Here is an 88567-nt window from a genome sequence, read left to right as displayed (position 1 = left end):
AATCAAGGAGGAGGGGCGAAGCCCCGGGGGACATTCGCGGAGCAAGGTACCGCGTCGGCGGGAGCGTCGCCCTGAACTACGCCCTTATGGCAGCGGCCCTGTGTTCGCCATGCTCAGCGGCAGCTGGGACACCTCGGCCAGCAGCAGCGCCAACTGCTGCGCGGCCGCATCGATCACCGCCTGACCCTTCGCTGCCGTGGCCGCTGCGGCATTGCCCGCCGCCCCCTGCGCGTTGTAGTCCTCCATGGCCCAGCCGAGCTTGGCGCTCTTGCCGTTGCCGAGGATCGCGCAGTCGGCCGCGCGCTGCTCCGAGGTGGAACTGAAATCCTTCGCCTCGCCCATGCGCACCAGTGCGGGCGTCAGCGCCAGCATCATCGAGGTCTCGATCTCGCCCGCATGCACGCCGAAGCGGTGCTCCCGGGCGCTGAACTGCGCGTTCGCATCGCCCAGCGGCAGGTTGAACCAGCTCACGCTGTAGACGATCAGGCCGTGCGCGGCACGCAGCTCGCGCGCCACGATGTCCATCGCGCCCACATGGCCGCCGTGGGCGTTGAACAGCACCAGCTTCTTCACGCCGGCGCGCGCCACGCCCGCGCCGATCTCGTTCCACATGCGGATCAGCGTCTCGGCCGAGAAGGTGAGCGTGCCCGCGAAGCGCGCGTGCTCGGGGCTCAGGCCGATCTGCTGGGTCGGCAGGAACAGCGCCGGCAGTTCCGGCGGCAGCAGCGGCAGCGCGGCGGCCACGATGCCGTCGGCCAGCACGGTGTCCACGCCCAGCGGCAGGTGCGGGCCGTGCTGCTCGGTCGCGCCCAGCGGCAGCACCGCCACCGTGGTCGCCGCGTCGAGCGCGGCAAAGTCGCGCGTCGTCAACTGGGACCAGAAACGGGGCCAACGGGGCGAAGAGACCGGAAGTGCGTTCATGCCGCGATCTTAGGACGGGGCCATGGGCGACGCATGGGCAACACTTGCATACAACTTGCCAACATCGGATGAATTGATCGCGAATCTGTTCACGATTAGTTCTCATCTTTCCCGATGTTCGGTCCTATTGTTTACAAATTGGCCTAGAGTCCCTTTTCACGAACTTTCCGCCACGGCTTGTCACGGCCCAGGAGAGTTCACGCAAAAGGGAGTAGCGTGTCCATCCATCCACAAAAAAATGGAGGCACCGTCGTTGCCGGGCGCAAAGTCGCGCCCTTCAAGGCATTGCCTCACCATCTCGCACGAGCCGTGCGGGGTTTGCCGCCGATCGTGTGCGTGCTGGTCTTCGGAAGCAGCACCGCGTACGCGGATTCCACTGTCGCGCCCTCGCCGGCCGCCCCCCTGGGCAGCGCGCTGGCGTATGACGCCTCGCAGCACGACGCCCTCATCGTCGCGCGCCGTGCCGGTCGCATCACGCCGGCCCAAGCCCTGCAGCAGCTGCGCCAATGGCTGGCGGCGCCCCTGGCCGACGACCAGCGCCGGCGCGTGGCGTCCGACGCCATCGCGATCGCGGTGGCCGACGGCCAGTTCGCCGACGCGGTGGCCGTGGGCCGCCAGGTGCCGCCGGACGCGCTGGGCGATTACGCGCTCGGCCCGCTGGCCGGCGCTGCGCGACGCACGGGCGACATCGCGCTGCAAGGCGACACCGTCAAGGTCTGGCGCGCGCGCCAGCCGGCGGCCCGCGAACCGCGCATCCATGAAGCCTTCTGGCGGCTGGCCAGCGGCGACACGGCGGGCGCGCAAACCCTCTACCGCGCACTCGCACAGCCCGCGCCCACCGAGGTCGCCGACCGCGTCGCGCTGCTCGATCTGCGCGCCGCGCTGGCGCGTGCCCAGGGCCAGCCGTTCCAAGCGCTCACGGCTTACGGCGAGATCACCGCACTGCAGCCCCAGCGCCGCGATGCACAGCGCGACGCCGACTTCCTGCTGGCCGAGTACGGCGGCGCCACGGCCGCGTTCGAGGACGCGCAGGCGGCCGAACGCAAGCAGCCCGGCAGCCTCGCGCCGCTGACGCTCGCACTGCTCGAACAGCAGGCGCTGGCGCAGCAACTGCGCTGGGCCGTGAAGGCGCGCGACCAGCGCCTGGGCGCGGCGCGCGTCACCGACCTCGACAAGGTGCTGGCCGCCCAGAGCGCCGCGCTGGCCCGCGTCGACGCCGCGCTCGCGCAGGCCGCCCCGCCGGACGCCGACACCTGGCGCACGCTGCGCATGCGACTGCAGTCCGACCGCATGGCGGCGCTGCTGGAGCGCGGGCGTCCCGCCGACACCATCGCGCTGTACGACAGCCTGCGCGCCGACGGCACCGCGCTGCCGCCCTACGCGCTGGGCACCGCCGCCCGCGCGCTGGCGCAGGAGCGCCGCTCGGCCGATGCCGTGCCGCTGCTCGAGAAAGCGGTCGTCGACCTGCCGATGCCCGACCCCCTGCATTTCAGCCTGGTCTACGCCTACCTCGACACCGGCCGCTTCGACGAGGCCGAAGCGCTGCTCCAGCGCATCGAAAGCGCCACGCCCGTGCTGATGCGGCTCGCGCCGGAAGCCGGCCGCCCCAACGACCAGTTCTCCGAAGTGAGCGGCCTGGGCGCATTGCTGCAGCTCTACGGCGACCGCCCGAAGATCGCGCAGCCGCGCTTCAACACGCTCACGCAGGAAGCCCCGCTCAATGCGGGCTACGCCTACGGTGCCGCGCTCACCGAGCGGCTGCGCGAGCATCCCGAGGCGGCCGTGGCGCGCTTCGAGGCGCTGAGCGCCGACCACCCCGACGACCTGAGCGTGCGCACCGGCCATGTCGAGGCGCTGCTCGACGCCGACGAATTTCGCGCCGCGCGGCTGCGCGCCGAAGCACTCGAGGCCGATGCGCCCGACGCCGCCGAAGTGCGCGAGATGGCGCGCAAGCGCCGCTCGCTGGTCGGCCCGCAGCTCGAGATCGACGCCGAAGGTTCGCGCGGCGGCGGCACGCTGGCCAGCCGCGAATGGCGCGTCGACAGCCGGCTCAGCTCCGGCCTCATCGGCGACGCGTGGCGCGTGTTCTACGCGCAGACGCTGGGCCGCGGCTACACCTCCGAAGGCACGGCCCAGTGGGCGCGCGGCGGCCTCGGCGCGAGCTGGCAACAAGGCCGCTGGCTGGCCGAAGGCGTGCTGCAGCATGCGAACAGCGGGCGCTACCGCAACAGCATGGCCGGCCGCGTCGACTACCGCGCCAGCGATGCCTGGCGCCTGTCGGCCACCTACGACGGCGACAGCAAGGAGCTGCCCTGGAAGGCGCGCGCCGTGCCCTTCGGCGCGCAGGCCATCGGCGCGCGCGAGTTCGGTGCCAGCGCGGCCTACGTCGTCAACGAGTCGCGCCGCTTCGACCTGCAATGGCGCCGGCTCGACTTCAGCGACGGCAACCTGCGCGACGGCCTCGACTTCGGTTGGCGCGAGCGCTGGGTCAGCACGCCGCGCTTCCAGATCGAGACGCAGCTGGGCGTCGATGCCAGCCGCAGCCGCCTGCAGGACGTGCGCTACTTCAGCCCCTCGCGCGACGCCAGCGCGCAGCTGTCGGTGCGCGGCCAGTGGCTCACCTGGAAAAGTGACGACCGCCAGTTCTTCCAGGTGCTGGAACTCGGCGGTGGCAGCTACCAGCAGGCCGGCTTCGGCAGCGGCCCGCTGTGGAACGTGCGCTACGAGCACCGCTGGGCCCTGGGCCAGAAGCTCACGCTGCGCTACGGACTGACCTTCGGCAGCCACCCCTACGACGGCGTGCGCGAGAAACAGCGCGGCGTGTTCCTGAACCTTTCGATGCCCCTGCAGTGATGTCCGTGATGCAAGCCCCCACCTTCTTCCTCCGGCTGCGCGCGGCCCTGCTCGGGCTGCTGCTGGCGGCGTCGTTGCCCGCACTGGCGGCGCCGGTGCTGCCCGCCGACCCCGACAACGGCGTCGACTTCCGCGTGATCTCGTTCCACGACGTGCGTCCCAACGTGCGCGCCAGCTTCGAGACCTCGCCCGACGAAACCGCCATCGACGAGCGCACCCTCGCCGAAGTGTTCGCCTGGCTGCGCCACAGCGGCTACCACCCGGTCAGCCTGCAGCAGATCATCGATGCGCGCAAAGGCGGCAAGCCGCTGCCCTCGCAGCCCGTGCTGCTGACCTTCGACGACGGCTACCGCAGCGCCTACACGCACGTGTTCCCGCTGCTGCAGCGGTTCAACTACCCCGCGCTGTTCGCGCTCGTGACGAGCTGGCTCGAGGTGCCCGAAGGCCAGCCCGTGCACTGGGGCGACAAGCCCGCGCCGCGCGAGAACTTCCTGCTGTGGCGCGAGGCCGCCGAGATGGCGCGCTCGCCGCTGGTCGAGTTCGCGAGCCACACCGACGCGATGCATACCGGGATCCAGGCCAACCCGCAGGGCAACATGCTGCCCGCCGCGGCCACGCACCGCTACGACCCGGCCACCGGCCGCTACGAAGACGACGCCGCCTACCTGCGCCGCATCGAGACCGACCTGCGCCGCAGCCGCGAGCTGATCGAAAAGCGCACCGGCGCCAAGGTGCGCGCCACCGTGTGGCCCTACGGCGCCTACAACACGCCCGCGCTGGAAGCCTCGGCGCGCGTGGGCATGCCGATCACCTTCACGCTCGACGACGGCGCGAACACGAAGGAGATTCCGCTCAGCCGCATCCGCCGCGCGCTGGCCGCCTACGACAACGAGGCGCCCGACTACGTGCAGATGCTGCGCAGCCCCGTGGGCGGCGAGGTGCGCCCGATCAACCGCGTGATGCACGTCGACCTGGACTACGTGTACGACGCCGACCCGGCCCAGCAGGAGCGCAACCTCTCGGCGCTGATCGAGCGCGTGGCCGCCGTGCGCCCGCGCTCGGTGTTCCTGCAGGCCTATGCCGACCCCGACGGCGACGGCGTGGCCGATGCGCTGTACTTTCCCAACCGCCACCTGCCGATGCGCGCCGACCTGTTCGCCCGCGCCGCCTGGCAACTGCGCAGCCGCACCGGCGTGAAGGTCTACGCCTGGATGCCCGTCACCGCCTACCGGCTGCCGGCGTCGAACCCGCTGGCCACGCACACGGTGCGCACGCTCAAGGGCGACGCGCCGGCCGACCGCTACCACCGGCTCTCGCCCTTCGACCCGGCCGTGCGCACGCTGGTCGGCGACCTGTACGAAGACCTGGGCCGCCACACCTTCTTCGAAGGCCTGCTGTTCCACGACGACGCCATGCTCTCGGACGACGAGGACGCGAGCCCCGCCGCGCTCGACACCTACCGCCGCTGGGGCCTGCCGGCCGACGTGGCCGCGCTGCGCGCCGACCCCGCGCTCATGGCGCGCTGGACCACCGCCAAGACCCGCTACCTGATCGACTTCACGCACGAACTCGCGGCGCGCGTGGGCACCTGGCGCCCCGCGCTGGAAACGGCGCGCAACCTCTATGCGCGGCCGGTGCTCGAACCCGCGGCCGAGCAATGGTTTGCCCAAAACTATGAAGCCTCGCTTGCCGCCTATGACTACGTCGGCCTGATGGCCATGCCGCGCATGGAGCAGGAGGCCCGCACCCCGGCCGACAGCGACGCCTGGCTGGGCCGCCTGGCGCAGCGCGCGGCCGCCGCGCCGCACGGCCTGGACCGCACCGTGTTCGAGCTGCAGGCGCGCGACTGGCGCACCGGGAAACCCGTGGCCGACGCCGAGCTCACTCGCCAGTGGACCCTGCTGCAGCGCGCCGGCGTGCGCCACCTGGGCTACTACCCCGACGACTTCCTGAACAACCAGCCCTCGCTGGAGACCGTGCGCCGCGCGATCTCGGTGCGTTCGCTGCTGTCGCGCGCCCCCCGGCGCAACCACGACGCCGCCACGCTGCCGCCTGAAGGAGGGAAGCCCCGATGAACACGCTCCAGATGCTGGTGGACCTGATTCCGCCGGTGCTCTTCGGCTTCGTCTTCTACTACCCGTTCTTCATGGCGTGGGTGTGGATCGCGGGCGGCCTCTCGCACGCGTGGTCGTTCGAGCGCAAGCGCGACGTCGAGGCCGACCCGCTGCCGCTGCTGCCCTCGCAGCCGCTCGTGACCGTGGTGGTGCCCTGCTTCAACGAGGCGCCGCACCTGCGCGAGGTGATCGAGCAGCTGATGCGCACGCGCTACCCGAACTACGAGGTGATCGCCGTCAACGACGGCAGCACCGACGGCACCGGCGAGCTGCTCGACGAGATGACGCAGGAGTTCAGCCGCCTGCGCGTGATCCACAACGCCAGCAACCAGGGCAAGGCCGTGGGCCTGAACACCGCCTGCCAGCTGGCGCGCGGCGAGTACATCCTGGGCATCGACGGCGACGCGCTGGTCGACCCCAACGCCATCGCCTGGATGCTCAAGCGCATGCTGGCCTCGGATCGCATCGGCGCCGTCACCGGCAACCCGCGCATCCGCACGCGCACCACGCTGCTGGGGCGCATGCAGGTGGGCGAGTTCTCGTCGATCATCGGCCTCATCAAGCGCTCGCAGCAGCTCATCGGTACGCTGTTCACGGTGTCGGGCGTGCTGGCCATGTTCCGTCGCCGCGCCGTGCTCGAGGTCGGCTTCTGGAGCCCCGACGTGCTCACCGAGGACATCGACATGAGCTGGAAGCTCCAGCTCGCCGGCTGGCGCCTGCGCTTCGAGCCGCGCGCGCTGTGCTGGATCCTCATGCCCGAGACCCTGCGCGGCCTGTGGAAGCAGCGCCTGCGCTGGGCCGTCGGCGGCATCCAGACCATGCTGCGCATCACGCCGTCCATCCTGCGCCTGCGCAGCTGGCGCCTGTGGCTCATCTACAGCGAGTACATGGTGAGCGTGGTGTGGGCCTATGCGATGGCGTTGGTGCTGGTGATCAGCTTCATCCGCCCCTTCCTGCCGCACGAGTCGGCCTGGCATTCGGCGCTGCTGCCGCACTGGCAGGGCACGCTGCTGGCCATGACCTGCATCCTGCAGATGCTGCTGAGCCTGTGGATCGACCGTCGCTACGACCGCGACCTCATGCGCTATTTCGCCGGAACGATCTGGTACCCGATCGCGTTCTGGACGATCACGATGGCCACCACGGTGGTCGCCCTTCCCAACGCTCTGATGCGTCGTCGCGGCAAGCGCGCGGTGTGGACGAGCCCTGACCGAGGAGTTTCTTCTGATGCATCCTGAGAACCCGCTCTCTTCGCCGGCGCTGCACGAAGCCCCGCCGCCCCGCACCCGTTCGTGGGGCCAACCCGCGGTGGACGAACCCATCATCGACGCCGCGCGCATCCCGCTGCACGCCTTCGGCAACGGCCGTTCGCCGGCGCGCACCCTGGCCATGTACCTGTGGCTGCGCGTGCTGCGCCCCGCGATCACCGTCGCGATCTGGTTCTGCGCCATCTGGTACGCCTGGCCCTACGTGATGGGTGCGCGCTCCCAGCCCGAGGTGCTGCAGCTGCTGGGCCTGTACGCCATCGTCATCGGCGTGATCCTTGCCTCGATGCTGATCATGGGCCCGCTGCGCCGCCGCCAGCACCGCAGCGAGACGCCGCCGGAGAAGGAACAGTCGTCGCTGTTCGCGCTGGCGTCGTACATCGAGGTCGCGCCCGCGCGCCTGTCGACCTGGCAGCGCACGCGCCAGCTGCTGGCGCACCACGACCACCACGGCCAGTTGCGCGACGCCACCGACACCGCGCCGGCCGCGCTGGAAGAAGAAACGCCAGCGAAGCGCCGCAAGGCCTGACGCGCACAGGGCAACCGACGCGGCCTTTCGGCCGCGTCGCTGCAGGGGTTTCGGGGCGGTGATTCAATCGCGCGGCGGCAGCGCCGCAGACAGATTCACCTTCTTCCAAGGACCCCCGACATGGACCTCCAGCTCCAGGACCAGCACGTTCTCATCACCGGCGGCAGCAAGGGCATCGGCCTGGCCTGCGCGCTGGGCTTCCTGCGCGAAGGCGCGCGCGTGAGCCTGGTCTCGCGCGACCTGCAGAACCTGCAGCAGGGCCAGCAGTCGCTGATCGCCGCGTTCCCGCAAGCCGAAGGCCGCATCTCCCTGCACGCCGCCGACCTCAAGCACCCCGCCAGTGCCGTCGCCGCCCTCGACGCCGCCGAGCACGCCTTCGGCCCTGTCGACGTGCTCGTCAACTCGGCAGGCGCCGCGCGCCGCACCCCGCCCGACGAGCTCACGCCCGCTGCGTGGCACGACGCGATGGATGCCAAGTACTTCACCTACATCCACATGATCGACCCGGTCGTGAAGCGCATGGGCACGCGCGGCCGCGGCGCTATCGTCAACGTCATCGGCCAGGGCGGCAAGGTCGCCAGCCCCGTCCACATGGCCGGCGGCGCCGCCAACGCCGCGCTCATGCTCGTGAGCGCCGGCATGGCCGCCGCCTACGCCGCGAAAGGCGTGCGCGTGAACGCCGTGAACCCCGGCCTCACGCTGACCGCGCGGCTGCAGGAAGGCATGAAGGCCGACGCGAAGCTGCAGGGCATCGACACCGACGAGGCGCTGGAGCGCGCCACTGCACGCCTGCCGCTGGGCCGCATCGCGACGCCCGAGGAAGTCGCCAACACCGTCCTCTTCCTGGCGTCGCCGAAGGCAAGCTATGTGACCGGCGCGATCGTGGCAATGGATGGCGCAGTGACCCCGATGATCTGACAACGAACAGCACGAGGGAGCGAACGCAGTGAAGCGCCCCCCAGGCCGAGCGCAGCGACGGCCCGCCCGTTCCCCCTCCCCTCTGGCCGCGCCGAGGAGCGCAGCGTTTCGCGGATCAGGGCTCGCCCTTGTTTGAGCGAAGCGAGTTTGGGCGAGACCCCGCGAAACGCGAGCACCGCAGGTTGCCCGCAGCGAAGCGGAGGGACGCGGACAGTGGGGTCGCCTTTTCTTTGCTTACTTTCTTTTGGCGAAGCAAAAGAAAGTGAGTCGCCCGCCGGGGCGAGACCCGGCCCCCGAAAGCAACCCCTCAGCCCAAAGCCAACAACCCCTCGAACTTCAACGCAAGAAAATCAACAAAGCCACGAACCCGAGCCGGCACAAACCGCCCACTAGGCAACAGCGCATGCAACGGATAAGGCTCCGTCTCCCAATCCGGCAGCAGCCGCACCAGACGACCTTCCCGAATGTCATTACGCACATCCAACGCAGACTTCAGCGAAATCCCATACCCCGCCACAGTCCACTCCCGCGCCAGCGAAGCATCATCCACACTCCGATCCCCATTCACCCGCACCTCCGTCCACTGCCCCAACTGCGCAAACCGCCACACCCGGTGCCTTCGCCCACTCCGGTTGAACGTCAGGCAGTTGTGCTGCAGCAGATCCTGCGGAACCCGAGGCAAGGGATGCCGACGCAGATAGTCCGGTGAGGCCGTGAGCACCGGGTTCGTCAGCGCAAACGCCCGCGCCACCAGCCGCGAATCGGCCAGCGCCCCGTAGCGCAGCGCCACATCCACCTCGTCGCGCATCACGTCCAGCGGCCGATCCCCGACGGAGAGCGACAACTGCACCCCCGGATGCAGCGCCAGAAACTCGTCGAACCAGGGCAGCAAGGTGCTGCGCGTCAGGTCCGACGGCGAGGCCACGCGCAAGGTACCGACGAGTTCGCCGCGATCCGCAGTGACCAGCGACTCCCCTTCATCCAACAGTTCAAAAGCACGCACCGCATAGTCGAGCAGCGTCTGCCCCTGCGGCGTGAGGCGCATCGCCCGCGTCGACCGCTCGAACAGCCGCGCCCCCAACTGCGCCTCCAGCCGTTTCAAGGTCGCACTGGCCGCGGCGGGCGTGATCCCCAGCGCATGCCCGGCCGCCGTCAACGTGCCGCCACGCGCCGTCTGCACGAGCACCTGCAGGTCCGATATATTTTCAATCTTCATTTGAAAGTGTTGGTGATTCAGGCCGTCTTATCAAACAGCCGTTGTCATCCTACAGTCCAGCCATCGTTCCAGAAAGAAGGTCTCTTCCCATGAAAGCCGTCGGCTACCACCAGCCCCTCCCCATCGACAACCCCGAATCGCTGCAGGACATCGAGCTCCCCGCCCCCGTGCCGGGCGCGCGCGACCTGCTGGTGCGCGTGAAGGCCGTGTCGGTCAACCCGGTCGACACCAAGGTCCGCAAGAACGCCGCCCCCGAGGCCGGCCAGGCCAAGGTGCTGGGCTGGGACGCGGTCGGCACCGTCGAAGCCATCGGCAGCGACGTGACCGGCTTCAAGGTCGGCGACCGCGTCTACTACGCCGGCTCCATCATTCGCCCCGGCGCCAATTCGGAGCTGCACGCGGTCGACGAGCGCATCGCCGCCCTCGCCCCGAAGAGCCTCGACGATGCGCAGGCCGCCGCCTTGCCGCTGACCACCATCACCGCCTACGAGCTGCTGTTCGACCGCCTCCAGGTGCCCAAGGACGGCGGCGAAGGCCAGACGCTGCTGATCACCGGCGGCGCGGGCGGCGTCGGCTCCATCCTCATCCAGCTCGCGCGCCAGCTCACGAAGCTGCGCGTGGTCGCCACCGCCTCGCGCGCCGAAACGCGCGCCTGGTGCCTGGCGCTGGGCGCGCACGTCGTCATCGACCATTCGAAGCCGCTCGCCGCCGAACTGAAGGCCGCCGGTATCGACGAAGTCGACATGGTCGCCAGCCTCACGCAGACCGACCAGCACTACGCACAGATCATCGAGAGCCTCAAGCCCCAGGGCCAGCTCGCGGTGATCGACGACATGAAGGTGCTCGACGCGATGCCGCTGAAGACCAAGTGCATCTCGCTGCACTGGGAAATGATGTTCACGCGCTCGCGCTTCACCACGCCCGACATCGCCGAGCAGGGCAAGCTGCTGGCCGAAGTGGCCGCGCTGGTCGACGCGGGCCGCATCCGCACCACGGCGAATGCGAGCTTCGGCACCATCAACGCCGCGAACCTGCGCAAGGCGCATGCGCTCATCGAGAGCGGCAAGGCGCAGGGCAAGGTGGTGCTGGCCGGGTTCTGATTTGCGCACAATCGGTCGCATGACCGAAGAAAGCACACATCCGCCCCACCTCATCGAATTCGAGACCCCGCGCCTGCGGGTGCGCCAATGGCGCGAGAGCGATCTCGCGCCATTTTTCGCGCTGGCCTGCGACCCGCAGGTGATGGAGTTCCTCCTGCCCTTGCCCACGCGCGCCGAGAGCGATGCGGCGGCCGGCCGTGCCCGCGCGCTCATCGCGCAGAAGGGCTGGGGCTTCTGGGCCGTCGAGCGCAAGGACACGGGCGAGTTCATCGGCTTCACCGGCCTGAACGTGCCAATGGCCGCGCTGCCTTTCTCGCCCTGCGTGGAGATCGGCTGGCGCCTGTCGCGCGCCAGCTGGGGCCAGGGCTTCGCGACCGAGGCTGCGCGCGGCGCGCTGCAGGTCGGTTTCGAACGGCTCGGGCTCGACGAGATCGTGGCGTTCACCGCCAATGGCAACCTGCGCTCGGCCGCCGTGATGGCGCGCCTGGGCATGCACGAGGACGTGGCCGGCGCCTTCGAGCATCCGGCGGTGCCCGAAGGCGATGCGCTGCGCGGCCACCGGCTGTTCCGGATCGGCAACCCGCGGCGCTGAAACGACCGCGCCGGGCTACTTCGCCTTCGACACGCGCCACACTGCGTTGCCCACGTCGTCCGCCACCAGCAGCGCGCCGTTCTTGTCGAGCGCCACGCCCACCGGCCGGCCGTGCGCCTTTTCGTCGGCGCTCAGGAAGCCCGTGAGAACATCGACCGGCGGCCCGCTCGGCTTGCCGCCGATGAAGGGCACGAACACCACCTTGTAGCCCGACTTGGGCTTACGGTTCCACGAGCCGTGCTCGCCGATGAAGGCGCCGTTCGCGAACTCGGGCGGCATGCCGCGCGCGTGCGAGAACACCAGACCCAACGGCGCGACGTGCGCGCCCAGCGCGTAGTCGGGCGCCAGCGCCTTGGCCACCCGCTCGGGCTGTTGCGGCGTGACGCGCGCATCGACCACGCCGCCCCAGTAGCTCCAGGGCCAGCCGTAGAAGGCGCCCTCTTTCACCGAGGTGAGGTAGTCGGGCACGAGGTCGCTGCCGATCTCGTCGCGCTCGTTCACCACGGTCCACAGCACGTTGGTCTCGGGCTCCCAGCCCAGGCCGTTGGGGTTGCGCAGGCCGCTGGCGAACAGGCGCTTCTCGCCGCTCTTCGCATCGACCTCCCAGATCGCGGCGCGGCCCTCTTCGGCCGCCATGCCGTTCTCGCCGATGTTGCTGTTGGAGCCGACCGTGACGTACAGCTTGCTGCCGTCGGCGCTGGCGATGACGTTCTTGGTCCAGTGGTGGTTCAGGCCGGCGGGCAGCGCCGTCACCACGGTGGGCGTGGCGCTGACCGAGGTCTGGCCCTCGGTGTAGGGCACCTTCACGAGCGCGTCGGCGTTGGCGATGAAGAGCTCGTTGCCGACCAGCGCCATGCCGTAGGGCGAGCTGAGGTTCGCCAGGAACACCTGCTTCACCTCGGCCAGGCCGTCGCCGTCGGCGTCGCGCAGCAAGGTGATGCGGTTGGCGCTGGGCACGCCGGCGCCCGCGCGGCCCATGACCTTGCCCATGACCCAGTTGCGCACCTTGGCGACCGGGCCGCCGGCGCCGCTGCCTTCGGGCTTGGGCGGCTTGTTGCTCTCGGCCACCAGCACGTCGCCGTTGGGCAGGGTGTAGACCCAGCGCGGGTGGTCCAGCCCGCGCGCCAGCGCCGTCACGCGCAGGCCCTCGGCGGGCGTGGGCCCGGCGGTGTCGGTCCAGCCGACGGCGGGCGCCACGTTGACGGTGGGGATCAGCGTCTTGTTCGGATCGGCCAGCTGGGGCCGGGGGCCGGTCGTGAGCTCGGGCGCGAGCTTGGCGGTCTCGCCGCAGCCGGCGACGAGCAGCACGGCGGCCACGGCCGCTGCGGACAAGGCGAGGCGGACGGGAAGGTGCGGCGATGCGTTCATGCGGATTCCTTGCGCGGCAGGCGGCCGCAGACCGCCGGATCATGCGCAATCGCACGGCGCGGGCGTGTCGGTCGTGGGCGCTTTCCGGCGTGCGCGCACCTCCTTCGCGCATCGTCGCTACCATCGCCGCATGACCGACGACCTGTTCCGCGCCGACGCCTACCTGCGCACCTGTGAAGCCCGCATCCTGCGCATCGACGACACCGGCATCGTGCTGGACCGCACCGTGTTCTATCCGCTGGGCGGCGGGCAGGCCGGCGACGCCGGCGTGCTGGTGCTCGTCGACGGCCGCGAAATCGCCATCGCCGACACCCGCAAGGCCAAGGACGCCGAGGGCCAGCCGACCGCCGAATTCGTCCACGTGCCCGCGCCCGACCAGGCCGAATTGCTGGCCGCGCTGACGCCCGGCGACACCGTCACCGCCCGCCTCGACTGGGAGCGCCGCCACCGGCTGATGCGCTTTCACACCGCCAGCCACCTGCTGTGCCACCTCGTGCCGGTGCCGGTGAACGGCTGCTCGATCACGCCCGAGTACGCGCGCATCGACTTCCACATCACCGACCCGCTCGACAAGGAAACGCTCACCGCGGGCCTCGCCAAGCTGGTCGAGGCCGCCCACCCGCTGACCGTGGGCGCCATCACCGACGCCGAGCTCGACGCCAACCCCGCGCTGGTCAAGAGCATGAGCGTGCAGCCGCCGCGCGGCACGGGCACGGTGCGCACCATCCGCATCGGCGGCACGGGCGAAGACGGCGGCGCGCCGTCGATCGATTTCCAGCCCTGCGGCGGCACGCACGTGGCCAACACGGCGGAAATCGGCGCCATGGTCGTCACCAAGATCGAGAAGAAGAGCGCGACCACCCGGCGCGTTGTGCTGGGCTGGCCCGCGGCCTCCGCGGCCTGAGCCTCCGGAAAGACCCGGCCCCCAGGAACTTCGCCCCGCCCTCTGGCTCCGACTGACCGGCATGACCTTTTCGCGCATCTCTTTCGCTACTTTTCTGATAGCTACCGCCGCAGCCTGCATGCCGGCTGCGGCCCAGCTGACCCCGAAGACCGGGGCCGTGGTCACCACCCCCCATGTGCGCGCCGAACTGGTCGCCCATGCGCCCCAGGGCGTGGCGCCCGGCGCGCCGGTCTGGGTCGGGCTGCAGATCACCCACCAGCCCGAGTGGCACACCTACTGGAAGAACGCGGGCGATTCGGGCCTTCCGACGGAATTGAAGTGGACGCTGCCCGCCGGTGTCTCGACCGGCGAGATCGCCTGGCCGGTGCCCAAGAAGATCCCGGTCGGCACGCTCGCCAACTACGGCTACGAGAACACCGTGCTGCTGCCGGTGCCGCTCGAGGTCTCGACGCTCTACAAGCCCGACGTGGCGCTCACCGGTGGCTCGCCGGCCATGGACATCAAGCTGCAGGCCTCCTGGCTGGTCTGCCGCAAGGAATGCATTCCCGAAGAGGGCGAGTTCACGCTCTCGCTGCCCACGCGCGGCTCGACCGCGCTGAACAAGGCGGCCTTTGACACCGCGCAGGCCGCGCAGCCGCAGCCGCTGGGTGCGCCCGGCACCATCGCCGTCGAGGGCCAGCAGCTGAAGGTGCGCCTCGAAGGCCTGCCCGCCGCCGTGCGCGGCAAGACGCTCGAGTTCTTCCCCGAAACGCCCGAGGTGATCCGCACCGCCGCCGTCTCCGGCAAGGACTGGACACAGGCCTGGGACGGCGCGACCTGGACCGCCACCGTGCCGCTGGCCGACCAGCGTAGCGAAAGCCCCACCGCCATGCCGGTGGTGGTGGCGCTGGCCGAGGCCGACCGCCAGGCCGGCCAGCCCGTGGCCTGGCGCGCCGAGGCGCCGGTGTCGGGCACCTGGCCCGCCGCCACCGCCGCACCGCGCGCCGCCGAGGTGTCGCCCGCGCTGCAGGCGGCGCTGGCCGCCAACGCGGCCCAGGCGGCGGCCCCTGGTGCCGCTGCGCAGGCCCAGCCCGCCGGCACCTTCATCGTCGCCCTGCTCAGCGCGCTGTTCGGCGGCCTGCTGCTCAACCTGATGCCCTGCGTGTTCCCGATCCTCGCGATCAAGGTGCTGGGCTTCGCGCGGCAGGCGGGCAACGCCAGCGCGCACCGCAAGGCCGGGCTGGCCTACACGGGCGGCGTGATGCTGTCGTTCCTCGCGCTGGGCGGCGCCATGCTCGCCCTGCGCGCGGCCGGCGCGCAGCTCGGCTGGGGCTTCCAGCTGCAGTCGCCCGGCGTGGTGGCGGCGCTGGCGGCGCTCTTCACCCTGCTCGGGCTGAACCTGGCGGGCGTGTTCGAGTTCGGCCGCGCGGCGCCGCAGTCGGTGTGCAGCGCGCAGGCCAAGCATCCGCTGGCCAACGATTTCCTTTCCGGCGTGCTCGCCGTGGTGATCGCCTCGCCCTGCACCGCGCCGTTCATGGGCGCCTCGCTGGGCTTTGCCATCGGCCTGCCGGCGGCCCAGGCGCTGCTGCTGTTCGCCGCGCTGGGCCTGGGCCTCGCGCTGCCCTACCTGGTGGCGGGCTTCGTGCCGGCCGTGGCGCGCCTGCTGCCCAAGCCGGGCCCGTGGATGCACACGCTGCGCCGCCTGCTCGCCTTCCCGATGTTCGCGACCGTGGCCTGGCTGGTCTGGGTGCTGGGCCAGCAAAGCGGCATCGACGGCGCGGGCACGCTGCTCGCGCTGCTGGTGTGCCTGGCCGCCGTGGTCTGGGCGCTCACGCTGACCGGACGCACGCGCGTCGTCATCGCCACCGTGATGATCGCCTTCACCGCCGTGCTGGCCGGCACCATCGGCCGCAACATCGTGCAGGTGCCTGAACCGACTGCGAAGCTGGCCTCGGCAGCGCCGAACGACGGCGAGCGCTGGCAGCCGTGGTCGGCCCAGCGCGTGAGCGACATGGCGGCCGCGGGCCGGCCCGTGTTCATCGACTTCACCGCCGCCTGGTGCGTGACCTGCCAGTACAACAAGAAGAGCACGCTGGCCGACGCCGAGGTGCTCGCCGACTTCGACACGAAGCAGGTCGCCATGCTGCGCGCCGACTGGACCCGCCGCGACCCCGCCATCACCGCCGCGCTCACCGCGCTGGGCCGCAGTGGCGTGCCGGTGTACGTGCTGCAGGCGCCGGGCAAGGCCCCCGTCGTGCTGACCGAAATCCTCAGCAAAGACGAGGTGCGCGCCGCGTTGGCAGCGCTTTGAGCGCTGATGCGGTGAATTGAAACAAGATGACAACGCCGCTGTCATGGGTTGTCACACGCACTTGAAGAAACCGTTCTAAGCTGCAGTTGTTGTTTGGAATTTTGTTTTTTTGGAGTTCAAGCTGGCCATGACGCTCTCGCCCACTGTCGACTCACGCTCCCTTCGCGCCGCGCGCCAGGCGCGCGCCGCCCTCAGCCGCGCTTCCCGCCGCGCCGTCGTGGCCGCCGCCGTCGCGCTGGGCGCCACCTTCCTCATGGGCACCAACGCCTTCGCCGCGCCCGCCGTGGGCCAGCAGGCGCCCGACTTCGTGGCGGTCGACACCACCGGCGCCAAGCACAAGCTGTCTGACTTCGCGGGCAAGTTCGTGGTGCTCGAATGGACCAACCCCGGCTGCCCCTTCGTGCGCAAGCACTACGGCAGCGGCAACATGCCGGCCACGCAGAAGGCGGCCACCGACAAGGGCGTGGTCTGGCTCGCCATCAACTCCACCGAACGCGCCGCCAGCGACTACCTGAAGGCCGACGCACTCGACGCCTGGATGAAGTCGCAAAAGGCCTCGCCCACCGCCGTGCTGATGGACGAAGACGGCGTGATCGGCCAGGTCTACGGCGCGCGCACCACGCCCCACATCTTCATCATCGATCCCAAGGGCACGCTGGTGTATGCCGGCGGCATCGACAGCATCGCCTCGGCCCGCGTGGACGACATCAAGACCGCCACCAACTACGTGAACCAGGCGCTGGGCGAAGTGACCGGCGGAAAACCGGTGTCGATGGCGAGCACGCGGCCGTACGGGTGTTCGATCAAGTACAAGAGTTGATGCGTGTGCACGCGCCGCCCACTGCGCGGCGCGCCGCATTGACAGCTACCTGACTCCCCTCGTCAGGTGCAGGTCGGGAACCCCGACCTACCCTTGGGCCCACAACACCGCCCCAGGGGACACACCATGACTTCCGCGCCTGCCAACGCGCATTCCTCCTCGAAATTCGCCACCGTCCTGCGCGTGACCGGCGGCAACTTCATGGAGATGTTCGACTTCTTCCTGTTCGGCTTCTACGCCACGCAGATCTCGAAGGCCTTCTTCCCCGCGGGCAACGAGTTCGCGTCGCTGATGCTGACCTTCATGACCTTCGGCGCAGGCTTCCTGATGCGGCCGCTGGGCGCGATCTTTCTCGGTGCGTACGTCGACCGCGTGGGCCGCCGCCAAGGGCTGATCGTCACGCTCGCGCTGATGGCCGTCGGCACCTTGCTCATCGCCTGCGTGCCCAGCTACGCGACCATCGGCGTCATCGCGCCGCTCTTGGTGCTGGTCGGCCGGCTGCTGCAGGGCTTCTCGGCCGGCGTGGAACTGGGCGGCGTGTCGGTGTACCTGTCGGAAATGGCCACGCCGGGGCGCAAGGGCTTCTACGTGAGCTGGCAGTCGGCCAGCCAGCAAGTCGCCATCGTCGTGGCGGCCGCGCTCGGCTACTGGCTCAACGTGACCTTCACGCCCCAGGAGATCGGCGACTTCTACTGGCGCATCCCCTTCTTCGTCGGCTGCCTGATCGTGCCGGTGCTGTTCATCATCCGCCGCTCGCTGCAGGAAACCGAGGAGTTCATGGCGCGCAAGCACCGCCCCGACGCGCGCGAGATCTTCCGCTCGATGGTCGCCAACTGGGGCCTCGTGGTCGCCGGGATGATGCTGGTGTCGATGACCACCGTGTCGTTCTACCTGATCACCGTCTACACGCCCACCTTCGGCAAGGCCGTGCTGCACCTGAGCACGACCGACGCGCTGATCGTCACGCTGTGCGTGGCCATTTCCAACTTCTTCTGGCTGCCGGTCATGGGCTCGCTGTCGGACCGCGTGGGGCGCAAGCCGCTGCTCGTGCTGTTCACCGTGCTGACCATCCTCACGGCCTACCCGTCGCTCAAGTGGCTGGTCGGTGCGCCGAGCTTCGCGCGCATGCTCGAGGTGGAGCTGTGGCTGTCGTTCCTGTACGCCAGCTACAACGGCGCGATGGTGGTGGCGCTCACCGAGGTGATGCCGGTCAGCGTGCGCACCGCCGGCTTCTCGCTGGCCTACAGCCTCGCCACGGCGCTGTTCGGCGGCTTCACGCCGGCGATTGCCACGGGCCTGATCGAGATGACCGGCGACAAAGGCGCGCCCGGCCTGTGGATGACGGCCGCGGCGGCCTGCGGGCTGATCGCGACGCTCATGCTGTACCGCCGCAATGTCGACCCGGCCGACGCGGGCCGCGTGCCCGTCGTCTGATCCCCGGGCATTGACCCAGCGCGCACCGGCCGTTGACCGGGAGCGCATCGCCCCTGCCGCCCCGGGTGGAAGTACCGATGATGGCGCGCGCCGACCTGCCTATCCTGCACCAGCGCTTCCGGCGCCCCCAGGGAACCACGGCATGAACGCACACCACTTCAGCACCCGGCTCGAACACCCGGCCGACCGGCAGGCCTGCTGGGGCCGCATCAACGAGTCGTACTTCGGCGCGCTGCGCGTGCAGTGCCTCGACCCCGGCCCGTTCGACGCGCGCATGGACGCCTACGAACTCGGCCCGCTGGGCATGTTCATGATCGAGGCGCCTTCGCACCGCGTGGCGCGGCCCGACACGCACCGCGAGATCGCGCTCGACGAGCACTACAAGCTGGTGCTGCAGCTCGAAGGCCACGGCCACATCTCGCAGCGCGACCGCGAGTTCCACCTGCACCCGGGCGACTGGAGCCTGTACGACCCGCGCGTGCCCTACGCCATCACCAACCCCGAGCGCTCGCGCCTGCTGGCCATCACGATCCCGCGCCAGCAGTTCAAGGGCATGAAGATGCCCGACCTGCACACCTGCGAGGCCCACACGCCCGCCATGCAGGGGCTGTACGCGGTGCTCGGCTCCTTCCTCACCTCGCTGGCCGACCAGCTGCCGTCGCTGCCCAATGCCGTCGGCCGCTCGGTCAGCGACACCGTGCTGGGCCTGCTGGCCTCCACGCTCGCCACGCACGCCGACGAGCAGTTCGGCGCGCAGCCGCTGCCGGGCGTGCTGAAGGCGCGCGTGAAGCAGTTCGTGCACGCGCACCTGGCCGACCCGGCCCTGTCGCTCGATCTCATCGCGCAGCAGCTGCGCTGCTCCAAGCGCTACCTGCACCGCGTGTTCGAAGACGAAGACCAGACGCTCGACCGCTTCATCTGGCAGATGCGCCTGGAGCGCTGCAGCGAGGCGCTGCGCCAGGCCGCGGGCGGGCGCACCTCGGTGTCGGAGATCGCCTTCGCCTGGGGTTTCAACAGCAGCGCGCATTTCTGCCGCGTGTTCAAGGCGCAGTACGGCGTGTCGCCGCGCGAGTTCCAGCGGCGCGAGGCGCAGCGGGCGGCGTCGCCGGCGCTCACGCACTAGGCGGCAACGCCTTTCAGGGGCTGCCCACGATCCCCGACACGTCGACGATGTACATCTGCCGCTGCGATTCGTGCACGGAGTCGATGCACACCTGCAGCCCGTCGCGGCGCCAGCGCGGGTGCAGGTCGCACCGGTTCTCCTTGCTCAGGTCCGGCGTGGCGTAGAAGCTGCCCAGGTCGTGGCGGCGGCCGGTGGCCATGTCGAACAGGAACAGCACGCGCTCGTGCGTGCGTGCGTCGGGGTAGGTGTCGCTCAACAGCCAGCGCGTGTTGACCGGCGAGAAGGTCATGTGGCCGTTCTCCACCAGCACGCCGTCGCCGATCACGCGGACCTCGCCGCCCACGCGGTCGTGGTACAGGTGGTAGTGGATCTTCCCGGCGTGCGGGCCCCACACGATGATGTGCTCGTCGTCCTGCCACAACGGGTGCGAGATCTGGTACTCGGACTTCTCGTAGTCGAAGGTGCCCACGGCCGTCGGGTCGAAGTCGTCCGCCAGCTGCGGCAGCGGATGGTCGGAGCACTCCAGCAGGCGCAGGTCGGAGCCGTCGGGGTTCATCGTGAGCAGGCGGTGCAGGAAGCAGGTCTCGTCCTCGACGCGCTCGGTCCAGCGGTGCAGGAAGAGCACGCGCGACGACGACGGGTTGACCTCGATGTGGCTCACCCAGTGGATCGCCTTGTCCATCGACGCGCGCGGGTGGAATTGGCGCAGGTCCTCGTAGCTCACCAGCAACCGCGCCGTGCCGGTGGCCAGGTCGGTCGCGTGGATGCCGTCGTCGGCCGGTGCCAGCGGCAGGTCGAACGGCCCGCCAGCCTCGCCGTAGCCGATGGTCCGGTGCGTGATGTACAGGCGCCGGTAGTCCACGCTCAAGGCCCAGCGGCTGTCGGGCGCCACCACGTAGATTGGCAGGGGCAGCAGGCGCTTGGCGCCGGTGTCGACATCGAGCACCGTGGCGCCGAAGCCGGGGTAGAACGCATCGGCATCGCCGGTGCGGCTGTTGTAGACCAACTGGCGCCCCGGCGCGCCGTCGAGCCACTGCAGCTGGCTGCCCATCTGCCAGTTCCATGCGGTGGTGTCGCCCACCGCATGGAAGCGGTCGTTGTCCTGCAGGTCGAAGTAGCCGATGCGTGCTGCCGCCGCCGGCGTGAGTTCGGCGTCCATCCAGGGCACCTGCTGCGCCAGCAGGTAGCGCCCGCTGCGGTCCCAGGCGCTCTTGTTGTAGTAGCCGAAGAAATGGTGCTGCGCGCCATCGCCCACGCGGCGGCAAGGTGTCGGCGCCAGCCGGGGTTGCTCGATAAGTTGGTTCGACGACATGGGCTCACTCCGCGGCAATGCGGCCTTGCTGGATCACCTTGTCCCAGCGCAGCTTCTCGGCGGCGATGAAGCGCGTCGCGGCGTCGCGCGTGTTGGCCACCGGCGTCATGCCCTGCTCCGACAGGCCCCGGCGGAACTCCGGCGCGGCAACGATCTTGCGGATGTCGGCATTGAGCTTGTCGGCAATGGCGTCGGGCACCTTGGCGCTCACCGCCACCGTGGTCCACGAGGTGGCCTCGAAGGCCGGGAAGCCCGACTCGATCGCGGTCGGCACCTCGGGCAGCGCCGGCAGGCGGGTCTTGCCCGTCACGGCCAGCGCCTTGAGCTTGCCGCCGCGGATGTGGGCCAGCGTGGTCGGCGGGTTCTCGAACATCAGCTGGATCTGCCCGGCCAGCAGGTCGTTCAGCGCGGCCGTGCTGCCCTTGTAGGGCACGGGCACGATCGGTGCGTTCGCCGTGAGCTTGAACAGCTCGCCGATCATGTGCACCGACGAGCCCACGCCGGCCGAGCCGAAGTTGATGGTGTCCGGCTGCTTGCGCGCCAGTGCCACCAGCTGCTTCAGGTCGTTGGCCGGCAAGGCGGGGTTGGCGACCACGACGTGCGGCATCTCGGCCAGCACCGTGACCACCTTCAGGTCGGTCGCGGGGTCGTAGCTCAGCTTCTTGAACACGCCGTAGGTCGCGTGCAGCCCAATCGAGCCGAGCAGCAGCGTGTAGCCGTCGGCCGGTGCATCGGCCACGAACTTGCCGCCGATGTGCCCGCCGGCACCGGGCTTGTTGTCGACCACCACCGACTGCTTGTACAGCTTGCCCAGCCGGTCGGCCAGCATGCGGGCCTGCACGTCGGAGCTGCCGCCGGCGGTGAAAGGCACCACGAGCCGGATCATCCGGTCGGGATAGGCCTGCGGCTGCGATGCCTGCGACATCGAAGCGACGCCCAGGGCCAGTGCGAGAAGGCCGAGGCCGGCGGCCCTGCGGGGCCAGTGCTGTGTCATGCGTCTTCCTTGCTGTGCGCCGCGACGGCGCGATGGAGGGGGTGGATAGGGCGCAGTCTAGGAACGCAGCATCATTCTGAAAAATTCATTTTCATTCACAGGCTATGCAGAAAAGATATGCCATGCTTTCCGCCGTACAGCCCAGGAGCCCCCGCATGTCGCGCCCGTTGAACTTCCGCCAGATCGAGGCCTTCCGTGCCGTGATGCAGACCGGCACCACCACCGCCGCGGCGGCGCTGCTGCACACCACGCAGCCCTCCGTGAGCCGCCTGCTCTCGCAGATCCAGCATGCCACCGGGCTCAAGCTGTTCGACATCCACAAGGGGCGGCTGCGCCCCACGCACGAGGCGCGCCAGCTGTTCGACACGGTGCAGCGCCACTTCCTGGGCCTGGACCGCATCGAGCAGAGCGTGGCGGTGCTGCGCAAGTCGGGCGCGGGGTCGCTGCGCGTGGGCTGCACGCCGGCGCTCGGGCTCGGTGTGATGCCGCAGGTGATCCATGCGTTCTCGCGATTGCACCCCGAGGTGCACGTCAACCTGCAGACCGTCGGCACGCACGCCTTGCGCGAAGGCCTGCTCTACGGCCTGTGCGACGTCGCGCTCAGCACCGCAGCCTTCCACGACCCGCAGCTCGACGCGGTCAGCCTGCACAAGGCGAGCGCGGTGTGCGTCGTGCATCCCGGGCACGCGCTGGCGCACCGCGACGCCATCCACGTGCGCGACCTGAAGCAGCAGGTGCTGCTCACGCTGAATGCCGACGACGAGATCCACCAGCAGTTCCAGCGCACGCTGCAGCAGCATCGCATCGAATGCGCCGCCACGGTCGAGACGACCTACTCGGTCACCATCTGCATGATGGCGGCGCAGGGCACCGGCGTCGGCATCGTCAACCCCTACGTGGCTTCGGTGTTCGCGCGCGACCTGAAGATCCTGCCGCTGTCGCCGCGCTGCCCGGTGGAGGTGTCGATGGCGTTCTCGCCGCAGTCGGCGCCTTCGGCCATCGCCGAGGAGTTCACCGCGCGGCTGCGCGACCACTTCCAGGCCTTCGTGATGCCCACCGCACGGAAGGCGCAGAAGGAGCGCGCCTAGGCCGTTGCGAGGTAGCTGCTGTGCAGGATCTCCGGCCGGCTGCGCAGTTCTTCCGACGAGCCCGCAAAGGCCATGCGCCCGCGCTCCAGCACGTAGGCGCGGCTCGACACCGCCAGCGCCACGGTCGTGAACTGCTCGATCAGCAGCACGCCCACGCCCTCGCGCGCGACCTGCTGCACCACCTCGACCAGCCGCTTGACCACCGCGGGTGCGAGCCCCAGCGAGAGTTCGTCGATGGCCAGGTAGCGCGGCTTGCCGATCAGCGCCTGCGCGAGGCAGACCATCTGCTTCTGCCCGCCCGACAGCGAACGCGCGGGCAGCGCGAGCTTCACGCGCAGCTCGGGGAACACACCGAGCACGCGCTCGACCGCATCGGCCACGCTGGCCGCAGGCAGCGCGGTCGCAGAAGCGCGCAGGTTGTCGAGCACCGACAGCTCGCCGAGCACGCGATGCCCCTCGGGCACCACCGCCACGCCCAGCGCGCGCACGCGCTCCGGCCGCTGGCCATGCAGCGCGTGGCCTTCGACCTCGATGCGCCCGCCCGTGAGCGGCAGCACGCCGCCGATGGCCATCACGGTGCTCGACTTGCCCGCGCCGTTGGCGCCCAGCAGCGCCGTCACCTCGCCCGGCGGCACCTGCAGGTCGATGCCGTGCAGCACGGCCTTGCCGCCGCGCTGCAGGCGCAGATCCGTCACGTTCAGCATGGGGTGGTCACTCCGTTCCCAGGTAGGCCTTGCGCACGGCCGGATCGTCGAGCACTTCGCGCGTGGGGCCGAGCGCAAGGCGGCGGCCGAAGTCGAGCACCAGCGTCTGCGTGCAGGTCGCAGCGATCAGGTCGACGTCGTGATCGATGAGCAGCACCTGCGCGCCGCAGAAGGCGTGCACCGCGCCGATCGTGCGGCGCAGCACGCCGGCTTCTTGCTCGGTGAGGCCGGCGCCGGGCTCGTCGAGCAGCAGCAACTTGGGCGCGCCGACCAGTGACTTCGCGAGCTCCAGCATGCGGCGCTGGAACAGGTTGAGGCGGTGCCCCATGACGGTCGCCACGTCGAGCAGGCCCGTGTGCGACAGCGCGCGCGCCACCTGCGACGCGGCCTCGCCGCGCGCGTGCGGCACGTGGTCGAGCAGCGCGCGCACGTTGTCCCACACGCTCAGGTCTTCCACCACCTGCTCGGTCTGGAACGAGCGGCGCAGCCCGAAGCGCACGCGCGCGATGGGCTTCAGGCCCAGCAGGTCGGTGCCGTCCACCGCCACGCGGCCGGCGCTGGGCGACACGAGGCCGCTGAGCACATTGACCAGCGTGGTCTTGCCCGCGCCGTTCGGACCGATGAGGCCGCACACGGGCGCGTCGAGCTGCGCCGTGAGCGCGTCGATGGCCTTGACGCCGCCGAAGGCGACGGTGAGATCGTCGATGCGGATCATGGCGCGGCGTCCTTGTCCTTCGGCGAAGCGAAGCGTTGGCGCACCGCCTCGAACACGCCCATCAGCTGCCCCGCGATGCCGCTCGGCGCGGTGATGAGCGCATGCAGCAGCGCCACGCCGAAGAAGATCATCGCGAGATACCCGTTGACGCCGAAGTCGGTCAGCAGCGCCGGCACCGCGCGCAGCAGCAGCCCCGCGATGAGCGCGCCGGCCCAGTGATACACGCCGCCCACCACCGTGAGCGCGAACAGCATCACCGATTCGCCCGCCGTGAAGGCGCGCCCGTCGAGCTGCCCCACGCCACCCGCGAGCAGCGCGCCGGCCACGCCCGCGCAGAAGCCCGCGAGCCCGAAGGCCCAGGTCTGGTAGCGCAGGATGTTCACGCCGGCCGCCACGGCCGCCGCCTCGCCGCGCCGGATCAGCGCCCACGAGCGGCCCGCGCGCGTGCGCCGGTGCAGCTCGATCAGCGCCAGCACCGCGGCCAGCCACACGGCGACGTAGCGGAAGTACGCGGCGTCCGACAGCGCCAGCGCGGGCCGCGGCATCATCAGCCGCTCGCTGCCGAACACGCGGCCCAGCCAGCCCGCGCCGCCATCGGGAAAGCCCGTCACGTTGACGACCACCTGGAAGCCGCCCGCCATCATCATCGTGACGAGCGCCAGGTACAGCCCCTTGAGCCGCAGCGCCGGCAGCCCCGCGAGCATGCCCACGACGCACGACAGCAGCCCGCCCGCGAGCACCGACAGCTCGAAGGGCCAGCCCAGCCCGTGCCCCGCGCGCAGCGCGACCCAGCCGCCCGCGCCGAGCAGCGCGTACTGGCACAGCGACACCAGCCCGAGCTGGCCATAGAGCAGCGCCACGCCGGCCGCCGCGACCGACAGCGCGAGCGACGACGTGAGCGTCTTGATCCAGTACGCGTTCGCGAACCACGGCACGGCCCAGCCGATCAGCAGCACGCAGGCCACCATGAGCACGAGCGAGCGGCGGGCGCGGCGCGTGGCTTGCGCCAGCGCTGCGGGTGCCGCGTCGGACGCGGGCATGGCGCCTTCGAGGATCGACGCGTTCATGCCGACCGCGTCCCCGCGCGGTAGAAGACGATCATCGCCAGCGCGATGAGGAAGGGCGTGGCCGTGCGAAAGGCCGCGAAGCCCGGCACCGTGATCGCCAGCGCCTCCAGCACGCCGATGGCGATGCCGCCCGCCACGGTGGCCGGCAGCGAATGCAGGCGACCGATGATCGCGGCGGCAAAGGCCGGGATCACGAGAAAGGTCAGCAGCGTGGCCTGCAGCCGCACGATGTTGGCCAACAGCAGCCCGCACACACCCGCGAAGGCGCCGCTCAGGATCCACGCCACGGTGTCGACGCCGAGCACGCGGATGCCGAGCAGCGCGCTCAAGTCGCGGTCGTTGGCCAGCGCGCGCATCTTCAGCCCCACGCGCGTCTTCGACAGCAGCAGGCCGACGCCGCCCATCATCAACACCGCCAGCGCCAGGCCGAGTGCGCGCGTGTGCGTGAGCCGCACCTCGACCTCGCCCAGCACGAACTCGAGCGCGCCGCCGTCGGTCGGCAGCACGAGGCGGCGCGGCTGCTCGCCCCAGGTCCATTCGGTGAAGCCCACCACCACGAGCGCGAATCCCAGCGTGGCGATGCTGCGGATGGTCGGGTCGCGGTGCGACAGGCGCGGCGCCAAGAGGCGCCCGTAGGCCAGCGACAGCGCCATGGCCGCGAGCACCGCCGCGCACCACGCCAGGCCCTGCGGCCAGTCGGCTTCGAGCAGCGTCCAGGCCACGTAGGCACCGAGCGCGCCGATGGCCCCGAAGGCGAAGTTCAGCACGCCCGACGAGCGATAGAGCACCACCAGCCCCACGCCCGAGAGCGCGTAGACCGCGCCCAGGCCCAGGCCCGAGATGACGAAAGGCAGGTAGTCCTCCATGGCCCGGCGCGCTTACTTCAGGCCCATCTTCTGCTCGTCGGCACGGATGTCGACCAGCTCGGGGTCGTCCGCCGTGAGGCAGCCGCCGGGTGCAAAGCGCCAGCCGTTGCCGTCGGGGCTGGCCATGGGCCCGCTGTTGTTCGCGTTGTGGCGGTTGCCGCTGCCCACGTAGAAGGGCTTGCAGAGAATGTCGCTGCGGAAGTCGCTCACCTTGCGCAGCGCATCGGTCACGCCGGCACGGTCGAGCTTCTTCGGGTCCATCTTCAGCATCGCCTGCGTGGCCAGGCGCGCGGCCAGGTAGCCGGCCTGCGAGAAGGTGTCGCGCGGGTCGCTCTTGGCACCGTGCTTGTCCATCACCGCGAGCCAGTTCTTGTTGTCGGGCCCGGCCGATTCGAGCGGGTTGAACTCGAGGTTGACGTCGAAGTTGCCCTTCCAGTACGGCCCGATGGCCTTGGGCACGTCGACGTTGTAGGCCGGCGCGGCCGACACGAAGTGGATCTTCTTGCCCAGGTTCTGCTGCTCGGCCGCGGCCAGCATCGGCACCAGGATGCCCTTGGGCACGTTCATGATGATGGTGTCGGGCTTCTTCGCGGCGGCCTGCAGCATGGTCGAGGTGGCGTCGGCCGAGCCGGGGTCGATGGTGAGGGTCTCGACCGTCACGCCGTTTTTCCGGCCCCATTCCTTGGGCCCCTCGCAGGCCCAGTTGCCCAGGCTCGGGATGTTCGGAATGATGCAGACCATCTTCTTGGCCTTGTACTTCTGCGCGGCGTACATCGCGGCGATGGTGGCCGACACGCGCGGCCCGGCGTTCACCGGCACGTAGTTGCGCGCGTTGAAGCACTCGCGCGGCACGCCGGTGCCGGCGATGACCATCACGCCCTCATCGGCGTACATCTTGGCGTTGGCACCGCACTCCACGAAGCTGGTGCTGCCCACGAGCGCGACCACCTTGCGGTCCTTCACGAGCTTGGAGGCCACCTGCGCGGCGGTCTCGGGGTTCCACTGGTCGTCGAGCACGAGGTAGTCGACCGGCCGGCCGTGGATGCCGCCGTTGGCGTTGACGCACTTGAAGTACGCAGCCGCCGCCTGGCCCGAGGCGCTGAAGTCGTCGGGGCCCGTCTTGCCGACCACGGCGCCGATGGGAATGGGCTCGCCCGTGGCTGGCTTGCCGGTGTTGAGGCCGCAGTCGGGGCTGGCCTGTGCCCAGGCGCCGCTGAAACCGGCGAGGCCCAGCGCGCCTGCAACGGCCGACAGCGCGATTCGTCTTTTGCTTTGCATGAGGTGTCTCCTTCTTTTGGGGTGATCGAAACCGGGGCGGGGCTACACCGCCATGCACACGCTCTTGAGCTCGGTGAAGCTCTCCACCGCCGCACGCCCCAGGTCGCGCCCACTGCCCGACTGCTTCACGCCGCCCAGCGGCAGCGCGTTGTCGAGCACGTTGTGCGCGTTGACCCAGACCACGCCCGCCTGCAGGCGCGGCACGATGCGGTGCACAGCCGAGAGATCGTTCGACCAGACGCTGGCCGCCAGGCCGTAGGCGCTGTCGTTGGCCAGGCGCACCGCGTCGTCCACGTCGTCGAAGGGCACGACCGTCGCGACCGGGCCGAACACTTCTTCGCGCGCGATGCGCATCGACGGCTGCGCGTCGACGAACACGGTGGGCTGCACGAAGCAGCCGCCGTCGAAGGCCTGGCGACCGCCCGTGACCAGCGTGGCGCCCTCGGCCACGGCGCCGTCGATGTGCGCCATCACGCGCGCCAGGTGGCGCTTGGACACCAGCGGCCCGAACTGCGCCTTCGGGTCGAAGCCCGAGCCGATGTGCAGGCCCTCGGCGGCCTGCGCGAGGCGGCGCACCACCTCGTCGAACAGGTTGCGCTGCACGTACACGCGCGAGCCGGCCGTGCACACCTGGCCCTGGTGAAAGAAGATGCCGTTGGCCGCGCCCTGCGCCGCCGCCATCGGGTCGGCATCGCCCAGCACGATGAGCGGCGACTTGCCGCCCAGCTCGAGCGTGAAGCGCGCCATGCTGTCGACGGCCGCGTGGCCGATGTGCCGGCCCACCGCCGTCGATCCGGTGAAGCTGATCTTGCGGACGTCCGGGTGCGCGGCGAGCGCCGCACCGGCCGTGGCGCCGCGCCCGCACACCACGTTGAGCGCGCCCGGCGGAAAGCCCGCCTCCAGCGCCAGCTCGGCCAGCCGCAGTGCGGTGAGCGGCGTTTCTTCCGACGGCTTGAGCACCACGGTGCAGCCAGCCGCGAGCGCGGGCGCCACCTTCCACAGCGCGATGGCGAGCGGGAAGTTCCACGGCACGATGGCCGCGACCACGCCCACCGGTTCGCGCCGCGTGTACGTGACCCACTGCGCGCCGGGGATGCCGATGGAGTTGTCGAGCGTCTGGCCTTCGAGCTTGGTGGCCCAGCCCGCCATGTAGCGCACGAACTCCGCGCCCGCGCCCACGTCGACCATGCGCGCGATGCCGCGCAGCTTGCCGCTTTGCAGGGTTTCGAGCGCACTGAGTTCGTCGGCGTGCGACTCGATGAGCGTCGAGAGCGTGTACAGCATGCGCTCGCGGTCGGCCGGGCGCAGCGACTTCCAGGCGGCGCTCTCGAAGGTGCGGCGCGCGCCGGCGACGGCGGCGTGCACGTCGTCCGCGTCGCTGTCGGGCGCCTCGGCCACGGTCATCTCGGTGGCCGGGTCGACCACCGGCAGGTACTGCCCGTTGCGGGGCACGACCTCGTGGCCGTCGATGTGGTTGCCGCGGCGGCGCTGCGCCAGCAGGCCCACCTGGCCGAGGTGTTCGATCGACAGGTCGCGCAGATTCATGGGCGGGCTCCGGGAAGGGATGCGAGGGATGCGAAAGAAAGCGGTGTCACGGCTGCATGGCGCGCGCGACGAGCAGCGTGTCGGTGAACTGCTCGAAGCGCTGCACCTTTCCGCCCTGCACCTGCCACACGTGCGTGACGCGGGCCTGCATCGGCTTGCCCGTGGTGCGGTGGCGCGCGTGGTAGTCGCCGATGCCGACCACGGTGTCGCCGCCGTCGACCAGCCGCTCGAGCACGAAGCGGTAGCCCTCCCATTCGGCGCCGAGCACCTGGAAGACCTTCTCGACCACCTGCGCGGGGCCGACGTGCGTGCCGGCGCAGGGAAAGCCGGCCATCTCGGTCCACTGCACGTCGTTGGCCACATCGGCGAACATCGCGGCGAGGTCGTGGCGGTCGGAGGCGGCGTAATGGTCGGCCACGATCTGGTAAGGGGTGCGCATGAAAAAAGCTCCTGGACAACGATGAGGTCAGACGGGCCCGAACTCGGGCGGGTAGAAGGTCTGCGAGGCCTTGCGCATGAAGGCGCCGGCGGGGTTGTTGGCGATCGCACCGGCGCCGGTGAGCCCGAGGAACTTGCCGGTCGAGCGGCCGTTCGCGAAGTCGAAGAAGAACACCGACGCGACCGGAATCAGGAACTCGCGGAAGGTGAAGACGTACTGGTCGTCGTCGAACTTCCAGTAGCTCGCCAGGTCCACGTCGCCGTGGCCGCGCTGCACGCCCACAAGGCACTGCCAGGCGTAGCGCTCGGCGCTCAGGTAGGTGTGCTCGTAGGTGTGGTTGGGGCTGTAGGTCTGCCAGGTGCGCAGGCCGATGAGGTCGCGCGTGGCGTGCGGCGCGCTGCCCGTTGCAGTGCCGCCTTCGAGCGTGCCGGGCCAGAAGTCCTGCGGCACGCGCGGCTGGCCCGCGGCCTCGTCGGCGCCGATGATGCGGCAGCGGATGGCGAGCACGCGGCGCGTGCGCGTGTTGACGACGACGGTCAGCGCCTCGCTCGGGCGGCTGGCCTGCGTGATGTCGAGGAAGAAGGTGTCGGGCGCGACCTCGATGGCCTCGTACCAGTCGCCTTGGCCTTGCCCGCCGCGCGCGCCGTCTTCGTGCCAGTCGAGCGTGTGCTGCGCGCGCGGCTGCAGCGTGAGCTGGAAGCCGGGCAGCGCGAGCCGCAGCGTCTGGCCGGCGAGTGCGTCGGTGGCGGGCAGGCGGTTGGTTGCGATGCCGAGGGCGAACTGGTCGTAGGTCTTCCAGTCGGCGGGCTTGGTGGTGTCGGTGCTCATGGTGCGGCCCTTTCAGGCGTCGTGCGCGAAGGCGATGGTGGGGAGGTCGACCGCGGACGCACCGCCATCGACCATCAGCGAACTGCCGCTGACCATCGCGGCCAGCGGCGAGGCGAGGAACAGCACGGCGTTCGCCACGTCGTCGGGGCTGGCGGCGCGGCCCATGGGCACGTCGCGCGTGACGAGGTCGTAGGCCGCGTCGGTGTTCGGCAAGCGGTGCTTGTCGACGAGCACCTGCATCTGTTCGTCGGCCATCTCGGTGCGCACCCAGCCGGGGCACACGGCGTTCACGCGCACGCCCTGTTGTCCGTAGTCGCGCGCCAGCGAACGCACGAGGCCGATGAGTGCGTGCTTCATGGTCACGTAGCCGACCACGCCCGGCCCCGCGAAGTGTCCCGCGAGCGACGAGAGCACGACGATGTTGCCGCGCCGCGCGATGAGCTCGGGCAGCAACTCGCGCGCGCAGACGAAAGCGGTGTCGAGGTTCAGGCGCGTGGACAGCGCCCACGAGGCGTCGTCGGTCGAAAGCGCATCGCCCACGCCGTGGCCGCCCGCGTTGGCGACCAGCACATCGACGCCGCCGAAGCGTTCGCGCGCGGCGGCCAGTGCGCGCTGCACGTCGGAAGTGTTCGCTGCATCGCCCGCCACCGCGAGCCCGCCAAGCTTTGACGCCACCGCTTCGAGTTGCGCGAGGCGACGCCCCATCAGCACCACGCGGCCGCCCGCCGCGACGAACTGCGCGGCCACCGCCGCACCGATGCCGGTGCCGCCGCCGGTGATGAAGGCGACCTTGCCGGCCATGGAATCTGTAGCACTCATTCGCTCTGTCTCCTTGTTGGAAAGGACTCTAGGTTTCAGTGCGCTTCGGCGATTGACCGAGCGCGCAACTTCAGTTGCCTGACAGCGCGAAGTCCGCGCAGCGTTCGGCCAGCATCACGGTGGGCGCGTTGGTGTTGCCGCTGACGAGCGAAGGCATCACCGAGGCGTCGCACACGCGCAGCCTCGCCACGCCGTGCACGCGCATGCGCGCATCGACCACGGCCATGGCGTCGCGGCCCATGCGGCAGGTGCCGCTCGGGTGGTAGACGGTCTTGGCGCGCTCGCGCACGTAGGCCTCGAGGGCCTCGTCGGAAATCTCGTCGGCGGCTGACGGCGCCAGCTCTTCGGACACCACCTCGCGCAGCGCCGGCGCGCGCAGGATGCGGCGCGCCAGCTTCACGCCGCGCACCAGCGTGTCGATGTCGGCCTGCGCCTGCAGGTAGCCGCCGTCGAACAGGATCGGCGCCATCGGGTCGGCGCTGCGCAGCGCCACGCGCCCGCGCGACTGCGGGCGCAAAAAGCAGGGGTTGATCGACAGGCCGTGGCCGGCCAGCGGTTCGCGGTCGACGTCGCCCACGAGCACGGGCAGCACATGGAACTGCAGGTCGGGCCGGCCCTCGCCGGTGGTGTCGACGAAGCCCCCGCTCTCGACCACGTTCGAGGTGAGCAGGCCGGAGCTGAACATCATCCATTGCAGGCCGTGCTTCAGCGCCGCCAGGCCGCGGTCGTTGCCCAGCAGGCTCACGGGTTCGCGCGTGCGGCCGTAGACCGACACCTCCAGGTGGTCCTGGAAGTTCTCGCCCACGCCGGGCAGGTCTTTCACCACCGGCAGGCCCAGCGCCTGCAGCTGCGCGCCGGGGCCGATGCCCGAGAGCAGCAGCAGCTTGGGCGAGGCGAGCGCGCCGGCCGAGAGGATCACTTCATCGCGCGCGGTGGCGATCACCTCTTCGCCGCTGCCGTTGCGGCCCGTGCGGTAGACCACGCCGGTGGCCGCGCCGTCCTGCATCAGCACGCGCAGCACGTGCGCGCCGGTCACCACGGTGAGCTTCGGGTCGTCGCGCACGGCCGCGAGGTAGGTGGCGGCGGTGCTCGCGCGCCGGCCTTCGAAAGTGGTGGTCTGGTAGAAGCCCACGCCGGCCTGCGCGGCGCCGTTGAAGTCGTCGTTGTAGGCCAGCCCGCTTTGCTGCGCGGCGCGCAGGAAGGCCAGGCTCAGCGGATGGCGAAAGCGGGTGTCGCTCACCTTCAGCGGCCCGTTCGTGCCGTGCAGTTCGCAGGCGAAGCGCGCGTTGCCCTCGGCCTTGCGGAACCACGGCAGCACATCGCGCCAGCCCCAGCCTTCGCAGCCCTGCGCCTCCCAGCCGTCGTAATCGGCCGGCGTGCCGCGCACGTAGACCATGGCGTTGACCGAGCTGCCGCCGCCCAGCGTGCGGCCCTGCGGCACGAACATCCTGCGGCCGGCGGCGGCGGGCTGCGGCTCGCTCTCGTAGGCCCAGGTGCGCTCGGTGCCGATCACGCGCACGAAGGTGGCGGGCATGTGGATGAAGCGGTCGTCGTCGGGCGGGCCCGCCTCCAGCAGCAGCACGCGGCGCCCGGCGCGCACCAGCCGATGCGCCAGCACGCAGCCGGCCGAGCCGGCGCCCACCACCACCACATCGAAAACCTGCTGCGCCATGTCCGTTCCAGACTGAAGTTGTTGTCGGGAACGGATGCTCGCGGCTGGCGCGCGCCCTGGCGCATCGGGGCGGGTTGATGCAACGCAAAGTGCGCTGTGGGTCAACTGACGGCGAACGCGGGGGGCCCTGCGACAATCGGGCCATGCCTTTCGCCCCTTTGCAAAACGACACCTTCCTGCGGGCCTGCTGGCGCCAGGCCACCGATCACACGCCCGTCTGGCTCATGCGCCAGGCCGGCCGCTACCTCCCTGAATATGTTGCCACGCGCGCCAAGGCCGGCAGCTTCATGGGGCTGGCCACCAACACCGACTACGCCACCGAGGTCACGCTGCAGCCGCTGGCGCGCTACCCGCTCGACGCCGCCATCCTCTTTTCGGACATCCTCACCGTGCCCGACGCGATGGGCCTGGGCCTGTCGTTCGAGGCCGGCGAAGGCCCGCGCTTTGCGCGCCCGGTGCGCGACGAAGCGGCCGTGGCCGCGCTCGAAGTGCCCGACATGGACAAGCTGCGCTACGTGTTCGACGCCGTGGGCTCGATCCGCAAGGCACTCAACGGCCGCGTGCCGCTCATCGGTTTCTCGGGCAGCCCGTGGACGCTGGCCTGCTACATGGTCGAAGGCGCGGGTTCGAGCGACTACCGCCTCGTCAAAAGCATGCTGTACGGTCGCCCCGACCTGATGCACCGCATCCTCGCGGTCAATGCCGATTCGGTGGCCGCGTACCTCAACGCGCAGATCGACGCCGGCGCGCAGGCCGTGATGATCTTCGACAGCTGGGGCGGCGTGCTCGCCGACGGCGCCTTCCACGAATTCAGTCTGGCCTACACCGCGCGCGTGCTCGCCGGCCTGAAGCGCCACGGCCCCGACGGCCAGCCGGTGCCGCGCATCGTCTTCACCAAGGGCGGCGGCCTGTGGCTGGGCGCCATGCGCGCGCTCGACTGCGAAGTGCTCGGCGTCGACTGGACCGTGAACCTGGCAGCCGCGCGCCGCCTCGTGGCCGAAGGCACCGAGGACAAGGCCAAGGCGATCCAGGGCAACATCGACCCGAACGTGCTGTTCGCCCCGCCCGCGGCCATCGAGGCCGAGGTCGGCAAGGTGCTGCAGGCCTTCGGCAAGCCCCACACCGACCGCACCACGGCGGGCCCGACGCACATCTTCAACCTGGGCCACGGCATCAGCCAGTTCACGCCGCCCGACCATGTCGCGGCGCTGGTCCAGGCGGTGCACGACCAGTCGCGCGCGCTGCGCACTTGAGCTAACAAATGTGAACTGCCGACCGCCCGGTTGGCAGACTCAGCGCCCCCTGAAAGCCAGTCGCCCGGCGTTTGTCAAGCCCTAAAACGGCCCCGGACGCCCGACTTATGCACAAAACGCGTGTTGCACTGCGCAAGATTATCTGAGGGGGCATTGGTTCTGCTCCTAAACCAATAGCGACGCTAAGTGGTTGATTTATATAGGTTTTGATTTTTGCTTTTTTTACAGGCATTCCAGCGGAAGCCTTGAAAATCAAGGCTTCGGCGACTATCCAGCCGTCTTGTCAACAAAGTTATCCACAGAAACTCTGGATGACCGCCAAAGCGCTGTGAAATCAACAACTTAAGCGGTCTTGCTCCAAAACGCATTAACAAACCTTGCCAAAAAGGACGCCCAGCCCCTCCACCGAATCGCCGTCCGAAGCCGGCGCGCCGACGGTCACATCCGCCACAAACGTCTCCTGCCCCTGGCGACTCGACATCGCGGTGCAGACGCCCGCGCATGCGGCGCTCGGTGACCTGCTGAGCTACGCCGGCGCCGAGCCGCTGGTGCCGGGCACGCTGGTGCGGGTGCCGCTGGGCAAGCGCGAGGTGCTGGGCGTGGTCTGGAACGAACCGACCTCGCTGGAGGGCGCCGAGCCCGACATGGCGCTCAAGCCCGTGGGCGCGGCGCTCGACGCGCTGGCGCCGCTGGGCGAGGCCTGGCGCGACCTGGTGGCGTTTGCCGGGCGCTACTACCAGCGCTCGATCGGCGAGATCGCGCTGGCCGCCCTGCCGCCGCAGCTGCGCGACCTGAGCACGACGCAGCTGGCGCGCCGCCTCAAGCGCAAGACCACCGCCGGGCCGGTGGCCGAGACGGCCGAATCCGCGAACCTGATCGCCCTCTCCGACGAACAGACGGCCGCGCTGGCCCGCATCGAGGCCGGCACCGGCACCTTCCTGCTGGTGGGCAGCACGGGCAGCGGCAAGACCGAGGTCTACCTGCGCTGCGTGGCCGACCTGCTGGCGCGCGACCCCGAGGCGCAGGCGCTGGTGATGGTGCCCGAGATCAACCTCACGCCGCAACTCGAGGCCCGCTTCAAGGCGCGCTTCGGCGACGAGGCGGTGGTGTCGCTGCACAGCGGCATGACGAACCCGCAGCGGCTGGCGAGCTGGCTGGCGGCGCACAGCGGCGCCGCGCGCATCGTGCTGGGCACGCGCATGGCGGTGTTCGCGTCGATCCCGGGGCTGAAGCTCATCGTGGTCGACGAGGAGCACGACCCGAGCTACAAGCAGCAGGAAGGCGCGCGCTACTCGGCGCGCGACCTCGCCGTGTGGCGCGGCCAGCGCGAAAAAGCCAAGGTGATCCTGGGCTCGGCCACGCCCTCGCTCGAGAGCTGGCACCAGAGCCGGCCACCCGAAGGCGACGACCCCGGCGGGCGCTATGTGCGGCTGGCCATGCCTTCGCGCATCGGCGCGGGCGCGCTGCCGGCCGTGCGGCTGGTGGACATGAACCTGCAGCCGCCGAAGACGGTGATCTCGGGCGCGCTGCTCGACGCCATCGGCCAGCGCATCGCGCGCGGCGAGCAGAGCATGATCTTCCTGAACCGGCGCGGCTATGCGCCGGTGCTGGCCTGCGGCGACTGCGGCTGGAAGAGCGAATGCCCGCACTGCAGCGCCTACCGCGTGTTCCACAAGATCGACCGCACGCTGCGCTGCCACCACTGCGGCTTCACCGAGCGCGTGCCGCGCGCCTGCCCGGCCTGCGGCAACCCCGACATCGCGCCCGTGGGCCGCGGCACCGAGCGGCTCGAAGAGCACCTGGCCGAGCTGTTCGCCGGCGTGAAGCATGCGGACGGCAGCGCGGTGCGCATCGCGCGCATCGACGCCGACAGCACCAAGAAACAGGGCGCGCTCGAATCGCAGCTCGCGGCCGTGCATGCGGGCGAGGTCGACGTGCTCGTTGGCACGCAGATGATCGCCAAGGGCCACGACTTCCGCCGCATCACGCTGGTGGCCGCGGTGAACCCCGACGGCGCGCTGTTCTCCAGCGACTTCCGCGCGCCCGAGCGCTTGTTCAGCCTCTTGATGCAGTCGGCCGGCCGCGCGGGCCGCGACGCCGCCTACCTCGCGGCGCAAGGCGCCAAGGCCGAGATGTGGATCCAGACGCACCATGCGCCGCACCCGCTGTTCGCGGCTTTGCGCCGGCACGACTACGAAGCCTTCGCCAAGCAGCAGCTCGAAGAACGCCAGGCCGCCGCCATGCCGCCCTTCGCGTTCCAGGCGCTGGTGCGCGCCGACGCGCGCGAGCAGGCGGTGGCGCAGGGCTTCCTGAACCTCGCGGCCGACCAGGCCGAGGCGCTGCCCGGCGCCGACCTGGTCACGCGCTACCCGGCCGTGCCGCTGGCGATCCAGCGCGTGGCGAACGTGGAGCGCGCGCAGATGCTCATCGAAAGCCCCTCACGCGCCGCGCTGCAGCGCCTGCTGGCCGCCTGGCAGCCGCTGCTGCACGAGCTGCGGCGCACGCCCGAGGGCAAGGGCGTGATCCGCTGGCTGGTGGACGTGGACCCGCACAGCATCTGAGCGAGGCGCGCGTGTCTGCGCCTGCTTCAGCGCGGACGCAGGATGCGGTTGCGCAGGCCTTCGGGCTTGTGCAGCAGGGGTGCGGCGGGGCCAGCGGCGGCACGCTTGGCGAGGCGTCCGGCGGGCACGGCGGGGCAGGCCCCCGAAACCTGGTGCGCCAATGCGGCGGCCAGGCGCGCCTCCTGCGGATCGCCGAGCGCACGGCTGAAATCGTCGGGCACGAAGCAGGTGGGCGTAATGCCATCGGGGTAGTCGCCGAAGCCCTTGGCGTTCACGCCCTGGAACTGCACGCTGAAGTAGGTGGTGCCGCAGTTGTCCTCGGGATAGAAGCCGTAGGGCTTGCCGCAGGTGGTGTCGCCGATCTGGACCACGTCGATGTCGATGCCGCGCAGGCCGTTGATGAACGCCTCGCTGGCCGAGCAGGTGTCGGGGCCCGTGAGCACGTAGACGCGTCGCAGATCGAGGCTGGGCAGCGGAAGGGGCGGGTCGATGGGAGAAAGAAAGCCCAGGGTGGTGGCCCAGAACGGCGTGGGCGCGAGCGTGTTGCCAGTCACCGGATCGCGCTCGGTGTGCTTGTTGTTGAACCGCACGGTCTCGAAGGTCTTGCCGCGCGTCTGCGTCTCGCCGGCGACCATGAAGCCCAGTTGACTGGCCAGGTCCAGATAGCCGCCGCCGTTGTAGCGCAGGTCGACGACCAGCTCGGTGGCCCGCTGCGCGCGCAGCCACTCCATGGCGGCCTTCAGTTGCAGTTCCGCCGTGCCGATGTGGTCGTTGAATTGCAGGTAGCCAACCGTGCGGCCCGCGTTCGGGAGCGTCTTGACGTTCTGGACGGGGGTCGAGATCACCGGCGCCGCCGTCAGCGTGATGTCGCGCGGGGTGTTGCTGCCCGCGTCGACGACGGTGAACCGCGTGGACGTCCCCGGCGCAGCGCCAAAGAGCGCCGCGTTGATGACATCGACGCCTTCCTGCGTGGGGTCGTTCACGAAATCGACGCCGTTGACCCCGAGCACCCGGGCGCCGCGCGGCAGGCCGGCGCCCGTCGTGGCCGCGGGAGAGCCGGGCTCCACGTACGCCACGCGCAGATCGCGCGGCGGGGAGAGGGCAAAGAAAGCCCACTGCGCGCCGTATCCGACGGACGAGCCGGCGCCCGAGAGCGCATTCCACTCCTCGGTGGTGTAGGTGAAATGGAACTGGTCCTTGTCCCTGCCCGAAGGCGTCACGGCGTGGGTCTTGAGCAGGTCGAAATAGTCGGCCGTGGCGTACAGCGCCGGGTCCAGGTCCGGCACCTCGTCGTACCAGAGGTAGGTGTCGTTGATCCACGCGCGCAGCCAGTTGTTCTCGTCGAGCGTGCGGCCGGTCTTGTCGGCGAAGGGCTTGCCGTCGGGGTCGGTGCCGGTGCGCGGCGCCGCGCAGCGGTCCTTGTAGAGGCTCGCGGTCCGGAACACGCCCTCGACCCACGGCGCGTTGCGCAAGGCATCGCCGTCGTCGGGCACGTCGGGTGGTGCCGTGGGTGGGGTGGTGGCAGGCGGCGGGGTGGCCGTGCCGCTGTTCGGCCAGAAGCTGACACCCGAGCCCCCGTCTCCCCCGCCACCGCAGGCGACGAGCACGGCCATCGGAACGGACAGCAGCAGAAGACGGGCGAAACGAAAACGCAGAGGAAAAAGAGACACGGCGAGATTCCTGGAGGGCGGGAAGGCGCCGCCATCCTAGGAAGCTCTCCGTCGTTGCGCATTGGACCAAAGTCCTAGGCGCGGCCCGAGCGCGCCGCGTCGGTCGTCAGCCGTCGTCAGTGGTAGCCGGTGGGCTCCTTGCCCATGTCGACGTAGCGCAGCTCGTTGTGCCGTCGCCGCGCAATGCTGTTCGGCCAGGCGAACACGACGAGGCTCAGCGCGGCCAGCGCGAGCGCGGCGCCCGTGCCGATCGTGCCGGCATGCCAGAACCAGCCCACCGCAGCGAGCCAGGCCAACCACATCAGGATGCGAACCAGTATTGCCATCGCGCGCCCCACTTGGACCCTTCACACCTTGGACTCGGAACCACTGTAGCAGTGCAACTGCATACGCAAGCATTCATCTGAAGAGATAACGCACGGTATGCCTTTAGACATGCCCTGGGATTACCCCGAAATAATCTGCAAAAAGAGTTGACGGTACCCCCGCCCTTGCACAAGCTGTGCCTGTGCGGTTCCATCGCTGGGTCCGCGGTCTTTCGTGCCCGCTCGCTTGATGCAAAGGTCGCCGTGAAATCGTCGTCTCTTCTGGCTGGGGTTGCTGTGGCTGTCGCCGTGTCGCTCTCGTACCTTGCCGCTGCGGGGTCCGCGGGCGCGGCGGAACTCGAACTGCAGGGTCGGCGGCTGGTGGTGTCGGGCACGCTCGACGGCAGCAAGGTCAAGGCCTTCACCGAACTCCTGAGCAGCGGCACGGTGCGCACCGTGGTCTTCGAAGACTCGTTCGGCGGCACCGCCGAAGCGGCCGGCGCGTACGCCGACGCGATCCGAGAGAGCGGCGTGCAGACCGAGGTGCGCGGCCACTGCATGGCGGCCTGCGCCTACGCCTTCCTGGCCGGCAAGACGCACCGCTTCGGGCACGGCCTGCAGGTCAACGGCATCCTCGTGCCGGTGGCGACCCGCCCCACGGCGGCCGAGCTGGCGGTGCGCTGGCGCGGCGAGGAAGCCCGCAAGACGCTGGCCGACTTCACGCCCGCCCCTGCCACCACCGACGCGGCACGCCCGATGGAAGCCACCGCCCCCGCCCCCAAGGACAACTGGCAGCCGGACCACGGCGTGCTCTTCACGGCCAGCCCGACGCTGTTCGGCCGCATCTACAACACCTACTACTGCGACGGCACGCAGGGCCGCGACTTCTCGAAGTGCGAGCGGCTCTCCGATGCCGACCCCTACAAGCTGGGCGTGCTGACCGAGTGACGCCCCCGGTCAGCGCAGCGCGCCGACCGCCACCGGGAAGGTGAAGAACGCCGCCACCGTCGTCCACAGGATGATGCGTGCGATGCGGCCGTTGTCGGCGCCGAAGCGCTCGGCCAGCATCGACACGTTGCTCGCGCTCGGCAGCGCCGCGACCAGCACGATCACGGCCAGCGCCGAGGGCGCGAGCGGCAGCCCCAGCGCGATGGCACCACGCCCAAGCGCCCAGACCGCCAGCGGATGCAGCACCAGCTTCACGAGCACCACGGGCAGCACGTCGGCCAGCGGCGCTTTCGGCGTGGGCCCGGCACCGGTGCCCATCGCCGCCGCCACCATGGCGCTGGCGCCGTGCTCGCGTGCCAGCAGCGCCGAACGCGCGAGCACCGCGCCGATGGTGAAGAGCGCCACCGGCGAGGCCGCGTCGGCCAGCATGGCGATGGTGCGTTCGACCGGCCCGGGCAACTGCCAGCGCACCGCCGACAGCAGCACGCCCAGCAGGATCGACCACGGCATCGGGTTCACGAGGATGCCGCGCAGCGCCTTGCGCACGGCCAGTGTGGCGCCGTGGCGTCCTGCGCTGCCGGCCCCGTCGAGCCGCGACAGCGCGATGCACAGCGACGAGGTCACGACCAGGTCGAACGCGATGGTGATGATGATCGGCCCGGCGGCCTGCGCGCCCAGCAGCGCCACCAGCAGCGGAACGCCCATGAAACCGGTGTTCGGAAAGGCCGCCACCAGCGCGCCGAAGGCCGCGTCGTTCCAGCCGATACGCACATTGCGCGTGAACAGCACCACGCCCGCCACCACGGCCAGCGCGCAGACGCCCCAAATCAGTGCAACGCTGCAGTCCAGCAGCTGCGCGATGGGCGTGCCCGCGCCGAAGCGCAGCAGCATGCAGGGCAGCGCGAAATACAGCACGAAGGTGTTGAGCCCCGGGATCGCATCCAGCGGCAGGATGCGGGTGCGGGCGGCGGCGTAGCCGGCCGCGATCAGGGCGAAGAAAGGAAAAGTAACAAGAAAAACAGGCAGCACGCCGGCATTGTCGTCCTCCTTCGTCGCGCGATGCCCGCTGACACGGACGGCCGCAGCCGGGCCCGTATCATTGCCCGCTTTGCGACGGCCGCGCCCTGCGGCCCCTCCTGCCTTTTTCGCGTTCCCGCTTTCCCGGTTCCCCCCTCCCCCATGTCCCACGGTCTCAATCTCGCCCAGCAAGAAGCGGTCAACTACATGCACGGTCCCTGTCTGGTGCTCGCAGGTGCGGGCTCGGGCAAGACGCGCGTGATCACGCACAAGATCGGCCGGCTGATCCAGTCGGGCCTGAAGCCCGAGCGCATCGCGGCCATCACCTTCACGAACAAGGCGGCGGCCGAAATGCGCGAGCGCGCCAAGGACCTGATCGGGCGCGACGCGCGCAAGGTGGTGGTGTGCACCTTCCACGCACTGGGCGTGCGCATGATGCGAGAAGACGGCCACGTGCTGGGCCTGAAGAAGGCCTTCAGCATCCTGGACGCCGACGACGTCACCAAGATATTGAAAGACTGCGGCGGCACCGTCGACATCGCCACCGCGCGCATCTGGCAGTGGACGATCAGCAAGTGGAAGAACATGGGCCTGAACGCTGCGCAGGCCGCGGCCGCCGCGGTGGACGACAACGAGCGCATCACGGCCGAGATCATGGTCCAGTACGAAGAGCGGCTGCAGGCCTACCAGAGCGTGGACTTCGACGACCTCATCGGCATGCCGCTGAAGCTGCTGTACGAGTTCCCCGAGGTGCGCGCGAAGTGGCAGGCCATGCTGGGCCACATCCTGGTCGACGAATACCAGGACACCAACGCCACGCAGTACGAAGTGCTCAAGGCGCTGGCCGGCGAGCGCGGCCAGTTCACGGCGGTGGGCGACGACGACCAGTCGATCTACGGCTGGCGCGGCGCCACGCTGGACAACCTGAAGAAGCTGCCGGTCGACTACCCGACGCTCAAGGTCATCAAGCTGGAGCAGAACTACCGCTCCACCAGCGCCATTCTTCGCGCGGCCAACAACGTGATCGGCCCCAACCCCAAGCTGTTTCCGAAGACGCTGTTCTCCGAACTCGGCGAAGGCGAGCCGGTGCGCATCGTCGATGCCGACACCGAGCTGCACGAGGCCGAGCGCACGGTGGCGCGCATCATCAGCCTGCGCGCGGGCGACACGGTGTCGCAGGGCAAGCAGTACAAGGAGTTCCGCGACTTCGCGATCCTGTACCGCGCCAACCACCAGGCGCGCATCTTCGAACAGGCGCTGCGCAAGGCACAGATTCCCTACAAGGTGTCGGGCGGCCAGAGCTTCTTCGACCGCGCCGAGATCAAGGACCTGTGCGGCTGGTTCCGCCTGTGGGTCAACAACGACGACGACCCGGCGTTCCTGCGCGCCATCACCACGCCCAAGCGCGGCATCGGCCACACCACGCTGGCCAGCCTGGGCAGCTTCGCGAGCCAGTACAAGCTGAGCCTGTTCGCGGCGCTGTTCAGCCCCTCGCTGCCGAGCGTGATCCCCAAGCGCACGCTCGATGGCGTGCACGAGTTCGGCCGCTACATCAACGACCTGGAATACCGCGCGCGCCGCACCATGGGCGCCGAAGCCTCGCGCGCCTTCATGCTTGAGTGGCTCAAGGAGATCGACTACGAGCGCCATCTGTACGAAGGCGAAGACAGCGAGGCCGCGGCCGCCACGCGCTGGACCAACGTACTGGAGTTCGTCGACTGGATGTCGCAACGCGCCGGCGGTTCGCTCGACGACGCCTCGGGCGCCGACGACACGAACCCGAACGAACACAAGAGCCTGCTCGAAGTGGCGCAGACCATCTCGCTGCTGTCGACCATCAGCGAGCGCGAGCAGGACCAGAACGTGGTCACGCTCTCGACGCTGCATGCGTCCAAGGGCCTGGAGTGGCCGCACGTGATGCTCATCGGCGTGACCGAGGGCTTGCTGCCCTTCAAGCTCGACGACGACAACGGTCGCCAGAAGGTGGTGAGCGACGAGACCACGCAGCGCCTGCAGGAAGAGCGCCGCCTCATGTACGTGGGCATCACCCGCGCGCAGCGCAGCCTGGCCGTGAGCTGGACCAAGAAGCGCAAGCAGGGCCGCGACATGGTGCCCTGCATGCCCAGCCGCTTCATCGCCGAGATGGGCCTGGACAAGGCCACGACCAAGGAAGACCCGCGCGAGAAACTGAAGGCGCTGCGCGCCGAGTTCGCACGCAAGGCGCTGGACAGCGCGGCCAAGGCCGCCGCCACGCCATGAGGATGACGGCGACGGTCGCAGTCGCGCTGCTTGCCGCCGCCCTCGCGGCCGGTTGCGCAACGCCCCGCGACCCCAACTGCCCCGCCGACGCACGCGAGCTGCCACTGCAGGCGCTGTACGGCCAGTGGGACGCCCGCTTCGACGACCTGCCCGGCACGGCCGTCGTGCAGCTGGGCAAGCACCCCGAATACGCCGGCGTGCGCGGCACCATCACGCGCCGCGCCGATGCCTCGACGAAGACCACCGTCGCGCAGCTCGCGGGCGACGTCGACGACGAGGGCGCGCTGTCCATCGACGAATCGCTGGACGGCCGCGCCATCAGCGGCGTCTGGTCGGGCACCTTGCAGCCCGGCGCCTGCGGCCGCGAGTTTCGCGGCACATGGCGCGATGCCGCGACCGAGCGCACGCACCCGTTCGTGCTGCGCAAGACCGTCGCACAGGAAGGAAAGCCATGAAGACGACACGACGACACCCTGCTTCTCTGTTCACGCTGCGCACCGTGGCTGCCGTGGCCGCATGCCTCGGCGCCGCATCTGTCGCACAAGCACAAGCCGTCGACAAGCCCGCCAGTCCGCTGGCCGATGCACAACTCACCTGGCAGCAATGCGCCGCGCTCGGCGCGAACAACGAGGCACGCCTGGCCTGCTACGACCGCTGGTCGCAACAACAGACGCTGCCCTCGGTGTCGGTGCCCGTGGCACCGCCCGTGCTCGCGAGCACGCAGCCGCCGGTGGACGGCGCGATTCCGGCCACGCGCGTGGTCTCGGTCGCCACCACCGAAGGCTGCCGCGACCGCCAGTACTCGACGCTGTCGCGCTTCTGGGAACTCGAGAACGCCACCGACTGCGGCACCTTCGGGTTTCGCGGCTACCGCCCGCTCACGGTGTCGGCCTCGGCCGCCACCGACAAGCCCCAGCCGCCGACCTCGCCGTCGGCCGGCCACACGGCCGAGCCCGTGGCCTACCAGGCGAACGAGATGCGCATCGGCCTGTCGGTGCGCACCAAGCTCGCGCAGGGCATGCTCACGCAGAACGACCCGATCAAGAAGGACTCGCTGTGGTTCGCCTACTCGCAGCAGTCGACCTGGCAGCTGTTCAACGGCTCGATCTCGCGGCCCTTCCGCACCACCGACCACGAACCCGAGCTGATGTATGTCTACCCGACCGACGTCCACCTGCCCGGCGGCTGGCGCTGGCGCTATGCGGGCGTGGGCATCGTGCACCAGTCGAACGGCCAGAGCCTGCCGCTGTCGCGCAGCTGGAACCGCGTGTACCTGATGGGCGGCGCCGAGCTCGACGACCGCTTCACCGTCACGGGCCGCATCTGGCAGCGCATGTCCGAAAGCGCCGCGAAGGACGACAACCCCGACATCGCCGACTACATCGGCCGCGCCGAAGTCACGGGCCGCTGGAACCTCAACCACGACAACCAGCTGGGCATCACGGTGCGCAACAACCTGCGCGACAGCGGCCGCGGCTCGGTGCGCCTCGAATGGCTGAAGGCCATCGGCGATCCGACCAAGAGCAACCTGCGTTTCCACACGCAGCTGTTCCATGGCTACGGCGACACGCTGGTGGACTACAACCGCAAGCGCACCGTGCTCAGCATCGGCTTGAGCCTCGTGGACTTCTAACTCGCCCCCAGTCTTCGCGCACTTCGTGTCGCTTCGCCAACCCCCTACCGGGGGCAACACCAGCGGCCCGGCAAAGCCGGTTCCGCGGTGTTCCACCGGAAGATCGCAAAGAAGGATCGCCCAATGAATCACGACCTGTCTCCCGTCGATGCCACGCAGCGCGAGATCATCGCGGCTTTGCACGTGGCGCCCGTCTTCGATGCCGCCGCCGAACTCGCGCGGCGCACCGACTTCCTCGCCGACTACCTGCGCAGCACCGGCCTGAAGACGCTGGTGCTGGGCATCAGCGGCGGCGTCGATTCGCTGACCGCCGGCTGCCTCGCGCAGCGCGCGGTCGAGAAGCTGCGCGCCGAAGGCCGCGACGCCACCTTCATCGCGATGCGCCTGCCCTACGGCGTGCAGCGCGATGAGGCCGAGGCGCAGGCCGGGCTGGCGGTGATCCGCCCCGACCGCCTGCTGACGGTGGACATCCGCCCCGCTGCCGATGCGATGCTGGCCGCGCTGCACGCCGGCGGGCAGGCCTTTCGCGATGCGGCGCACGAAGACTTCGTGCTCGGCAACATCAAGGCGCGCCAGCGCATGATTGCGCAGTTCGCGGTGGCCGGTGCGCACGACGGCCTCGTGATCGGCACCGACCACGCGGCCGAAGCGCTCATGGGCTTCTTCACCAAGTTCGGCGACGGCGCCGCCGACATCACGCCGCTCACCGGCCTCAACAAGCGCCGCGTGCGCGCGGTGGCGCAGCTGCTGGGCGCGCCCGATGCGCTGGTCTACAAGGTGCCCACGGCCGACCTCGAGTCGCTGGTGCCGGGCAAGCCCGACGAAGACGCCTTTGGCGTGAGCTACGAGCAGATCGACGATTTCCTCGAAGGCAAGCCGGTGTCGGCCGCGGCGCGCGCGGTGATCCTGTCGACGCATCGCAAGAGCGCCCACAAGCGGGCGCTGCCGGTCGAACCGCCTGTACTGAAGTGACCCATTCCGCGTGACAAACGGATCACATTGAAGTCCCCGAAAGGGATGCTTCGATGCATGTGTAAAGCATCGGACGAAAAAAAGTCGCGAAATACCAGCCTGAGAGGGACTTGATTAACCTTTAGGTATCAATTGGTGCGCTTTTGTCTGCAAGAATTTTGGACGACCGGACACACAGTCCGGCCTTCTGGAACCTCATGCTTGACGTAGTGAAACCCGAAATCCTGGTGGTCGACGACGATCCCGAAGTCTGCGAGACGCTGGTCGACCTGCTGGAGTCGTCGGGCTTTCGCGCACAGGCCGTGCCGGACGGCCTGGCCATGGCCGCCCGGCTCGACCAGCGCGCCTTCTCGCTCGTGATCATCGACCTGCGGCTGAAGAAGGAAGACGGCATCGAGCTCGCACGCCAGCTGCGCACGCGCTCGCGCATCCCGATCATCATCCTCACCGGCCAGGGCACGGCCGCCGACCGCATCCTGGGCCTGGAAACCGCCGTCGACGATTTCATCGCCAAGCCCTTCGACAACCGCGAACTGGTCGCACGCATCCGCGCGCTGCTGCGCCGCTCGGCCGAGACCGGCATGCCGCGATCGCTGCGCACCGACCGCCTGAGCCACGAGCGCTACCTGTTCGGCCCCTGGACCCTCAACATCACCGCGCGCGAACTGCTGCACGGCGACGGCACGCCCTGCGACCTGACGCACGGCGAGTTCGCCCTGCTCGAGGTCTTCGTGCTGCATGCGAACCGCGTCATCGACCGCGAGCAGCTGCTGCTCAAGACGCGCAGCGCCCAGTCGGACGCGGTGAGCCGCACGATCGACGTGCTGGTGTCGCGCCTGCGCCGCAAGATCGAAGAAGACCCGGACCATCCGCGCTTCATCTGCACGGAACGCGGCGCGGGCTACCGCTTTGCAGCGAACGTGGTGCGCTGCTGAGGCAGCAGCGCCCGCACCCGCCCGCCCATGCAAGGCCCCCGCACCTCCTCGAACGCGAACGCGCCTGCGCGCGGGCGCAAGCGCTCGTGCAGCCTGCGCGGGCGATGGCTCTCCGCGTTCGCCGTACTGGCCATCACCACGCTGGTGCTGGCCGCCGTGGCGATGGTGGCGCTGTTCAACGCCAAGGCCGCGATCCAGGGCTTCGACGAGCGCATCCTGCCGTCGGTGGCGAAGTCGCTCGCGCTGTCGGAGCGCGTCACGCACCTGGCGGCGGCAGCGCCGTACGTGGCGGAAATGTCGATATCGGCGCGGCTCAACCAGGAAAAGGCCGATCTGCTGAAGCGACAGGAGGAGGTGCGCGTGCTCGCGGCGCAACTGCCGCCGGCGAGCGGCGCGGCTACCGGTGTGCCGAAGGTGCTGAGCGCCATGCAGGTGGTGCTGGACGATCTGATCGAGTTCAAGCGCCTGGACCTCGCGCTGCGGGAAGAAGGCCGCGGGCGCATTCACGCGCTGAGCCAGATGGAGCACCGCATCGCCGATCTGCCCGAGCGTTCCAGGTTCGTTGCAGACCACACGCTGCATCTGCTGCGGGTTGCCTTGTACGCCCACAACACGCTCGACCTGGACGAGGCCGAGCGGGTCTATCTCGCCTACGCCGGCTCAGCCAACGCCTTGCGCATCGATGCGGCGATCCGCGCCCAGATCGCCGCGCAGGCCGACAGCATCTTCGCGCTGCGCAGGCAGCACCTCGCGCTGCGCGATCGCAAGACCCTGCTGCTGACCTCCACGCGCGTGCTCTCGGAAGAGCTCACGCGCTCGGTCGACCGCCATGTGGCGGCACTCAGCGCCGAGGTGTCCTCGCGCGAACATTCGGTGGGCCTGATCGTGCGCTCGGGGCTGATCGCGGTCACGCTCGCGCTGCTGGTCGCGGCCGCCGCGCTGGTGCTCGGGTACTGGAGCCTGCGCGAATCGCTGCGCGACCTCACGCGGGTCACCTCCGCCATCACCGAGCTGTCGCACGGCAACGCCAGCGCGCCGCCCGATGTCTCGCGGCGCGACGACGAGGTCGGTGCACTCATCCGCGCCTTCAACGTGTTCCGCGACAACACGCTGTCGATGCGGCGGATGGGTGCGGACATTTCGGAGCAACGGCGCCTGCTGCGCACGGTGCTCGACAGCATCGACGACGGCCTGGGCGCGTTCGACGCCGAAGGCCGCCTGGTGGCCTGGAACCCGCGCTTCGCCGCGCTGCTGCGCCTGCCCGCGCAGGCGATCCATACCGGCGCGACGCTCGACACACTGCGCGAAGCGCTGCCGGCGCTGGCCGACGGCCGCCCCGCCGTCGACCTGCTGGGGCCGCCCGATGCGCAGCGGCGGCGCGACGACTACCTGCTCGACAACGGCCAGGTGCTGGCCGTGCGCAACCACCCCATGCCGGCCGGCGGCTTCGTCACGCTGTACAGCGACCAGAGCGAGAGCCGCGCGCTCGAACGTCAGGTGCGGCAGGCGCAGAAGATGGAAGTGCTGGGTCAGCTCACGGGCGGCGTCGCGCACGACTTCAACAACCTGCTGGCGGCGATCTTCAGCAACCTGCAGCTGCTGCAGTCGCGCGACGACCTGTCGCCCGACATGCGCCGGATCGTGGACCGGGCGTTCCGGGCCTCGGAGCGCGGCGCCGTGCTCACGACGCGCCTGCTGGCCTTTGCACGCCGGCAGACGCTGCGCGCCGAAGTGATCGATGTCGACCAGATGCTGGCCGGGTTGCAGGACCTGATCGAGTACTCGCTCGGCCAGGGCATCCGCGTCGAGCTCGACCTGCAGGCCGACGGGGCGTGCGTGCTGGCCGACGGCGGGCAGCTCGAGAACGCGATCCTCAACCTGGCGCTGAACGGGGGCGCTGCGATGCCGCGCGGGGGCGTGCTCACGCTGCACAGCGCGTGGCACGCGGCGGCGGCGGCGCATGGCGTGAACGGCGCGCAGGGCAGCCCCGGCCCGGTGGTCGAGATCCGCATCAGCGACACGGGCCACGGCATGCCGCCGCACGTGCTGGAACACATCTTCGAGCCCTTCTTCTCGACCAAGGAGAACGAAGGCAGCGGACTGGGCCTGAGCATCGTCTACGGCTTCGTCAAGCAGTCGGGCGGCGACCTGCGCGTGCGCAGCACCGTCGGCCAGGGCACCGCGTTCACCCTGGTGCTGCCCGAGGCCGCGCCGTCAGCGGCGCCGGCCTGCGCACCGCCGCCGCCCGCGCTGTCGCTCGAGGCCTTGCAGGTGCTGCTGGTGGACGACGACACCGACGTGCGCGACGCCACCTTCGAATTTTTCAAGGAGCACGGTGCGCGGGTGCAGGCGGTGGCGTCGGCCACCGACGCCACCGCCGCACTCGAACGCCAGGCCTTCGACCTGGTGCTGTCGGACGTCAGCCTGGGGCCCGGCGGTGATGGCCTGCAGCTGATGCGCGACGTGCAGCGCCTCTACCCGCGCACTGCGGTGGTGTTGATCTCGGGACTTCCCTCCGACCTGCTCGCGCACCGCTACGCCGTGCCGCCGCGCACGCGGATCCTGCGCAAGCCCTTCCTCACGGCCGACCTGGTGCGGGCCATTGCGCAGGCCCTGGCCCATCACCGCACCGACGCACCGGCGACCACGGCCCACGCAGCCTGAGTTCCCCAAGCGGGCGCCCCAGGCCGCGGGCGTCCGCATGCGCAGAACACTTGTTTGCATTGCGCGTGTTTCTTTGCGCTTTTGAATTGTTTACTTTTTATTTACAGAGCTACGCCCCAATAGGTCTTGAGCGCCGACCGTTCGCCTGCCGCGAATCCGGACGGCCCGGCAACCGCCACAAGACACACACAAAGGGGAGTACTCGATGCCAGGACGAGGGACACGCAGGAAGACCGCACGGGGCGCCGCCGCGCCGCATCCGCGATGAGGAGCGCCATCAAGCCGCAAGGCGTGCGCCGCAACCCCGCGCCGGAGATCGAGCACAGCTTCATGCACCATCCGCAGACCGGTCCGGTGCCTTCGGGCCAGCGTGGCTTCCTGCACAGCCTGCAGCACGGCAGCCCGTCACCGCAGGAGCGCTGGCACTGCCATGACGCGTACGAGCTGCACCTGATCGCCGACACGGGAGGCTGGGCCTTCGTCGGCGACCATGTCGGGCGCTTCGAGCCGGGTCACCTGGTGCTCACCGGGCCCCGGTTGCCGCACAACTGGGTGTCGCTCAACCTGCCGTCCGAAGGCGTGGAACTTCGCAGCCTCGCCTTGCAGTTTCCGGACGCACCGCTGCGCCAGGGCATGCAGGTGTTCGCCGAGCTCCAAGAGGCGGCTCCGCTGCTCGAAATGGCCCGCTACGGGGTCGAGTTCTTCGGCATCAGCGACGACGTGCGCGAGCACCTCGAGCGCCTGCAGCGCAGCGAAGGGCCCGAACGGTTCTCCGAGTTTCTCGGTCTGCTGAGCCTGCTCACGCGCTGCAGGCAGCATCGCGTGCTCTCGTCGGGCTGGCTGCCGGTCAACGGCAACGCGGAGACGGTCGCTGGCATCGGCAAGGCCGTCGCGTACATCCGGCAGCACCTCGACCAACCGTTGTCACTCTCGGAGGTCTGCGCGCAGACAGGCCTGAGCCAGGGCAGTTTTTCGCGGCTGTTCAGCCAGGCCACGGGCGTGCCGTTCACCGATTTCGTGAACCGGCTGCGCGTCGGCAAGGCGTGCCAGCTGCTGATGGAAAGCGACCAGCAGATCTCGAGCATCTGCTACGCCGCCGGGTACAACAACATCGCCAACTTCAACCGGCGCTTCCTGGAGATCAAGGGCATGACGCCCAAGGAGTTCCGCCTGCGGATGGCCATGCGCCACAGCCAGAGCCAGACGCTGCCGATCTCGCGGCTCGACATGGCGGGCGTCGGCGTCGGTGCGATGGCCGCCACCGACATGGTTCACGCCAGCGTCGCGACGTCGCAGCGTCAGTCGTAGGCGAGCGTCACCAGTGCGGCCGATGGGCCGCCCGCTTGCGGCTGCGCCAACGCAAGCAGTGACAGCGTGCCGCCCTGCTGGCCGATCGCATGCCACTGCGCGGGATCGATGGCCTGCGTGCGCCCCCGGCTGTCCACGAAGCGCGCCGACACCGCCTGCGTGCGCGCCATCTCGACCTTCATTCGCGCGCTGGGCCGGTCCACGGTTTCACGGGAAAAGGCCAGCTCGGCCTGGCGTTCGCCCGTCGATGTCGCCTTCATCCGCTGCGGCTGTTGTCGTTGATGTTGCTGGGGTTGCACCAGGGCCACCTGGTAGGGCGCGGCGACGATGGCGCCGGTGAAATGAATGGTGCCGTCCCCGGCGTGGCTGCCAAGCGCCAGCCCGCCCAGCCAGGAAATGCCAACCATCGCGGCCAGCCGACGAAGAGAAACCGTGCGTCGTTCCATGGGTGCTCCCTCCTTGCCATCTGCCGCCGAAGCGGCACGTTCAAGAGCGCCTTGGGCAAGGCGAAGGAGCCATGTTAAGCGTGCAATGTGACGCGCTTCTCAGTGCATTCACTCCACCCGACGGCGCTGTCTGGGTGCAAGATGGCGTGTTGTGCCGAGGGCATGCGCACCGGATGCGCAAGGGGCGCGTTAAGGGCGTGCTACTGGTAGTTCAACGTGAATGTCATCACGGCATTGGCAGTACCGGGCCCGACCACTGCTCCGGTCTGGTAGTAGGCGGCCTGCAGCTTGACGGAATGGGTGCTACCCGAAGTAACGTTGTAGCCCGTCAGAGGATAGTTCTTTCCGAACTGTAGGACTGCGGACGCGGCATCCTTCAGTTGCACGCCGATCCCCGAGGCGGTCGCCCCCGGAGACAACGCGATCACACCGTTGGATGGCACCAACACACCAGCGGGCGCGGCAAATTGATATCCGATGTTCAGCGGCCGTGAGATGCCGCCGACAGTGACCAGCATGCCCGAAGGGCACGTGACCGTGATCGCGAACGCCTTCGCGGGCCCCGTGGCTCCAATCCTGCTGAAGGCCGAGCTCTTGTGTGATCCCAGGGCAACGGCCACATCCTGCACAGTGCAGGTCGGAGGGCCTTGGATGACAGTGGGTCCCACGGTCACTCCCCATGCTCCCTTGCTGAGAACGCCATTGATGCTGTACCTCGATTCCAGCATCGACGCGGAGGGAGTGACGGTGCCACCGCTGATCGGGCCGGTTTTCACATACTGCATGCGCAGGCCAATCCCCAGCGTGGTCTTGGTCGACGACGCCAGCCCGCACTGGAACCAGACGCCGTATTCAGGCGCCGACTGGACCGTTCCTGCAACGCCTGCCGAAGGCAATCCACCGGGATCCAGCACACCACTCATGCAAGCAAGCCCTTGCACTGAAAGGCCGATGGCAAATGCGACGCCGACCCCTGGAACATTGGTTTCGAAGACACTGACCGCTGCCCCCGAGTAACTGGTCTGAATGCCTGACTTGGACAGTCCTGCGACCCTGATTGCTGCGCCGAAAACGGCATTCCCGGTGCACTCATACATGGAAGTCGTCGCTGAAGGCAGGCCTCGCCAATCCATCAGGATCCCGCCAACCGGCAGGTCACGAGGCACAGCGATCGTGGCTGGCACAACAAGTATCTGATTGGCCATCGGAGCACATTTCGTTTGCGCAAGGGTCATCGAAGGCACCCCCAGCAAGCACATGGCGAGACACACCAGTGCCGCGCGCATGATGCGGCTGCCCGATCTCGATAGCCATCCCTTGCAGTTCATCGCGTGTCCTTGTTTGTCCGTTGTCTTGAGGCAGGCTCGCCCCTCACTGGGCGCACTGAGCGTCCACCACCTGCCACGGCGACGCAGGGGCATCGGTCGGCGCCGCGCCCGACAGAAGCGGCAAGCTGCAGCGCTGCCCCTTCTCCTCGCCCCACGCCAGTTCGTACTGCGCGGCGTCGGCGATCACGCTGCGCAGCAAGAGCCGCCCGTCCTGCGCCACCGTGCCGACCTCCTGCCCCGCCGCGTCCGTCACCCGCGCACCGAACGGCACCGGCGTGCCGTCGGCCAGGGTGACGCGCACGAGCACCGAGCGCCCGCCGCCCGAGGTCTCGAACTTCAGCTTGACCACGGCGCCCGCCGTGGGTGCGACGCGCTGCGTGCTCGACTTCAGCTCCACGCTCATCGGCAGGCCCTTGGGATCGAGCTCGACTTCGTTGCTCGCAAAGGGCGCGAGGTTCGACACCACGGCCTGCCCTCCTAGCCCGACACGCAACCCGCTTGCATTGGCGACGCGCGCACCGTTCGCGCCCGTCGCCTCGACGATGGCGAGTGTTTCGCCCATCGCAGGCGCGAACACCACGCCACCGCCGTGGGCCACCACACCGCCCGACACGCCCATGCCCAGCTGCGAATAGCCTTCGCCGGCCGACGCGCTGCCGCGCCAGGTGGCGACGGGCGAGACATGGGCCACCGTGGCGCCGCCGCCGGTGCGTGACGACGTCGACACCCCGTCGCCCCCGCTGCTGTGGCTCGCGTTGAGGCTGTAGCTCCACGCGTTGTCTTCGCCGAACACGCCGCCTGCGGAGGTGCGCATGTCGATCGCGCCGCTGGAATCGCGCTGCACGCTCGACGTGGTGTAGACCTCGCGCGACCCGGCGTCCAGCGGAATGCCGAAGGTCAGCATGACCGTGTTGTTCCAGCGCTTGCGCAAGGGGTCGAACTGCCGGGCGGCCGAGAGCCCGAGGTTCACGCGACCGAAGCTCTTGCTGTAGCCGGCCTGGAACTGCGTGTCCCGGCCCTCGCGGTTCCAGTAGTCCTGGGTCGAGCCACTCAGGTAGAACGACCCCATGTCGCCCGGCAGGTTCTGGTTGAGCATGAGCTGAAGGCGGCCGCGCAGGTGTCCGCCCGGCAGGCCGCTGCCGTCGCCGCGCGAGGGCCCCGGGGCCTCGCCCAGCGCCACGGCTTCGCGCAGGCCCAGGTAGCCCTTGCTCGAATAGCGGTAGGCCGCAAGCGTGACGTGGGTGTCGGTGGGCGCCAGGATCTTGGTGTAGGCCAGCCGCACGCTGTGGCCGCTTCGGCGCTCCTGCCCGGACAGGCTGGCCGCGGTGCCGGTCAGGTCGACGCCAAAGGCGCCCCAGCTGGTGTTGAGCGCAGCCCCACCCACCAGGGCGCGATAGCCGCGTGCAACCAGCACGCCGCCGTAGCCCGTGAGCATGTTCGTGAAGCCATGCTGCACCGTGCCCTGGAACAACGCGCGCCGGCTGTGCAGCTGTGAATCGCGCAATTGGCCCGCCGTCACGCGGTAACGCGTGATGCCGGGACGCAGCGCGTTCACCGCGGCCGCATAAGGCACCTTCGACACCTGCACGCTGCCGTCGGCTTCAGTGACTTCGACGTCGAGGTCGCCGCCGTAGCCCGTGGGGTACAGGTCGTCGATCACGAAAGCGCCGGCCGCCACCGTGGTCTCGCGCAGCAGGTTGCCGTTCTGCCTGACGCGCACCACCGCATTGCCGCGAGCGATGCCGGTGATGCGCGGCGCATAGCCGCGCTGAGACTCCGGCACCATGCGGTCGTCGGTGGCCAGCTGCACACCGCGAAAGCCGAAGCTGTCGAACAGCGCGCCCTCGGTGAAGGCATCACCCACCACCAGCTGGCTGCCCCAGGGCTCGACGGCGCGCTGCACGTACGTCTGCGTGCCCTGGTAGTGCGTGCCGCGCGCCGAGCCGGTCGTGAGGCTGCCGTGGTGCCGCAGCCGCCAGGGGCCAATGTTGCCGCCCGCCATCAGGCCCACATAGCCTTGGCTGTCCGAGCGTCCTGCGGTCTTCGAGCGGTAGTAGTTGGCGTCGTACTGCAGCAAGGCGGCGGGCACGCCGTCGTCCCATTGGCTCGGGTCCACATGGCCGCGCGCCTGGCGCCGAAGCGCCGCCTGCGGCACGCCGATGTCGAGCCGCTGTTCGCCGTTGTCGAAGAACGCGGTCGCGTCGGGCACCAGTTGGGCCAGTGCCACGCAGTCTTGTTGCGAGGGCGAGGCAACTGGCAACAGGGCCACTGCCTCGGGCGACAGCCGTTGCAGGTCGATGCCCACACGCTCCAGCAGATCGCGGTCGAAGCAGGTCGCAACGTCGCCGCTGCGCGCGCCCACGGCCTTCAGGGTGACAGTGCTGCGCCCGAGCCAGACCTGGTTGACGTAGAGGTCGGCGCGATAGCGCCCCGCCTCAGCGGGGTTGCCCTTGTTGTAGCGGCTCAGGTCCAGCGGCACGCCGTTGCCCAGCCGCAGGAAGTCTTCGTTGAAACGCACTTCCGCAGGCTGCGTTGCGGCGGCCGGCGTGTTGGCCCTGGCCTGCGTGCCGGCCGCCATCGCCAGAAGCGCCGCCACCGCGCAGGGGGACAACCGCCGCACGGTCCGCACAGCGTTCTTCGAGGCCTTCATGCATCGCCATCCGCTAGCGTGCGGCGCCCTTGGGGAGCACGGCGTTGCCTTGTACGGCACCGCCGTAGTCGTTCAGCGTCTGATAGCGAAGCTGGAGGTCTGCGGCCGCACGGCCATCGAGCGAACCCTTCAGCGGGAGCTCCCTGGTTTCGCCCGGCGCCACCATCACGCCGTCGTCGAACCCTGCGCGCTTGCCATCGCCTTCGAGCTCCACCGAGACGAGGTTCACGTGATAGGGCGTCGGGTTGCGCACCTCGATCGCCGGCGCGCCCTCGCGCCCGACCAGCCGCCAGACCGCCTGGGCCGCAGCCCCCTCGGCCTTTCCGGCCAGCCCGGCCGGACGGAAGAACAGCTTGATCCGCGAACGGAACGCCAACTGCAGCTTGTTCGCGTCGGCCATGGCCCCCTCGGGACGGGGTGGCACTTCGAGCATGTTGAGCCAGAACACCGACTCGCGGTCGGAAGGCAGCGGCTCCCCCGTGTAGGCGATGCGCAGGGTCTGGCTGCGCGTGGGATCGATGCGGGACACCGGCGGCGTGACCAGGAACGGCGCGCCCTTCGCGGCAGGACCGGCTTCGGCGTTGCCGTCGTCGGTCCAGACCTGCACCAGGGCGGGCGACGCCCCCTCGTTCGAGAGCCTCAGCGTCACCTCGGTTTCTTTCGCGGGATAGATGACGCGGGTGGCGGCGATCACCACGGCCGCCTGCACCCCGCCACACAGGACGAGCGCGCCGACGGCCGCCGTCACGATCCGCATCGCAGCCGATACATGCGCAGTCTTCATGGGTCCTCCCGAAGCGGTCATTCCGGACACGGGCAGCCGCTGGCCGCGGCCGCCCGCGCAACCCATCACTGGTAGGCGATCGAATACACGACGCTCGTCGTGACCTTGCCGACGGTGGCGGCACCGCCGCTGGCCACGTACTCGGCGGTGTAGCGCAGCGAGGCCGCGCCGTTGACGATGTCCGCGGCCCTGGAGTTCTGCGCCGACAGCGCCAGGCCGAGCTTGATGGGGCTGGCGTCGTCTGCGTTGCTCAGGCCGACCTGCACATTGGTGGCTCCACCCGAGCCGGGAATGAGGCGGCCGGTCGTGTTGTCCACGGTGGCGCCCGGTTCGAATTGGACCTGCACCTTGGCGGGTGTGGCGGCGCAGCCGGTCAGTTCGATGCTGAACGGCGTCTTGCCGGCCGTCTTGCCGGTCGCGCTGAGCGTGCTGGCGGCGACGGTCGGCAAGGTCACGACGATGTCTTTGTTGCCGCCGTTGATCACGCAGGTCTGGCCCGTGATCTCGCCGTTGAAAGAGATGTTCCCGTCCGCCGCCGAGGCGGATTGCGAGAGGGTGAGTGCGCCAGTGAAAGCAACGGCGGCAATGAAATGGGTACGCATATCGAGTGAACTCCTGAAGACGTGGGTTTGGATGTTGTGCGCGCGGGGTTTGTCTTCGGAGGCCCTGTCACGCCGGTGCTCCTGCGCCGGTCGCGTGGGAGTCAAGCCAATTTATGAACGGCATGTGTCCCTCAGGCATACGCGTTTGGAGTCGCGTGATATTCCAATGACCTGCGGACATTCAAAGGTGAACTAAATCACTCGAAAATTAACCGTTTGGCCAAGAGCTGACGCCGCCGGCCCAGCTCAAGCGGACTTTTGCAAAGACTCGATCGGCGTGGTGATCTGCATTTTCAATTAACAATTTGGACGCAATTTCTTGAGCACCGACAACCCTCAATCGGCGATCTTCCTTTAAATCACCATATTCATTCGCTATGCGCGGTGAGTTTTTTAATTCCACCAAGCTGCATTTCTCATGAAATATGTCACCATTTCTTCACAAGAACGAACAACCAAACACAACCAAAGTTAATCACTGAAAACTCCGCATTTCATCTAGAAGATTTAAGAAATAGACTCCGCCCGCCTTACAAAGGCAAAGCGTTATTCATTCTTAAAAATTCAGGGAAATCAAATGCAAAAGGGTAGTTTTTTCAAGGCTGCAGCAGTCGCGGTCACCGTGGTTCTCTCGCAAGGCGCGCTGGCCGCCGACGGCACCGTGAACTTCACCGGCGAGATCGTCGACACGCTGTGCTCGATCGCACCGAGCAGCCAGAACCTGACCGTGCCGCTGGGCAAGGTGTCGCGGGCCACCTTCTATGACAGCAACCCGATCGCTGTCGGTGCGGCTGCCAGCGTCGGCAAGAAGGCCACGCCCGCCAAGTTCGCCATCGACCTGATCGGCTGCGGTGCCACGGCCACCGGTGCCTTCGTGACCTTCAACGGCGTGGCCGCCGCGGGCAACCCGGACCTGCTGGGCCTGGCGAACGCCGGCCAGGTCGGCACGGCAACCGCCACGGGCGTGGCTATCGAACTCGGCGACTCCGCCGGCACCCGCATCAAGCTCGGCGAGAAGTCGCAGGAATACATCCTCGGCAAGGGTGACAACTCGCTGAAGTTCCAGGCCGCCTACATCGCGACCGCAACGGCCGTCACGGCCGGCCCCGCCAACGCGGTGGCGCAGTTCACGGTCGCCTACAAGTAACCGCCGCACCGCGATCCTCGCACGCCGACCGAAGCCCTTCGCATCGCGTCGGCGCGATACCGCCCCGGCCTCACGGCACCACCGCCCGATCGACACACGGCGGCAGGTGCCACCTCCCGTTTTCTTTTCTTGCCCGCACGCCGGGCGCACTGCGTGGTGCGCCGGCACGGTCGGGTGCGCGCGGTTCATGTGTCGGAAACGCGCCGAGGAATTTTTTCTATGTTCAGCAAGAACCGCTTCCGATGGACCTTGGCCGTCCTGCTGGCGTTGAGCCTTCCGTGGCCGGCCGGTGCGGGCATCACGCTCAGCGGCACGCGCGTGATCCTGGGCGAGAAGGACCGCGAAGCCTCCATCCCGGTGAAGAACACCAGCACCTCGCCCTACGTGGTCCAGACCTGGATCGACGCCGGCGAAGGCCAGAACAAGACCCCGCTGCTCGTCACGCCGCCGCTGTCGCGGCTCGATCCGGGCATGGAGAACATCCTGCGCATCATGCGCGTGGCCGGCGACCTGCCGGCCGACCGCGAGTCGGTGTTCTGGCTCAACGTCAAGGAGATCCCCGAGCGTTCGAAGGAGGAGAACGTGCTCCAGATCGCGGTGCGCAGCCGCATCAAGCTGTTCTACCGGCCGGCGCGGCTGGCGGGCAAGCCGGAAGAGTCGCGCGCGCAATTGCAGTGGGTGGTGAGCCCCGGCCCCGAGGGGCGTGGCGCGGTGCTGCGGGTGGCCAATCCGTCGGCCTATCACGTGACGTTCACGGCACTGGATATCAACAACGGCCAGCAGAAGATCAACGCGGACATGGTGCCGCCCTTCGGCGAAGCCAGCTACCCGCTGACCGCCGTGAAGACGCCCGAAGCGATCCGGGTGAGCTTCACCACGCTCAACGACTACGGCGGCGAGACGCCCGGGGAGCAGGTCCGTGTTCCTCAGGGCGCCACGCCCGTGGCGGTGAAGGCCGAGCCGCTGCCGCCGCCCGCCGCCCCGGCGGACGGCAGCAAGCAGTGACGACGCCGCGTCCGGGACGAATCGCCATGCGTCACTCCTGCATCTTTCGCGCACCGGCCCGATCGGCACTCCACGCCGCGATGCTGGGTGCACTCGGCATGCTGAGCGTGCCCGCCCTCGCACAACAACCCGCGCCACGGCCGCCGTCGGGCAGTGCCGACTTCAATGCGGAATTTCTCAGCATCGGCGGCGACCAGCCGCATGCAGACCTGTCCCTGTTCTCCACGGGCAATCGCGTGCTGCCAGGGACGTACCTCGTCGATGTCTCGCTCAACGAGCGCAGCACCGGCCAGACCGACATCCGCTTCACCGCGGTGGAGGGCCAGCTCGACGCCACGCCCTGCCTCACACGCGGCATGTTCGACACGTGGGGCCTGAACGTGCCGGTGTTTCCCGGCCTGGCGAACCTCCCCGACGACGCCTGCGTCGACCTGGCCTCCACCATTCCCGAATCCGCCGTCACCTACGACGGCAGCAAGCAGCGCCTGACGCTCAGCATCCCGCAAGCGGCCTTGAAGCGATCGGCACGCGGCGCCGTCGGCCCCGAAAAATGGGACCGCGGCATCACCGCCGCGATGCTGGACTACCAGCTGAACTTCGCACGCTACAGCGGCAACAGCACGCGCGACGCTGCGCCGATGCCGACGGCGCCACAGAACATCTTCGACGGCAATCCGTTTGCCGACAACGCGCGCAAGCCGCAGCGCAACACGCTTTTCGCGGGACTGCGCGCGGGCTTCAATGTCGGCGACTGGCGCTTTCGTCATTTCTCGACCTACAACCGCGGCCTCGACGGCCACAGCCGCTGGCAAAGCGTGAGCACGTATGCGCAACGCGACCTGGCATCGATCAACGCCTACCTGCGCATCGGCGACGGCAACACGCCCGGCAACTTCTTCGACAGCCTGCCATTCCGGGGCGTGCAGCTGGCCTCCGACGACGCGATGCTGCCCGACAGCCAGCAGGGCTACGCCCCCACCATCCGCGGCGTCGCCCAGACCAACGCGCGGGTCACGGTGCGCCAGAACGGCTACATCATCTACAGCACCTACGTCGCGCCCGGGCCGTTCGTCATCGACGACCTCTACCCCACCTCGTCGAGCGGCGACCTCGAAGTGAGCATCGCCGAGGCCGACGGCCGGCAGACGCGCTACACGCAGGCCTTCTCGGCCGTGCCCACGCTGCTGCGCGAAGGCACGTGGCGCTTCTCGGCCGCCGTCGGCAGGTACCGCAATGGCGAAGGCGTCGAGACCTCGCCGACCACGCCTGCGGCGGAACGACCGGCCTTCCTGCAGGCCACGCTGGCGCGCGGGCTGGGCAACGAGCTCTCGCTGTACGGCGGACTGATGGGGGCGAACATGTACCAGTCGCTGCTCGTGGGGGTTGGCAAGAACCTGCGCGATTTCGGTGCCGTCTCGGTCGACCTGACGCACGCGCGAACCACCGATCGCACGCCCCTGAACGGCGCGTCGGTCTACAACGGGCAGTCGCTGCGCTTCCTGTATTCGAAATCCTTCTTGGACGCCGGCACCAGCTTTCGCGTGGCGGGCTACCGCTATTCGACCAGCGGCTACCGCACCTTCCAGGAGGCGGTGCAGATGCAAGACCTGCAGCCGCAGGAGTCGTTCCACAGTCGGCGCAACGAGCTGCGCTTCGAGCTGTCGCAGCAGCTCGGCGAGTGGGGATCGGTGTACGCCTCGGCGCGCCAGCAGAGCTACTGGGGCACCTCCGCCCAGGACCGGCTGGTGCAAATCGGCTACTCGGGCAGCTACAGGCAGTTCGGCTACAGCCTCTTCTACAACCACAGCACCAGCCTGAACCGCGCGCCGAACCGGCAGATCATGTTCACGCTGACCATTCCCCTGGGCGACACGCGCGCCCACGCGCAGTACGCCGCCACGCGGGAGATCGGTGGCCGGCTGGTGCAGCAGGCGAGCGTCTACGGCGCGGCGTTCGACGACAGCCGCCTGACCTACAACCTGACCGCGGCGCATGCCAACCAGGGTGGCGACAGCAGCGGCAGCGCAAGCGCCAGCTACCTCTCGCCCGTGGGCCGCTTCGACCTCGGGCATTCGCGCGGCCCGGGCTACGGCCAGACCACGGTCGGCGTGGCCGGCGGCCTGCTGGCGCATGCGAGCGGCGTGACGCTGTCGCAACCTCTGGGCGAAACCGTGGCCTTGGTGCAGGCGCCCAAGGCGCAGGGCGTCGGCCTCGAATCGCGTCCGGGCGTGAGCACCGATTGGGCGGGCGACGCTGTCATTCCGAACCTCAGCCCGTACCGGCTCAACCGCGTCGCGCTTCGCACCGGCGACCTGGGTGACACCGTGGAAGTCAAGAACGCCGCCATGGACGTGGTGCCCACGCGCGGCGCCGTGGTGGCCGCGCGGTTCGAGACCTCGGTGGGCTACCGGCTGCTGATCACCCTGACCAACGGCAAGGGACGCGCACTGCCGCTGGGCGCGCGGATCGAGAGCGAGAGCGGCCAGGAAGTCGGCGTCGTCGGACCGGACGGCCAGGCCTTCGTCACGGGCGCGGGCGACAGCGGCCGGCTCACCGTGCGCTGGGGCCAGGACGCAACGGACCAGTGCGACGTGCCCTACCGCCTGCCGGTCGACCCCAGCCCACCGCCCATCCGCGAACTGACCGCGCAATGCCAGGCGACAGACAGCGTGCCACCGAAGGGAATGAAATGAGCAGACGCCCCCTGTTGAATGCCTGCACGGCCGCCTCGACCCTGGGCCTGCTGCTGTGCGCCTCGCCGGCGCAGGCCGCGTGCTACGTGACCAGCGGCTATGTGGAAAAGGTGGTCAACATGACCATCGGCCGTGTCGTCATTCCCAACGACGCCGCCGTGGGCACGGTCTTCAAGCAGCAGCTCTTTCCCCTGCCGCTGTCCGGCACGAACAACAAGCCATGGACCTGCAAGAAAGGCGGCGTCGTGAAAGGCGTGATGCTGCAGGGCACCCCCGTGCCGGGCTACGAGCATGTGTTCACTACCGCGGTCCCCGGGGTGGGCATCCGTCTGTCGCGCTACTTCGACCAGAGCTCGGTCACCTACTACCCGCACGAACGCACGACCGACAGCGACTTCACCGACTTCAACGCGGCGTCCCGCTTCCAGGTGGAGCTGCTCAAGACCGCCCCCGTCACCGGCAACGGCCCGCTCGCGCAGGGCACCTACACCCAGTACTACAGCGTCGCCGACACCAAGTCGGTTCTCACGACGAACCTGCTGGGCGAAGGCATCACCATCATCACGCCCTCGTGTTCGGTCGACCTGGGCTCGCGCAACATCCTGGTGCAATTCGGCAAGGTGCCCAAGGACGGCTTCAAGGGCCGCGGCAGCACCACGGCCGAACGCAAGTTCAGCATCAAGCTCAACTGCAAGGCGGGACAGAACGCGCAGAACACGGTGTACCTGCGCATGGATGCGCCACAGGACCCGTCGAACGAAGCCGGCGTGCTGCGACCCACGCGAGGCACGCCGAGCCTGGCGACCGGCGTGGGCATCCAGGTGATCGACGCGAAGAACGTGCCCGTGAAGTTCGGGGAAGAAGCGCTGGTCGGCACCTCGATGAACGGCGACTACGTACTGAACTACACCGCGCGCTACTTCCAGACCGGCAACCAGGTGACGCCGGGTCGGGCCGACGGCACCGCCACGTTCAGCATCGAATACAAGTAAGAGCCCATGGAGAGGCTCGCTCCGTACCAAGAAGCGGGCAAGGAAGGATCACCCAGCGGCAGGATCGGATCAAGAAAAGCACACCCCCTGACCAGAATCAAGATTCTTCGCGCACCGCGGAGGCAGCTTCGGCGCCTTGCAAGCAGGTTCAAGGTCGCTGGCTGATTCCGCTGTGAGTTACCGCCGTCTTTTGGAATCGACCCATCCCATGACCCTCGAGGGAAAACTGTCCCTGGCCCTGCTGGACAACAGCAGCTCGCGCAGCACCTTGCTCCAGGAGCGCCTGCGCACCATGGGTCACCGGCCCGTGATGTTCAGCACCATCGGCGAGCTGCTGTCCACCTTGAGCCGCGGCAGCCGCTTCGACCTGCTGCTGGCCGCGCCCGATGCCATGGGCAGCGAGAGCCTGCTCACCGTGTGCTGGGTACTGGGCATGCCCGCGCTGCCCATCACCGCGCAGGGCGAGCCCGACGTCGTCGCGCTGCCCTCTTATTTCGACGACATGCCCCTGCTGGGCAGCGGCACCAACTTCGACCTGCGCCGCATCTCGAACGAGGCGCTGGTGCAGCACATGCACACGCTCTACACGGAGCAGGACACGAGCGCCGCCACGCGCCAGGCCCCCTCCACGGACCGTTGGACCTGGGGCGAGTACCGCTTCGTCGACGGCAACAACACGGTGCTGCACCGCGACCGCGAGATCGCGCTCCAGCCGCGGCAGTTCTCCTTCGCACTCGAGCTGTTCCGCAACCTCGGCAACGTGCTGACGCGCTCCTGGCTCATGAGTTCGGTGTGGAAGCTCCCGCCCGAACGCCCCGTCACGCGCTCGCTCGACGCCTGCGCCACAAACGTGCGGCGCAAGCTGTCGCTGCAGCGCGAAAACGGGTACGTGCTGCGCGCGGTCTACGGGCAGGGCTACCAGCTGGTGCCTGTCTCGTCGCCTGCGCCGTCGTATCGCATGTGAGATCCGGGGTGCGACGGCACCCTCGCGCATCCAAAGAAAAGCGACCGCTTCAGACGGTCGCTTTTTCTTTCTGGGGGCAACTTCTTGCGGGTCCGAGGTCTGCGAAGAAGATCGCAAGACCGCCCAAGCTCAGGGTCGCGGCGTCCCGCCCTCGCGCTGCCGCATGCGCCACTCTCCGACGAAGTAGTCGGCGCGAAACTTCAGCCGTTCGATCACGGCTTCGCGGGTCGGCTGCTGCGCAATGACCAGCACGCACCGCGGCTCGTTGCCCTCGCGAAGTTCCGCCTTGCCCGAACAGGCGCCTTCGGCGGATTGCTGCAGTTCGAACCAGCAACTCCACCCTTCGGGCAGATCGAGATCGATGCGTGTGGCGGTCATGGCGACCGGAGGATAAGTCGGCGCGGCGCATCCACTCAATACCCTGGCATTGACCCTGCTGGCCATGGGTGGGATGCCCCGGTCGTCGGTCGCGATGTCGGCGTCGACCGACATCGCTGCGCGCCGTCTGTCCTCATGACCGCCGCGTCGCCCGATCTAGGCTGACGCCCACGAATTGAAGGCGCTGCGTCGTGCATGACGCACGGCAGCCCTCTCTTTCAAACACTCCCGACCCCGCACAACCACCCCAAGGACATCAACCCGTTGACGACCGCCACCGCCCCCGTTCCCACCGGCCTTCCCGGCACCCACACGCCAGGCCCGACGCCGCACCGCTGGCAGTTCATCCGTGCGGGCGGTGTGGACCAGGTGGTGTTCCGCAGCGGCGAGGACATCGCACGCATCGCCGAGCTCGACCAGAAACTGTGGGTCGCACTCGCCTGCCCCACGCGCGGCATCGACTTCGATGCGCGCACGCTCGACCTCATCGACACCGACGGCGACGGCCGCGTGCGACCGCCCGAGGTCATCGCGGCCTGCCAGTGGGCCTGCGAGCGACTGCGCAGCGCCGACGTGCTGCTCGCGGGCGGCGGCACGCTGTCGCTGGACGACCTCGACGACACGCGTGCGCCGGGCGCCGACCTCGCGAAGGAAGGCCGACGCATCCTCGACCTGCTCGGCAAGCAGGACACGCACACGCTGACCCTCGCCGACATCGCCGACCGCGGCGAATGGCTGGCAGCGATGCGCTTCAACGGCGACGGTGTGGTCACGCCGGCCACGGCCGGCACCGACGACGCGCTGCGCGCCACCATCGAGGAAGCGATGCGCACGCACGGCAGCACGCCCGACCGGCACGAACAGACGCCCGGCCTCGATCGCGCACGCGCCGAAGCCTTCATGGCCGAGGCGCAAGCGGTCCGCAACTGGCATGCGCAGGGTGACGCAGAGGCGCTGCTGCCGCTGGGCGGACGCACACTGGCTGCGGCCGAGGCCCTGCGCGCGGTCGCGGCCAAGGTCGACGACTTCTTCGCGCGCTGCCGCGTGGCCGCCTATGACGTGCAGGCGGTGGTGGCGCTCAACCCCTCGCCCGAAGCCTACGACGCGCTCGCGGGGCACACCTTCGATGCGAACGTGCAGCCCGTGGCCGAGTTGCCGCTGGCGCCGGTGACGCCCCATCGCGCATTGCCACTGAGCGGTGCGAGCCTCAATCCCGCCTGGGCCGAGGCCATGGCCGCGTTCGCGCGCGATGCGGTGGCGCCGCTGCTCGGCGAACGCGACACACTCGAAGAAGCCCAGTGGCAAGTGCTGCGCGAGCGGCTCGCGCCTTGCGACGCGTGGATCGCCGCACGCCCTGACAACGCGCTCGCGGGCCTGCCGCGCGAACGCCTCGACGCCCTGCTCGCGACACGCGATGCGTTGTTCGCGCTCATTGCCGAAGACGAGGCCGCCGAGCACCACAACCGGTCGCTGACCGACCTCGAGAAGCTGCTGCGGCTGCAGCGCGACCTGCGCGTGCTGCTGCACAACTTCGTGTCGTTCAAGGCGTTCTACCGGCGCGAGGGCGCGATCTTCCAGGCGGGCACGCTCTACCTCGACGGGCGCAGCTGCGAGCTCACGGTGCAGGTGCAGGACACCGCGCGCCACGCCGCGCTGGCCGGCCTGGCCAAGACCTGCCTCGCGTACTGCGACTGCACGCGCCAGGGAGAAAAGATGAGCATCGTCGCCGCCTTCACGGCCGGCGACGTCGACTTCCTTTTCGCCGGGCGCAACGGCGTGTTCTACGACCGCCAGGGCCGCGACTGGGACGCCACCGTCACCAAGCTGATCGAAAACCCCACGAGCGTGGCGCAGGCCTTCTTCGCGCCGTACAAGAAATTCGTGCGGTTGATCGAAGAGCAGGTGGCGAAACGCGCGGCCGCCAGCGAGGCCGGCTCGCAGAGCGCGTTGCAGACGCTGGCCGGACGCGTCGCCACCGCCGACCAACCGACCGACGCAGCGGCCTCGTCAACGAAGACGCCGGCCAAGCCGGGGCCGATCCTGCCCACCGCCAGCCGCATCGACGTGGGCACCGTGGCCGCCATCGGCGTGGCGCTGGGCAGCATCAGTGCCGTGCTGGTCGGCATCTTCGGCAAGTTCGTCGACCTGGGGCAATGGATACCGGTGGCCCTCGTCGGCATCGTGATCGCGATCTCGGGACCGAGCATGCTGATCGCGTGGCTCAAGCTGCGCCAGCGCAGCCTGGGTCCGATCCTCGATGCGAGCGGATGGGCCATCAACGGGCGCATGAAGGTCAATGTGCGCCTGGGCGGCATGCTGTCGCAGACGGCGCGCGTGCCACCGGGTGCCCAGCGCATCGCGCCCGATCCGTACCGCCAGCGGCACGGCCTCGCGGGCGCGCTGGCCGTCACCTGCGTGGTCGGCGCGGTGCTGCTGCTGGCCTGGCGCATGGACTGGCTCGACCCTCGGTTGCCGCCGCGGTTGCAGCATGATCGAGCGACCGCAACCACACCGGGCGCTTGACACAGATGACCATCGACTGGCACCTCGAACGCTTCGTGGCGGCGCAAGAGCCCGTGTACGCACAGGTCTGCGCGGAACTCGCGGCGGGACGCAAGCGCACGCACTGGATGTGGTTCGTGTTTCCGCAACTGAAGGCGCTGGGCCGCAGCGCGACCGCGCAGTTCTTCGGCCTCGACGGTATCGCCGAGGCGACGGCGTACTGGCAGCACGCTGTGCTCGGTGAGCGACTGCGCCACTGCGCAGGGCTGGTGCGCGCCCTGCCCGGCACCGATGCGCATCAGGTCTTCGGCTCGCCGGACGACCTCAAGCTGCGCTCCTGCATGACGCTGTTCGAGATCGTGGCGCCTGAATCCCCCGTGTTCGGCGATGTGCTGGCGCAGTACTTCAACGACGCGCGGGACGACGCGACGATCGCACTCGTTCGAGCTGCGTAGTCAGAACCGGCCCTGGCCGTCGCCCGTGCGGTCATGCGCCCAGCGAATGGCTTGCTGCTCGGCGTGGCGCAGCGCCTCGGCTTCGCTGCCGTACGCGACGTTGTCCGTGTCGGGCGGCAGGCGCTGCTCCGCGCCTTCGACCTCGCCGCCCCCATGGGCGCGGCAAAAGACCACAGGCCTGAAGGTCTGATCGTCCACCTGCTGCGCGGCGCACGAAAACCACCAACCGAGGTAGCTGAAGGTGAGAAGGCGCTCGCCGACGCCGTCCGCAACTTCCGTCGCGGACGGCGCAGGGGGCATGGCTGGCGCGTGGCGGTCACCGGTCATGGTGGAAGGCATCCCGAGGGTGCCGGCCGGTCAGCCCTCGGCGCTGCGGAATTGATCGCGCAGGCCCTTGATCTGGTCATGGTTGGCTTGCGCACCGTCGGCCTGGCGCTGCACCAGCATGCGCACCTCGGCCGGCAGGTCGGTCTTGAGGGCCTTGCGGTAACGCGCGAGTGCCGCGTCTTCGCCGCGCTCGCATTCCTCGAGCATCGACAGCGCGCTGTTCGCGCCGAACGCGCCCTTCACATGCACCCAGCCGCGATGCATCGCACCGCTGACCGTGCCGCCGTCGTCGGGTTTGCCGCCGAGCTGGCGGATGAGTGCGACGAGTTCGGATGCCGCGCTGGCGCATTGCGAGGCGCGGCTTTCGAACACCGGCTTCAGTTGCGCCGAGTCGACTTCCTTCGCGCAGGCGCGAAAGCCGTACTCGCCGTCGTGCGCGTTCTCCAGCAGGTCGTTCAGAACGTCGATCACCTGATCGTTGGACACCGCGTCCGCGGTGGTTGCCTGGGTATCGTTGGCCATGGGTGGTTGCTCCTTGAAGGCCGGTCGCCGAAGCGAGGGCCGGGTTGAGAAAGAAAGACTGCAATGAGCCTTCATGGTCGACACGGTGCGGGAAGCGCCCTGTCGTCTCGACCCGACGACGCGTGTAAGCCGTGTCCGAGGCCATGGCCGCGCGCCGTTATGCGCCGACAGCCTCAGGGGAATTGCGATGCCATGCGAGGCGGGCCTCGGCTGACGCGCTCGCGCGCACCGCCGCGGCAGCATCGCCCCGACTGGAGGACACGCGCATGGAGCGACTCTTTGATTCCTTCGCCAACACCGTCGCACGCTGGACGGGCAGCCCGGCGGCCTTCCTGGTCTGCCTGGTCGTCGTCGTGGCCTGGGCGGTCGCGGGGCCGTTCTTCGGCTTTTCCGAAACGTGGCAACTGGTGATCAACACCGGCACCACCATCGTCACCTTCCTCATGGTGTTCCTGATCCAGAACACGCAGAACCGCGACAGCGTCGCCCTGCAGACCAAGCTCGACGAGCTGATCCGCACCTCCGACGCGGAGGACGACTTCATCGGCATCGAGAAGCTCACGGACAAGGAGCTGATCGCACTGCACGCGCGCTGCGAGGCGGCGGCCAGGCAGAGCCAGGCGACGCTGGCGAAAACGCGGGCCGAACGCAGGCGCCGCGGGCATGACGACATCAACGGGGATCGGGCCGGATAGCGGGAACGTGATTCCCCAAACACGGCGCCAGAATGCAAAAAGCCCAACCTCGGAAGGTCGGGCTTTTTGACTGAATTTGGTGGCCTGGGGCGGAATCGAACCACCGACACGCGGATTTTCAATCCGCTGCTCTACCAACTGAGCTACCGGGCCATTGTGTGCAGCCTCAAATTATACAGCGCTTCTGCGGCCCCGGGAAAGATCCACACCCAATTGTTTGAGTTTTCTGTACAGGTGGGTGCGTTCGAGCCCGGTTTTCTCGGCCACGCGGGTCATCGAACCGTTCTCCATCGCCAGATGGAACTCGAAGTAGGCCTTCTCGAAACCGTCGCGTGCGTCGCGCAGCGGGCGGTCCAGGTCGAAGCTCTGGGTCGACTGCGGACCCGCGTCGGCCACCGGCACGGCCGCCAGCGACGCCATCAGCAGGCTGTCGCCCGTGGTCGTGATGGCGGCCGCCTGGTGGGCGCCCGTGGGCGGCGGCACCACGCCGGCGGCGGTGCGGCGGGCGCTCTCGCGCGCCAGCCCCTGCTCCACCGCCTTGAGCAGCTTCTGCAGCGTGATGGGTTTTTCGAGGAACGCGAAGGCGCCGATGCGCGTGGCATCGACCGCGGTGTCGATGGTGGCGTGCCCGCTCATCATGATGACCGGCATGCTCAGCAGGCCCGCGGTGGACCACTCCTTGAGCAAGGTGACGCCGTCGGTGTCCGGCATCCAGATGTCGAGCAGCACGAGATCGGGCCGGGCGCGTTGTCGGGCCGCGCGGGCTTCGGCGGCGTTTTCCGCGAGCTCCACGTTGTGGCCTTCGTCATTGAGAATTTCGAAGAGCAGGTCCCTGATGCCCAGCTCGTCATCGACCACGAGAATGTTTGCCATGAGTGCTGCTTGTTGTATGCGCTGGTGTGTATTGATCCGCTCCCGATCCAGCCCCTATGCGCTGGATTCGCCGGTACTCAGGCGGACGAAGATTTCGAATCTTCGGTGTGAGCGACCGCTGCCCGCGGTTCGCCTGCCAGCGCGAATGATAGCGAGACTTGCGCCCCCGCCACAGCCCCGTCGACGACACGGTTGGAAAGCTCGATGCGCGCGCCGTGTTCGTCGGCGATCTTCTTGACGACGGCCAGGCCCAAACCGGTACCTTTTGTTTTCGTCGTGACGTAGGGCTCGAAGGCGCGCTTGAGGATGTTTTCGGCAAAGCCGGGCCCGCTGTCCTGCACGGTGAGGCGCACGCGCTGGCCCGAATCGCCCAGCCGGGTGCGGATGACGACCTCGCCCACCCGGCCCGTGCCACTGGCGGCGGCCTCGGCGGCGTCCTGCGCGTTCTGCAACAGGTTGTGCACGACCTGGCGGAGCTGCTGTTCATCGCCGCGCACGGGCGGGCAGCGCTCGTCGAGCTCCGAACGCAGCGTGATCGGCAGGTTCTCGGCGTGATACAGCTGCAGCACGTCGGCCAGCAGCGCATTGAGGTCGACCGGCTTGAGGTCGGCCGCGGGCAGTCGCGCGTAGTCGCGGAATTCGTTCACCAGCCGCTTCATCGCATCGACCTGGTCGACGATGGTCTTGACCGACTTCACCAGGATGGCCTGCTCGGGCGGCTCGACTTTGCCCGAGAGCTTCATCTCGAGCCGCTCGGCCGACAGCTGGATCGGCGTGAGCGGGTTCTTGATCTCGTGCGCGAGGCGGCGCGCCACCTCGCCCCAGGCCTGCGCGCGCTGGGCCGAGACGATTTCGGAGATGTCGTCGAACACCAGCAGCCGCGCGTCGCCCGGCAGCTCGGCGCCGCGCGCGACGATGTTGATGGCGTCGTCCTGCTGCGGCAGATCGTTGCCGGTGGCGTGCAGCTCGAAGGCGTGCTGCCAGTGATCGAGGCCGTGCTGCATGCGCTCGACCAGGAACTCGTCGAACTGCTGCTGCACCTTGGCGCCGAAATCGGCCAGCCCCGGCACATCGACCAGCGCCTTGCCTTCATAGGCGGCGAGCGGCGCGCGCAGCACGCGGGTGGCGCCCGGGTTGGTGGACAGGACGGTGCCCTTGGCGTCGAGCACGATCACGCCCGAGGTCAGGTTGTCCAGGATGGTCTGCAGGTTGCCGCGGGCGGCGTCGAGCTGGTCCATGGTCTTCTCGACCGCGCCGCGCGCGTCGGCCAGCTGCTGGGTCATGACGGCGAAGGAGCGCGTGAGGCCGCCCAGCTCGTCCTTGCCCTGCAGCACGGCGGTGGGCCGCAGGTCGCCGGCGGCCACCTGGCGCACGCCGTCGGCCAGCACGAGCAGCGGCCGTGCGAGCTGATTGCCGAACAGCACGGCCAGCAGCACGGCGCCGAACACGGCGAGGAACAGGCTCAGCGTGAGCGTGCCGATGTACATGCGCCGCAACCCCTCGCGCGCGAGCGCGCGCTCCTGGTACTCGCGGTTGGCCTCCTGCACGGCCAGGGCGTTGGCGACCACGGCCGGCGGCAGCGGCCGCGTGACCTGCAGGTAGCGCGGCGCGGTGTCGAAGTCGAAGCCCGGGCGCTGCACCATGGCCAGTGCGCGCACGCTGGCGCTCGACGGCGTGGCGCTGGGCAAGGCGGTTTCTTCCAGGCCCTCGACGTGCGCGACGGCGCGGTCGGGCCGCACCTGGCGGAACTGCTGCGCCGTCGGCCGCTCGGGGTTGAGCTGGAAGCGCGATGCGCCGGCGCTGGCCACGAGCTGGCCCGAACCGGTCCAGAGGATCACGTCGCTGGCTTCGAGCTGGTCGCGGATGCGCTCCAGCAGCAGCCCCGCGCTCGCGTCGGGCACCTGCGACAGCTGGGCGCTGGCGGTGCGGGTCTTGGCGGCGAGGTCGTCGGACAGCGAATCGAGCGTGGCCCGGCCCAGGTTCAGGCCGGCATCGAGCGCGCCCTCGACCTTGACGTCGAACCAGCTCTCGATCGAGCGCGCAACGAACTGGTAAGACACCACGTAGACCAGCGCCCCGGGCACCACCCCCACGAGCGCGAAGATGGCCGCGAGCTTGATCAGCAGCCGGCTGCCGAACTTGCCCTGGCGCAGCCGCCGCAGCAGCCGGAACGCGACCCAGCCGATCACCAGCACCAGCAGCACGGCCACCACCACGTTGATGCCGAACAGGCGCACGTAGTAGCGCTCGTACAGCGCGCGGTTGTTGGTGGCCTGCGCGAGCAGGAACATCAGCACCAGGCCGATGGCCGTGACCATCGCGGCGCCGACGCCCACGGCCCAGCGCAGCGCGCGCGAGCGGCGGGCGGCAGGCGTGGCCGCGGCGCCGCTGCGCGGCTTGCTGCTCACCGCTGCTTCTCCAACGGCAGCCGGGCGGTGCGCTCGGCGGCGATGTTCCACTCGGCCTGCCCGACCATGCCGATCTGGAAAGGACGCGGCAGCTGCGAGGTGTCGAGCCGGAAACGGAAGGTGACCTGGTGCAGCGGCTCGTCGCCGATCTCGGCGGCGTCGCCCAGCCGCAGCCGGCCAATGCGCTTGATGGCCTCGAGCGCGTCGCCGAGGCTGTCGAAGTTCTGGTTCAGCGAGATGCCGAAGCCGGCGGCACCGGTGATCGGCACCGGCGACACATTCAGCCGCCAGCGGCGCGTGAGGGGCTGGTAGGCCAGCCGCATGTGGCGCGCCACCTGGGCGACCTTGCGGTCGGTCCAGTACCAGCGCTCCTGGAAGACCTCGGCCTCGGCCACGAAATAGATGGCGATGCCCTTGTCGAGCACGTCTTCCACCAGCGTGGGCAGCTCGAACTGCACGGCGGCACTCAGGTAGACGCCGTCGTCGGCCTGCTCCAGGCGCATCTGGGTGATGGTGGCGCCGCCGGGCCTGCCCTGGGCGGTGGCGGCGGCCGGAAACAGGGCCATCCACAGGGCCCAGGCCAGCCACAGGCCGGCCAGCAGGATCGACCGGCGGCCGTCAGTGCGGCGCGGGTTTTTCAAGCAGGGCGTAGAAGAAGCCGTCGTGGTCACCAGAGAGATTGTCCGGGACGCCACGGGCATTCGCCCCACTTTGAGGCAGCAAGTGTCCCGGGGACGGCAGCAAACGGGCGTCGGTGTTGCGTACAAGAAACGCATCAATTTGTTGCGCGCCTTCTTCGCGGAACACGGAACAGGTGCAATAAAGCAGCCGGCCGCCGGGCCGCACGAGCGGCCACAGCGCGGCCAGCAGCATCGCCTGCTGGGTCGCCAGCTGGGCCGTGTCGCTCTCGCGGCGCAGCCAGCGCACGTCGGGATGGCGCCGCACGATCCCCGAAGCGGTGCACGGGGCGTCCAGCAGGATGGCGTCGAACAGGGCGCCGTCCCACCAGTCGGCGGTGCGGCCGGCGTCGGCCACCACCACCTTGGCCTTCAGGCCGAGGCGCGCGAGCGTCTCGTCGATGCGGCGGCTGCGCACGGCGTCGACCTCCAGCGCGGTCACCTCGACGGCGCCGGGGCCGGCCCGTTCGATCAGGTGCGCGGTCTTGCCGCCGGGGGCGGCGCAGGCGTCGAGCACGCGCAGCGGCGCGGTGCCGGGCTTGGCCGGCAGCAGGCCGTCGAGCAGCAAGGGGGCGGCGAGCTGCGCGGCGGCGTCCTGCACCGAGCAGGCGCCGTCGGCGAAACCGGGCAGTTGCTGCACCGGGCGGGCGCGCGCGAGCTGCAGGCCGTCAGCGCCGACGCGCGTGGCCGCGAGGCCCACCGCTTCCAGTTCCAGCAGGTACGCGGCCGGCGTCGATTGCAGCGCGTTGACGCGCAAGGTCATCGGCGCCTGGGCGTTGTCGGCCGACAGCACGCGCTGCCAGTCGCGCGGGTGGTCGCGCTTGAGGCGTTCGATCCACCAGCGCGGGTGGTTCCATTGCGCGACCGGTTCGGTGTCGGTGGCGGCCACGAGCTCGTCGCGCTCGCGCAGGAACCGGCGCAGGCAGGCGTTGATGAAGCTGGCCTGCGCCCGCGTCGCCGGGTTGCGCTTGGCGGCTTCCACGGCCTGGTCGACCAGCGTGAAGGGTTCGTAGGGGGCGTGGTCGCTGTGCCAGGCCAGCGCGAGCGCGGTGCACAGCAAGGCGTCGGGCAGCGGCGGCGGCGTGCGCTTGGCCAGGTGGCGGCGCAGCGCCTCGGCGCGGCCGAGCCAGCGCAGCACCTGGAAGCCGAGCGCCTGCACGCCGGGGCGCAGCGCGGGCTCGACGGCCTCGAACGCGACGGTGCCCGAGGTGCCGGCGCGAATCGACGCCAGCGCCCCTGCGGTCAGTTGCAGTTGGCGCCAGAGCGGCGGTTGTTGCGGCGCCGAGGTGGCGCTGCCCGAAGAGGGGTCGGAGGAAAGATCTGCTGGCAAGTTGGGGCCGATGGTAACGGGCGAGAAAGACAGCACGCCGCGCGGTGGGAATGGAAACGAAGGCGTTACCCGCCTGTCGTCGGGTCGAGGCCGGTCAGAGCAAGGGCGCCGCCGGCCGCAGTCGCACGATCCAGGCCACCAGCAGCGCCGGGAACTGGGCGATGCCGGCGTTGTACTGCGCCACGGCCAGGTTGAACTGGCCGCGTGCGATTTCCGCCGCCGCCGACGGCTCGGGCCAGGCGATGGGCGCAGCCGGATCGGACGCGCCGCCCAGGCCGGGCATCAGCGGCGCAGGCCGCGACAGCGTGCCGTCCGCATCGAACACCGTGACCGCACCCGGGTACTGGCGCCGCCATGCCGCAATGAGCACCTGCAGTGCGGTGGCCAGCGCCGCCATGCTGCCCGGGTCGAGCGGGCGCACCCGCGTCGCGCCGAGCAGGGTCGCGAGCTGCGTCGTGGCGGCCTGCAGCGGCGCCACGGTGGGCGCGCCTTCGGGCGGCGTCTCGGGCCGCGGTGCGGCGGTGATGCTGGCCTGGACGAAATCGAGTTGCTTGCGCAACGCCACGTCGAGCACGGCGTAGGCCTGCAGCACGGCGGCGCGCAAACGCACCAGCCGGTTGTACGCGCCCACGAACCAGAAGAGCAGCAGCGCGACAACGAGCCAGCCGGCCAGCGAATCGGGCAGGACGCTCATCGGAAACAGAACCTCTTGGTCATCGGTCGGAACCCAGGAAACACAAAGAAAAACGCCCCCCGACCGGAGCGGTCGGAGGGCGTGGGCAACCGGTCATGCCGGTGATGCTAACCAGTTATTCGGTCGCAGCGCCTTCGTTGGCGTCCACCGTGCTGGTCGCTGCATCGCTGTCGCCGGAGCCGGCCAGTTCGGCGGCTTCCGACTCGGCGATGGCGCGGCGCTCGGCCTCGTCCATGGCGTCCTTGACCTTGCGGGCCTGGTGGTACGCCATGCCGGTGCCTGCGGGAATCAGGCGGCCGACGATGACGTTTTCCTTCAGACCGCGCAGCTCGTCGCGCTTGCCCATGATCGCGGCTTCGGTCAGCACGCGCGTCGTTTCCTGGAACGAAGCGGCCGAGATGAACGAGTCGGTCGACAGCGACGCCTTCGTGATACCCAGCAGCAGGTTGGTGAACGTAGCGGGGATCTTGCCTTCGGCGCGCAGGGCGTCGTTGGTGTTGAGCATTTCGCTGCGTTCGACCTGTTCACCGGAGATGTAGCTCGTGTCGCCGATGTTGTCGACCACGACGCGGCGCAGCATCTGGCGAACGATCACCTCGATGTGCTTGTCGTTGATCTTCACACCCTGCAAACGGTACACGTCCTGCACTTCGTCCACGATGTAGCGCGCGAGTTCTTCCGAACCCAGCAGGCGCAGGATGTCCTGCGGGTCCGCCGGACCGTCGACCACGCTTTCGCCCTTGTTCACCACCTGGCCTTCGTGCACCAGGATGTTCTTTTCCTTCGGCACGAGGTCTTCGTAGACGCCGCCTTCGGGATCGGTGATCTGCAGGCGGATCTTGCCCTTGGTCTCTTTACCGAACGACACGGTACCGGTCATTTCGGCCAGCATGCCCTTGTCCTTCGGCGAACGGGCTTCGAACAGCTCGGCCACGCGCGGCAGACCGCCGGTGATGTCTCGGGTCTTCTGACCTTCGACCGGGATGCGTGCCAGCACTTCGCCGGGGCCCACGTCCTGGCCGTCGCGGATCTGCACCAGGGCGCCGATCGGGAAGCCGATCGTCACCGAGTGGTCGGTGCCGGGGATCTTCACTTCGAGGCCTTGGGCGTCGATCAGCTTGACCTGCGGACGCACGACCTTGGCAGCGCCGCGGCGCTTCGGGTCGATCACGACCAGGGTCGACAGACCGGTCACTTCGTCCACCTGCTTGGCGACCGTCAGGCCTTCCTCGACGTTCTCGAACTGCGCCTTGCCGGCGAACTCGGTAATGATCGGGCGGGTCAGCGGGTCCCAGTTGGCGAGCACGTGGCCGGCCTTGATCTGCTGGTCGGCCTTGACCGTCAGCGTGGCGCCGTACGGCACCTTGTGACGCTCGCGCTCGCGGCCGTGCTCGTCATGGATGACGATCTCGCCCGAACGCGAAATCACGACCAGCTCGCCCTTGCTGTTGGTCACGTAGCGCATCGTGGCGTTGAAGCCGATCGAGCCGTTCGACTTGGCTTCCACGCTCGAGGCGATGGCAGCGCGCGAAGCGGCACCACCGATGTGGAAGGTACGCATCGTCAGCTGCGTGCCGGGTTCGCCGATGGACTGGGCAGCGATCACACCGACGGCTTCGCCGATGTTGATCAGGCCGCCGCGGCCCAGGTCGCGGCCGTAGCAGGTCGCGCAGATGCCGAAACGCGTTTCGCAGGTCAGCGCAGTGCGGACCTTGACTTCGTCGACGCCCTGGGCTTCCAGTGCTTCGATGTTGTCTTCGTCGAACATCTCGCCGGCCTTGAGCAGCACCGAACGGTTTTCCGGGTGCAGCACGTCGTCCGCCGCCGAGCGGCCCAGGATACGGTCGCGCAGCGACTCGATCACTTCACCGCCTTCGACGATGGCGCGCATCAGGTAACCGCCGTGCGTGCCGCAGTCCTGCTCGGTAACCACCAAGTCTTGCGTCACGTCGACCAGACGACGGGTCAGGTAACCCGAGTTCGCCGTCTTCAGCGCCGTGTCGGCCAGACCCTTACGGGCACCGTGGGTGGAGATGAAGTACTCCAACACGTTCAGGCCTTCGCGGAAGTTCGCGGTAATGGGCGTCTCGATGATCGAGCCGTCCGGCTTGGCCATCAGGCCCCGCATACCGGCCACCTGGCGAATCTGCGCTGCGGAACCGCGGGCGCCGGAGTCGGCCATCATGTAGATGGAGTTGAAGGACTCCTGCTCGACTTCCTTGCCGTGGCGGTCGATGACCTTCTGCTTGGACAGCTTGGCCATCATGACCTTCGACACTTCGTCGCCCGCCTTGCCCCAGATGTCCACCACCTTGTTGTAGCGCTCGCCGGAGGTCACGAGACCGGAGACGTACTGCTGTTCGATCTCCTTCACTTCCTTGGCCGAGCGCTCGATGATGCCGTGCTTCTCAGCGGGCACCAGCATGTCGTCGATCGCGATCGAGATGCCGGCCTTGGTCGCCAGACGGAAGCCGTTTTGCAGCAGCTTGTCGGCGAACACGACGGTCTCTTTCAGGCCGCACTTGCGGAACGAGACGTTGATGAGCTTGGAGATTTCCTTCTTCTTCAGCGCCTTGTTGATGTTCGAGAACGGCAGGCCCTTGGGCAGGATCTCGGACAGCAGGGCACGGCCCACGGTGGTGTCCACGAGCGAGGTCGACGGCGTGAACACGCCGGTTTCCTTGTCCTTGGTGTACTCCGTGATACGCACCGCGACCTTGGCGGTGAGTTCGACTTCGTTGGCGTCCAGCGCGCGCTGCACTTCACCGATGTCGGAGAAGATCAGGCCCTCGCCCTTGCCGTTGATGCGGTCGCGGGTCGTGTAGTACAGACCCAGCACCACGTCCTGCGAAGGAACGATCGACGGTTCGCCCGAAGCCGGGAACAGCACGTTGTTGGAGGCCAGCATCAGCGTGCGGGCTTCCATCTGCGCTTCCACCGACAGCGGCACGTGGACAGCCATCTGGTCGCCGTCGAAGTCGGCGTTGAAGGCCGCGCAAACGAGCGGGTGCAGCTGGATGGCCTTGCCTTCGATCAGGATCGGTTCGAACGCCTGGATGCCCAAACGGTGCAGCGTAGGCGCACGGTTCAGCATGACCGGGTGTTCCTTGATCACTTCTTCCAGGATGTCCCAGACCACCGGCGTGCCCGATTCGACTTCCTTCTTGGCAGCCTTGATCGTCGTCGCGATGCCCATGGCTTCGAGGCGCGAGAAGATGAAGGGCTTGAACAGCTCGAGCGCCATCAGCTTGGGCAGGCCGCACTGGTGCAGCTTGAGCGTCGGGCCCACCACGATGACCGAACGGCCCGAGTAGTCCACGCGCTTGCCCAGCAAGTTCTGGCGGAAACGACCGCTCTTGCCCTTGATCATGTCGGCCAGCGACTTCAGCGCGCGCTTGTTGGCGCCCGTCATGGCCTTGCCACGGCGGCCGTTGTCCAGCAGCGAGTCGACAGCCTCTTGCAGCATCCGCTTTTCGTTGCGCGCGATGATTTCCGGAGCCTTCAGCTCCAGCAGGCGGCGCAGACGCGAGTTGCGGTTGATGACGCGGCGGTACAGGTCGTTCAGGTCGGAGGTCGCGAAGCGGCCGCCGTCCAGCGGCACCAGCGGACGCAGGTCCGGCGGCAGCACGGGCAGCACTTCGAGCACCATCCACTGGGGCTTGATGCCCGACTTGCGGAAGGCCTCGAGCACCTTCAGGCGCTTGGAGTTCTTCTTGACCTTGACTTCGGAGCCGGTCAGGTCGCCGCGCAGGCGTTCGATCTCGCTGTCGAGTTCGATGCCTTCGAGCAGGTCCTTGATGCCTTCGGCGCCCATCTTGGCGATGAACTCGTCACCGTATTCCTTGCGCTTGGCGTCGTAGTCGTCCTCGGACATGATGCCGAACTTCTTCAGCGGGGTCATGCCGGGGTCGGTGATCACGTACGCTTCGAAATACAGCACGCGTTCGATGTCGCGCAGCGTCATGTCGAGCACGAGGCCCAGACGCGACGGCAGCGACTTCAGGAACCAGATGTGGGCGCAGGGCGCGGCCAGGTCGATGTGACCCATGCGCTCGCGACGCACCTTGGTCTGCGTGACTTCAACGCCGCACTTCTCGCAGATCACGCCGCGGTGCTTCAGGCGCTTGTACTTGCCGCACAGGCACTCGTAGTCCTTGATGGGGCCGAAGATCTTGGCGCAGAACAGACCGTCGCGCTCGGGCTTGAACGTGCGGTAGTTGATCGTCTCAGGCTTCTTCACCTCGCCGAAAGACCACGAACGGATCTTCTCGGGCGAAGCCATGCCGATCTTGATGGCATCGAAATGCTCATCGGGCGTGAATTGCTTGAACAGGTCGAGTAGCGATTTCATAAGACTCTTTCCCTTTTCAACTTAGGAACGCTCGAGCTCGATGTCGAGACCCAGCGAACGAATTTCCTTGACCAGCACGTTGAACGATTCCGGCATGCCGGCTTCGATCGAGTGCTCGCCCTTGACGATGCTTTCGTACACCTTGGTACGGCCTTGCACGTCGTCGGACTTCACGGTCAGCATTTCCTGCAGGACGTAGGCGGCGCCGTAAGCTTCCAGCGCCCACACTTCCATTTCACCGAAACGCTGGCCGCCGAACTGCGCCTTGCCGCCCAACGGTTGCTGCGTGACGAGCGAGTACGGACCGGTCGAACGGGCGTGCATCTTGTCGTCCACCAAGTGGTGCAGCTTCAAGAAGTGCATGTAGCCGACGGTGACGGGACGCTCGAACTGGTCGCCGGTGCGGCCGTCGTACAGGTACGCCTGCGTGCGCGTCTCGGTCAGGCCCTTGAGCTTGGCGATGTCGTCCGGGTAGGCGAGCTTCAGCATGCCGCGGATTTCTTCTTCCGAAGCGCCGTCGAACACCGGCGTCGCGAAGGTCGCGCCGCTTTGCAGGTTGGCCGCCATGGCGAGCAGCTCGGTGTCGCTCAGCTGGTCGAGCTCTTCCTTGCGGCCCGAGCCGTTGTACAGCTGCTCCATGAACTTGCGCAGCTCGGCCACCTTGGCCTCTTGCTGCAGCAGGTCACCGATGCGCTGGCCAATGCCCTTGCCGGCCCAGCCCAGATGCACTTCGAGCACCTGGCCCACGTTCATCCGCGAGGGCACGCCCAGCGGGTTCAGGCAGATGTCGCACGGCGTGCCGTCGGCCATGTGGGGCATGTCTTCGACCGGAACGATCTTGGACACCACACCCTTGTTGCCGTGACGGCCGGCCATCTTGTCGCCGGGTTGCAGGCGGCGCTTGACGGCCAGGTAGACCTTGACCATCTTGAGCACGCCCGCGGGCAGCTCGTCGCCCTGCGTGAGCTTCTTGCGCTTTTCTTCGAACGCGAGGTCGAAGCTGTGGCGCGTCTGCTCGAGCGAGTTCTTGATCGACTCGAGCTGCGAGGCCACGTCGTCTTCCGCCGGGCGGATGTCGAACCAGTGGAACTTCTCAACCGACGACAGGTAGGCCTTGTCGAGCTTGGAGCCCTTGGCCAGCTTGTTCGGGCCGCCGTTGGCGACCTTGCCGGTCAAGAGCTTCTCGATACGGTCGAACGCGTCGGCTTCGACGATGCGCAGCTGGTCGTTCAGGTCGAGGCGGAAGCGCTTCAGCTCGTCGTCGATGATCTGCTGGGCGCGCTTGTCGCGCTGGATGCCTTCGCGGGTGAACACCTGCACGTCGATCACAGTGCCTTGCGAGCCCTGGTCCACGCGCAGCGAGGTGTCCTTCACGTCGGAAGCCTTCTCGCCGAAGATGGCGCGAAGCAGCTTCTCTTCCGGCGTCAGCGTGGTCTCGCCCTTCGGCGTGACCTTGCCCACCAGCGTGTCGCCCGGCTGCACTTCGGCGCCGACATAAATGATGCCGGATTCGTCGAGGCGGTTGAGCTGCTGCTCGGCCAGGTTCGGGATGTCGCGCGTGATTTCTTCGGCGCCCAGCTTGGTGTCGCGAGCCATCACCACCAGTTCCTCGATGTGGATCGAGGTGTAGCGGTCTTCGGCGACGACGCGTTCCGAGATCAGGATCGAGTCTTCGAAGTTGTAGCCGTTCCAGGGCATGAACGCGATCAGCATGTTCTGGCCGAGGGCCAGTTCGCCGAGGTCGGTCGATGCGCCGTCGGCCACCACGTCGCCCTTGGCGATCTTGTCGCCGCGCTTGACGATGGGGCGCTGGTGGATGTTGGTGTTCTGGTTCGAACGCTGATACTTGATCAGGTTGTAGATGTCCACACCGACTTCACCGGCAGCCGCTTCGGCGTCGTTCACACGCACCACGACACGGGTCGCATCGACGTAGTCGACGATACCGCCGCGGGTGGCCGTGACCACGGTGCCCGAGTCGACCGCGGAGACGCGCTCGATGCCGGTACCGACCATCGGCTTTTCGGGACGCAGCACAGGCACGGCCTGACGCTGCATGTTGGCGCCCATCAACGCGCGGTTCGCATCGTCGTGCTCCAGGAACGGCACGAGCGAGGCAGCCACCGAAACGATCTGCGCGGGCGACACGTCCATGTACTGGATGCGCTCGGCACCGACCAGGATCGATTCGCCGGCTTCACGCGCGGAGACCAGGTCGCCGGTCAGCTTGCCGTCCTTGTCCAGGACCGCGTTGGCCTGGGCGATGACGTACTTGCCTTCTTCGATGGCCGACAGGTAGTCGATGTCCATCGTGACCTTGCTGTCGACCACGCGGCGGTACGGCGTCTCGATGAAGCCGTATTCGTTCAGGCGGGCGTACAGGGCCAGCGAGTTGATCAGACCGATGTTCGGGCCTTCAGGCGTTTCGATCGGGCACACGCGGCCGTAGTGGGTCACGTGCACGTCGCGCACTTCGAAACCTGCACGTTCACGCGTCAGACCGCCCGGGCCAAGGGCCGACACGCGGCGCTTGTGGGTGATTTCGGACAGCGGGTTCGTCTGGTCCATGAACTGCGACAGCTGCGACGCACCGAAGAATTCCTTCAGCGCGGCCGAGATCGGCTTGCTGTTGATCAGGTCGTGCGGCATCAGCGGCTCTTGCTCGGCCTGACCCAGACGTTCCTTCACGGCCTTCTCGATACGTGCCAGACCGGTGCGGTACTGGTTTTCGGCCAGTTCGCCGACGCAACGCACGCGGCGGTTGCCCAGGTGGTCGATGTCGTCGACTTCGCCGTTGCCGTTGCGCAGGTCCACGAGGATCTTGACCACGGCCAGGATGTCTTCGTTGGTCAGCACCATCGGGCCGGTCGATTCGTCGCGGCCGACCTTGGCGTTGAACTTCATGCGGCCCACGCGCGACAGGTCGTACGTGTCCGGGTTGTAGAACAGGCGCTGGAACAGGGCCTGCACCGCGTCTTCCGTCGGCGGCTCGCCGGGGCGCATCATGCGGTAGATGGCCACGCGCGCGGCGAACTCATCGACGGTTTCGTCGATGCGCAGCGTTTGCGAGATGTACGCGCCCTGGTCCAGTTCGTTCGTGTAGATGACCTGGATGTCCTGCACGCCAGCCGTGCGCAGCTTCTTCAGCAGCGCTTCGGTCAGCTCGTCGTTGGCCTTGGCCAGGATTTCGCCGGAGTCGGCGTCGACGATGTTGCGGGCGATGACGCGGCCGACCAGGAAGTCTTCCGGCACGCTGATGTGCGTGGTGCCGCCCTGCTCGAGTTCACGCGTGTGGCGCGCGGTGACGCGCTTGTCCTTGGCGACCACGACCTTGCCCGACTTGTCGGTGATGTCGAAGCGCGCGACTTCGCCGCGCAGGCGCTCGGAGACGAACTCCATCTGCGCGCCGCTGTCCATCAGGCGGAAGTTGTCGTTCACGAAGAAGTTCGCGAGGATCGATTCCGGGTTCAGACCGATGGCCTTCAGCAGGATCGTGACCGGCATCTTGCGGCGACGGTCCACGCGGAAGTACAGCATGTCCTTCGGGTCGAATTCGAAGTCGAGCCACGAACCGCGGTAGGGAATCACGCGGGCCGAGAACAGCAGCTTGCCCGAGCTGTGCGTCTTGCCCTTGTCGTGTTCGAAGAACACGCCGGGCGAACGGTGCAGCTGCGAGACGATCACGCGCTCGGTGCCGTTGATGATGAACGAACCCTTGTCGGTCATGAGCGGCACTTCGCCCATGTAGACCTCTTGTTCCTTCACTTCCTTGACCACCTTCGACTGCGAGGTCGACGACTCGCGGTCATAGATGATGAGCTGCACCTTGGCGCGCACGGCCGAGGCGAAGGTCAGACCACGGGTCTGGCACTCACGCACATCGAACGCCGGCTTCGCCAGGTTGTACTCGAGGAACTTCATCTCGACAAAACCGTTGTGCGAGACGATCGGGAAGGCAGCGTCGAACGCGGCCTGCAGGCCTTCGACGGTGCGGTGCTTGGGGGCGATGCCGGCTTGCAGGAACGCGGTGTACGCGTCTTTCTGCATCTGCAGCAGGTAGGGGATTTCGACGACGCTGTCGCGGTTACCGAAACTTTTTCGGATGCGCTTGCGTTCGGTGTAACTGTACGCGGACGATTGGGCCATGAGAGCTCCGGTGCTTGAGATCTTCAGCGACTTGTCAGCAGTGCCGGGCGAACGGCACCACTGCTTGGCGGCTGGCCACTACCAGCCGTTGGCGGACGGCGATGCATTGCACATCGCCCGAACCAAGGGGTCTTCTGCAGTCGGGTTCAGAAGACACTCAAAAATCGTCTTGGCTTTTGCTATTCCATCGACCTTTCGGCCTCTGAAAGAACCGGCGCCAAGCCGGCTTTTGGGTGCGCTCTGAAAGCGGCAAAGGCTGGAGGGCCTTTTCAGGCACCTCCAGCCCTCTAGGGGGTCTGAATTACTTCAGTTCCACCTTGGCGCCGGCATCTTCCAGCTTCTTCTTGGCGGCTTCAGCGTCAGCCTTCGACAGGCCTTCCTTGACAGCCTTGGGAGCGGCTTCCACCAGGTCCTTGGCTTCCTTGAGGCCCAGGCCGGTGATTTCGCGCACGGCCTTGATCGCCGACACCTTGTTCGCGCCAGCATCCATCAGCATGACGTTGAATTCGGTTTGCTCTTCAGCGACTGCAGCAGCAGCGCCACCGCCGGCAGCGGGTGCCGACATAGCTGCGGCGCTCACGCCAAACTTCTCTTCGATGGCCTTCACCAGGTCGTTGAGTTCCAGGACCGTCATTGCGTCGAGCGCGGTCAGAAATGCGTCTTTATCGAATGCCATTTTTGTTTCCTAACAATTGGGTTGAATATTCAAAAACGAGGGCGCGCTCAGGCGGCCTGCGCTTCTTCTGCCGGTGCATCGGCGACGGGTGCAGCTTCGCCACCACCACGCTTCTCGGCCAGCGCCGCGAGCACGCGGGCGGTACGAGAAATCGGGGATTGCATCAAGCCCAGCAGTTGCGCCAGCAGCACTTCCTTGGAAGGGATGTTGGCCAGTTGCTTCACGCCTTCGACGTCCAGGGCCTTGCCACCGAATGCGCCACCGCGAATCACCAACTTGTCGTTGGTCTTCGCGAAATTGGCCACCACCTTTGCGGCAGCCACAGCGTCTTCGGAGAAGCCATAGATCAGCGGACCGGTCATCTGGTCGCCGACGATCTCAAACGGGCTGCCAGCGACAGCACGGCGAGCCAGCGTGTTCTTCAGAACACTCAGGGTCACACCGTTGCTGCGCGCTTCGCTGCGCAGTTTGGTCATATCGGCCACCGTGATGCCACGGTATTCCGCCATCACGAGCGTTTGAGCTTTTGCGGCGAGGCTGGTCACATCACTGATGACCGCTTCTTTCTCACTGCGATTCAGACTCAAGGTCTACTCCTTTTAATGCGACCTTCGGCCGGGGCCTCGGATCGCGCTTCATGCAGCGACCAACTGTTTCGGAACAAAAATCAAATTCCTTGCAGTGGGGTCGCCATCTGCGCTGGATACCGGAAGGATCGATCCGGCCATTAAGTGCAGCGCCCTGCACACCAGCGGTCTTGGATGGCTCGCGGCAACCGAAGCTGCCGCGACCCACCACATCTGCCCTCTCCTTGCGGGATCGGGCAAATCTCTTTAGCTCGCCGAGATGGTTTGCGTGTCCACGCGGACACCCAGACCCATCGTCGACGACACAGCCACCTTGCGCAGGTACACGCCCTTGCTGGTCGCCGGCTTGGCCTTGACCAGAGCGTCGATCAGCGCAGCGAGGTTGCCTTGCAGCTTGTCGTTGTCGAACGAGCGACGGCCGATCGTGCCGTGGATGATGCCGGCCTTGTCGACGCGGAACTGGACCTGGCCAGCCTTGGCGTTCTTGACAGCGGTGGCGACGTCAGGCGTCACGGTGCCAACCTTGGGGTTGGGCATCAGGCCACGCGGGCCGAGGATCTGGCCGAGCGTACCGACGACGCGCATGGCATCGGGGGCAGCAATCACGACGTCGAAAGGCATGTCGCCAGCCTTGACCATCGCAGCCAGGTCGTCCATGCCGACGATGTCGGCACCGGCGGCCTTGGCTTCTTCAGCCTTGGCGCCTTGGGCGAACACGGCGACGCGCTTGGTCTTGCCGGTGCCGTTGGGCAGCACGACAGCACCGCGAACCACCTGGTCCGACTTCTTCGCGTCGATGCCCAGTTGCACGGCCACGTCGATCGATTCGTCGAACTTGGCGGTGGCAGCATCCTTGACGATGACGATGGCGTCGGCCAGGGGGTACAGCTTGTTGCTGTCGACCTTGCCTTGCAGCGACTTTTGCTTCTTGGTGATCTTGGACATTTACACGCCCTCCACATTCACGCCCATCGAGCGGGCCGAGCCGGCGATGGTGCGAACTGCTGCGTCGAGGTCGGCGGCAGTCAGGTCCTTCATCTTGGCCTTGGCGATTTCTTCGAGCTGAGCGCGCGTGATCTTGCCGACCTTGTCGGTGTGCGGACGGGCCGAGCCCTTGTCCAGCTTGATGGCCTTCTTGATCAAGGTGATCGCCGGAGGCGTCTTGATGATGAAGGTGAAGCTCTTGTCAGCGAACGCGGTGATGACCACCGGCAGCGGCAGACCCGGCTCAACGCCTTGGGTTTGCGCGTTGAACGCCTTGCAGAACTCCATGATGTTCAGACCGCGCTGACCCAGTGCGGGACCGATCGGCGGGGACGGGTTGGCCTTACCAGCTGGCACTTGCAGCTTGATGAAGCCGACGATTTTTTTCGCCATGCTTTGCTCCTTGCGGGTGATATCGCCTTGGCTCTCGCCGCGGCTCCCCGGGGTTAAACGACTCTTCGATCAAGGCCGCGCGCCGAGTCGGACAACGCGCAGCCGGAAACTGGCAGGCCCGCCCGAAGACAGGCCATGGGATCAGGTCTTCTCGACCTGACCGAATTCGAGCTCCACAGGGGTGGCGCGGCCGAAAATCATGACCGACACGCTGACCTTGCTCTTCTCGTAGTTGACGTCTTCCACCGTGCCATTGAAGTCGGTGAACGGGCCTTCCTTGACGCGCACGAACTCACCCACGGTGAACTCGACCTTGTGGCGCGGCTTCTCGGTGCCCTGCTGCATCTGGTTGACGATGTCCTCGACCTCTTTCTGCGAGATCGGGGCCGGACGGTTCTTGGCGCCGCCCACGAAACCCGTCACCTTGTTGGTGTGCTTCACCAGGTGCCAGCTCTCGTCGTCCATGATCATTTCGACCAGCACGTAGCCCGGGAAGAAACGGCGCTCGGTGGTGCGCTTCTGGCCGTTCTTGATCTCGACCACTTCTTCGGTCGGAACCAGGATGCGGCCGAACTTGTCCTGCATGCCGGCGCGGGTGATGCGCTCGGTGATGTTGCGCTCGACAGCCTTTTCCATGCCCGAGTAGGCATGCACCACGTACCAACGCAGATCAGGGTTGGCAGCGGGGGTCAGGAGAGGGTTCTGCTCCTCTTCCGGCGTGCTCTGCGTGGTTTCAACTGCGTCGTCGGTCATTATTTTCTCCAGCCCAGAATGAGGTCAAAGAACACCCATTCGAGCGTCTTGTCGGTGAGCCAGAGGAAGACGGACATGATCGCCACGAAGGCGAACACATAGGCCGTCATCTGCATCGATTCCTTGCGGGTCGGCCACACGACCTTCTTGACCTCGCGCCACGAGTCACGACCGAAAGCCCACAGCTGACGGCCATTCTCGGAGCTGCCGAAGGCGCCCACGGCCGCAGCCAGGCCGACCAGCAGCGCAGCCCATTGCACCAGCGAGCCTTGGCGCGACAGCAGGTAGAACGCGACGATCGCGCCCACTGCCAGCACCACCGCCGCAGCCAGCTTGGCTTTGTCGGCACCCGTGCTCACGGTTTCGATTTGAGAAGTGGCCATGTCGGCTGATTTCCTGTGGCCTCGCGGCCTTCAATTCAATGCGTCTCTTGAGACGCCGAAGCCCATCGGATCGCGATGGGCTTGTCGGGGTGCCACCTAGGTGGCAGGGGCAGTAGGAATCGAACCTACAACCTTCGGTTTTGGAGACCGACGCTCTGCCAATTGAGCTATACCCCTCCGGTACTCTTTACGCTCGGCTTAGATGTCGAGGATCTTGGCCACGACGCCCGAACCCACGGTACGGCCGCCTTCACGGATGGCGAAGCGCAGGCCTTCTTCCATCGCGATCGGGTTGATCAGCTTCACGGTGATGCTGACGTTGTCGCCAGGCACGACCATTTCCTTGTCCGCGGGCAGCTCGATCGCGCCGGTCACGTCCGTCGTGCGGAAGTAGAACTGCGGACGGTAGTTGTTGAAGAACGGCGTGTGACGGCCGCCTTCGTCCTTGGACAGGACATACACCTCGGCGGTGAAGTGCACGTGCGGCTTGATCGAGCCGGGCTTGCACAGCACTTGGCCGCGCTCGACTTCTTCGCGCTTCGTGCCGCGCAGCAGCACGCCGACGTTGTCGCCGGCTTGACCCTGGTCCAGCAGCTTGCGGAACATTTCCACGCCGGTGCAGGTGGTCTTGACGGTGGGGCGGATACCGACGATTTCGATTTCTTCGCCGACCTTGATCACGCCGCGCTCGACAGCGCCGGTCACCACGGTGCCGCGACCCGAGATCGAGAACACGTCTTCCACGGGCATCAGGAACGTGCCGTCCACAGCGCGCTCAGGCGTGGGGATGTACGTGTCCAGGGCTTCTGCCAGCTTCATGATGGCGCCTTCGCCCAGGTCGCCCTTGTCGCCTTCCAGGGCAAGCTTGGCCGAGCCGTGGATGATGGGGGTGTCGTCGCCGGGGAATTCGTACTTGTCGAGGAGTTCGCGAACTTCCATTTCGACCAGCTCGAGCAGTTCCTTGTCGTCGACCATGTCGCACTTGTTCAGGAACACGATGATGTAGCCCACGCCCACCTGGCGAGCCAGCAGGATGTGTTCACGGGTCTGGGGCATCGGGCCGTCGGCGGCCGAGCACACCAGGATGGCGCCGTCCATCTGGGCAGCGCCGGTGATCATGTTCTTCACGTAGTCGGCGTGGCCGGGGCAGTCGACGTGTGCGTAGTGGCGGTTGGCCGTTTCGTACTCGACGTGCGCGGTGTTGATCGTGATGCCGCGGGCCTTTTCTTCAGGCGCTGCGTCGATCTGGTCGTAAGCCTTGGCTTCGCCGCCGAACTTGGCCGACAGCACGGTGGCGATCGCAGCCGTCAGCGTGGTCTTGCCGTGGTCAACGTGACCGATCGTGCCCACGTTCACGTGCGGCTTGGTGCGGGTGAATTTACCTTTTGCCATTTTTCGACTCCGAAAAAAACGATTTCAACGCATGCAGATGGGTCGCAAGCCTGTCGTTGCAACCCCAGAAAACTGGTGCCCTTTGCGGGAATCGGACCCGCGACCTCTCCCTTACCAAGGGAGTGCTCTACCACTGAGCCAAAAGGGCTTTTGTTCTAACCAAATCGCTTCCGGCGCCGAACCGGGTCTCTGGAGCGGGAGACGGGAATCGAACCCGCGTCATCAGCTTGGAAGGCTGGGGTTCTACCATTGAACTACTCCCGCATCGGGGGCACTTCAAGGCACCCAAAGCGCTAGATCCAATCGCTCTTAGAAACCAAATTCATCGCTGGTGGAGAGGGCTGGATTCGAACCAGCGTACTCGTAAGAGGGCAGATTTACAGTCTGCTGCCATTAACCACTCGGCCACCTCTCCGGCGAACCTCGAAATATAGCACGATTTTGTGACTACACAGGTTTCCCAGCAAAAGATGAAGCGTGGAAACCTGCTCGAGGTGTGAAGCCTCTGATTATGAGCGAAGTTCGGAGCCTCCCGACTGCTGCGCCTCACGCCATGCACGGGCTTGGCCAAAATGACCGCAGCCGATGAACGGAACCGGCGGCCGGAGCGCAGACAGCGGCGAGGGATGATTCGACATCAGCACCTTATGGCGCCCAACATCGATCAACGCACGCTTACTTTGCGCGTGCGAGCCCCATAGCATAAAAACAACAGGTCGTTCGCCCTGCGCCACATGGCGAATCACGGCGTCGGTCAGCACTTCCCAGCCGCGGCCTGCATGGCTGGCCGGCTGGGCTTCCTCGACCGTCAGACAGGTGTTGAGCAACAGCACGCCGTGCGTCGCCCATTTCACGAGGCTGCCGCCCGGGTTCGGAAACGCCGGCGGCGGCGTGCCCAGGTCGCGCTGGAGCTCCTTGAAGATGTTGCGCAGCGACGGCGGCAGCGCCACGCCCGACGCCACCGAGAAGGCCAACCCCTCGGCCTGCCCGCGCCCGTGGTACGGGTCCTGGCCCAGGATCACCACGCGCACGTCTTCCGGCGGCGTGAGTTCCAGCGCTCGCAGCGGCTGCGGCGGAAAGATCACCGCCCCGGCGTCGAGGCGCTCGCGCAGGAAACCCTGCAACTTCTGG

The 88567-nt window shown here is 68.2% G+C and carries 71 protein-coding genes, 5 tRNA genes and 1 pseudogene (1 of these 77 running past the window's edge); 31 read left to right on the top strand and 46 right to left on the bottom strand.

Features of this window, described 5'->3' with window-relative positions; genetic code table 11:
* Positions 1–84: 84 nt before the first annotated feature.
* Entirely contained in the window at positions 85–921 is an 837-nt protein-coding gene (locus tag AC07SQ_RS16335; RefSeq protein WP_495273492.1) for a creatininase family protein, read from the bottom strand.
* Between the two features lie 309 nt (positions 922–1230).
* Between AC07SQ_RS16335 and pgaA the strand changes: the two genes are divergently transcribed.
* The 5 genes from pgaA (at position 1231) to AC07SQ_RS16310 (ending at position 8600) form a co-directional block, all read left to right on the top strand.
* Positions 1231–3774 carry a poly-beta-1,6 N-acetyl-D-glucosamine export porin PgaA gene (pgaA, locus tag AC07SQ_RS16330; protein WP_495273491.1) on the top strand — a complete coding sequence of 848 codons (2544 nt, stop codon included), beginning with the start codon at positions 1231–1233 and terminating at the stop codon, positions 3772–3774.
* A gap of 8 nt (positions 3775–3782) precedes the next feature.
* Positions 3783–5849: a poly-beta-1,6-N-acetyl-D-glucosamine N-deacetylase PgaB gene (gene pgaB, locus AC07SQ_RS16325; protein ID WP_495273490.1), complete on the top strand. Its 2067-nt coding sequence runs from the start codon at positions 3783–3785 to the stop codon at positions 5847–5849.
* Positions 5846–7126 (top strand): poly-beta-1,6-N-acetyl-D-glucosamine synthase, encoded by a 1281-nt coding sequence (pgaC, locus tag AC07SQ_RS16320; protein WP_495273489.1) that lies wholly within the window; start codon positions 5846–5848, stop codon positions 7124–7126. The genes pgaB and pgaC overlap by 4 nt, the downstream gene beginning before the upstream one ends.
* On the top strand, positions 7116–7682 hold the full coding sequence (locus tag AC07SQ_RS16315; RefSeq protein ID WP_159273740.1) for a PgaD family protein: 567 nt from the start codon (positions 7116–7118) through the stop codon (positions 7680–7682). Before pgaC ends, AC07SQ_RS16315 begins: the two co-directional genes overlap by 11 nt.
* A gap of 120 nt (positions 7683–7802) precedes the next feature.
* The gene (locus AC07SQ_RS16310; protein ID WP_495273488.1) at positions 7803–8600 is read left to right on the top strand and encodes an SDR family oxidoreductase; all 798 of its coding nucleotides are present in this window, start codon (positions 7803–7805) and stop codon (positions 8598–8600) included.
* 307 nt (positions 8601–8907) lie between these two features.
* Here AC07SQ_RS16310 and AC07SQ_RS16305 read toward each other — a convergent pair whose 3' ends face one another.
* The gene (locus AC07SQ_RS16305; protein ID WP_095949478.1) at positions 8908–9816 is read right to left on the bottom strand and encodes a LysR family transcriptional regulator; all 909 of its coding nucleotides are present in this window, start codon (positions 9814–9816) and stop codon (positions 8908–8910) included.
* An 89-nt stretch (positions 9817–9905) separates the two neighbouring features.
* Between AC07SQ_RS16305 and AC07SQ_RS16300 the strand changes: the two genes are divergently transcribed.
* Both AC07SQ_RS16300 and AC07SQ_RS16295 read left to right on the top strand, forming a co-directional pair.
* Positions 9906–10916 (top strand): zinc-binding alcohol dehydrogenase family protein, encoded by a 1011-nt coding sequence (locus AC07SQ_RS16300; protein ID WP_495273487.1) that lies wholly within the window; start codon positions 9906–9908, stop codon positions 10914–10916.
* A gap of 19 nt (positions 10917–10935) precedes the next feature.
* Positions 10936–11508, top strand: coding sequence for a GNAT family N-acetyltransferase (locus AC07SQ_RS16295; protein WP_495273486.1), 573 nt, complete (start codon positions 10936–10938; stop codon positions 11506–11508).
* 15 nt (positions 11509–11523) lie between these two features.
* Here AC07SQ_RS16295 and AC07SQ_RS16290 read toward each other — a convergent pair whose 3' ends face one another.
* Complete coding sequence (locus AC07SQ_RS16290) at positions 11524–12876, bottom strand: PQQ-dependent sugar dehydrogenase (RefSeq protein ID WP_495273485.1); 1353 nt, start codon at positions 12874–12876, stop codon at positions 11524–11526.
* A 130-nt stretch (positions 12877–13006) separates the two neighbouring features.
* On the opposite strand from AC07SQ_RS16290, the gene AC07SQ_RS16285 reads away from it, so the two are divergent.
* From AC07SQ_RS16285 to AC07SQ_RS16265, 5 genes are all read left to right on the top strand, one after another.
* Complete coding sequence (locus tag AC07SQ_RS16285) at positions 13007–13780, top strand: alanyl-tRNA editing protein (protein WP_495273484.1); 774 nt, start codon at positions 13007–13009, stop codon at positions 13778–13780.
* A 61-nt stretch (positions 13781–13841) separates the two neighbouring features.
* Positions 13842–16070 (top strand): protein-disulfide reductase DsbD family protein, encoded by a 2229-nt coding sequence (locus tag AC07SQ_RS16280; protein ID WP_495273483.1) that lies wholly within the window; start codon positions 13842–13844, stop codon positions 16068–16070.
* Between the two features lie 127 nt (positions 16071–16197).
* Positions 16198–16890, top strand: a complete 693-nt coding sequence (locus AC07SQ_RS16275) for a redoxin domain-containing protein (RefSeq protein ID WP_185993734.1) — start codon at positions 16198–16200, stop codon at positions 16888–16890.
* A 126-nt stretch (positions 16891–17016) separates the two neighbouring features.
* Positions 17017–18324, top strand: coding sequence for an MFS transporter (locus AC07SQ_RS16270; protein WP_095743482.1), 1308 nt, complete (start codon positions 17017–17019; stop codon positions 18322–18324).
* Between the two features lie 142 nt (positions 18325–18466).
* The gene (locus tag AC07SQ_RS16265; RefSeq protein ID WP_492678977.1) at positions 18467–19447 is read left to right on the top strand and encodes an AraC-like ligand-binding domain-containing protein; all 981 of its coding nucleotides are present in this window, start codon (positions 18467–18469) and stop codon (positions 19445–19447) included.
* Between the two features lie 13 nt (positions 19448–19460).
* Here AC07SQ_RS16265 and AC07SQ_RS16260 read toward each other — a convergent pair whose 3' ends face one another.
* Together AC07SQ_RS16260 and AC07SQ_RS16255 are read right to left on the bottom strand one after the other, a co-directional pair.
* Positions 19461–20759 (bottom strand): hypothetical protein, encoded by a 1299-nt coding sequence (locus tag AC07SQ_RS16260; RefSeq protein WP_495273482.1) that lies wholly within the window; start codon positions 20757–20759, stop codon positions 19461–19463.
* A 4-nt stretch (positions 20760–20763) separates the two neighbouring features.
* Complete coding sequence (locus AC07SQ_RS16255) at positions 20764–21753, bottom strand: tripartite tricarboxylate transporter substrate binding protein (RefSeq protein ID WP_495273481.1); 990 nt, start codon at positions 21751–21753, stop codon at positions 20764–20766.
* A 155-nt stretch (positions 21754–21908) separates the two neighbouring features.
* Here AC07SQ_RS16255 and AC07SQ_RS16250 point away from each other — a divergent pair, with 155 nt between their 5' ends.
* Positions 21909–22841 (top strand): LysR substrate-binding domain-containing protein, encoded by a 933-nt coding sequence (locus AC07SQ_RS16250; RefSeq protein ID WP_495273480.1) that lies wholly within the window; start codon positions 21909–21911, stop codon positions 22839–22841.
* On the opposite strand, the gene AC07SQ_RS16245 is transcribed toward AC07SQ_RS16250, so the two are convergent.
* The 10 genes and pseudogenes from AC07SQ_RS16245 to AC07SQ_RS16200 form a co-directional block, all read right to left on the bottom strand.
* The gene (locus tag AC07SQ_RS16245) at positions 22838–23545 is read right to left on the bottom strand and encodes an ABC transporter ATP-binding protein (RefSeq protein ID WP_495273479.1); all 708 of its coding nucleotides are present in this window, start codon (positions 23543–23545) and stop codon (positions 22838–22840) included. The two genes, AC07SQ_RS16250 and AC07SQ_RS16245, sit on opposite strands and share 4 nt — an antisense overlap.
* 7 nt (positions 23546–23552) lie before the next feature.
* Positions 23553–24260: an ABC transporter ATP-binding protein gene (locus AC07SQ_RS16240; protein ID WP_495273478.1), complete on the bottom strand. Its 708-nt coding sequence runs from the start codon at positions 24258–24260 to the stop codon at positions 23553–23555.
* On the bottom strand, positions 24257–25327 hold the full coding sequence (locus tag AC07SQ_RS16235; RefSeq protein WP_495273477.1) for a branched-chain amino acid ABC transporter permease: 1071 nt from the start codon (positions 25325–25327) through the stop codon (positions 24257–24259). The genes AC07SQ_RS16240 and AC07SQ_RS16235 overlap by 4 nt, the downstream gene beginning before the upstream one ends.
* Positions 25324–26193 carry a branched-chain amino acid ABC transporter permease gene (locus AC07SQ_RS16230; protein ID WP_062476232.1) on the bottom strand — a complete coding sequence of 290 codons (870 nt, stop codon included), beginning with the start codon at positions 26191–26193 and terminating at the stop codon, positions 25324–25326. Before AC07SQ_RS16230 ends, AC07SQ_RS16235 begins: the two co-directional genes overlap by 4 nt.
* Positions 26194–26205: 12 nt before the next feature.
* The gene (locus AC07SQ_RS16225; protein WP_492733711.1) at positions 26206–27471 is read right to left on the bottom strand and encodes an ABC transporter substrate-binding protein; all 1266 of its coding nucleotides are present in this window, start codon (positions 27469–27471) and stop codon (positions 26206–26208) included.
* A gap of 42 nt (positions 27472–27513) precedes the next feature.
* Positions 27514–29016 (bottom strand): aldehyde dehydrogenase family protein, encoded by a 1503-nt coding sequence (locus AC07SQ_RS16220; RefSeq protein ID WP_495273476.1) that lies wholly within the window; start codon positions 29014–29016, stop codon positions 27514–27516.
* A 46-nt stretch (positions 29017–29062) separates the two neighbouring features.
* On the bottom strand, positions 29063–29455 hold the full coding sequence (locus AC07SQ_RS16215; RefSeq protein WP_095743473.1) for a nuclear transport factor 2 family protein: 393 nt from the start codon (positions 29453–29455) through the stop codon (positions 29063–29065).
* 27 nt (positions 29456–29482) lie between these two features.
* The gene (locus tag AC07SQ_RS16210; RefSeq protein ID WP_493195812.1) at positions 29483–30283 is read right to left on the bottom strand and encodes a MoaF C-terminal domain-containing protein; all 801 of its coding nucleotides are present in this window, start codon (positions 30281–30283) and stop codon (positions 29483–29485) included.
* Positions 30284–30295: 12 nt separating this feature from the next.
* On the bottom strand, positions 30296–31102 hold the full coding sequence (locus AC07SQ_RS16205; protein WP_493195811.1) for an SDR family NAD(P)-dependent oxidoreductase: 807 nt from the start codon (positions 31100–31102) through the stop codon (positions 30296–30298).
* Positions 31103–31181: 79 nt separating this feature from the next.
* Positions 31182–32774: pseudogene (locus AC07SQ_RS16200) on the bottom strand (GMC family oxidoreductase); the annotation flags it as partial.
* Positions 32775–32917: 143 nt separating this feature from the next.
* On the opposite strand from AC07SQ_RS16200, the gene hemE reads away from it, so the two are divergent.
* Both hemE and priA read left to right on the top strand, forming a co-directional pair.
* Complete coding sequence (hemE, locus tag AC07SQ_RS16195; RefSeq protein WP_495273473.1) at positions 32918–34027, top strand: uroporphyrinogen decarboxylase; 1110 nt, start codon at positions 32918–32920, stop codon at positions 34025–34027.
* A gap of 479 nt (positions 34028–34506) precedes the next feature.
* The gene (priA, locus tag AC07SQ_RS16190; RefSeq protein WP_493195963.1) at positions 34507–36588 is read left to right on the top strand and encodes a replication restart helicase PriA; all 2082 of its coding nucleotides are present in this window, start codon (positions 34507–34509) and stop codon (positions 36586–36588) included.
* A gap of 26 nt (positions 36589–36614) precedes the next feature.
* Here the strand turns inward: priA and AC07SQ_RS16185 are convergent, their stop codons facing one another.
* Positions 36615–38258 carry a S41 family peptidase gene (locus AC07SQ_RS16185; protein ID WP_495273472.1) on the bottom strand — a complete coding sequence of 548 codons (1644 nt, stop codon included), beginning with the start codon at positions 38256–38258 and terminating at the stop codon, positions 36615–36617.
* Positions 38259–38374: 116 nt separating this feature from the next.
* Positions 38375–38584, bottom strand: coding sequence for a hypothetical protein (locus AC07SQ_RS16180; RefSeq protein WP_062476199.1), 210 nt, complete (start codon positions 38582–38584; stop codon positions 38375–38377).
* A 276-nt stretch (positions 38585–38860) separates the two neighbouring features.
* Here AC07SQ_RS16180 and AC07SQ_RS16175 point away from each other — a divergent pair, with 276 nt between their 5' ends.
* A complete protein-coding gene (locus AC07SQ_RS16175; protein ID WP_495273471.1) occupies positions 38861–39511 on the top strand; it encodes a hypothetical protein in 651 nt (216 codons plus the stop codon).
* A gap of 9 nt (positions 39512–39520) precedes the next feature.
* On the opposite strand, the gene AC07SQ_RS16170 is transcribed toward AC07SQ_RS16175, so the two are convergent.
* Positions 39521–40540 (bottom strand): AEC family transporter, encoded by a 1020-nt coding sequence (locus AC07SQ_RS16170; protein ID WP_495273470.1) that lies wholly within the window; start codon positions 40538–40540, stop codon positions 39521–39523.
* A gap of 150 nt (positions 40541–40690) precedes the next feature.
* Here AC07SQ_RS16170 and AC07SQ_RS16165 point away from each other — a divergent pair, with 150 nt between their 5' ends.
* The 7 genes from AC07SQ_RS16165 (at position 40691) to AC07SQ_RS16135 (ending at position 50299) form a co-directional block, all read left to right on the top strand.
* Positions 40691–42787 (top strand): ATP-dependent helicase, encoded by a 2097-nt coding sequence (locus AC07SQ_RS16165; protein ID WP_062476196.1) that lies wholly within the window; start codon positions 40691–40693, stop codon positions 42785–42787.
* Positions 42784–43242 (top strand): hypothetical protein, encoded by a 459-nt coding sequence (locus AC07SQ_RS16160; RefSeq protein ID WP_495273469.1) that lies wholly within the window; start codon positions 42784–42786, stop codon positions 43240–43242. The genes AC07SQ_RS16165 and AC07SQ_RS16160 overlap by 4 nt, the downstream gene beginning before the upstream one ends.
* Positions 43239–44420, top strand: coding sequence for a phospholipase A (locus AC07SQ_RS16155; protein ID WP_495273468.1), 1182 nt, complete (start codon positions 43239–43241; stop codon positions 44418–44420). The genes AC07SQ_RS16160 and AC07SQ_RS16155 overlap by 4 nt, the downstream gene beginning before the upstream one ends.
* Positions 44421–44543: 123 nt before the next feature.
* On the top strand, positions 44544–45392 hold the full coding sequence (nadE, locus tag AC07SQ_RS16150; RefSeq protein ID WP_495273467.1) for an NAD(+) synthase: 849 nt from the start codon (positions 44544–44546) through the stop codon (positions 45390–45392).
* Positions 45393–45589: 197 nt separating this feature from the next.
* Positions 45590–46327, top strand: coding sequence for a response regulator (locus tag AC07SQ_RS16145; protein WP_070063911.1), 738 nt, complete (start codon positions 45590–45592; stop codon positions 46325–46327).
* Between the two features lie 27 nt (positions 46328–46354).
* Positions 46355–48991 carry an ATP-binding protein gene (locus AC07SQ_RS16140; RefSeq protein ID WP_495273466.1) on the top strand — a complete coding sequence of 879 codons (2637 nt, stop codon included), beginning with the start codon at positions 46355–46357 and terminating at the stop codon, positions 48989–48991.
* Between the two features lie 264 nt (positions 48992–49255).
* Positions 49256–50299 (top strand): helix-turn-helix domain-containing protein, encoded by a 1044-nt coding sequence (locus tag AC07SQ_RS16135; protein ID WP_495273465.1) that lies wholly within the window; start codon positions 49256–49258, stop codon positions 50297–50299.
* On the opposite strand, the gene AC07SQ_RS16130 is transcribed toward AC07SQ_RS16135, so the two are convergent.
* The 5 genes from AC07SQ_RS16130 to AC07SQ_RS16110 form a co-directional block, all read right to left on the bottom strand.
* The gene (locus tag AC07SQ_RS16130; protein ID WP_369631105.1) at positions 50290–50745 is read right to left on the bottom strand and encodes a hypothetical protein; all 456 of its coding nucleotides are present in this window, start codon (positions 50743–50745) and stop codon (positions 50290–50292) included. The two genes, AC07SQ_RS16135 and AC07SQ_RS16130, sit on opposite strands and share 10 nt — an antisense overlap.
* A gap of 200 nt (positions 50746–50945) precedes the next feature.
* Positions 50946–52073 carry a fimbrial protein gene (locus tag AC07SQ_RS16125; RefSeq protein ID WP_495273464.1) on the bottom strand — a complete coding sequence of 376 codons (1128 nt, stop codon included), beginning with the start codon at positions 52071–52073 and terminating at the stop codon, positions 50946–50948.
* A gap of 43 nt (positions 52074–52116) precedes the next feature.
* A complete protein-coding gene (locus AC07SQ_RS16120; protein WP_495273463.1) occupies positions 52117–54723 on the bottom strand; it encodes a fimbria/pilus outer membrane usher protein in 2607 nt (868 codons plus the stop codon).
* Positions 54724–54736: 13 nt separating this feature from the next.
* Positions 54737–55507, bottom strand: a complete 771-nt coding sequence (locus AC07SQ_RS16115) for a fimbrial biogenesis chaperone (RefSeq protein WP_495273462.1) — start codon at positions 55505–55507, stop codon at positions 54737–54739.
* Between the two features lie 65 nt (positions 55508–55572).
* The gene (locus tag AC07SQ_RS16110; RefSeq protein ID WP_495273461.1) at positions 55573–56109 is read right to left on the bottom strand and encodes a fimbrial protein; all 537 of its coding nucleotides are present in this window, start codon (positions 56107–56109) and stop codon (positions 55573–55575) included.
* A gap of 577 nt (positions 56110–56686) precedes the next feature.
* Here AC07SQ_RS16110 and AC07SQ_RS16105 point away from each other — a divergent pair.
* From AC07SQ_RS16105 to AC07SQ_RS16085, 5 genes are all read left to right on the top strand, one after another.
* Positions 56687–57256 carry a fimbrial protein gene (locus AC07SQ_RS16105; protein WP_495273460.1) on the top strand — a complete coding sequence of 190 codons (570 nt, stop codon included), beginning with the start codon at positions 56687–56689 and terminating at the stop codon, positions 57254–57256.
* Between the two features lie 219 nt (positions 57257–57475).
* A complete protein-coding gene (locus AC07SQ_RS16100) occupies positions 57476–58261 on the top strand; it encodes a fimbrial biogenesis chaperone (RefSeq protein WP_495273459.1) in 786 nt (261 codons plus the stop codon).
* An 80-nt stretch (positions 58262–58341) separates the two neighbouring features.
* Positions 58342–60954, top strand: coding sequence for a fimbria/pilus outer membrane usher protein (locus tag AC07SQ_RS16095; RefSeq protein WP_495273458.1), 2613 nt, complete (start codon positions 58342–58344; stop codon positions 60952–60954).
* On the top strand, positions 60951–61946 hold the full coding sequence (locus AC07SQ_RS16090) for a fimbrial protein (protein WP_495273457.1): 996 nt from the start codon (positions 60951–60953) through the stop codon (positions 61944–61946). The genes AC07SQ_RS16095 and AC07SQ_RS16090 overlap by 4 nt, the downstream gene beginning before the upstream one ends.
* Before the next feature lie 208 nt (positions 61947–62154).
* Positions 62155–62910 carry a winged helix-turn-helix domain-containing protein gene (locus AC07SQ_RS16085; protein WP_095949443.1) on the top strand — a complete coding sequence of 252 codons (756 nt, stop codon included), beginning with the start codon at positions 62155–62157 and terminating at the stop codon, positions 62908–62910.
* Between the two features lie 129 nt (positions 62911–63039).
* Here the strand turns inward: AC07SQ_RS16085 and AC07SQ_RS16080 are convergent, their stop codons facing one another.
* Positions 63040–63402 (bottom strand): hypothetical protein, encoded by a 363-nt coding sequence (locus AC07SQ_RS16080; protein WP_495273456.1) that lies wholly within the window; start codon positions 63400–63402, stop codon positions 63040–63042.
* Positions 63403–63552: 150 nt separating this feature from the next.
* Here AC07SQ_RS16080 and AC07SQ_RS16075 point away from each other — a divergent pair, with 150 nt between their 5' ends.
* Both AC07SQ_RS16075 and AC07SQ_RS16070 read left to right on the top strand, forming a co-directional pair.
* Positions 63553–65811, top strand: coding sequence for a hypothetical protein (locus tag AC07SQ_RS16075; protein ID WP_495273455.1), 2259 nt, complete (start codon positions 63553–63555; stop codon positions 65809–65811).
* A gap of 5 nt (positions 65812–65816) precedes the next feature.
* A complete protein-coding gene (locus tag AC07SQ_RS16070) occupies positions 65817–66245 on the top strand; it encodes a DUF1810 domain-containing protein (protein ID WP_495273454.1) in 429 nt (142 codons plus the stop codon).
* Here AC07SQ_RS16070 and AC07SQ_RS16065 read toward each other — a convergent pair whose 3' ends face one another.
* Both AC07SQ_RS16065 and AC07SQ_RS16060 read right to left on the bottom strand, forming a co-directional pair.
* Positions 66246–66572, bottom strand: a complete 327-nt coding sequence (locus AC07SQ_RS16065) for a hypothetical protein (protein ID WP_495273453.1) — start codon at positions 66570–66572, stop codon at positions 66246–66248.
* 30 nt (positions 66573–66602) lie between these two features.
* Positions 66603–67094 (bottom strand): ferritin-like domain-containing protein, encoded by a 492-nt coding sequence (locus AC07SQ_RS16060; protein ID WP_495273452.1) that lies wholly within the window; start codon positions 67092–67094, stop codon positions 66603–66605.
* A gap of 266 nt (positions 67095–67360) precedes the next feature.
* Between AC07SQ_RS16060 and AC07SQ_RS16055 the strand changes: the two genes are divergently transcribed.
* Positions 67361–67789, top strand: coding sequence for a low affinity iron permease family protein (locus AC07SQ_RS16055; RefSeq protein ID WP_495273493.1), 429 nt, complete (start codon positions 67361–67363; stop codon positions 67787–67789).
* A 77-nt stretch (positions 67790–67866) separates the two neighbouring features.
* Here AC07SQ_RS16055 and AC07SQ_RS16050 read toward each other — a convergent pair.
* The 20 genes from AC07SQ_RS16050 to AC07SQ_RS15955 form a co-directional block, all read right to left on the bottom strand.
* Positions 67867–67942, bottom strand: a tRNA-Phe gene (locus tag AC07SQ_RS16050).
* An 18-nt stretch (positions 67943–67960) separates the two neighbouring features.
* Complete coding sequence (locus AC07SQ_RS16045) at positions 67961–68662, bottom strand: response regulator (RefSeq protein ID WP_062480363.1); 702 nt, start codon at positions 68660–68662, stop codon at positions 67961–67963.
* Between the two features lie 77 nt (positions 68663–68739).
* Positions 68740–71070, bottom strand: a complete 2331-nt coding sequence (locus AC07SQ_RS16040) for a sensor histidine kinase (protein ID WP_495273451.1) — start codon at positions 71068–71070, stop codon at positions 68740–68742.
* Complete coding sequence (locus tag AC07SQ_RS16035) at positions 71067–71636, bottom strand: DUF4390 domain-containing protein (RefSeq protein WP_175497139.1); 570 nt, start codon at positions 71634–71636, stop codon at positions 71067–71069. Before AC07SQ_RS16035 ends, AC07SQ_RS16040 begins: the two co-directional genes overlap by 4 nt.
* Before the next feature lie 52 nt (positions 71637–71688).
* Positions 71689–73077, bottom strand: a complete 1389-nt coding sequence (gene rsmB, locus AC07SQ_RS16030) for a 16S rRNA (cytosine(967)-C(5))-methyltransferase RsmB (protein WP_495273450.1) — start codon at positions 73075–73077, stop codon at positions 71689–71691.
* Between the two features lie 94 nt (positions 73078–73171).
* On the bottom strand, positions 73172–73771 hold the full coding sequence (locus AC07SQ_RS16025) for a LemA family protein (RefSeq protein WP_495273449.1): 600 nt from the start codon (positions 73769–73771) through the stop codon (positions 73172–73174).
* A gap of 115 nt (positions 73772–73886) precedes the next feature.
* Positions 73887–78122, bottom strand: a complete 4236-nt coding sequence (rpoC, locus tag AC07SQ_RS16020; protein WP_062479330.1) for a DNA-directed RNA polymerase subunit beta' — start codon at positions 78120–78122, stop codon at positions 73887–73889.
* 21 nt (positions 78123–78143) lie between these two features.
* The gene (gene rpoB, locus AC07SQ_RS16015) at positions 78144–82268 is read right to left on the bottom strand and encodes a DNA-directed RNA polymerase subunit beta (protein WP_495273448.1); all 4125 of its coding nucleotides are present in this window, start codon (positions 82266–82268) and stop codon (positions 78144–78146) included.
* Between the two features lie 301 nt (positions 82269–82569).
* The gene (rplL, locus tag AC07SQ_RS16010) at positions 82570–82944 is read right to left on the bottom strand and encodes a 50S ribosomal protein L7/L12 (protein ID WP_070063901.1); all 375 of its coding nucleotides are present in this window, start codon (positions 82942–82944) and stop codon (positions 82570–82572) included.
* Between the two features lie 47 nt (positions 82945–82991).
* Complete coding sequence (gene rplJ / locus AC07SQ_RS16005; protein WP_056584633.1) at positions 82992–83531, bottom strand: 50S ribosomal protein L10; 540 nt, start codon at positions 83529–83531, stop codon at positions 82992–82994.
* Between the two features lie 246 nt (positions 83532–83777).
* A complete protein-coding gene (gene rplA / locus AC07SQ_RS16000) occupies positions 83778–84476 on the bottom strand; it encodes a 50S ribosomal protein L1 (RefSeq protein WP_062479319.1) in 699 nt (232 codons plus the stop codon).
* Positions 84477–84908, bottom strand: a complete 432-nt coding sequence (rplK, locus tag AC07SQ_RS15995; protein ID WP_056584627.1) for a 50S ribosomal protein L11 — start codon at positions 84906–84908, stop codon at positions 84477–84479.
* Between the two features lie 141 nt (positions 84909–85049).
* On the bottom strand, positions 85050–85661 hold the full coding sequence (gene nusG / locus AC07SQ_RS15990) for a transcription termination/antitermination protein NusG (protein WP_062479316.1): 612 nt from the start codon (positions 85659–85661) through the stop codon (positions 85050–85052).
* Positions 85661–86044 carry a preprotein translocase subunit SecE gene (gene secE, locus AC07SQ_RS15985; protein WP_062479313.1) on the bottom strand — a complete coding sequence of 128 codons (384 nt, stop codon included), beginning with the start codon at positions 86042–86044 and terminating at the stop codon, positions 85661–85663. The genes nusG and secE overlap by 1 nt, the downstream gene beginning before the upstream one ends.
* Positions 86045–86145: 101 nt before the next feature.
* Positions 86146–86221 (bottom strand) — tRNA-Trp (locus AC07SQ_RS15980).
* Between the two features lie 21 nt (positions 86222–86242).
* On the bottom strand, positions 86243–87436 hold the full coding sequence (tuf, locus tag AC07SQ_RS15975) for an elongation factor Tu (protein ID WP_495273447.1): 1194 nt from the start codon (positions 87434–87436) through the stop codon (positions 86243–86245).
* 73 nt (positions 87437–87509) lie between these two features.
* Positions 87510–87584 (bottom strand) — tRNA-Thr (locus tag AC07SQ_RS15970).
* A 42-nt stretch (positions 87585–87626) separates the two neighbouring features.
* Positions 87627–87700: transfer RNA gene (locus tag AC07SQ_RS15965), tRNA-Gly, on the bottom strand.
* A 65-nt stretch (positions 87701–87765) separates the two neighbouring features.
* Positions 87766–87851: transfer RNA gene (locus AC07SQ_RS15960), tRNA-Tyr, on the bottom strand.
* A 94-nt stretch (positions 87852–87945) separates the two neighbouring features.
* Positions 87946–88567: the 3' portion of a uracil-DNA glycosylase gene (locus AC07SQ_RS15955; RefSeq protein ID WP_495273446.1), read on the bottom strand. The gene runs 101 nt beyond the window's last position; 622 of the gene's 723 nt are visible here — the last part of the coding sequence; its start codon lies beyond the right edge, outside the window; the stop codon is at positions 87946–87948.

The sequence above is a fragment of the Variovorax sp. GW821-FHT06D12 genome, assembly GCF_059419205.1.
The sequence above is the reverse complement of the archived record's forward strand: the minus strand, read 5'-3'. Positions and strand labels throughout refer to the sequence as shown.

Coding starts and splice junctions, on each gene's coding strand:
- AC07SQ_RS16270 (WP_095743482.1), top strand. CDS start 17,017: ATGACTTCCGCGCCTGCCAACGCGCATTCCTCCTCGAAATTCGCCACC.
- tuf (WP_495273447.1), bottom strand. CDS start 87,436: ATGGCAAAAGGTAAATTCACCCGCACCAAGCCGCACGTGAACGTGGGC.
- rplL (WP_070063901.1), bottom strand. CDS start 82,944: ATGGCATTCGATAAAGACGCATTTCTGACCGCGCTCGACGCAATGACG.
- AC07SQ_RS16045 (WP_062480363.1), bottom strand. CDS start 68,662: ATGGCAAACATTCTCGTGGTCGATGACGAGCTGGGCATCAGGGACCTG.
- AC07SQ_RS16120 (WP_495273463.1), bottom strand. CDS start 54,723: ATGAAGGCCTCGAAGAACGCTGTGCGGACCGTGCGGCGGTTGTCCCCC.
- AC07SQ_RS16135 (WP_495273465.1), top strand. CDS start 49,256: ATGAGGAGCGCCATCAAGCCGCAAGGCGTGCGCCGCAACCCCGCGCCG.
- AC07SQ_RS16220 (WP_495273476.1), bottom strand. CDS start 29,016: ATGAATCTGCGCGACCTGTCGATCGAACACCTCGGCCAGGTGGGCCTG.
- AC07SQ_RS16225 (WP_492733711.1), bottom strand. CDS start 27,471: ATGCAAAGCAAAAGACGAATCGCGCTGTCGGCCGTTGCAGGCGCGCTG.
- rplA (WP_062479319.1), bottom strand. CDS start 84,476: ATGTCCAAGATCACCAAGAAGCAAAAGTCGCTGCAAGGCAAGGTCGAC.
- pgaB (WP_495273490.1), top strand. CDS start 3,783: ATGCAAGCCCCCACCTTCTTCCTCCGGCTGCGCGCGGCCCTGCTCGGG.
- AC07SQ_RS16065 (WP_495273453.1), bottom strand. CDS start 66,572: ATGACCGGTGACCGCCACGCGCCAGCCATGCCCCCTGCGCCGTCCGCG.
- AC07SQ_RS16310 (WP_495273488.1), top strand. CDS start 7,803: ATGGACCTCCAGCTCCAGGACCAGCACGTTCTCATCACCGGCGGCAGC.
- AC07SQ_RS16090 (WP_495273457.1), top strand. CDS start 60,951: ATGAGCAGACGCCCCCTGTTGAATGCCTGCACGGCCGCCTCGACCCTG.
- AC07SQ_RS16155 (WP_495273468.1), top strand. CDS start 43,239: ATGAAGACGACACGACGACACCCTGCTTCTCTGTTCACGCTGCGCACC.
- AC07SQ_RS16255 (WP_495273481.1), bottom strand. CDS start 21,753: ATGACACAGCACTGGCCCCGCAGGGCCGCCGGCCTCGGCCTTCTCGCA.
- nadE (WP_495273467.1), top strand. CDS start 44,544: ATGAATCACGACCTGTCTCCCGTCGATGCCACGCAGCGCGAGATCATC.
- AC07SQ_RS16180 (WP_062476199.1), bottom strand. CDS start 38,584: ATGGCAATACTGGTTCGCATCCTGATGTGGTTGGCCTGGCTCGCTGCG.
- nusG (WP_062479316.1), bottom strand. CDS start 85,661: ATGACCGACGACGCAGTTGAAACCACGCAGAGCACGCCGGAAGAGGAG.
- AC07SQ_RS16275 (WP_185993734.1), top strand. CDS start 16,198: ATGACGCTCTCGCCCACTGTCGACTCACGCTCCCTTCGCGCCGCGCGC.
- AC07SQ_RS16125 (WP_495273464.1), bottom strand. CDS start 52,073: ATGAACTGCAAGGGATGGCTATCGAGATCGGGCAGCCGCATCATGCGC.
- AC07SQ_RS16295 (WP_495273486.1), top strand. CDS start 10,936: ATGACCGAAGAAAGCACACATCCGCCCCACCTCATCGAATTCGAGACC.
- AC07SQ_RS16265 (WP_492678977.1), top strand. CDS start 18,467: ATGAACGCACACCACTTCAGCACCCGGCTCGAACACCCGGCCGACCGG.
- AC07SQ_RS16145 (WP_070063911.1), top strand. CDS start 45,590: ATGCTTGACGTAGTGAAACCCGAAATCCTGGTGGTCGACGACGATCCC.
- AC07SQ_RS16130 (WP_369631105.1), bottom strand. CDS start 50,745: ATGGAACGACGCACGGTTTCTCTTCGTCGGCTGGCCGCGATGGTTGGC.
- AC07SQ_RS16105 (WP_495273460.1), top strand. CDS start 56,687: ATGCAAAAGGGTAGTTTTTTCAAGGCTGCAGCAGTCGCGGTCACCGTG.
- AC07SQ_RS16290 (WP_495273485.1), bottom strand. CDS start 12,876: ATGAACGCATCGCCGCACCTTCCCGTCCGCCTCGCCTTGTCCGCAGCG.
- AC07SQ_RS16160 (WP_495273469.1), top strand. CDS start 42,784: ATGAGGATGACGGCGACGGTCGCAGTCGCGCTGCTTGCCGCCGCCCTC.
- hemE (WP_495273473.1), top strand. CDS start 32,918: ATGCCTTTCGCCCCTTTGCAAAACGACACCTTCCTGCGGGCCTGCTGG.
- AC07SQ_RS16300 (WP_495273487.1), top strand. CDS start 9,906: ATGAAAGCCGTCGGCTACCACCAGCCCCTCCCCATCGACAACCCCGAA.
- AC07SQ_RS16245 (WP_495273479.1), bottom strand. CDS start 23,545: ATGCTGAACGTGACGGATCTGCGCCTGCAGCGCGGCGGCAAGGCCGTG.
- AC07SQ_RS16250 (WP_495273480.1), top strand. CDS start 21,909: ATGTCGCGCCCGTTGAACTTCCGCCAGATCGAGGCCTTCCGTGCCGTG.
- secE (WP_062479313.1), bottom strand. CDS start 86,044: ATGGCCACTTCTCAAATCGAAACCGTGAGCACGGGTGCCGACAAAGCC.
- AC07SQ_RS16205 (WP_493195811.1), bottom strand. CDS start 31,102: ATGAGTGCTACAGATTCCATGGCCGGCAAGGTCGCCTTCATCACCGGC.
- AC07SQ_RS16035 (WP_175497139.1), bottom strand. CDS start 71,636: ATGGCCCTGTTTCCGGCCGCCGCCACCGCCCAGGGCAGGCCCGGCGGC.
- AC07SQ_RS16305 (WP_095949478.1), bottom strand. CDS start 9,816: ATGAAGATTGAAAATATATCGGACCTGCAGGTGCTCGTGCAGACGGCG.
- AC07SQ_RS16210 (WP_493195812.1), bottom strand. CDS start 30,283: ATGAGCACCGACACCACCAAGCCCGCCGACTGGAAGACCTACGACCAG.
- AC07SQ_RS16055 (WP_495273493.1), top strand. CDS start 67,361: ATGGAGCGACTCTTTGATTCCTTCGCCAACACCGTCGCACGCTGGACG.
- AC07SQ_RS16240 (WP_495273478.1), bottom strand. CDS start 24,260: ATGATCCGCATCGACGATCTCACCGTCGCCTTCGGCGGCGTCAAGGCC.
- AC07SQ_RS16285 (WP_495273484.1), top strand. CDS start 13,007: ATGACCGACGACCTGTTCCGCGCCGACGCCTACCTGCGCACCTGTGAA.
- AC07SQ_RS16165 (WP_062476196.1), top strand. CDS start 40,691: ATGTCCCACGGTCTCAATCTCGCCCAGCAAGAAGCGGTCAACTACATG.
- AC07SQ_RS16280 (WP_495273483.1), top strand. CDS start 13,842: ATGACCTTTTCGCGCATCTCTTTCGCTACTTTTCTGATAGCTACCGCC.
- pgaC (WP_495273489.1), top strand. CDS start 5,846: ATGAACACGCTCCAGATGCTGGTGGACCTGATTCCGCCGGTGCTCTTC.
- AC07SQ_RS16080 (WP_495273456.1), bottom strand. CDS start 63,402: ATGTCGGTCGACGCCGACATCGCGACCGACGACCGGGGCATCCCACCC.
- rplK (WP_056584627.1), bottom strand. CDS start 84,908: ATGGCGAAAAAAATCGTCGGCTTCATCAAGCTGCAAGTGCCAGCTGGT.
- AC07SQ_RS16110 (WP_495273461.1), bottom strand. CDS start 56,109: ATGCGTACCCATTTCATTGCCGCCGTTGCTTTCACTGGCGCACTCACC.
- AC07SQ_RS16115 (WP_495273462.1), bottom strand. CDS start 55,507: ATGAAGACTGCGCATGTATCGGCTGCGATGCGGATCGTGACGGCGGCC.
- AC07SQ_RS16060 (WP_495273452.1), bottom strand. CDS start 67,094: ATGGCCAACGATACCCAGGCAACCACCGCGGACGCGGTGTCCAACGAT.
- AC07SQ_RS16230 (WP_062476232.1), bottom strand. CDS start 26,193: ATGGAGGACTACCTGCCTTTCGTCATCTCGGGCCTGGGCCTGGGCGCG.
- rpoC (WP_062479330.1), bottom strand. CDS start 78,122: ATGAAATCGCTACTCGACCTGTTCAAGCAATTCACGCCCGATGAGCAT.
- AC07SQ_RS16215 (WP_095743473.1), bottom strand. CDS start 29,455: ATGCGCACCCCTTACCAGATCGTGGCCGACCATTACGCCGCCTCCGAC.
- AC07SQ_RS16070 (WP_495273454.1), top strand. CDS start 65,817: ATGACCATCGACTGGCACCTCGAACGCTTCGTGGCGGCGCAAGAGCCC.
- AC07SQ_RS16335 (WP_495273492.1), bottom strand. CDS start 921: ATGAACGCACTTCCGGTCTCTTCGCCCCGTTGGCCCCGTTTCTGGTCC.
- AC07SQ_RS16260 (WP_495273482.1), bottom strand. CDS start 20,759: ATGTCGTCGAACCAACTTATCGAGCAACCCCGGCTGGCGCCGACACCT.
- AC07SQ_RS16100 (WP_495273459.1), top strand. CDS start 57,476: ATGTTCAGCAAGAACCGCTTCCGATGGACCTTGGCCGTCCTGCTGGCG.
- AC07SQ_RS16085 (WP_095949443.1), top strand. CDS start 62,155: ATGACCCTCGAGGGAAAACTGTCCCTGGCCCTGCTGGACAACAGCAGC.
- AC07SQ_RS16095 (WP_495273458.1), top strand. CDS start 58,342: ATGCTGGGTGCACTCGGCATGCTGAGCGTGCCCGCCCTCGCACAACAA.
- AC07SQ_RS16315 (WP_159273740.1), top strand. CDS start 7,116: ATGCATCCTGAGAACCCGCTCTCTTCGCCGGCGCTGCACGAAGCCCCG.
- AC07SQ_RS16140 (WP_495273466.1), top strand. CDS start 46,355: ATGCAAGGCCCCCGCACCTCCTCGAACGCGAACGCGCCTGCGCGCGGG.
- AC07SQ_RS16025 (WP_495273449.1), bottom strand. CDS start 73,771: ATGAGCGTCCTGCCCGATTCGCTGGCCGGCTGGCTCGTTGTCGCGCTG.
- rpoB (WP_495273448.1), bottom strand. CDS start 82,268: ATGGCCCAATCGTCCGCGTACAGTTACACCGAACGCAAGCGCATCCGA.
- AC07SQ_RS16235 (WP_495273477.1), bottom strand. CDS start 25,327: ATGAACGCGTCGATCCTCGAAGGCGCCATGCCCGCGTCCGACGCGGCA.